Genomic DNA, 115,343 nt, shown 5'->3' on the forward strand with positions numbered 1-115,343 from the left:
GGCAGACAACCATTGTCAATGCTTCGCTCTGGGTCGGATTCACTTTACCCGGCATGATCGAGCTGCCTGGTTCATTTGCCGGAATGATCAGTTCTCCGATGCCGCAGCGCGGTCCACTGGCAAGCCAGCGTACATCATTAGCGATTTTCATCAGGTCTGCAGCAAGAGCTTTTAAAGCGCCATGTACATAAACCAATTCATCATGGCTCGTTAACGCATGAAATTTATTGGAAGCGGATGTGAACTCTTTGCCAGTCAGCTTACTGATCTCCTCAGCTGCAATCTCGCCAAATTTGGGATGAGCATTGATTCCCGTACCTACGGCTGTTCCTCCGATTGCCAGCTCCTTCAAGGATTCGGAGCTATGTTTGATCATGAATTCCGTTTTTTCCAGCATCCGGTGCCAACCGCTGACTTCCTGTCCAAGAGTTAATGGAGTCGCATCCTGAAGATGGGTTCGGCCAATTTTGATAATTTCAGCGAATGCCTCACTTTTCTGACGAAAGGTTTCTTTTAACAGCGCAATGGCTGGCAATACCTGCTCTTCAATGGCGATTAAACCAGCAATATGCATCGCTGTTGGAAATGTGTCGTTAGAGCTTTGCGACTTATTCACATCGTCATTAGGATGAATTTTCAGCTCACTGCCCTGTGCTTTGAGAATTTGATTACCACGGTTGGCAATCACCTCGTTGACGTTCATGTTGGATTGGGTACCGCTCCCTGTCTGCCACACTACAAGTGGGAAATGATCATCAAGCTCTCCTCTAATAATTTCATCGGCAGCAGCGATAATTGCAGCTGCTTTCAGGCTATCCAGCTTGCCCAGCTTCAGGTTAGCCGCAGCCGCGCTTTTCTTGAGAATAGCAAAAGCCTGAATGATAGCTTGCGGCATTTTTTCTGTGCCAATATCAAAATTTTCAAAGCTTCGCTGCGTTTGTGCAGCCCAAAGCTGATGTGCAGGAACCTTGATTTCACCTATTGTATCCTTTTCAATTCTGTATTCCACAATTAAATCCTCCTCTGACATCTCGATTTAAACGGATTGCATCCATTTTAAATGATAACGATTATCAATGTCAAACATAGGGGTGCGATAACCCCTATGGAACGTCACACGCACGCTCTATTGTTCGACGTATGCATTACCACCTCTAGCATTACCCAATGTCTGAGTGATTACAAACTGGCTCTACGTCTTGTCATGAACAACAAAAGGAAGGAAATCAGAATGATCGAGATTGTCCAGGCCCAGGCCATTGTTGTTTTGCCTGAATCTACCGCCACATAGATCGCTGTAGGTATCGTCTGTGTAACACCTGGAATATTGCCGGCTATCATTAAGGTCGCGCCAAATTCGCCAAGACCACGGGCAAAGCCCAAAATATAAGCCGTTATGAGCGAACGTGCTGCCAAAGGCAAAGTAATGAAGCGAAAAACCTGCCATGCATTCGCCCCATCAGAACGCCCAGCCTCTTCCACACTGCTGTCGACTGAGTCAAAGCCAACCTTCATCGTCTGGTAAATCAGCGGAAAGGCTACCACTATGGAAGCAATAACAGCAGCCCACCAGGAGAAAATAACAGGTGCATGAAACAGCCACTCGATGAAGCGGCCAACGATACTTTTTCTGCCAAGCATGACTAGAAGTAAAAAGCCGATTACCGTAGGAGGCAGTACCAAGGGCAGCATAAACAGTGTTTCAAGCAGCAGCTTGCCCTTGAACGATTTGCGTGACATCCACCATGCAGCTGCGACTCCCAATAAGGCAGCAAAGATACTGGAGAGAAGTGCAACTTGAAGAGACAAACGGATTGGAGGCCAAAGCTCACCCCAATGAAGTTCAGCTGTCATTTATTTAGGAACCGTAAAACCGAATTTAACGAACACATCAAGCGCTTCTTTGGACTGCAAATAATTGTAAAAGTCTTCGGCTTCCTTGCTATGCTTGGTCGATTTCACAATACCGATAGGATACTCAACAGCTTGATAGCTCTTCGGATCGACGGCAAAGGCAACCTTTACTTTAGATGAGGTCAAAGCATCTGTTTTATAAACAAAACCCGCTTCTGCATTACCTGTCTCGATATACTGCAGCACTTGTCTGACGTCTTTCCCTTGAACCAGTCTCGGCTGTAGACTATCCCACTGCTTGCTGTAGGTTAAAGCTTCCTTGGCGTAGCTGCCAGCCGGAACACTTTCGGGTATGCCGATTGCAACATGGAGCACTTCCGGCTTCGATAGGTCCGCTTCACTGCCAATCGATACCTTGCCATCTGAAGGGACAACAACGACCAATTCATTGGTCAGCAAGTTTTTCTGCTTGCCTGCATCAATCAGCTGCTTATCAACAAGCGTCTTCATATTCTTCGTAGCCGCGGATAAAAATAAATCGGCTGGAGCTCCCTGCTCGATTTGCTGCTGCAGCGCTCCCGATGCACCAAAATTAAAGTTAAGCTTTGTACTTTTTACTTTGGCCTGATAGGCTGTCTGAATTTCTTTCAGTGCATCCGTCAAGCTTGCAGCCGCTGAAATTGTCAGCTCCACCGCTTCTGCAGGCGCTTGAGCTGGACTTGCACTTTGCTGCTGCTTTGAACCAGCTCCGGCTTCAGCCATTGGCTCCGTCTTGGTCCCACAGCCGGCAATCAGTAAAGTCATCGCAATAATAGGTACCCATAATTGATTTCTTACAGCTTTTTTCCTCATCATCGAACCTCCATATATTATAATTAGATATAATTAGTTATATTTGATTATAGTTGATTACTCAGAAATTTTTCAAGCTATGACTGAACATGATTTAAAACTGAAACTAATCTAGATGTGATACAATTAATAATTGAAATGAATCTTTCCAAATCAAGCACGTGGAGGTCTACATGTCCAACGATTCCTCGTATACAACCGAAGATATATCCAGGCTTTTAAAAATATCCAAGCTCACCGTCTACGATCTAATTAAAAAAGGCGAGCTTCCCTCCTATCGGGTTGGCAAACAAATGCGCGTAGACGCGGCAGATCTTGAAGCCTACAAGCAGAGATCCAAAACGATGCAGGCGACACTCCACCCCCAATCTGCAGAAACTCCGCCCTCACAGTATCCAGCCCTGCAACCAGAGAAGCTGGACAACTCTGAGCATACAGCAGTGCTTCATTCACCATCTGCTCATTTTAATTCATCGCCTACCCATTTTCCGAACTTAAACGGAACTCGTCCTCTCGTGATTACAGGCCAAGATATGAGTCTTGATCTATTAGCCAAGCATATGGAACGAAGCATTCAAGGCATTCGACCTTTGCGGGCATTTGTTGGCAGCATGGACAGTTTAATATCGATGTACAAGGGTGAATCCGATATTGTGAGCACTCATTTGCTCGATGGGGATACAGGAGCATATAATTTGCCATATATTCGTACGCTGCTTGTCGGCTCTTCCTATGTAGTAGTTAACCTGGTTTCACGTCAAGCCGGTTTGTACGTACAGCGCGGCAACCCATTAAAGCTCAGCCATTGGAGCGATTTAAGCAGACCCGGTCTTCGGCTTGTGAATCGTGAAAAGGGTTCTGGTGCCAGGGTGCTGCTCGATGAGCAGCTGCGGTTGCAGCATATAGCGTCTAGCCAAATAAACGGATACGATCAGGAGGAAACGAGCCACCTCGCAGTAGCCGGAAAAGTAGCAGCAGGAGGGGCCGATGTTGGAGTTGGTATTGAGAAGGCAGCCTTAATGGTCGGTAATCTCGAATTTATTCCGTTAATTCAGGAGCGATATGATCTGGTTATGCTAAAAAAACCGGAAAATAAGATTTGGCTGGAACACGTTCTTAAGCTATTGCAAACGGAAGCCTTTCACAATGATCTTCGTTCCATTCATGGATATGATCTATCCTTAACAGGGCAGGTTCTGTACGAAACCTAAAAATTCTGCAATCCCCAGGTGCTGCAATTGAATAAGTCCTGCTTGACTGCTCACTTGATTTCAATCGACAATCTTCTCTATTAAATGTATACTTATGGAATCATAACAATCGGTGGTGACGATTATTTTATATGCTTTTTCCTTTCTAATTTCATTTGTCATTGTGCTGCTGCTCATTCCCCCTTTTGGGAAATTGGCGTTTCGATTGGATTTTGTGGACAAGCCCCGTCAGGACGTAGAACGTAAAATTCACCGAGAGCCTATCCCGCTTACGGCAAGCTATGTGATCTTTATTGGTTTTTTTATTACTTATCTTCTGGTTACCCGAGATTTCAGTCTACAAACTGGCGCTATTTTTGCAGGCGGGGTTTTATTATTGGTGATAGGTACGATGGATGATTGGTACAAAACCAAGGGCAAAGACTTTCCTGCTTTACCGAAGCTCATTGTTCAAGTATCAGCCGCCATTCTGGTTTATGCTTCAGGAATCACCTTCGATGGCTTTTATAACCCGTTTTCAGGTGAATATGTAGTGCTTCCGGTACTGCTGCAATTTATATTAACGATCTTATGGATCTTCGGTGTCACGACAGTCATTAATTTCTCGGACGGCATGGATGGACTTGCTGGCGGACTCTCTGCCATATCGGCTATTACCCTGTTTATCGTAGCCTTAGCAAAAGGTCAATCCAACTCCGCCATTATGGCCATTATTTTGGTCGGTGTGACCATCGCTTACTTGCGATATAACAAGCCACCCGCCAAAATCTTCATGGGTGATGCCGGAGCAACCTTTCTCGGATTTATACTGGCGGTTATAGCTTTGGATGGCGCCTTTAAGCAAGCCACTGTACTATCGCTTTTTATCCCGATTCTCGCTCTCGGTGTTCCGATCTTCGATAACATCTTTGTCGTCGTCAAGCGGTTTTTGCAAGGAAAATCCATTTATCAAGCAGATGCAAGCCAAGCGCATTATCGTCTGCTGCGTGCGGGTCTCAACCATAAGCAGGTCGTATTATTCCTCTGTTTGATCAGTACTTGTCTGTGTTTATCTTCCATTATTTTATTACTCGTACAAATATAAAAAAGACTGCTGGGTTGTTCAACTGAACTGCGCCCCTTTAAGTAGACAGGTTTACAAAATAAACCACTCTACTTAAAGGGGAGCATATCAAACATGAACCCAGCAGTCTTTTATTTATGAAATCAACTCCATGTAATCCACTACAGAACTAACTTGTGAATCAAGCCAATGCTCTCATAAATTGTACATATTGCGGGAATGACTCCTCCGCGTTCTGGATCTCCGGGTGCCACTTTTTCTCCCATTCAAATGTAAAGTAGCCGTCATACCCGTTCTCTTGTAACAGCTTGATCGTATCTACTAATGGTATATCGCCTTCCCCGGTTAAACAATATTGAAATTGACCGTCAGTATGTGGCAACAGCTTTGAATCCTTCACATGGGTGTATTCCACCCAAGGACTTAGTGATTGCCATGTATCCGTCGGCTGCTCACCCAGCGTCCGGACTGGATGATGCAGATCCCATAGTACAGCAATCGCTTCTGTATCTACCTGCTCCATAACCGCTTGGACATCAGCACTTGCGGTCCAGTCATCGTGGGTTTCCAGCAGCAGCTTCACACCATGCGCCTTCGCCAACGCACCCAGCTCTTGAAAATGCTGTACCATGGTATGGACAGCCTCTGCACGATCCGTGTCACCTATAGCCCCACCGAATACACGAATATAACGGGTGTTAAATATGGAGCAGAGCTTGACGTATTCTTTGATTTCCTCTACATTCTTCTCGAAATTCTCCTTGGAGAACACATGTACCGAGCTGGAAAAGCACGATACCTGAAGTCCAGCAGCTTTAATTTGATCTCGGGTCTGGAGTACATCAACAGAGAAAGCCGGAAGCTTGTAGATGTTCATTTCCCCGGAAACTCCACGAAAATCTATCGCATCAAAACCATATTCAACAGCTCTATCGATAATTAAATCCAGCTCCCATTCGGGACATCCTAATGTAGTAAAAGATAATTTCATTATATCCTCGCTCCCCTGATTAGAATTCTAGTCCCAATCATCATCAATGTTATGGTTAGTTATTGTGCAGTCATTCGCAAGAAGCGTTCTTCGTTCACTTCTCTTAAGCATGGTTGCCCTGACGTGAATCTGACCAAGTCCTCCACTACCATCGCAGCCAGCTGCGACTTCCAATAGCCGGAAAAGGCGCCAATGTGCGGTAAGCACAACACATTGGACAGCTTCAGCAGAGTATAGTCTGCCTGAACAGGCTCACTATGGTACACATCCAATGCGGCAGATATGCGCCCGGATGTAAGCTGCTCCAGCAAAGCCGTCTCATCAATCAAAGGACCTCGTGCCGTGTTGATTAACAAAGCACCGTCGGCAAGCAGCTTTAATTGCTCTTTACCTATCATCCCTCTTGTAGACGTCGTCAATGTATCATGAAGGGACACGATACGGCTGTTCCTTAACACATCCTCCAGACTGCAGAGAGTAACACCGAGCGCCTGCGCTTCCTCCACTGAGCAATAAGGTGAATACAATAGCACTCGCGTGTTAAAGGCATGAAGGATACGGATAACCTCTCTGGAAATTTCACCAAGACCAATGATCCCAACTGTCTGGCCGGATAGTCCCATAACCGTATTGCCGCTGCCGCTGTCTCCCCACAGTCCGTTTTTCAATCGATCACGGTAATTCGAAATTTCCCATGAGCCGCTCATCATAAGCGTTACAGCCAGTTCAGCCGTGGATCTGGCAAGCGCCGTATTCGCATTGACCACTTTTATAGGTGTTTGGAAAATCGCCGGATCGACATAGGGTGTTAACGTTCCAGCTGCATGACCGACAAAGCTTAGGTGCTTCGCTTGGGCCAACACTTCGGCGGTTAACTTTGGCGAACCCCAGGATGTCAGACAAGCATCATATTGATGGATGTCCTGTTCAAATTGATCCACTCGATACGGTATCCCTTCTGTCACCCAGTCAACTTCGGCTACCGACTCTAATTGCCTGATCACCTCTTCGGTAAATATCAGCTGCTTTAGTTCCTTTTTCCATACCGTTACTAATGTTCGCATCACTAATCTCCAATCAGGCAGCTCATCCCATTTTGCAAATCTGCAATTCTGTGAATGATAGCTTAGTAGGTTCGAGGCCTTCATCATGTTCCTAAACTCATTATAGCTGAAGCCTCGTGAAGGGGGACCTCACAATCTTCTTACAAAACTACACTATTTACCGATATTTATATGATTTCGTTTGTAAGCATAAGGCGTGACTCCATACTTGATTTTAAACGTTTTAAAAAAATGCCCGGTGTGCAAGTAACCTACTGCTTCCATCACCTCTCCCACCGACAAATCCGATTGAAGCAGCAGCTCACCAGCTTTACGTAAACGCAGCTCCGACAGAAAACCGCTGAAAGTGACTCCGGTGACCATTTTGAACAGCGAACTGAAATAATTAGGCGAAACAGATACTCGCGAGGCTGCCTCTTTTAAAGTCAGCGGTTTATCGAGGTGCTGCTCCATATGATGAATGACCTCACGTATAGACTGTTCATAACCGGACCCTGCCTGCTGAGCCCAGCCTCTGACCTCGCGGGTGATCATGACGAGAATCTTCAGCAAATCAGCGCGGACCGCATATTGATGATAGGCATCCTTAATATCCAGCTCGCTTTTGATCTCCTCTACCAGACGCTCGATGACGATCTGTGAACGAGGGGACAAATTGATCAGCAATGGACAGGTTAATGAAATTTTCGATAGTTCCTTAATGTTTTCCTCGAGAAGTGAAGGCATAAAATCCAGCTGTACCAGTTCAAAGGCTTGTTTATCAATCGGCATAAAACAGTGCATCGTAGAGGTAGGAATGGAGAATAAATCTCCGCGCTGCAAATCCATCTGCTGACCTTCAACCACATGCCGGCACACGCCGGTCAGAACATAACAAATTTGCAAAAACTCATGGCCATGAGAGAACGGATTGTAGTTGGTTTCCGTCCTGATTTCAAATTTGATCGGAAAGTCCTCCTGCATAAAGTCCTTATACTGGAACACCGGTGCATTCATAAGGGCAATCACCTCTCGGAAATCTTTCTTGTGCAACATTCATCCTGTTTGATGCAGACTACTATCATTTCTCAGTCTGTAACTGCTCATAAAGCTCAATCGGTTTCGTTAATCGTGGAAAACCTGAGATTTTACTGCTGATGAAGTCGGGGACGTACCAGGCCGCCTGATACGCATCCATACCAGCATTGCGAGCTCCTGCCAATTCGTTAGAGCCACCATCTCCAACAAACATGCAATGCTTTGGGTTGACCCCCAAACGCGAACAGGCTAGCTCATATATAGCAGCATCCGGCTTTGCACACCCAACTTGATAAGAAAAAATCACCTCATCAAAATAATCCGCTAACGGACATTCTGCCCATCCCTGAACTTCTTCCTCCGTGCAGTTACTAATTAGGCCCAGCTTGACAGGCTCTCTCTTCAATTGCTTCAACAAGTCGATAACATCCGTGTTTATATCTATAAAAGGCACTCTTTTTTCATGAATACGCTCTTGGTAAAGGGCTTCGATAACTTGCTCTACATAGGGCACATCGTTCTTTTCAAGAATATCCATCATGACTGCGTGGTAGGTTGGAAATCCTCCATTCATTCTCATCTCTTGCCGTTTGTTCCACTGCTGCTGGAACTCGCTGTTAGAAAGACCTATTAAATTGCCGTAATCTCTGGATGCTCTACTCACTTTGCGACTACCATTGACGAATTCAGTGATCAAGGTTTCAAAAAGATCAAATATAATAGCTTCCGTTTGTGCCATGCTCAGCTCTCCCTGGTTTAGGTTTGCATGCGTGCAGGTTGTTGATATTCCTTAATAATGTATCAGCTAATACAGCCTTTTCTCATAGCTTTCCTGCAGTCCCTTATTTATGATGTCGACGGTGTATTCAGCAGAATTCACATGAGACGATAAAATAGTGGGAACCGACGGCAGCTCCTCCTGATCTACCCACGTATGGGAATCCCATAGTCCCGATCGTTTAAAAGCCTTGGCACAATGAATAAAACATTCCTCTACCTCAATACCGATTCCCAAGCTTGGCTGTTTGTCCCTGACTTTCATTTGCTGCAAAATTTCATCATCCTTGATCACATAGGCTTTACCGTTAACCCTTAGGGTTTCTTCAAGACCAGGAATGAGAAAGATAAGTCCAATAGCAGGATTGAGTATAATATTTCTTAGTGAGTCGATTCTGCGATTGCCCGGTCTTTCCGGTATGACTATGTACTGTTCATCCAGAACCAGTACAGACCCTGGTGCATCCCCGCGGGGAGAAACATCACAGCATCCTCGATCATCCGAGGTTGCGACAAACAGTAAAGGGGATAGGGCAATAAAATCCCGACAATGCTGATCCAATCGATTAATCCCCTTCTTCATAACCAGCTCACTCGGATAGCCTACAATTTCCCGAATCTCTTCTTCCGAGCTCAATATTTCTTTAAAAGGACAATCCATACTAAGTCCTCCATCCATGATTGTAAGTAATTGTCATTATCTTTTTTTCACATTTATTATAATCGAGGGCATTTACAAACCATCTGCAGGCAGTCCTAGAATCTCACAATACCAATCACTTGGCGTTATGTATGCTGCTGACCAAAATGAATACGGTACCAATCTCGTTTTTTAAAAAAATGGTCTATTTGACCCTAATCATATATTTCTTTCACAAGTAATGCGTCACTTGAATAGGGTGGGCTTATAGGCATTTATAACAAACAGGAGGTTCACATGACCCATTATCCGATGTATCCGTATTACAGCAAGGAAGACAAGTGTTATGAGCAGCCCATCTCCTTTCCACCACAGCATCAGGATCGGCAGCCAGGCCTTGAATACTTAATGGACCCTCCCCCTATATACGAAAACCCTGCCTATCGGGGTAGCGGCAAGCTTGCAGGGAAGGTTGCCATTGTTACGGGTGGGGACAGCGGCATCGGCCGCGCCGTAGCTATTGCATTTGCCAAGGAAGGTGCAGATGTAGTCATCGCTTACCTCTATGAGCAGCCTGACGCGGATGTAACAGCCGCACGCATACGCCAGCTTGGACAGCGCTGTCTCCCCATTCGTATCGATGTACGTTCCAAAAGCAATTGTCAATCCATTGTTGATGCAGCAGTCGGAACTTTCGGCAAGCTGAATATACTTGTAAACAACGTAGGCGTTCAGTACCCGCAGCAAAAACTGACCGATATCAGTGAAGAACAGCTGCTGCAAACCTACCAGACGAATATCTTCTCGTATTTCTTTATGGCACAGGCAGCTCTTCCCCATTTAACCCGTGGAGATAGTATCATCAACACCGCCTCCATTACCGCTTACCGAGGCAGCAAAAATCTGATTGATTATTCCTCTACCAAAGGAGCCATCGTCTCTTTCACCCGTTCATTTGCGTTAAATGTAGTAGAAGAGGGCATTCGTGTCAATGCTGTAGCTCCAGGTCCGATATGGACACCGCTTATTGTATCCAGCTATAACGCACAGGAGGTTTCCGTCTTTGGTTTGGACACCCCGATGAAACGCGCGGGACAGCCGTTTGAGCTGGCGCCAGCTTACGTTTATTTAGCGAGTGATGACTCCCGTTTTGTAACCGGGGAAACGATGCATATTAATGGCGGTGATTTTATCACCTCTTAAAAGTAATCATAGCCCGTCATCGAGCATATTGTGTCTTAATCTGCTTCTGCCGGGCTCTTTTTCATGTCATAACCATCATACTTCATCGTCAGCTCATCTACCTGAAATCGCGTCTTCTTGTACAATAGCACGGATATAAGTATTCATATAGCCTATATCGGCATTTCTGATCCTTTTTAACTGTCATAAAACAGCTTTTTCATATAAATTTGCAGCCCAGCCCTTACCCTCCGTACGTCCTCGAAATTCAAATCCGGCGGTTACATAATATTCGTTTAATTTCACATTACTCGGTACGCAATCCAGCCTGAGCAGCTTTTTACCATTCATTTTCATATATGTCTCACACCAACGAAGCACTGTATTCCCAATACCTAAGCCGTTATATTCTCTCTTCACGACTAGTTTATGTAAGTAACCGGCTTCATTATCGCCATCCAGCTCTTTCCAGATGATAGCATCGTTCCACTGGATCGATAAGCCTCCAATAATCGCACCGTTCCAGTTCACCTGGTACAGCTCCGTCTGCCGGATCAGATTGTGCATATGCTCGGTTGTAAAATCACTTGTTCTCCATTGATCAATACCCTTTGCTTCCATCCAGGCAGCCGCTTCTATGTACAAAGACTGCAGTTTAGCCAGATCCAGCTCATCTACTCTTTGAATATCTACCCGATTGATCTTATCTTTCATCGCTTCACCTCTTTTATTACGTCCATCTCATTGATCTATTTGTTCATTATGTCTTTAAATAACTGCTCTTGTTCTTCATACCGACCTTCATAAATGTTCAAATAATCGAACACCTCAAATGAAAAATCAACAAATGCGCGGCCTTTGGCTGTAATGATATTTCCGTCCCTCACAACCCTCTCATCCCTATAGTTCACTCTGGGGAAAGGGTCCTCGACACCGAGCTTATGGATCGCTTCTACCGAGCATGAGGTGGTGAAGGCATGACTGTGCAGCACTCCTGCTCTCCCCAGATATTGAGGCCCATTACATATCGCTGCGAGCAGCAACTTGCCGCTATTCAGCTTAACTATCAGGTCAGTAAGCTCCGGTCGTTGATCTTGGATTGGCCCTCCGGGAATAATAAGTGCTTCAATATCATCAAGCTGCAACGCTTCCGATACTGTCAAATTGGGCTTATAATACAGTCCGGACTCACTCATGACAGCTTCATAGGTGTAACCGGCTGAAAGCACATCCCTCTGGCCTATGTTCTTTATTTTATGAAATGCCAACGTAATCTCAAAATCCGCAAAATCCTCAGTGACCAGACATATTATTTTTCCCATGGCAAACACCTCTCTTTCAGTTCATTCAAGTCAGTTCCAGACCTTCTTCTTGATAATGGGATATATCCGCGTGTAAAATAATTTCCGGTACACCGTTTAAAAGCTCGACTTTGCACAAGCAGGCTGGATGGATATAGGGAAGATTCCAAATGTTGTTCATCGGACGATTTTCAAACAAGGCCATTAACAATTTCACAACAACACTGTGAGTTACAATAAGGATGGATTTACCTTGATGTTCATATAGAATACGATTTAATTCATTCACGGACCTTTCGGATACAGCACGGAAGGTTTCGCCGCCCATTATCTGAAATTTCTCTGGATCATTCCAAAAATAATCCCATGCTTCCGGATCGCTATCCTGAACCTCTTCCTGTGTTCTCCCCTCCCAGACACCCATATTTATTTCCTTGAAAGCATCGCTCTCCTTAATTTCGATATTTCGGGTATGTCTTATTAATTCAGCTGTTCGTACCGCTCTATGGCTTGAGCTTGAGTAGATGATATCGATCTTCGTGTCTTCCAAAGCTTCACTCAGCCACTGCGCCTGTTGAATCCCTTTTTCTGTCAAAGGTGAATCCTGATGACCTTGTATTTTATGCTGAATATTCCACTCCGTTTGTCCATGCCTCACTATGTATAATGTGGTTTTATCCTCTGTATATTCTTTTAGATTAATCAATCGATTCACCAGTCCTTTATGCATACAGAGGTTCGATCCCCCTTTTTAATTAAACCAAAAAATATCATAATCTACAATCAAATAAGAACGACTCAGCCTGCAAATTGGATAGCAAAAAATCCACACCGGTTTCGGTATGGATTTAGATTTTTAAATCTGGTATGGACTAAGCGCGGGAAATGTATTTACCTTCACGGGAGTCGATCAACAGCACATCACCTTCATTAATGAACATAGGCACTTGTACAGTCAATCCCGTTTCCAGCGTTGCACTTTTGGTTGCACCAGTAGCAGTGTTGCCTTTAATACCCGGCTCTGTTTCAACAACTTTAAGCTCAATGCTGTTCGGCAGGTTAATTCCAAGAATTTCGCCTTGGTAGCTCATGATATGAATCATCATGTTTTCTTTAAGGAATTTAAGCTCCCATTCCAATTGCTTGGCATCCAGACTGAACTGGTCGTAAGTTTCGGTATCCATGAACGTATACTCGGTACCACTGGCATACAGATATTGCATCTCACGGTTCTCGATGTGAGCACGGCCTACGTTTTCACCGGCACGAAAAGTACGCTCAACGGTATTGCCATTACGCAGGTTTTTAAGCTTGGAGCGTACGAATGCTGCACCCTTACCCGGTTTTACGTGTTGAAAATCAATTACGGTAAATAGGTCATGCTCCACTTCAATGGTAAGGCCTGTCTTAAAATCGTTTACTGAAATCACGGAAAAATACCTCCCTAAAAATGTGAGCAGCCAGCCTGGTGCTAATCAGCTAACCCAAGCAGCTGCCAAAGATTTAATCTCAAGCCAACACAATCAAGTCTTTGCTTGAATGCGTTAATATGTGAATACCGGTCTCTGTGATGACAATATCGTCCTCGATGCGAACCCCGCCAAAGCCTGGCAAATAAATGCCCGGTTCGACCGTCACAGTCATACCTGGTGTTAAAACCGTATCTCCCTGTACCGACAAGCGCGGCGCTTCATGAATTTCCATTCCTAATCCATGACCCGTTCCATGTCCAAAATAGTCCCCGTAGCCATGCCGCTTGATCACATTTCTCGCAATTGCATCTGCTTCCTTACCCGTCATACCCGGTCTGATCTTGTCCAGAGCTTCCAGCTGAGCCTCAAGTACGATATGGTAAATTTCCTTGTGCTTATCTGTAGGCTGGCCAACTACTACCGTGCGTGTAATGTCCGAGCAATAGCTTTTGTAATACGCGCCGTAATCCAGCTTGACGAACTCGTTCGTTTGGATCACTCGTTCACTTGCTTTGCCATGCGGCAGAGCTGAACGCTCACCTGAAGCGACAATCGTCTCGAATGAGGTAGACGTTGCGCCATTTTTGCGCATGAATATTTCGATTTCGAGTGCAATATCAATCTCTTTGGCGCCAGTCTGAATGAACGATAAAATATGATCAAAAGTACGGTCAGCCAAATCAGCAGCTTCCTGCATGACAGCCAGCTCCGACGCATCCTTGATCATCCGCAGCTTTTCTACCAATCCACTGGTTGCCTGAAGCTGAACCCCGTTTAATGCATCAGACGTGCTTAGGAAGGTTCCATAGGTCATATCATCCTGCTCAAAGCCTACCTTCGTAATACCCAACTTCAACAGCAGGTCCTTGACGGTAGCCATTGCCTTTGGTGCATGCTCCACCACTTCATAACCGATAGCCTGTTTAGGGGCTTGTGTCATATATCGAAAATCCGTCAGCAGATACGCCTTCGACTCCGAAATCAGCACATAACCTGAGGAACCGGTGAACCCTGTCATATATTGACGATTAGTCGCATTCGTAATCAGAATGGCCTGCAGCCCTTGCTCCTGAAGCGCGTAACGCAATTTATCCAAACGTCCTTGCATGTGGTTTCCCTCCTAAAAGTTTTCCTTCGGAAAACTGACTTCGTAAGCATCACTTCGTAAGATTTGCCTCATCCAGGTGTTTGACTAAAGCACGAAGACCCAGCTCATAGCCATCGGCTCCAAGACCAGCAATTTGACCAAGCGCAACGGGAGCTATAACCGAAACATGGCGGAACGGCTCTCTTTTATGGATATTGGAAATATGTACTTCAATCAATGGCAGCTGAACTGCGCTTATCGCGTCACGAATGGCATAGCTATAATGGGTAAACGCTCCGGGATTCATAAGGATACCCTGCTGCTTGCCGAAAGCCTCATGAATTTTATCAATCAGCGCGCCTTCATGATTGGATTGAAAGCATTCCAGCTCCACATCCAGCTCTACAGCGAGCTTTCGAAGATTATCTTCTATGGCTTGCAGCGACAATGAACCGTATATGCCTGGCTCTCGAACACCCAGCATATTCAAATTAGGGCCATTTAATACCAAAATTTGTTTCAAAGCAGACCCTCCATAACCAACAAAAGTTGACTAAAATTCGCGTACCTCTTATTTTACCATAAGTTTCTTCGATTTGAGAACTGTTTTTTCGATAGGTTCATGTTTACAGCGAATAAGCTCATTCTGCCTGCGGGTTGGACCCGCCGTTTTTGAATGGCTCACGTTCGCGTTCATCGTTAAACTCAAAGGCAATACTGTAGCCGATAAACAGGCCCCAAAGTATGAATAAACACAACTCGGTCAGTATCGTTTTTAAATCAAGATAAGCAATCCAATTCATCATTCCTGTAATGGGACCGATCAATAAAAAAATCAAGCCCCACCATATCGCCCCGTAGCCAAGTCCTGCCCAAGGTCCAGCCGATTTGGCAAAAATCAAAGCGTACAACATTGAAGCTGCTATAGAAAACACGATAAATACGCACCAACCGAGCAAGTAACCTTGCCACGTCACCAAAAAGCTGCTTTTAAAAAACGGCTCAACCATAAATCCTGGCGACAGGTTACTGAAGTGAAACAGGCTTTCCGCCATCTTGACTGCTCCCCAAATCAATCCAGCATAAAAGCCGATATACAATGAAAAAAACCATTTATTAGAACTACGAGCGGCTGCTTGTTCTTTCTCCATCGTGATCCTCCATTCCGTGCAAAGGTTAGACTGTCCATTCGGGCTGGTAAAGTTAGTATACGCATTTTTCTGTTAACTAAACGATAGTAGCTTTCTCTCTTTGAATCCGATACAATAATGAAGAAACCTCACTCATCATTTACAAAAGAAGGTGCAGATCGTGTCGCAAAAAGAGCAGCCAAGTGGAATTTACGGAGGTCAGGCCGTAATCGAAGGAGTTATGTTTGCAGGTCGAACTGTACACGTTACGGCGGTACGCCGAAAAGATAATTCCATTCAATATTTAGAAGTTCCAAAGAAAGAGATCGGGTGGGTTCAAGTCTTAAAAAAGATCCCTTTTATCCGTGGTATTGTAGGTATTGTAGAAGCAAGTGCCAAAGGCGCACAGCATTTGAATTTTTCAGCAGAATCATTTGCCGAAGGTGAACAGGACCCTCAGGAAGTGAAGAAAGAACAGAAGGAATCCATGGCTGGACGGGTGTCCATGATTCTCGGAGTTGCCGTTGTCGGCGTGCTGTCCTTTGTATTTGGTAAGTTCGTCTTCACCCTCGTTCCTCCTATTATTGAGCAGCTGCTGTTTGCTAACGTATTCCACAACCAGATTGGACATAATTTAATTGAAGGCCTGATCAAAATCATTTTACTGGTAGCCTACATTTATTTTATTTCCTTAACACCGATGATCAAGCGTCTGTTTCAATACCATGGGGCCGAGCACAAAGTAATCAGTGCTTATGAAGCTGGCATGGATCTAACCGTCGCCAATGTTCAAAAGTTCAGTACGCTGCATTATCGCTGCGGCAGCAGCTTTATCGTGTTCACTGTGCTCGTGGGTGTCATCATTTATTCATTTTTCACTTACGATTCGTTTATTGAGCGCATCGTGCAGCGGATTGTGCTACTTCCTGTAGTCATTGGTGTTTCTTACGAGGTCCTTCGATTCACCAACAGCTTGCGTGAAGTGCCTGTCCTGCGTTATCTGGGTTATCCAGGATTGTGGCTGCAAATGCTCACAACCAAGCAGCCTGATAATTCCCAGGTAGAAGTTTCCATTGCATCCTTTAACCGGATGAGAGAAATCGATCAGGAAGCTCAAGCTCTAACTGTAAAGTAACTAAGTTTTCTACGAAAACTCTTAAGGAGGAAACGTAATGAAATCTGGCCGTTATTCTGTCGCAACTTACATTATTCTGGGATTAGCTTTGATAGGTGTTGCCTCAATGGCTTACCAGCTGATCATCCCGATTGTCGTGTTCGGCGTCATTTTCCTGTTACTGAAGTACCCACCCAACAAATGGGGCAAAAGTAAGACGACCTCACCGCGTTTTGGCAAAGGAAAAGAAAGACGTACCCGGGATGCCACCTTTCGTGTCATCAACGGAAATAAGGGAAACTCGGATGAGCCTCCCAAATATCATTAAACGGCGAGCTTCTCGCCGTTTTTTATTTTGCCATCTAATCATGCCCAGCTTTCGTGCGCTCCTTATATGCAGCTTTCTCCGTTCTTTAAATGATTATCGCTTTATTATTGCGAAGTACATGCTGTACATAATCCTGCTTATAATCGTTCAACCTCCATTTGTCGAAAAATCGTTCCCCTGCCTGCCTGCCAGAGTCATACAACAGCCTGCTTGTTTCCAGAGCAATATCAAATTGTGTAATACTTACCCCAAGCGTCGGGATTTTAATCGTCCGAAATCGATTGACCTCCTCAATATAACGCTCGTCATGAGCATCCATCATCGTTGAAAAAAGTGCCTTGAACATCGTTAAAGGACCATAGATCGTATTAGGCTTGCTTGAGCCTCTGCCTACAAGCTGGAAGCCCACAGTCGGAATCATAGAATCAAGTGCTGGGACATCATCATGATCGAAGATCCATAGTGGAAAATTACTTAACAGTCCCCCATCCACAACATAAACAAATTGCTCAGCAAAGGTCTCGTTGGGCAATCGTTTATCTGGCGTTTTGCGTATAATCACAGGATCAAAAAAATAAGGAATACTAGTGCTCATTCTAACAGCCTTGGAGATGGCCAGATGCTGTGGATCAATCCCATATTGTGCAATATCATCGGGGAGCACCAGCAGCTTGCGCTGCGAAATATCTGATGCAATAATTCTTAGCTGGTTCTTCTTCAAATCGCCAAAATTACGAATCCCTTTTGCCAGTAACAGCTTATGCATCCAATTTTCCAAAGCTTCTCCCGAATATAACCCCTTTTTTAACAAGAGACGAACAGCCGGCCCGACTACCTTCGCGTCAAATAGCTTGGAACGCTGCAGGAAGGCTCTAAATGGGGTCGCTTCAATAATGGCTTTCATTTCCTCAGCCTGGTAACCAGATGCCACCAGAGCGGCTATGATAGCCCCTGATGATGTTCCCGCTACCTGGTGAAACTCGATCCCCCTGCTTTCTGCTGCTGAAACGGCCCCAGCCAATGCTATACCCTTGACTCCACCACCTTCAAATACTGCATTGATTTTCATGAGATTCCCCCCTCCCAAACCCTCCCTAAGGGAGGGCCCCAAAGGGCTTTGCCCTCTGGACTCCCTTGGATCGTAAGCCTGCTTTCGTGTTCTCGGGGCGCTTCCGTCCCTCTGGGACACGCTTGACTGCTGCTTTTCTGGGTACCGGCTGGACCGTGCTTTCGTGTTCTCGGGGCGCTTTCGTCCCTACGGGACACGCTTGACTGTTGCTTTTCTGGGTGCCGGCTGGACCGTGCTTTCGTGTTCTCGGGGCGCAGCCTTTGCTGTCCCTGCGGGATTCGCGTGGCTGCTGATTTTCTAGTGATAGCTGGATAGACTGCTTTGTATCGTCCTCCTTTTTTATTCGTTGGTACCCGTTTGGTAAAGCAAACTTAGTAATAAAAAGTAAGTATATGCGGTGTGGTGTGGTTTCTTGCGCTATTCTTGTGCAAGCATGCAAAAAAAGCATCCGAAATTACCGGATGCTTTTTTGCATGTTTCTTCTTTTTACCAAGAAGAAGTTCAGTGAGTAAGAAGCGGAGTGATCGTGGTGTTCTGTAGAAGCGGAGCGTTCGCCTTTGTTCATGAAATTCTACCTATAGATGTTCATACAATCAGGAATTCCATAAACAACAGCGATCGGAAGAACACTTCGGTCGCGCAGCGGAGCATACTCACTGACCTTCTTCACCTTAGGTCTCGTCCATTTCTTTTTTAAGCTTCATCAAGTCTTCGCCGCGCTTGGGGTCGCGATTAAAATACTCGATTAAAGTTTCAATGCAGGTAATCGAATCCCAGCTAAGATGATGCTCAATACCTTCAACATCTTTATAGATCGTATCCTCGGATACGCCAATTAGCGTTAAGAATTGCTCCAACAGATCGTGTCGGGCAACTAATCGTTTACCCATTTTATGCCCTTTGGGTGTTAAAATCAGTCCACGGTATTTCTCATATACCAAATAATTGTCTTTATCCAGCTTTTGTATCATCTTGGTGACGGATGAAGGATGGACCTCTAGTCCCTCAGCAATATCAGATACGCGAGCGTAACCTTTTTCATCAATAAGTTTATAAATACGCTCCAAATAATCTTCCATACTCGGTGTAGCCATTTATGTTCCTCCCGTACATCATCAATGACCCTGCTTGATTTCAAGAAGTAAATCCACTTTTGTAGAATGAACTCCAGCTATAAGAAGCACACTAAGGTCATCATAAGCGCTTTTTACTATAACATAGCCGCATTACCGAAGCAAGTTGAGTCATCTATCAATCTCTATATCTTATGCAAAATTCCGTAATTGTGTTGACCATCCGATCCTTGACTCATGTTTCAGTATAAGCACTGGCCGTCTTGTTCCTTGCAAAATTTCAGGAGGTGTACCATGTCTACCGAACTGTTAACACCTGGCCCACGGCAAACTAAAGTATTTGTTCCTGAACTCGTATATTTCGAACCAGACGCTCTTAATTACCCCAAAGGGCAAAGAATTCTGGAATGGGCCAAACAGCAAGGTCTGCCCATACACATGACAACCTCCCACAATCGGATCACGAACCTGCCGGGAGATAGCGAGCTGGAGAAATACAAAATCGCCAAAAGAACACTTGTTGTAGGGATACGGAAAACGTTAAAATTTGAACAATCCAAACCATCCGCTGAATACGCAATTCCGATTGCGACAGGCTGCATGGCCCACTGTCATTATTGTTATCTTCAAACAACGCTTGGTGCCAAACCTTATATTCGGATTTATGTAAATACCGACGATATTTTGAAGGCAGCCAAAGCATATATCGAAGAAAGAGCACCGGAAATTACCCGATTTGAGGCAGCCTGTACTTCCGATCCTGTCGGACTTGAGCATATTGGCGGCTCTTTGAAGGAATTGATTGAATTTATGGCTAACGAGCCGCTGGGCAGACTACGTTTTGTAACCAAGTTTCACCATGTAGAGCCGCTGCTTGATGCGAATCATAATAAACATACCCGGTTCCGATTTAGCGTCAATGCGAGCTATGTAATCAAAAATTTTGAGCCTGGAACATCCAGCTTCGCAGAGCGCATCACTGCGGCAGGCAAGGTCGCCAAAGCCGGCTATCCGCTTGGTTTTATTATAGCACCAATTATTTGGCATGAAGGCTGGGAAACTGGATATCAGGAGCTGCTGGAGAAATTAAAAGAGGCGCTTCCCGAAGAAGCAACCTCTGATTTGACCTTTGAGCTGATCCAGCACCGCTTTACGAAAACCGCCAAAAGAGTAATCGAACAGCGGTATCCCAAAACCAAGCTGGAGCTTGATGAGACCAAACGCAAATACAAATGGGGTCGTTACGGTCAAGGAAAATATGTGTACCCTGATGAACAAGCCAATGCTTTGCGCGAGTTTATTACTGATCAGATATTCGATAAGTTCCCGAATGCCAATATTGATTATTTTACTTAAAATTTAAGCCAGTCGGGGGTAATTTGATTGAGCCAGATGGTGATTCGCGTCATTTGATCCGTGTACAGCAGGATCGCCATAACAACCATCAGCCCCCCGCCTATTTTCATAATTAACGAAGAATAGCGCAATATCCATTTGGTCGTTCCAATAAAAAATGAAAGCACAAGAAATGGAATGGCAAATCCGAGCGAATACGCGGTAATCAGCGGCAGCCAGGAGTCGGGATTGGTTGCAGCCAGCGCAAGAATCGCAGACAAAATTGGCCCGATACAAGGTGACCATCCGGCAGCAAAGCCGATACCGATCAACACAGAACCCAAGTAACCGGCAGGCTTCAGCTTCCACTGCAGCTTACGTTCCTTCATTAGCCATTGCGGTTGAAAAATCCCCAACAGGAATAATCCCATCAGTAAAATCATCAATGCTGCAATTTGACGCAATAAGCCTTTGTAATCAGCAAAGAAATTGGAGACGAGCCCAGCTCCCCAGCCCAAGCTATAGAAAATAATCGAAAATCCGAGAATAAAGCATAACGTATGTAGCACCGTTTGTTTACGTACACCGGCAGAGGAATTCGCGTTTTTGAGTTCACTGACCGATATGCCCGTAATATACGACAAATAAGACGGATACAGCGGCAAGCAGCAAGGTGATATAAATGATGCGAACCCAGCCCATAAGGCTATCCATAAATTAACTTCCAACACTTAACCTCCTAAGAGCGAACCGTTCATTTTCACAAATCCTATAAACGCAAACCCCTTTTAATAAACAAAATAATAATGAGCAGTGCAATGAGGAACAATACGATTGTAGCGCCTGGTGCCAGATCCCACAATCCCGCAGACAGCAAACCTCCGATTACAGCCAATTCCGAGAAGAGTATGGCCCAAAATAAGGAATGACGAAAGCTTTTGGCAACAAGCAAAGAACAGGCTACAGGTATGGTCAGCAAGGAGGATACGAGCAGCGCACCTACTATTTTGATGGAGACACTAATCACCAGTGCTGTCATCATCGTAATCATAATATTGTAAAACCGCAGCGGCAATCCACTGACTCCAGCAGCATCCTCATCAAAGAACATCAGAAACAGTTCTTTATAGTTAAACGCAATCACGCCCACCACAAGAACCGTTACCCCGAACACCACCCACAAATCAGTCGCATCCAACGTGTAAATACTGCCAAAAAAATAACTCATGACGTTCATATTAAAGCCTTTGCCCAATGTAAACAGCAGCGTCGCTACAGCCACCCCACCCGACATAATAATGGCAATGGACAGCTCCGCATACGTCTTGTAGGCTTTACGAAGACGCTCTATTGCGAAGGAAGCCAATAAAGCAAACACAAGCCCGACTCCGATCGGATACACGTTAATCAGAAAGCCCAGAGCCACCCCTGCAATCGATACATGAGCAAGTGTATCTCCAATCATGGACAACCGCCGCAGCACGAGAAATATGCCCATTAGCGGCGCAGTCAGTCCGATCAATAAGCCGCCTATAAGAGCACGTTGAAAAAAATATTCCGAAAATATATCCACCCAAATTCCTCTCCCAGCTTGGCGACGATCTGTTAACTTGGAACTTCTATCTGCTCACGCAGCTTATGAATCGAATGTGTCAAATTTGTTTCCAGGCAATTTTCCGGCTCATGCGTATGCTTCACATAAAAAGATAAAGAGCCGCATTTATCTACGGGCTCCGCACCCAGATAGGATTGTATCATATCCATATCATGAGATACCATTAAAAAAGTAATATGATGGTGCTGGTGCATATGCCTAATCATTTGAAAAAAGTCTGCCTGTGTCTGGGCATCAATCCCTACCGTAGGCTCGTCCAGTATAAGCAGCTCAGGGTTATTGATCAGTGCCCTGGCAAGAAATGCCCGCTGCTGCTGCCCTCCTGAGAGCTGACCGATACGGCGATCAGCTAAATCCTCAATCCGCATGGCATACAGTGCATCCGAGCACTTTTGCTGCTCGGCTTTACTAATCCGTTTGAACATATTCTTTTTGCCATATAAACCGGACTGTACAACCTCGCGCACGGTAGCAGGAAACAGCGGATTAAAGGAGTTTTTCTGCGGTACATAACCGATTCGGTGCCAATCGCTAAAAGAAGATACCGGCTCGCCAAACAGACGGATCTCACCTTGCGTCGGCTTCAGGAGACCGACAATCATCTTGAGCAGCGTTGTTTTCCCTGCACCATTAGAACCGATAAGTCCGACAAAATCACGCTCCAATACCGAGAAGCTCAGATGCTCGATCACCTTTTTTTGTTCATAGAAAAAAACGACATCATCGATCTCAATGATACTACGATGACACCGGGGGTCAGCAGCCATAGAAGTCATAAGTGCAAGCTCCTTTATCACAGGTTTTCCTTGTCTCTTTCTTCTATTGTAATGCTTTTATTAAATTTTTCAAATTAACTTCCATCAATGAGATGTAATCGGCCCCTGCTTTCGTCTGCTCATCCGTTAATCCCTCAATTGGATTCAACACCATCGTCTCTACCTTGGCATCCTTGGCAAGCGTTTTGGCCAAACGATCCGATACGAGCTCTTCAAAGAAAATGTACTTAACGTTGTTCGTCCGGATAAATTCATTAATATCCTGAAGTCCCTTGGAGGTCGGCTCTGCATCTGGAGAGAGGCCCATAATCGGCTTTTGTGTTAAACCGTACTCCTTCGTTAAATAAGCGAACGATTGATGAGTTACGACGATTTGCTTTTTCGTTAGTGGGGTTAATGCCTGCTTATACTGATTATGCAATTGATCCAGCTGTGCAGCATATTTAGTATAATTCGCTTCATAATCCGCCTTGTGAACAGCATCGAGTTTCACCAATTGATCTTTGATCGTAAGCGCCATTTGCTTGGCATTAAGAGGGCTCAACCAAACGTGCGGGTCGACATGACCGTGTTCAGTGGTGGTGTGATTGTGGCTGTCTGCTTTTCCGTTAGCCTCTTGAACCTCTTCTTCGGCCGCCTCGATCAATGATAGACCTTTACTGGCTTCGACCACTGTGACTTTGGAGTCCTTCTGCAAGCTGCTTAAGGTATCATCGACCCAGCCTTCAAAGCCAGCGCCCAAATAAAGAAACATTTGCGCTCTGGATATATTTTGCATATCGCGTCCCTTGGGGGACCAATCGTGCGGCTCAACCCCTGTCGGAACCAAATTGATCACATTCACATGATCGCCACCGATTTTTTTCGTGAAGTCGTAGAGCGGATAGAAGCTGGCTACGACATTTATTTTATCTGGAGAAAGCGCAGCTTTGGAGTCTCCGCATCCGGCCATAACTATCGATAATCCAGCAATAATCAGCATTGAAAACAACCATTTTTTTCTAAAAATCATTCCATAATCCCCTTTATGTAAATCGTAATAATTTTCATTAGCAGTTTAGATTATACGTTCCACTTCCTCGGCTTGTCAACTGTTAATAATTATTACGATTAAACAGCAAAAAGCACCCCTCCGGGACTTGTCCACAGAAGGATGCTTTGAATTTAGGTTCATATTCTATTTCTTAAGCAGTTTCAATGCGCTCCGCTTGCAGCTGTGCTTTGATACAAAGCTCTGCTGCCTTGAAAGCATGCTCTTGTGTCATCGCATTTTCGGTACGGTTGATGCAATCCAGAATCAGCTGTCCGAAGAAAGGATAACCTACTTCGCCAGTCAGAGCAAAATGCTTTTCGCCCTCTTGATTAACCAGATATAGATGGTTGCCGCTTGGATCACGGGCAATGTCAATATATTTACGAATTTCGATATATCCCTCAGTACCAAGAATGGTCATACGTCCATCTCCCCAAGTACCCAGTCCGTCCGGTGTCAACCAGTCAACACGGAAATAGTTGGTTGCTCCATTATCAGCCACAAGGGTAGCATCGCCAAAATCCTCAAGCTCCGGATAATCCTTGTTCTTGTAATTAGCTACCTTACTGCTAACTACTCTGGCATCCTTCGCTCCAGTGAAGAACAGGAACTGCTCGATTTGATGGCTGCCGATATCGCACAGGATACCACCATAGTTATCAAATTTGAAAAACCAATCCGGTCTCGATGGTGCATTCAGACGGTGAGGTCCAAAGCCGATAACCTGAACAACACGTCCAATCGCACCTTGCTCAACCAATTGCCCTGCAAATACTGCACTCTCTACATGAAGACGCTCGCTGTAATACACCATATATTTACGGCCGGTTTCTTTAACCTTTGCGCGAGCTTGCTCCAGCTGCTCCAAAGTAGTCAATGGCGCTTTATCTGTAAAATAATCTTTGCCTGAGTCCAACACGCGAAGTCCCAATGCGCAGCGATCCGATGGAATAGCTGCACTTGCAACTAATTGGATCGAAGCATCATTCAAGATTTCCGCTTCGGAAGCGGCTGCTCTGGCTTGCGGGTACTTACTGATAAAAGCAGCTACCTTGGCTGGGTCTGGATCATATACAGCAACCAGCTCTGCACCTGCTTCGATCAATCCATTAGTCATTCCATAAATATGACCATGATCCAAAGCAACAGCAGCAAAAAGAAATTCTCCCTTACCTACAACCGGATTCGGTTTGCCCTGAGGGGCGTAATTCATTCCATCTTTGTTTTGCATCGTATTGAATGCCTCCTGATATTGGGATTCCTTTGGATAATGTTAACGTGAACATTCCTCATTTTACCACAGATCCGTTAGGAAGTGCATCAGAAATTGTAGCAAGTGTTAATTGGTCTCCGTGAGAAGCAGCCAAAATCATTCCTTGAGATAATTCGCCGCGCAGCTTGACCGGCTTCAGGTTTGTGACACAAATAACCTTGCGTCCAACCATTTGCTCTGGCGTATAAAATTTGGCAATTCCCGATACGACCTGACGCTGTTCGGTTCCCAGATCCAGTTGAAGCTTCAGCAGCTTATCTGCCCCTTTGACCGGTTCAGCAGCCAAAACTTCTGCAACACGCAGCTCAACCTTGAAAAAATCATCGATGGAGATTTCAGCAGCCGCTTCATCTGTATTTGCAGTTGGGGTCGCTGTGGCTGATCCTTTAACGGCAAAGGTTTGATTGCCGGCGTTTTGCTTGGAAGCTTGCTCCTTCGTTCCCACCGCCACTTGTTCTGCTCCAGTTGCTTCAGTACTGGCTGCTGAGCCTCCACCCATAGCCTCTGCAATGTAAGCTACTTCCTTCTCCACTTCAAGTCGAGGGAATAGCGCTGCTCCTTTAGCTACACGAATACCGGCAGGCAATAGTCCAAACGTATGGATCGTATCCCAGGCAGGCTGAGCTTCTTCGCTGACCCCAAGCTGCTGCCAAATACCTAGTGGAGTCTGGGTCAAGAAAGGCTGCAGCATTACGGATGAAATTCTTAGAGATTCTGCCAGTACGTACAGGACGGATCCCAGAGCGTCACGTTTACTCTCATCCTTGGCTAAAGTCCAAGGTTGGGTTTCATCGATATATTTATTGGTGCGGCTGATCATTTTCCATATTTCACTCAACGCTACGGAGAACTCCATCTTCTCCATTGCTTCTTCTACTTTAATCGCTGCCTGGCTTATCGTGTCCAGCAGAACCGAGTCAAACTCGGTAGCTCCAGCTACATATGCAGGCAGAATACCGTCAAAATATTTCTCGATCATCGCCACGGTACGACTTAACAAATTACCCAGATCATTCGCCAAATCAAAATTTATCCGTTCTATAAAGCTTTCCGGTGTGAACGTGCCGTCTGAGCCAAATGGAACCTCGCGCAGCAGGTAATAACGAAGGGCATCCAACCCATAACGATCAATCAGCGTAACCGGATCTACAACATTGCCCTTGGATTTGGACATTTTGCCATCCTTCATAAGCAGCCAGCCATGTCCGAACACCTTTTTGGGTAACGGAATGTCAAGCGCCATCAACATAATGGGCCAGTAAATCGTATGAAAGCGAATAATCTCTTTGCCGACGAGATGTACATCTGCTGGCCAGTAGTTTTTAAATTTGGTATCGTCCTCAGCCCCGTAACCAAGTGCTGTTATATAATTCGATAAGGCATCGATCCATACATAGATGACATGCTTCGGGTCACCGGGCACCTTGACACCCCAATCAAAGGTCGTACGAGAAACCGCCAGATCCTCCAGACCTGGTTTGATAAAGTTATTAATCATCTCATTTTTACGTGATTCGGGTTGAATAAAATCCGGGTTCTGCTCATAGTACTCAAGCAGCCGATCCGCATATTTACTCATCCGGAAAAAATAGCTGTCTTCCTTAATCAGCTCTACAGGGCGGCCGCAGTCTGGACATTTACCGTCAACGAGCTTGTTTTCCAAAAAGAACGATTCACAGGGCGTACAATACCAGCCTTCATAGGTACTTAAATAAATATCGCCTTGCTCCATCAATTGAGCAAAAATCTTCTCCACCGACAGCTTGTGACGCGGCTCAGTTGTACGAATAAAATCATCGTAGGATATATCCAGCTTTCCCCACAGCTCCTGAATGCCACCAACAATTTCATCTACAAACTGTTGAGGAGTGACACCCTTTTCCTGCGCTTTACGCTCAATTTTTTGCCCATGCTCGTCCGTACCTGTCAAATACATGACATCGTAACCGCGCAGTCTTTTATAACGGGCCATCGCATCCCCCGCGACAGTGGTGTAGGCATGACCGATATGCAGCTTATCACTTGGGTAGTAGATCGGGGTGGTTAAGTAAAACGTTTTTTGTTTATCCGACATTTGGTTTGTCCTCCTAAAAGTTTTCGTAGAAAACTTACTTCGTAAGCGTCTACTCGTTTGTGAAACAAACTTACTTCGTAAAAAAACAGAAAAAGCCCTGTCCAGCTTGGGACGAGAGCTTGTGCTCACGCGGTACCACCCAACTTCCCCCGCAATCCGATACATCCGGATCATCAAGGCTCAGTAGTCATGTTGCGACTTTCCGTTAACGCCGGAACTACGATGACAGCTTACATACAGAGCCCGCCTAATTACAAGCTTCTGCTGCTCACCCTCATATCCTCCTGGGCCATCTTCCCTTACTTCGGTCAACCGGTTTTCAGCTGCCCCGGCTCTCTGTATGACACTCTGCAAAGTACTTTTCCATTCATCGGATAGACAAATATAGATTAAGCCAAATATAACTAACAATACATCGACTGTCAAGCCCGTAAGTCCATGACTCACAAAGCTGCGGCATTCCCCTATAATATTTTTTGATCGGTGCGCACTTTTCTTTCTAATATTGGGTAATACTTAAGTAATAAGCTGATAAGCAGAGGTGATTATAAGATGATGGATTTCGTATATATGATTTTGTCGATGATGGTCGTAGGTTGTGTCTCGCTATTGACACTTGGCCTGTTAGGAGTCTTCAAGAAAGAGAAGGGCCGGTAAACATCAGTCAAATGAATCAACTACAATTTGGGCGGAACATGATCAATGCCACCTGGATGAAAAGGATGGCATTTACATACTCTTTTAACCGCCAGCCAGGAACCTTGAGCAGGTCCATGCAGTTCAAGGGCATCCAAGGCATATTGGGAGCAGGTCGGGTAAAAACGACATGTTGGCGGTTTAAGTGGAGAAATAAATTTACGATAAAACAGAACCATTCCCCTGAGCAAGCTCTTCATAATACACCTCCGAATCTTGCACCTGATGAATGACTTGGAATAACGAAGGGTAAGCAGAAAGAAAAAGAAACTGTATGGGAGCTACTGCCCTCAACAGTCCTTAACAATCGCTAATTGCGGGTTATTTCTTCGTTGTCTTACCTGTTTCAGACACCGTTTCACTGTTCCTTGCTTTAATGGCTGCTTTGAGTTCAGCTGCTTTTTTACCGTTGGGATCAATTTTTAACTTGGCTGCCTCATTCTGAAGTTTTTTTAGTTCAAGCTTGGCCGCTTCCGCCTTTTTCTTCGCTTGAATAGCTGTTGTCAGCTGCTTGGCCGTTTTATCTTTGGGATCAATACCAAGCTTGACGGCTTGAGCCTGCAGCTTTTTGAGCACTTCGCCTTTCTTGGCCTTGGCAGTTGCATGGTTCTGGGCCGATCCCGTCGAAGCCCCTGTACTTCCCTGAGTGGCTGAAGCATTTGCCGCGCCAGCTATACCTCCGCTTAGCAATAAAGCTCCCGCAATACTCATCGTCATTATTTTTTTCAATAACATCCTCACACCCCCTAAGCAAGAGTATACAGTCCATCATTGACCATTTGCAGCAAAGCATCCTTGCGGCTAGCATGGCATGCAACCAGATAAGGCTCGGGATTCATTCCCTTAAAAGGATTCCCTTTGAAATCCATAATCAAGCCCCCCGCTTCCTGCACAAGCAGCAGACCGGAGTATAGATCATCGCCTTCCGAATTGTACAAAATGATCCCGTCAATGTGCCCTCTTGCAAGCATACTCCACTGCAAGGTAGGCGCCCACAGCCGCAGCATCCGTTTGGAACTGCTTTCCAGATGCCTGCGTAAACGAATAGCTTCTGCATGGTTCTGCACCGCATGTCCTTGAATCCAGCCAATCGTGAGTCTTTTGGATAGAGGACGTACCTGCAGCTCCAGTGCTGCACCATTACAAGTTGCACCCTGATCCTGCTTGGCCACATACATCTTGTCCTGCATCGTATCGTAAATAACACCAAGAACTGGCTGTTGTCGATATATTAAGGTCACAGAGACACCAAACAAAGGCATCCCGATAGCAAAATTATTCGTTCCATCCAGCGGATCGACCAGCCATAGCCAGTCGCTGTCCACACCAGACCACCCATTCTCTTCACTATGTATCCGATGATCAGGAAACGCCTGATGAAGACGCTCCAGAATCGCTTTCTCAGCCTTCAGGTCGGCTTCAGTCAGCACATCACTGAACTCGCCCTTCTCTTCGATACTACAACCTTCGGCAAAAAAATGGCGTGCAATATTCCCAGCTTCCCGTGCAGCAGCTACAGCAACCTCTTCCGCCTTCAATAACGTATGTTCCAGCATCATTTCATCATCCCCTGCGCATTTCATCCGTTACGATTAAAAACTTCATATATTACAATAGATATAGTCAACGGTAACAGCCGAGTTGCTTATCCTATGTATGGAGCCTGTACCTCGTGCTGGCCTGTTCCTTCATCGGTTTGCTCCAATGAGATTTTGGCTCCCAGCGAGCGAAACAACTCAATCGCATTTTCATTGCCACGCTGAATATGCTCGATGCCGGTGATCCGGGTTGTCCCTTCAGCGGCCAATCCAGCTAACAGCAAACATGTACCCGCTCTTACATCCGTTGCGTGAACCCAATTCCCTTGAAGAGGCAAGCCGCCTCTGATAAATGCACTTTCCTTACGCACCTCAATTTGCGCTCCCAGTCTTTTCAACTGCTGTACATGGCTGAACCGCTTCGGATATACACGTTCAGTCACAATACTTTTGCCAAGTGATTGAAGCAGTAATGCCGTAAAAGGCTGCTGCAAATCCGTTGCAAACCCCGGATACATTCCCGTTCGGATCCGTGTCGCACGCAGCTTGCCCGTCGAATGCGCCGTAATATTCTGATCATCGATGACAATCTCGATCCCGATTTCGCGAAGCTTGGCCGTGCACGAACCCAAATGCTCTGGAATTACGTTTCTTACTGTGATACTGCCTCCGTTCATACCTGCAGCCATGAGAAAAGAACCCGCAATTAAACGATCGGGTATGACCTGATAGACGCCACCGCCCAGATAAGGAACGCCCTCGATACGGATTTGATCTGTACCGGCACCAACAATCTTGGCCCCCAGCATGTTCAAGAAATTGGCCGTATCCACAACTTCAGGATCTGTAGCTGCGTTCATCAGACGCGTCTTGCCTTTTGCTCTGACAGCTGCCAGCATCGTATTAATCGTGGCTCCAGATGTAATCATATCAAAATAAATGTCGGCTCCGCGCAGTTCCTTCGCTTCAACAACATAGTGGTCTTGATGAAAAGTAACCTCAGCTCCCAGCAATCGGAACGCTTTGATATGCTGGTCAATCGGACGCGAAACAAAATCATCGCCACCCGGAAAACCAACAGTAACCTTGCCGAATTTAGCCAGCAAGGCACCTACAAAATAATATGAAGCCCGGTATGCCGAAGCCTTGCCCGGATCGATAACAGCACTGTGCAGCTGTCTCGGGTCCATGTGCAGTTCGCCGGAAGGTAGTCGTTCAATGTATAGTCCAATGTCCTGACCGATTTGACGAATCACGCGCAAATCCTCGATATTCGGAATGCCGTCCAATGTGACTACTGAATCTGCCAGGCAGGAGGCGGCTAACAGAGCCAAAGAGCTGTTTTTAGAGCCTTGTATGGATACGGCACCTTTTAGCGCACCGGATTTTTGCACTTGAATAAATTTCACTTCATTTCCTACTTTCCACATGGAGTTTAGAACTTAGCTAACATGACGGTGAAGCGAATCTTCACCTGAATTCCATTGTCTTAGTGACTACCGTCATTTTACACTATATCCATGACAAAATACAATTTTATACGTAAAAAAAAAGGATCGGGAATTGGGTTCCCCGTCCTTCTATAATCAAGGCATTTAATGAGCCTTCAACCTATCGAGGTCGGTGCACCGAAAGGCGAGTGATAATCGCTAATGGCACTTAAAATCCGAGCTGCCTGTTCATCGTTCATCGAACCAAACCGTTCTGCTGCATCGACGATTTTCGGAAATAGATGTACATCGCCAGCCGTCGCAAATCCTGATATAGCTGGAAAAGAGAGCACAAAATGAACACACGCATCAATGATCTCTTGGTTGTCAAACGGTTCATACCAGGTAGCATAGCCACGCTGCTGATGCTCCGCCCAGGGTCCCTTGGCGATCGCTTTGATGACACGTAGTGCCGTATTTTGTTTAGTCGCTTCCTCCATCAGTCGATCAAAGCCCTCACGATATTCTGGAAGCGAATACAGAACATAGTTTAAAGGAAGCAGCACGGTTTCAAACGGAAATCTCCGCAGCGCCTCCAGATGGGTAGCAGGTGCCTGATGTCCATGGCCTGTAATCCCAATCGCTCCAATAATCCCTTCATCCTTGGCTTCCAGCAGCGCCTCAAGTGCGCCACCTTGTGCCGTACACTTGTCCAGCTCTTCAAGCGTCCCCACAGCATGAAGCTGCAGCAAATCAACCCGATCCACCTGCAGCCGTTCCAATGACCGGTAGATTTGCTCCTTGGCTTTCGCCTTGGTGCGCTCACCCGTTTTTGTGGCGAGGAATATATCCTTGCTGATCTTGGGCATCCAGGGACCCATCCGCTGCTCAGCTTCCCCATAGCTTGCAGCTGTGTCAAAATGATTGACATGATGCTCAAGCGCATAAGCAATGGACGCGTCCGCTTCTTCCTGTGTGACAGCACCCAGGCTGGCTGCTCCGAACATAACTACAGAGCTGTCGTAGCCTAATCTTCCTAATTTCCGCTGCTGCATATCATCGTTCCTCCTTAGAGATTAATTAAGCTCTCAGCTGCGCTGAACCCGGTACAAGCTGCATGAATTCAATACGGTTGCCATCCGGGTCCTTGGCCCAGCATTGGTAATTGGTATCTTTCCCTTGTTTGGGCTCGACATCCAGAGTAATTCCTTGCGATTTCAAATGATTGGCGATTTCGTGGATATCATCAACTTCCAGACAAAGGTGGTTAAATCCGATTGGCTTCTCGACTCGCTCCGGTTTATTCAGCCCTCCATAAAAAAGCTCAATGAATTGTCCGCCGCACACTTTAATGTATACAATCCACGGCAAATCATCATTATCATGAATTTCAAAGGCTTTCTTAAAACCAAGCACCTCACAGTAAAAATGAAGCGATTTCTCCATATCCTGTACGGTCAACGCCAAATGCCCAATTCCTTTAATCATTGTCAACACCTCCTACTCTATCATAACGAAAACGCAACCAAAATATAAGGCGTGTCGCTCATCCCACTAACTTACCTTGAGGTAAGTTATCGAGCTCAAAACGAAAAAAAGGGCGCTGCTCGCACCCTTTTTTGCTCACTTTTTATGGATGTTGTGAAGGTTTAATCATTTTTTGACAGACAGTCTTTTGCGGGAATTGATTCTGCGACGTCCCAGATAAATATGACTTCTCGATTTAGCCAATCCTGCCGTCAAAGCTTTCGCTCCACCCAGCGAGTTCAACATTTTAAACATCGGAGTCATCTGTTGAAATAATTTGAACATCTGTTGTGCTTTTCCCATCATTGCAATCATACTATCTATGCCGCCAAAGGCACTCGCCAAGGAAAACCCCTGAGAAGCCGCTGCGGCTGCTGGCGCTTCTGCCGCTATTTCCGCTTCATCGGCAGGTCGGTATAAACCTTTGACTTCCATGGTTTTCAAATAGGGCTTCATCGGTTGTGAAGTTTTTCTTTTCGTTCTACGTCTTGGTATGGCAGACTTCATACAGATCCCTGTCCTTCCTGCAGGATATGTGTCCTTTTAGGATACTGTATGCGGATTAAGATTACTTCGGAACATCAATCCAGCCCAAATAAATCGAGTAATAGAATAAGAAGGTTGTCGCTAAAGCCAGCAGAAATAATAATATACCGAGCTTCACTTTACGTTGGAAAAAGAAAACAAGTGCAAGACTAAAAAAAGAACCCATCCCCAGCAAAAACAACATAAAAAATAACATCAATCCAACGTCTCCTTTATATCCATCCTGATCACCAATCGCATGTGATCGTTATCAGATACACTTTATCATTTCTTGGCACATAAATCGAATAACACAAAAAGCCGACCCCTGATAAATCAGGCGTCAGCGTATGATTAATTATAAATTAAATTTTAGGATTATGAGCTTCTGAGCAGAGCTACTTACCTTTGTGATACTTAGGCAATCTAATCTCAGTACTTTCCATGGGTGACTTTTTTACTTATACTAGATAAGCAAGATCGCTTTCTATGGAAATATGCGAACTTTCAAGGAGGATAACAATGCCTTACCAAGCGAACGAAGAACGTTACGGAACTATGAAGTATAACAGAACCGGCAAATCCGGACTGCTGCTGCCAGCGATCTCATTGGGGTTGTGGCACAATTTTGGCGGTGTGGATACGTATGAAAATGGCAGAGCCATGCTGAGAACAGCATTCGATTTAGGAATTAACCATTTTGACCTGGCTAACAACTATGGCCCGCCTCCAGGTTCGGCTGAAGCAATGTTTGGGCAAATGATGAAAACCGATTTGGCACCTTACCGCGATGAATTGATAATTTCCTCCAAAGCGGGTTACCGGATGTGGCCGGGTCCTTATGGCGAATGGGGAAGTAAAAAATATTTAATTTCCAGTCTTGATCAAAGCTTGAAGCGGATGGGCTTGGATTATGTCGATATTTTCTACTCCCACCGTTTTGATCCCAATACCCCGTTAGAAGAAACCATGGGTGCATTGGATCAGATCGTCAGACAAGGAAAAGCATTGTATGTCGGAATTTCAAGCTATACGGCTGAACAATCCTCTGATGCGATTGCTATTCTGAATCGGTTGGGCACACCGCTGCTTATTCATCAGCCGAGCTACTCTATGTTTAACCGTTGGGTTGAAGACGGCCTGCAGGATGTGCTCGCCCAAAATGGTACAGGCAGTATTGCATTCTGCCCACTGGCTCAAGGCTTGTTGACAAGTAAATATTTGAAGGGCATCCCTGCTGAATCCAGAGCAGCCAAGGAAACCGGCGCGCTTAATGAGAATGCAGTCACAGAGGAAAAGGTAGCCAAGATTCGCCTGCTGCATAAGATCGCCGAGGAGCGCGGCCAAAGCCTTGCTCAGATGTCTCTTGCCTGGGTACTGCGCGAGGGTCGAGTGACCTCTGCACTCATTGGTGCAAGCCGTCCAGGTCAAATTGTCGAAAATGTTGCAGCCTTGTCCAATCTTGATTTTAGCAAGGAAGAGCTTGCACAGATCGATGATATTTTGAAGTAGCGGATTTCGAAATTGAATGCAACTCCTGCTCTACGCAGATTTTAAACAAACAACCGCCTGTAAACGCACAGGCGGTTGTTTGTTTATTGTCGTTATTAGGCTATCAAGTTGCTATTCAAACAATCGGCAGCCTACCGGAAAATTGCGATAGCTCCGCTCATTCACATCTCCTTCAATCCCCAGATTCACACCGTTTTGCTGCAGCTCAGCCTGCAGCCTGGATACATCAATCGAGCGCAGTCCGGTTTTTTCTTTTACCGCTATTCCTGCCGCCGTACCCGCCGCCTGCCCCAATGCCATAACAACGCCTTTTACGCGATATGAGGCATGCGCTTCATAGCTGCCCGATATATTTCTGCCCGAGAGCAGCAGATTATCGCATTTTAGCGGCAGCAGGCAACGGTAGGGAATTCCATAGGGCACCTTGATCCGAATATTCGTTTGCGTGCCGTTCTGCTCATGGATGTCGATCGGGAATTTGGACAAGGCGATACAATCCGCAAATTGCACGTTGGCTTCAATATCATCGCGATTGATGATGTATTCTCCGGTAAATCTTCTCGTTTCACGGATGCCGATATGAGGCGCTGTCATTACCAGATTTGAATTTTCGAAGCCCTTCACATGCTTTTTCAAAAACTGCCAGGCCTCGAACGCCTGCTTTCTGCCTTCAATCTCCGCCTTCGTCAAATCCCAAGGATTCGTTCCATCTACACCGAAAATATGGCTGAGCATCAGTGCGACATGCCCTTCCTGGGGAAGCCCGATTACCCATGGGCGGTTATAGGGAAGCGTGTAAGAATCATCCGTATGCCGCTTTGCCTCCATGACATCTTCATACAGCTGGGTTTCATTGAACTGCTCATAGGTAACCTGATCGAGGCGGAACATCATCGTCATCGGCTGCATTTTGCCGTTTTCCGGATTCCCCTTTTCATGAGGCACCCCAGCCATATAAGCAACATCGCCATCACCGGTGCTATCAATTACGAATTTGCAGCTTACTGAAATCGGACCCGCTTTGGAATGAAAAATCACCTTTTCTATTTCTGTTTCATTCATTTCAATATTCAACAGGCTGCAATGATACAAAATATGGGCTCCCGCTTCAATAACCAGCTGCTCGGATGCGATTTTCCACAGCTCGGGATCATAGGATATTTCCCAATTCTTGGAACCCCATCCTCCAAGCAGCATTAATCTATCTACGATATCCAATGAAATGCCGCAGCGCTCCGCTTCAAAATGCGGCACTACCATACCGGCCGAGGCCATACCGCCCAAAAATCCAAGCTGCTCGACCACCAGTGTTTTGGCTCCCGAGCGTGCAGCAGCAATAGCCGCGGCCGTCCCGGTAGGTCCTCCTCCGACAACCACTACATCATAAACCAACTCGTTACTCATTTTGCTTCCACTCCTCTATTATGTCTGTTCATTTCCTTAGTACAAGTCGGGAATTTGTCCGGCGACCTGAATTTGACGAATTCTTGTTCAAGGAATCCTAACCTTTAACCGCACCCTCGGTCAGACCGCTGATGAAGTACTTTTGCAAATAAACGAACATGATGATAATCGGCACCACGGCAATAACCGATCCGGTGATGACCATATCCCAGGCCATTGTGCCGCCGGAATTTTGAAACGAAGCGATGCCGACGGGCAGCGTTCGCAGCTTTTCGTTCTGGATAATAAGCGAGGGCCACATATAATCGCCCCAGATCCACATAAATTTGATCACGACGAGCGTACCCAGGGCCGGAAGGCTGTTCGGCAAAATAATACGATAGAGCACACCGAGCCTGCTCGTTCCGTCTATAAGGGCCGCCTCATCAAGCTCCTTCGGGATTTGCACAAAGCTTTGGCGCAGTAAAAAGATGCCGAATGGACTTATCATCACAGGAACGATCAGGCCCCAATACGTGTTCAGCCAACCCATATTGACGATCAGCATATAAAGCGGGACGATAATGACATGAATCGGAATAATCAGCGTGCTCAATATAAGTAGAAACATCACGCTCCTGCCCTTGAACTGCAATCGGCTTAACGCAAAGGCGGCTGCGGTATCGAATACAAGGTTCGCCGCGATGGCCGTCCCGGATACGAGCAGGCTGTTGCCCAGCCATCGAATGACCGGATAGTGGCTGAAGATGTGCAAATAATTTTCAAAATAAAAGCCGCTGCCGGGCAGAAAATGAAAATCGAGCGATACAATTTTGGCATAGGGCTCCAATGAATTTTTGAGCATCATATAAAACGGAAAGAAGGCAAAGATGATAAACAGGAGGACAAGAGCAATCTGCATCATTTTCAACGCATGTCTGTGCATTACTGCTCCCTCCCCATCACACGGTATTGCACCAGCGTAATCAGCAGCACCAGGGCGAACAGCACCACGGAAGCGGCTGAAGCGAGCCCGATCGAATTGAATATTTTCACGTAAATGTAAGTGACCAGCACCGATGTGGAATTGCCCGGTCCACCCTCGGTCATCACCCAAATATGATCAAAAATTTTGAAGGAGCTGATCAGCAGCATCGTGATCACAAAAAAGAATATCGGCCGCAGCACCGGCAGGGTGATCGAAAAAAACGATTTGATTTTGCCCGCTCCATCGATAAAAGCCGCCTCATACAGCTCCTTGGATATGTTTTGCAGACCTCCGAATAAAATGATCGCGTACAGGCCGAATTCCTTCCAGACGCTGACCAGCATGACCGCGGGCATCGAGAGATCAGGATTGTACAGAAACGGCTGCGGCTGAAAACCCAGCAGCTTGATGATCGAATTGATCGCCCCGAACTGCGGCTCATAAAGCATTTTCCAGATAAGCCCCATAACGGCCATAGGTACAACAACCGGGGTAAAGATTAGGCTGCGGAACCATTTGATTCCCGGCAGGTCCGCCTTCATAAGCAGTGCTGCGGCCATCGCAAGCACGCCTGTGGCGAGCACATTAAAAAAAGTATAAACAATTGTATTCCAGATGACTGTTTTAAAAACAAGGTCCTGTGTAAACAAAAAATCATAATTTCGAATACCGACAAACTGTTTGCTCCCCAATAAATCCCACTTATAAAAGCTGTAATATACGGCTTGAGCCATCGGTCCGTAAATAAACAGGATCACAAACAGCAGCGTCGGAAACAGCAACAAGTAACCCAGCAGCAGCTGCCGCCTCGTGTCTGATAGCACCTTCCCACTTCCTTTTCATATGGCCTGCACGCCGACTCGGTGGAAAGAACCCGCGCACAGACTGACTTAAAGTAGCCGCTTATCATTGCAGCGCCTGATTAACCTCGGCATCCAGTCCCTTTAATACCTCATCCACCGGCTTAAAACCTCCCAATGCCGCAATCAGCAGTTTTTTCTGGGCATCCCAGCGGGCCGTATAGGCCATTCTCTGCTCGACCATTAAATCCGGCCGATTGCGTTTAACCTGCTCCAGAATCGCCTCCCAGTTCTCCTTGTCCTTGTCTATGACTTCCTGAACCTTGGCTTTGACATCGGCATCGACCTTATCCAGATCATAGGCCGGAATCCCGTGGCCGTTATTCATCCATATCGGCATGTGGGCGGGCTGCACCAGCCATTTTAAAGCTTTGCCGGCCGCTTCCTTATGGGCGGTTTTGGCATTGATCGCTATCCCTTGACCGCCTGCGTAGGAGGCGCCGGATTTGGGGCCCTTTGGCACGGGAGCTATCGCCCACTTGCCTTTCATATTCTCGTCGGTGATGTATTTATCAAAATCAATCACGTTTTGCGCGAACTCGAACATCGCGACCTTGCCTTCCCGGAATCCATTGACGGCGCTTGGCCCGGTCTTGGAAATACCTTCGTCGTAAAAGCTTTTGATATATTCCAAAGCCTGCTTGCCTTCGGGGCTGGACAATGTCGACTTGCGGGTTTTCACATCCATGTAGTGACCGTCCGCCTGATCGAGAAAGGTTTGCCACGTTAAATTGATCGCATTCAAATGATCGTCTCCACCCTTGTGCTGATAGCCCATAACAGCACCGCCGGACTTCGTTGTAATCGCTTTCGCAACGCTTTTAAGTTCTTCCCAAGTTTTAGGCGGAGCCTCAAATCCATACTGCTTCAACACATCCTTGCGGTAATAAAGCATGTAGGCATCGTAATATACCGGCGCTGCAAGAATTTTGCCCTGATCGGCATTCATTCCGATGAGCGGGTTAAACCTGCCGAGCTCCTCCTTCGTAAAGCCGGCATCCTCCAGCGGCAGCAGAACCTTGGCGTCAATATACGCCTGGTCCAGTCCGTTGCCTATATAAAACAGGTCAGGACCGGCGCCACCGGATATGGCTACTTTGATTTTCTCGCGTCCCGCGGCAAAATCGAGAACCGTCAGGTCGACCTGTACCTCAGTCTGCGAAGCATTGTAAGCGGCAATCCGTTCCTTGAGCGTTTCCTCCGGCACGATCGGTGTCAACCACATCGTTACCTTGACCGGCCCTTTGGAAGCAGCTGCGTCCTTGGACCCGTCAGGAGACGGTCCCGCAGCGCCAGGACCCGAGCATGCACTGGCCAGCAGCATCGTACCTGCCAGCATGAACAGCAAACGGTTTTTCTTTGTAATCATTTGTCTTTTAAACCTCCCTGTTTGTTCTGATGAAGCTATGATCATTAAGCAGCTGGCAAGCCGCCTATTGTCACCGTCAATTAGGATTGCGGAAGCAATAAAGCCGAACGCCGTTCCTTGACCTGCACGCCCACCAGAATTTGCTCCGGCTGCGTTAATCCATTCAGCATTTTCGTAATTTTCTCGACGATCTTCAGTCCCATATCCTTAAAATCAATTTGTATCGTTGTCAGTGGCGGGTCCAACAGATGCAGGTTCGGTATACCGTCAAAGCCCGTCAATGAAAGATCCTCTGGAATACGCAGCCCAAGCTCGCGGGCCGCTTCGATAACACCAAGCGCCGTGGAATCATTACCTGCCACGACAGCACTCGGACATTTCCCTTCCGCCAGACAACGCTTCCAAAGCTGCAGGAATCCGTCATATCCTGATTTTTGATCATAGCTTGAGGCCATAATCCACTCTTCACGAACCGTCAGCCCACTTTCCTTCATCGCATAGCAGTAACCCTGCTCACGAAGCTCGGGCGCATTGACTTTGTTCATTTTTCCTATGAAAGCAATGTCCTTATGACCAAGATCAATCAAATGCCTGGTGATCAGATAGCTCCCCTTGAAGTTATCCGGGCTTACCGAGGACAGGGGCTCCGGGACCAGCTGCCGATTAATGATGAGCAGGGGCAGCTCCTGCTCGCGCATATATGGAACAAAGAAATCGCTTTCCAGGCGGGACCCGCAAATCAGGTATCCATCCGCTGACGGCTGCTCCAGCTCAGAACGGTAATAAGCCTCCTCGTCCTTTTGTCTGATCACATTTAGCAGCAATTTATAGGGTGTTGCCTGCAGATGAAAGGAAACCTGATTAATAATCTCGATAAAAAAGGGATTAATAAGATCGTTATATTCGTTGGCAGCGATGACCACATTGATCATATTGGTTTTGTTGGTTATTAATCCTTGAGCAAACCGATTGGGCGTATAATTTAAATCCTCGATCGCTTTAAGTACCCGTTGACGGGTCTCTTCACCGATTCCTTTCTTTTGATTGATGACCATGGATACCGCCGAGATCGAAACCCCGGCTCGTATGGAAACTTCCTTAATTGTAATTTTCGCCAGCTCTTCCACCGCCTTTCACTGTAACGTTTTAGTAATAATCTATTTTTATCATAGGAAATATCTATAATCAAGTCTAAAATTATTTACTAAAAATTTTAATAAACTAAATTGATGCGTATTAATGGCAATTATCTATTTATTTGTGATCAATAGTTACTAAATCGTTATAGTATTTAATCGCGAAATACACAAAAACCCGTGGATCCCTCCACGGGTTTGCTCTGAAATCGATTCAACGATTCAACCAAAAAACGTTTGAATTAATAAATAAGCGTTCAACACGACGATAACTGCAGCAACGAACCAGGCCAATATTTTTAACCACAGCGGGTTTGCAAATTCCCCCATCTTCAGCTTATCACTTGTAAACATAACCAAAGGGATTACCGCAAAGGAAAGCTGCAGCGACAAGATCACCTGACTTAGAATCAATAAATCAGTTGCCCCTTTATCACCATACAAAGCTATAACCACAACCGCCGGAATAATGGCAATTAAGCGAGTAATCAGGCGGCGGAGCCAGGCAGGCAATCGAATGTTCAAAAAGCCTTCCATCACAATCTGCCCAGCCAATGTTCCTGTCAAAGTTGCATTTTGACCTGATGCGAGCAAAGCGACTCCGAACAAAATACTGCCCAAAGCCGTACCCAATAGAGGTGTAAGCATGTAATAAGCATCCTGAATTTCAGCGATGTCAAACAGTCCTGCCTTATGGAATGTCGCCGCGGAGACGATTAATATAGCCGCATTAATGAACAATGCAAAAAATAAGGCGATCGATGAATCCCAGGTAGCATATTTGATCGCTTGACGCTTGCCAAGAGCTGTCTGCTCAAAATCTCTTGTCTGTACAATAGCCGAATGCAAATACAAGTTGTGCGGCATCACTGTAGCGCCGAGTATACCAATCGCAATATAAAGCATAGCCGGATTTGTAATAATTTCTGAGCTTGGGACGAATCCTCTCATAATACCGCCAAAATCCGGTTTGGATAAGAAGATTTCAGCTACAAAACATCCGCCAACGGTTACTATAAGGACAATGACGAGGATTTCAATGTAACGGAATCCTTTATTTTGCAGCAGAAGAACTAACAGCACATCAAGTGCAGTAATGATAACTCCGTACAATAAGGGAATCCCAAATAGTAAATACAATGCAATCGCGGACCCGATAACTTCAGCCAAATCACAGGCGGCTATCGCAAGCTCACACAAAATCCAGAGCATTATCGCTACGGGCTTACTGTAGTGGTCTTTACAGGCCTGAGCCAAATCTCTTCCAGTTACGATCCCCAGCTTGCCAGCCAATGCCTGCAATAGAATCGCCATCATATTCGAGATGAGAACTACCGAGAGCAGTGTGTAGCCGAACAACGAACCGCCTGCGATATCTGTCGCCCAGTTGCCAGGATCCATATAACCAACAGCTACCAAATAACCAGGGCCTACAAAGGCCAGAAACTTGCGAAACCAGGTGCCTTTGGTAGGAACCTTCATCGAACGAAATACTTCCGGCAATGTGGCTTGTTTACGAGGAAGCCGCCAGCCAGCTTCTACTTCAGGTATGCTTTCTAATTTGTTTTTCAATCCACTCACCGCCTTCTCTATATCCACCCTTCATATATTTAACCACAAATCAATCCTATAAACAGAAAAAGATGTGCGCAGCTAATTCTTTTGTCCATGTGCAACTTTTAAGCCAAAAAAAATAACTGACTTTCATTTCTCTATTTATGATATATGTCTTTGTCGTTAAATTGTTGCCTATAAAAAAGCTCCTATATTTGAATTGTACTCGCGAAACTCTTTTTGTCAATGGAAACATTCATAGGCATGTTCAAAAAAGGCAGATTTCAGCAGTGAGTCGTAAAAGTATTAATACTTTCGGAACACAACAACTGCATTATGACCACCAAATCCGAATCCGTTAGAAAGTACCGTATGTAGATCCGTTGTTCTCGCTACATTCGGCACATAATCCAAATCACATTCAGGATCAGGCGTATCATAATTAATTGTAGGCGGTACAACACCTTCAACTATTGATTTCACGGCAATCACAGCTTCAAGCCCGCCCGCCGCTCCGAATAAATGCCCTGTAGCCGATTTGGTTGCACTTACTTTAAGCTTGTCTGCATGCGCGCCAAAAACTTGCCTGATCGCCTGCGTCTCGGACCGATCACCCAATGGTGTGCCTGTCGCATGTGCATTAATGTAATCAATTTCTTCAGGCGCAATCCGCGCATCTGCCAGTGCTTCCTTCATCGCTCGTACTGCTCCCATCCCACTTGGATCCGGTGCGGTGATATGATAAGCATCTGCAGATTGACCATAACCGATGATTTCTGCCCAAATCCGCGCTCCTCTTGCTATGGCATGTTCCAGCTCCTCCAACACCAATACACCTGCACCTTCACTCATCACGAATCCATCACGATTGGCATCAAACGGACGGCTCGCTTTGCGGGGCTCATCATTGTTTGTGGACATGGCTTTCATATTGCAAAAACCACCAAACGAAAGCTCATTAAGCGGCGACTCCGCTCCCCCTGCAAGCATCATATCTGCCAAACCGTTCTGGATCATATGAAAGGAATCCCCGATTGCATTGTTACCGGAAGCACATGCGTTAACAGGTGTCGTATTGGGACCTTTGGCACCCAATTGGATCGATAGCTGGGCCGAACCCATATTGGCAATCATCATCGGAATCAAAAAAGGACTGATCCGTCGCGGGCTTCTCTCCAGCATCGTCTTGTGATTGTCGAGCAAGGTTTGTATGCCGCCAATACCTGTTCCAATACTAACACCAACCCGATGTGCATTGGACTCGGTAATCGTGAATTGGGCATCATCCAACGCCATCTTGCCTGCCGCTGTTGCAAATTGAACAAAGCGGTCCATATGACGAAGCTCTTTGCTGTCAAAAAAAGTCTCGGGCAAGAAATCTGACACAACTCCAGCTATCTGAGTTGGGAAAATGGCAGGGTCAAAGCTCTCTAATCGCGAGATTCCGGACTCGCCGGCCACAAGTCGTTTCCAGAACGGATCTACCTGGGAGCCAAGTGGTGAAATCACACTTAATCCTGTAACTACTACTCGTCTTTTCATAACATATTCTCCTCTATTGGTTATTATGGGATTCCCCATCTCAATCCTTCTTATTCGTTGCTGCTGCATGCATGCTGTCAATCCAGCTTCCAATGAAGCAGCAGCCCAGCCTGTACGAGGCCGGCACCAAATCCATAGATGAGAATGCGGTCACCATCAGTCAGCTTACCCTCACGAATACCAAGGTCAAGCGCGAGAGGTATCGACGCGGCTGATGTGTTGCCGTAATTTACAAGGCTGTATAAGGTCTGATCGAGTGAAATCCCGATACGTTCGCTAAGCGGCTCAATCAATCTCAGATTAGCACTGTGAGGCACGAACCAATCTATATCGGCAGTAGCATGACCACTTTTATTTAGCAGCTCCAGTATGCCTTCAGAGACACTTCTGACAGCCCAGCGAAACACCTCTCTGCCATTCTGGACAAGCTTCCCACTGTCATTTAGCTGTGTGCCGAATATTTGGTCAGCCAAGCCGACTCGGTAAACGTGGCCGCCCCCTTTCCCCTCAGTAGCTTGATGATACGCTACAAAGCTGGAAAGCTCAGCATCCGCTTCTACCAGCACCGCACCTGCACCATCACCAAACAATACACAAGTCGTCCGGTCTGTGTAATCGGTAATTTTCGAGAGCGTATCCGCTCCAAAAACTAGAATCTTACGATGCAGGCCTGAGGCAATCATACCCTCCGCCAGATGAAGTCCATAAGCAAATCCTGCACATGCCGCACTCAAATCTATAGCTCCGGTTGAACTGGATATGCCAAGCTTTTCTTGAAGGATCGCTGCCGTACTGGGAAAAGGAAAATCCGGTGTACTTGTTGCCACAATAATCAAATCAACATCAGCCAGAGACTTGTTATATCTGCTTATTAAATTATTAGCTGCTTCTGTACATAAATCACTGGTATATTGATCAGGCCTGCTGATCCGGCGTTCCCGAATACCTGTACGTTGTATAATCCATTCGTCGTTAGTATCCACTAGTTTTTCCAAATCGAAATTGGTCAATCTTTGAGTTGGAACATAGGTGCCAATAGCCGTAATACGCGCCTTTATAAGCTGCATCATTTTAGCTCCTTTTTTGATACTTAGTATTAGTACTTGGTACTAAGTTTAGTATAGCATATCGCCTTACTTTTGGAAATAAGCAAAACAGCCTGACCGCCAGGATGCTGGTGTTCAGGCTGTTGTGTACGATGTGAATTTTAAGAAAGCGGCGCTTTCGTTACCAGGTCCCACTCATGGATCTCATAGCCGCGTGCATTTCCTGCGACATAAGGATCCTGCTTCACTCTGTCCAGAACCTCATCAATCGAATCAGCTTCATAAATAACCAACCCTCCGGATCCGTCAACAAAACGTCCATTGGCAAATACCCAGCCTTCATTTCTTCCCTTTTCTAGAAATTCCAAATGTGCCGGACGAAATTCCTTGCTTCTTTCCACACTAATTAAAGGTAAAAATACAGCAAAATAGCTCATTCTACATTCCTCCTGTTGAATCATTGAATAAGCTGAGATAAGATCCATAACCCGCTTGCTCCAGCTCTGCTTTGGGAATAAAGCGTAATGCTGCGGAGTTGATGCAATAGCGTAAACCTGTCGGCTGTGGACCATCGTTAAAAACATGTCCCAAATGGGAGTCGGCCTCGCGGCTGCGCACCTCAGTGCGGACCATAAAATGCTTGTAATCCGGTTTATCCTTTACGTTGGCAGGTATGAGCGGCTTCGTAAAGCTCGGCCATCCGCAGCCGGAGTCAAACTTGTCCAGAGAGCTGAACAAAGGCTCGCCCGAAACAATATCTACATAAATCCCTTCACGATGATCATCCCAAAATTCATTTTGAAACGGAGGTTCCGTTCCACTGTTTTGAGTAACTTCGTATTGAATAGGTGTAAGAATTTGTTTCAGCTTCTGCTTATCTGCTTCTGTATTCCAGTGATTCTGAATAAAAGCTTCCCGACCCGAGCCTTTTCTGTAGCTTTTATAGCGCAGCGGATTTTTATGATGATAGCCCTGATGATATTCTTCTGCCTCATAGAATTCAGTTGCCGGGACAATTGGCGTTACAACCGGACGGTCGAAGCGTCCACTTTGCTCCAGAGCTTGCTTGGATGCCTCTGCCTGTACTCTTTGCTCTTCGTTATGATAAAAGATGGACGTTCGATATGAACCGCCTCTATCATGGAATTGCCCACCGGCATCAGTCGGATCAATCTGCTGCCAGAACGTATCCAACAGCTTTGTATAAGGAAAAACAGCAGGATCAAAGGTGATTTGTACAGCTTCCGCATGTCCGGTTGTTTCCGAGCAAACCTGCTCGTAGGTCGGATTTACCGTGTGACCACCCGTATAACCGGACACCACTTTGATAATTCCCGGAAGCTCCTCGAAGGGTGATACCATGCACCAGAAGCAGCCACCTGCAAATGTTGCCAGCTCCTGAGTAGCTGTTTGTTCAATATTGTCGCTCATTATCGTTACCTCCTTATCTGTATTGGAAAAAAAGCTGTGTTCTCCCTACTATCATAACAAGAAATAGCAGACTCTCCAAATTGTATGGAACCAGCTCCGTTTATCCGACCTTCCGGGTAAGCTTGCCAAACGTAATACCCTTGAATTGTTCCTTCCACGAAGTGATACCAGGCAAGGATTCGAACAGATGGTTCACTTGATCCATGTGTAAAGACTGTATAATTCTGCAGTACTCAATACATCCTGAATCCTCAATATATTGGATGCACTCTCGTTTACGGATCACAAATTGATCATAGGTAAGCTGACCCTTATAATACTGCTGTATATAGGGGAAGTTGTCATCCTTTTCCATGAGTAAAAACAAAATTGGCAAAGTACGTTTCTTTTGCAGCAAATCGTTTTTCACATCAAACCGGAGCACGTCCCGAATGTCATTGTCGAGCTGTGAAATCATCCCGATATAATTGGCAAGCTGATCCATCGTGTCCATCGTTCGTTGATCCAGATCCGGAATCAGCAAATATCCCATCGAGCATGCAAAGCGCAGCAGCGAACCCGATTTTTTCTCAATCATGGTCAAGTAATCACGTTCGGATGAAATGCTGTCATTCAAATCAATTTGCTGCCCATTAATAGACTGCGACAATATAACTCCCAGCTTCGCCATCAAGGATGAACCTGCTTGTCCATGGCTCTCTTGTAAGGTGCTTATCTCGGTCATAAAAGCAAACAGGAATGCCAAAATTCCATTCAACGTATAAGCGGTGGAGCATACGATCCAGGGCTTGCCCTTGTTGTCACCATCCTGTAAATCATCAATGATATCGAAGGATAGCAGGATGATTTCCGTCATGGCTGCAGCAAGATCAATATGAGATGAATCTCCACCCAGCATATAATGTGTATATCGCGTAATATTAGACCATTGAGCGTTTTCAGCCGCTTTATCCTGAATAAAAGCTTTCATTAACTCATTTAAATCGGGCTCCGTAACGTACTTGTCCACAATCCGCTGCATCTCTTCAACAATTCGTGGCTCTATCATAAATCATCTCTCCCGTCCTTGTAATATTTACTTCGGATGAATGCTTCAATGGCCTCAACCCTCGTCTTCACCCCCAGTTTCCCGTAAATTTTTCTTTGATAATTATCCACCGATCGTTTGCTGATATGAATTTGCGCTGCTATCTGTTCAAGAGTAGTCCCCTTAATAATTAACATCATGATGAGTACTTCTTCATCGGTCAGCTCTGCAGTGGACGGTACTGTGCTGCCCTTAAACGTTTGTAAAACCGAACGCGGCATCACGATATAATCATCCAAAATACATCCAATTATGTGCTGTATCGTTGCATGCCGAGTGCCTTTGGAAATCACTCCGCTTACTTGAAGCTCCAGAAAAACGTCGGTCAAAGCTGACACATCCACACCGGTAAAAAAGACGATATGCGTCTTTGGGTAGGAGGCTTTGATTTGTGCTGCAATGTCCGTTCCCATGTGATCCGGAAGCTGGTAATCCAGAAAAACCAAATCAGGACGGTATTTCTCCACAAGCTCCAGACATGACTGCCCATTGCTGGCTATACCTACGACCTCTACCCCTTCAATCTGTTCCAGAAGTTCTTTGGTAGCTTGAGCCATTAAAGGATGATCGTCTGTGACAATTGCTTTTTTTATCTGCATCATGCCGATAAGCCTTCTTTCATTGGAATGGAAACAAACAATCGCATACCTTTGCCTCTACTCGATTCAAGCTCATACTCTCCATTTAAGGATAAGATCCGACTTTTGATTTGCTCAATACCTGTCCCGGAAGATCCGATTTCTCTCACCAAAGCCAGACTTGACTCAAATCCCACTCCGTCATCCACATAAGTCAGTTGTAGCAGGCTCTTGTGATCGACAAGATCAATCAGAACCTGATCAGCTTGTGAATGCTTCTTGGCATTGTTAATCAATTCCTGCACCATCCGGAAAATGTGACGCTTCGTCTCCAAATCTCTCATTTCGATAACATTGGCCAGACCTGCGTTAAACTTTAACTCAAAAGGAGCGATCGCCGCTTCCATCTCTATCAATTGCTCTATGGTCCGGACAAGTCCGATTTCTTTAATCAAATAAGGATGCAGTTCAAAGCAGCTTTGACGCAGATTGCTGTTAATCACATCAATGTAATCGATGATACTGATCATTTGGGTTTTATCCTGTTTTGTTAAAGCATACTTCTCAAGCAGCAGATGCAGTCGTTCTTTCAGAAAAAATAAATCCTGCATCGTTGTATCATGAAGATCGGTTGCAATGCGAACACGTTCCTTTTCCTGCAGCTCGAACATCAATTTACGAAACCATATAAAGTCATTGCCAGCCTGTTCATTAGGAATTTGCGATGCCAGCTCCTCCACCTTCCCCGTGAGCTTGCGTATTAAGTGTACATTTTCCAGACTGACAGCGAGATAAGTGATGATTAACTGCAGCCATTGCTTTTCCTCTACGCCGAGAAAAGCTGTTGTCCGCTTCTCTGTCAGAACAAAGTAGCTGGTATATTCTTCCTGATGGTTGATCTTATAAATAGTTAAAGAAGGAGGCAACGCCTTCTCTCCATTCAAGTAGCTCTCAATTTCCGAGACATTAATACTTCCTTCTTTAATGATTTCCAAGGAATCCTTATATTGAAAAACAATCGCACCCCCAAATACCTGCAAAGTATTGACGATATCCACCAGAATAATATCTTTAAATTCCCGAAAGCTCGTGATGGAGCCGAGATTTTTGGCAATTTTTTTCAGAGCGGATTGCAAATAATATTTGCGCGGAAATAGAATCGGCTCGAGTTTGGCAAACATATTTTCCAGCGAATACAACACAAAAGTAAGGATGGCAACGAACAGAACAAACATCAGCAGCAGTCTTATAAAGGCAGCCTCGGCAGGGAAGAGCACCTTGATCATGACGACAAAGATACCGCTTGGAACCGTCGCAATCAGGGCCGTAAGGAGTACGCGCCGCAGCACAACGTCAATATCGTACAGCTTGGTCGTTACGACCAAATAAGCTAGCGTAATCGGGAAAAAGAAAACGAAAATGCCTGCATAAAGTGAGTTCATCCAACCGTAACCATACAAATAATTAGGAATAAAGGAAAAACAGACGATCGGCGTGAAGGAAACGAATATCGATGCCCATACCGTTTTGATCATGGTTGATATGTAGCTTTGCTCTTTACGATACTTGAGATACAGTTTGAATAAAATAGAAAGGGCTAATACAAAACCAAACAAAAAGTACAAAACGCAAAAAATCGAGTTAAAGCGGTAGATGTCATAGGTTAAAGGTGATGGCCAAAAATAAGTGATTTGTGAAATCAAGGCAATTCCTGCTGTAACGACTGTATACATTTTTTTCAGCAATTTAATCGATAATTGATAATCCTGCTTTTCCTTCAAAAAGACTACAAAAAAATGAAGAAACAGGATAGGTACCAGCATAATGAACAGGAACATCATGATCTTGCCCATTCCGTCCCCCCTGATCGAAGCACCAAGCGCCATGAATGCCCCGCTCATATCAAGCAATACCAGCGTTAAATACCGGGCAGAAGGTGAATTTCGCTTTTTTTTCAGCAGCAGCAGCGAGCCGAGTAAGCTGAGGGCAGCCAATGTTACCGCCAGCGCATCATAATCGGTAAAATTACGCTCTCCTCTGAACGAAACCTCGAACTCCCTTCCGTTCCGTGTTGCAAGAACATGATCAGCCTGATCCAGTGAGTGCCACTTGATCACAGAAGGAAATTCTAACGGATCTCGGCCATTAACCTGTACAATAACATCGCCGATCTGCAGCCCTGCTTTCATAGCAATATTTCTCTCATTGATCGTACTTACGTACCAGGACCCTTCTTGATTCAATTTCACTCCAGCTCCAACGACTGGGTACTGTGTACTAACATATAAGAACCAAATTTGGGTCGAAACCAGCAAAATTAGAACAAATTTGAAAAGCAATCGTTCTTTCATCCTAAAACCTCTTTCTTTTTCGATAATTTGTGATATAAAGGATATATAGGTTTATTTGGAAGGTGAGGTGATAATATGCAAAATAAAACTATTTCCGCTGAACTGTATGCAGCCGCCAAAAGTCTTAAGCAATTGGATACCGAAACGCTTCAAGCTCGTCTGAATGACCGCAGCTACCTGGACTCCCTTGGTTTGTCTGACGAAGAAGAAAAAGCTCTGATAAACGTATTTTTAAACAATAATAACACAGACAATGTCGCAGATTGGGAGTAATACTCACAAATACAATATTTTACCAACAATTAGAGAGAATGTATATAAGAAACAGTTGTTTCTTAATATATATTCTCTCTTTTTTTGTCGAAGACTGCAACAGGTTGCAACTAAAGTCTGCCTTCCATCGCACTACAAATGTGCTGATGTTAATGAGATTTCATTATATGATAGATATATGATGAAAGTACATATATTGGAAATATAGGAAAGAGGGCATAATGATGAGAACGTTAAGTGATATTGTGTTAATTGAGTGTTATCTGGATTCATTGGAACTGGATCTCGATAATGATTTTATTGAGCTTCTAATGACTGAAATGAAAGATCGAAATATAGAGATTCCTTCCTTACAATCGGAATTTTGTATATTCAATATATCTGGCAATTACCTTCAATCCGTATGAAGTTGCTCCGTATGGGTCACTAATAGAGCTTGAGGCGGAAAGCATCTCAGTAAATGAAGCATGACTCCATCCGTACGTTCACAGCGTAGTTCTTCAAGTCCTGCAGGTAAGAAAATTTGATCACCTTGTTTAACCTGTATTCGACCGTATTTCCAAACCAGATTGCCTGCACCTGCAGCGACGACAAGTATGGAGAAGCTGCCCTGCTGCCCCAATACACAAGAAGTTGGGATTTCCACAGAGCTCAGCGCAAAATAACGGGTATCCTCATAACTAATCAACGAGCTCTCTGTGAATCCCTTTGATTCATGAACAAGCTTTGGCTGTAAGCGAAAAGCAGCGGCAACCTCTTCCTCTGTATATACATCATAATGAAAACAATCGAACATCCGATCAAAACCGATGCCTTGATGACACATAAACTCAGCAATTTCTCTACCGCTTGGTGTCATACGTTCTACACGAATCGTATAGTCTGTTGGTTCCTGAATTTCAAGCAAGAAACAACCTGAACCGATTGCATGAGGCATTCCGCCTTCCACTATAAAAACCTGTCCCGGTTCCACTTTTATTTTATTCAGTGATTGCAGCATGCCTTCAATATCCTGATCCCAAAATAGCTGCTCCCACTTTTCACGAGTCATTCCCGGCTTAAAGCCGTAAAGTATATAAGGATCTTCTCCATTGATAACTCTTCCACCCAGGATATACCATGCCTCTGTCTTGCCAAAAGCGGATTGAAAGAGCTTCTGCGCAGCTCGACGGTCAGGATGCACCTGAATGGTCAAACGTTCAGATGAATCCAGAGCTTTGACAAGTACACCCAATTGGCCGCCGTACACTTGGGCATGACGTTCTCCTAAAAATAATACAGGCTGCGCCTCTACAAGTTCCTTCAAAGATATAGGGGCCTCACCGTCAACCTCAACCCAGCTTAAACCTTCCACTTTATCTTCTCGTCCCGCATTACGTGCCTGAACGACTGACGCTATCCATTCTTCAGGAAAAGAGTTATCCTGTGGCGATTCGATACCCTGCCAAGCCTCGATCAGCTTACCTCCGTAATAGGTTCTCCACACACGATTAGACAACAGCTTCAACGGTTTTTGGCTTAAAGCAGATGATTGCGGCATATCGATTCCAGCCTCATTTCTGTTATTTGTATCCTACAAGTATAGCACAACCAAAATCACTAGATATGTGGTCTCACCCATGTTTCTTTCGCTTACTGTAAATTATACCTTTTTTGGACGATTATAGGTAAGTTTATTTGTCGAATTCTGCTTTTTTAATATCTTATATTTTTATGATAAACATAGTAATATTAAAGATGTAATTTAAACTGTTAAATTCATAGATTAGGGTGATCATATGATTGTTAACGATTTGGAATTTCACAATGTCGCCGAGCTGGAGCAAGCTCATGGAGTCTCTGGAATTCTTTTACAGCGCTTTCCACAAAAGGTCAGATACGCGCTGGGAACGGAAGCCCGCCCCAACGGTCGTTATGTAGCGGAGCAGTCGACAGGCTGCGAAATACGATTTGTGACGGAAGCCCGTATACTGAGAGTGGTGTTGACCGCAACGCTGGGTGAAGGGGATATCGTCATCTACAACGGGGATTATGTCCATTCCGTACACAGATTGGTGCCGGGACGTGTACATACGCTGCAGCTCGAAAAGCATGCCCGATTTGGGGAGGTTCACAAGCAGGCATTGGAGACGGGACGCTTCTCCTCGGATGTATGGAGGATCGGAATCAGTCGCAATTATGAAGCGGGAATTGGATTTCAAGTGGCATTTCATCATTTGGAAACGTTCGGGCACGCTTATCGGCCTCCGCATGCACATGAGCTTCCAAGTCAAACCATGTTAGCTTACGGTTCTTCCATTACGCATGGCTCTGGTGCAACCGTGCATCACAATGCTTACATTCAGCAGACCGCCCGACGACTCGGCTATGATCTATTGAACAAAGGCTTGGGCGGCTCCTGCCTGTGCGAAGCAGAGATCGCTGATTTTCTGGCTGAGCAACCAGCATGGGATATCGCTGTATTGGAGCTTGGCGTCAACATGAGAGAACTCTTCACAACAGAGGAATTCACTTCCCGTGCGCGGTATCTAATCAATCAAATAGTGACCAAAAACATCGGAAAACCGGTGTTCCTGATCACCTTATTTCCTAACTCATCGGATCATCTGGTCAGTGAGAATAACCCTTTAACGAATGCCAATAAACAATTCTCTCAGGCTATACGCGATCTTCACCGTGAATTTGCTCTGCCCCATCTACATTTGATTGAAGGCCATGAGGTTCTGAATGATTTTAGCGCTCTTGCTGCTGACCTGATTCATCCCTCTGATTTCGGTCATATCATCATGGGTGAACGACTGGCACAACGCATCTCCGAGAAACTGTAGTTGTATGTATGTTCACTTTAGCTATTAACTTTCTCCTGTACGCGGATCTGGATTGGGATTGCGGCGAAAGCGGCGGAATCCCCACTTTAACAAATAAGGCACAACGAATAAAATAAATAATATGCGAAACATTTGATAGGCTACCACCAAAGACACGTTAGCTCCTACAAGTGTTGCGGTAACACCCATCTCCGTCATTCCGCCTGGGGACGTACCCAAAAAGGCAGTCATGACGGAAATGGGCAGCAATGAACTAAACACAACGGACAGCCCCAAGGAAAATGCCACGATGGCAACACTCCCCATAATCGAATAAGGAAGTAGTTTACGCCAATTCCCCAGACTGCTGAGCTTAATCCCCAGTCCCAAATAAATACCGAGACTCCATTGAGCCAAAATGATAAGTAACGAAGGTAAATGCGGTGGTTCATACCCGGCAATCGTGAACAATGAGGCAGCCAGGATAGGACCCAGAAAATAAGGCGTCGGAAATCTCAACCTCACGGCAATCCAGACGGAAGCCATGACGCATAGCAATAAGATAACACTGAATAGCGGTCTTGTTGTAATAGCCTGCGCGGCTGCCAGGATGGAACTAATAATCGTATCTGCAGATCCATTCACTTGTCCAGCAGGTCCACCTTGAACAGCTTCGTTCGCCAAGCCATGCACTGCCAAAAAAGGCACGGTAAAAATAACAGTCAGCAGCCGAATCGTTTGCATAAATGCCACAACAGCTAAATCTGCTCCTTCAATTTCTTCACTTAATACGACCATCTGCGACAGACCGCCAGGGATGCTGCCAATCGCACTGCTTTCGAAACTAACATTCGTTTGCCGGGCTGTCCGTGCGGCAACGATCAGACTGAATACAATTGTTGTAATTGTTGCAACCAGCATTGACGGCAGCTGAGTCGATATTTGCAGGGCACTTTCTATCGTAAATGAAAGTCCCATACTATAACCAAGTAAAGCCAAACCCATATTTCGAAGTTTTCCAGGCCAAGCCAGACTGCGGCGCGCTAGTGCTGTCCAAAGCAGAACAGCCGTCAATGGTCCCAGCATCCAGCTGAGCGGTACATGCAACCAGGTGAACAACAGGCCGCCTGCAAAGGTGACCATTATCGTTTCTGCGATTTGTTTCATAGCGACTCCTCTTTTCTTGTTGCCGTGTTAAAGCCGTGCTTTCCATTATAACAAATGAGTGAGGACTAGACTTTAATTTTACGAATATTTCTCAATTACTCATAAGGATGTACCTATGTATAAAACTAAAAACCAAGCTTTCAGGCAGATGCCTGTCCACTTGGTCTTTTATGGAATATATTAAAACTGTACCAGCTCGGAAACCTTAACCGGCAATCCCGTCTTGATCGAGCGATTACCCGCGATTCCAGTCAGGATGGACATTGCACCGTCTACGTGCGAAGCCGCGCGGTTGAAGCGGTCATGATCCGGTTTACCGAACAGATCGTTCAGCAGCACAGGATCACCGCCACCATGTCCACCTTTGCTTTCTGCTACATGAACTTCGTAAGGAGCGTCAAACATTGGGTAAACGGTAATTTTCTTACCTTTTACTGCGCCTTCCAAAGCCTGATCGCCGCCTGAATTTACATAAGAGGCTTCAACAACCTCCATTTCGATCCGGCCCTTCGTACCATTAAAGTTAACACGGAAGCCTTCCCAAGGGGAGTAGGCAAACAGATTATAGGTAAGAATCGCATTGCTGCGGTATTTCACCATAACACCCATCGTGTCTTCTATATTGATGCCATCACCGAATACGCTCTGGTCACGGAAATATCCATCTTCTTTTTCCGCATCGAGGTACATGGCCTTCAGCTGCTCATTCTCTTCCAAATGAAGAGCAAATGGATCGTTCTTGGCATTGGCACTGCCGTGTGCACGGGAATAGAACTCGGTAACTCCACGCTTCTCGGCATTTTCGCGACCATAGAACATCAGATCTCCCAGTGCATATACCGTTGCAGGCTGCGTACCCAGCCAGAAGTTAACCAGATCAAAATGGTGTGTCGACTTGTGAACGAGCAAACCACCACTATTACGTTTGTCACGGTGCCAACGACGGAAATAATCCGCGCCATGCTTCGTGTTCAGCATCCATTCAAAATGCACACTCGTTACGTCGCCGATAGCTCCATCCATTATCAACTCACGGATTTTCGTGTTGTGCGGTGAGTACCGGTAGTTAAAGGTTACACGAAGGTTTTGCCCCGTTCTCTTGATCGCATCCAAAATCTCCTGACATTTCACTTCGTCGACCGTCATCGGTTTTTCGGAAATGACGTCACAGCCAAGCTCCATAGCGCGGATAATATAAGTATGGTGAGTTCGGTCAACCGTTGTTACGATAACAATATCCGGTTTCACCTCTTCAATCATACGATCAAAATCCTCTGATTTGTATGTTGGCAGCGGACCTACGCCAAAGGGTGCAATTTTGGCATTGGCATAATCCATCCGGGTTTGATTCACATCGCAAAAAGCGACGAGATCGGAAGTTTCTTTAAAATTCTCAACAATAGCTGTGTAGAAAAAAGCGGCGCGCCCACCTGTACCCACAAGCGCATATCTTTTACGTGCTGACATCTGTATTTCCTCCCTTGTCTGTGCTATTGTGAGTATAGCGCAATAAATACATGAAAACAGCACGAAAATTGCTTACATTTCATTTTTTCAACTTATATTGTTATTACTTTAGTTAAGAAAGTGGGTGGCCTTCATCATGACGGTTCCTAACAATCAAAAACCTTTCATTCATACAGAAAAGGATCTTTTTTATCTGGATCATAATATACGAATCGGCCCTTACACAATGGCCCAAAATCATGCCCATAATTCTTACGAGATTTACTATCTGCGCTCAGGGGAACGGTATTATTTTATTAAAGACCGTTCTTACCACGTCCGCAAGGGAGATATCGTACTCATCCAGCCCAATGTGCTGCATAAAACGATGCAGGCTGAATTTCCCAACCATGAGCGGTTTTTGATCAATTTTCGCGAGGACTTTATCCATGGCATTCACCAGCAAATTGTACCTGATTTGCTCCGTATCTTTGATGAGCAGCCTGTGATTCATCCGAATCCAAGGGAACTGGCCATGATGGAGTCCATTATTGAAAAAATGATGCGAGAACAAAAGCTTGCAGAACCCGGAGCTGCGGGTTATAACAAGCTGCTGCTAAGCGAGCTGCTGCTCCTGTTGTATCGTCATGCCGAGCAAACCGGCAGTACCAGCCAACCGGCCGAGCATCCGACCACACTTCACCGTAAAGTATCCGATATTGTCAAATATATTAACGAGCATTTTCGCGAGCCATTAAGTCTGAAGGCACTTGCCGAGCATTTTCATATTTCCTCTTATTACCTGTGCCGCATTTATAAAGAAGTGACAGGCTTCACTGTTATTGAGTATGTGAATCAGCTGCGGGTACAGGAAGCACAAAAGCTGCTGAAAACGACTCGGTATTCGGTCACAGGTATTACTGAAAAGGTCGGCTTCGAGAGCAGTACGCATTTTGGACGCATATTCAAATCGTTGTGTGGACTATCACCGCTTCAGTACCGGAAATGGAATGGATAAGCGCTACTCAGTTGGTCATGCAGGTAGGCTTTCTCCCTTCTTATTCATCCTGATTTGTGGTAAAATAACACTGATATAGTCACATGTAACTAATTAACTTCTATTGTTGAATGAATGAATGAACTCAAAGAGGTGTCTTGCGAATGGACGAGCGTGAATTGCTTGTTCTGGGATTGTTAATGACCCAGAGCCAGCATGGTTATAAAATCAATGAATTTATCGAGAACAATCTGGGTCGCGTATCCGACATGAAAAAAGCAACAGCTTATTCCATACTGAAACGGCTAAATCAGAAGGGATATGTCGATGTTACCATAGAGCAAGAGGGCAATCGTCCTCCGCGGCAAATCTATACCATTACATCAAGCGGTGAGGAACAATTCAAGCTGCTGCTGAGGGCAACCTTGTCCGGCTTGGATAATGTGACTCCTTCCGGTGATATCGGCCTTATGTTCATTGATCATCTGAGTACTCAGGAGGCTATTGAGCTCATGGAGCTTAAATTGCAAAAGGTTGAGCAATTAATTACGAGCTTATCTGCTGTGCCTCGGCATGGACAACGTACGGGAATCGATTTATCGATCAAACATCGAATCACCTTACTTGAATCAGAAAAATCATGGTTATCCAATCTTATCATTGAAATGAACAAGTAAAGAAACCCCTCCTTCGTAAATATAATTTACACAAAGGAGAGGTTTTTTTGAATTATATCAGATTTTCCGGATTCAGCTGTTCCAGCTCGGGAATCACAAACCGGCCATCCTTACGGATCAGCACATCGTCAAAATAAATTTCGCCGCCTCCAAACTCGGGACGCTGAATCAATACCATATCCCAATGTACCGAGGAACGGTTCGTATTGTCTGCATCCTCATAAGCATTGCCCGGTGTAAAGTGGATGCTGCCATCGATCTTCTCATCGAACAAAATATCCTTCATCGGCTGCTTGATGTACGGATTAACCCCAATTGCAAACTCTCCAATATAGCGCGCACCCTCATCTGTATCCAGAATCTCATTGAGCCGTTTGGTGTTGTTGCTGGATGCTTCAACAATCTTGCCGTTTTCAAAACGCAGCTGTACATTCTCGAATGAAGTACCCGTGTAAATCGTCGGTGTGTTATAAGTAATGACCCCATTAACCGAATTTTTAACTGGAGCGGTGAATACCTCTCCATCAGGGATATTGTGTGTGCCAGCACATGGAATTGCCGGAATATCTTTAATGGAAAAGCTCAAATCGGTTCCTTGTGCAACCAGGCGGACCTTATCCGTGCGGTTCATCAGCGCAACGAGCGACTCCATAGCCAGTGCCATTTTGCTATAATCGAGATTGCACACCTGGAAGTAAAAGTCCTCAAAGGCTTCGGTGCTCGTATTGGACAGCTGGGCCATCGAAGCGTTAGGGTAGCGCATCACGCACCATTTGGTATGATTGACACGCTGCTCGACGACCGGACGCTGATATTCCTGAACGTACAGCTTCATTTTATCTTCGGGCACGTCAGAAGTTTCTGTGATATTGTCACCGCTGCGTATCGCAAGATAAGCCTGCATCCGTTTCATCCTGGCAAGCTCCAGATCACGAAGTGTATGGTACTGCTCTTTCGTGCCCCCCAGCATTAAGCTTCGGGTCACAGCAGGGTCGCGAAGCTCGATAAAAGGATGCCCGCCCGCCGCGTATACTTCCTCAATCAGACACTTGGTTAGCTCCTGATCGTTCACTCCGATCATTTCGATCAGTATATGTTCACCCGGCTGCAAGCTCACGGAATAACGAATTAAATTGTTCGCAAATATTTTCAGTCGTGGATCTCTCATTCCAGCCTCACTCCTTGTTATGTACTTACTTCTAATCTAATGTAACCAATTTCCGGCCAAACATCAACCTTCCCATATGCATATCAAGGATGCCTGCTGCAAAACAGCAAAGCATCCTTGAATACATCCGAATCGATATCAGCAAGCCGTTTAATTTCAGACCGTACTTTTCTTTTTGATTTCCGTGCGAATCATTTGCAGGGCTACAACCAATAAGATGAACAATTGAGTCAATGTGGTTTCCCAGGTCGGGTACAGCCCCAGCCAGGTCCAGGTTGGAAGAACGGGTGATGAGTGTGCCGACAGCTGCCCTGCTACCTGAAGGGAATGGATGCTTTGACCGAGAAATTTAAATACCAGGTAATAAATAAGCAGCGTAGCAGCCAGGAAGAAAGGACGAATCGGCAGCTTTACGCTTCCTTTTATCATGATAAATCCGAGTACGATCAGCACAACCAATGCGCCACCAATCCCTGTGATCAGCTGTAAAGGTTCAATAGAAGGCGCAATTCCGATATAAAAGATCGTCGTTTCTGCACCTTCCCTTAATATAGCCAGCCCCGCTACCAGAAACAGCGACCACAGGCTGCCACTGGCAAGCGCCAAGCCCATCTTTTGATGTATATATTGATTCCAGGCCTGCACCTTTGATTTGCCGTGAAGCCAGGCTCCAACGGTCAACATCATGAGGACGGACAATAACCCTGTGTAGCCTTCTATCATTTCACGAGTCGTACCCGCTGATACACTAGCCAGAGCATAGGTAAGAACTACTGCCAAAATCCCGCTCAAAATAAGACCTGTGGCGGCTCCTCCCCATACCCATTTGGTTTTGTCAGGATTGCCTGAACGGTTCAAGAAGGCAACCAAGGCAGCCAGTACCAATAGAGCCTCCACACCTTCCCGCAACAAGATCAATGCTGCATCCCAAGCCGTGTATGCCGATGCAACCAGGTAAGGCTCCAGCTCTTTCACCATGGAAACAATAACGGATGCAGCCTGATCGGCTTTGGGCGGTACCGATAACAAATAGCCCGAAGCCTCGGTCATTTGATTTTCGATTCGGGTATACGTTTCAGGAGAACGCGTCAGCACTGCTCCTTCCACAGAAGGCCATAATCGAATGAACGCCTGCATGTTCTCACCAGCTGCAGCATATTGCGCTTCATGTATCGCCTCCTGGGCTTGATTAAGAAGCCGCTGAGCGTCTGCAACCGATCGTGATCCGGTATCAACACGAGTTGGCGTCACTTTCCCGTTCGAATAGTCTTCTATCGTCTTGGCTAGTTCAGTGATGCTTGCAACCGCAGCTTCCATCCGAGGCGGCTCCGCCTGGAGCGATATTCGGGTCATACTGGATTGGGTTTCAATGTCACTGTAGACGGCTGCATTATCAGAACGAATAAGATTCTCTGCCTTTAACCATTGGCTGTTAAATCGCTTATAGTCACTTTGGGCCTTTTGCAGCTGATTGTGCTGAAGTGCATCCAGGCTTTGCTGGAGGATGGGCAGCAACGATTTGGCAGCTGATTTGCCATCGCCTTTACTGACATTCTTTTCCTGCGAAGCCACATAGGCTTCAGTAGCTTTAGTTAGCTTGGAAAAAGCCTGATAAACAAGCTCCGGCTTGCCATCTGCCTCACCTATTGCCTGCTTGACAACCGCCAAGGCGTCGGTTACATTGCGAACAAGCTCGGAATCAGGCAGGTTCAACGCCTTCCACTTCGTCTCGAACTCGCCCAGCTCTCCAGCAGCCTGCTTCCAATCCTTTTGACCGGCGTGGACTAAAGCTCCTCCTGTTAAGGGAAGTAAATCTTTAATTGCAGACTCTTCTGCTGCTGCAGCCAAGCTGCGCCCTCCTACCGAAAGCAGCAATAAGAGCGAAACCGCCACGAACAGTACAACAACCTTCCTAGATACAAACTCTTGAACCTTACTCATAACTGCCCCCTCTACGAATTTATCCTTCGAACAGCGCTTGACCTAAATACCCGCTTTCCTGAACTCCGGTAAAGCAAGCAAAAACAGCACTGCCGACGTGTGTGATATATTCGTTCAATTTATCCTGCATAGCCAGCCGCTGCTGAATGGGAATAAATTGTTTGGAAAGGTCGCGTTGGTAACTAATAAAAAAAAGCCCAGCATCCAATTGACCTGTTTGATGGTCAATACCACTGGAGTAGGAATAAGAGCGACGCAAAATTTTTTCTTTCCCATCGAAGTTCGCCAGCCTGACATGTGAGGTCATCGGAATTTGCGGCTGTCCATCGGCTCCCTTGGCATCTAATTGCAGAGGATCAAATTCATGCTTGCCTCCGAGCGGAGCTCCGGAATCCCGGTAGCGGCCAAATGTCGCCTCCTGATCACCAAGCGTAGAACGGTCCCATACCTCGATGCGCATACGGATGCGTCTCACAGCCATATAGCTGCCGCCTGCCATCCAGCTGGGCCCATCTGAAGACTGCGTCCAGATGAGCTCGTTCATTAATTGTTTATTATTCACATCCGGATTGCCAGTCCCATCTTTGAAGCCAAGCAAATTTCTCGGGGTATCGTTCGGGTTACCGGCTGCTCCAGTCCTTTGAAATCCCTCTTGCGTCCAGCGCAATACAGCTTTACCTCTGGCGATACGAGTAAGATTACGAATAGCATGAAAAGCGACCTGAAGATCGTCGGAACAGACCTGCACGCCAATGTCTCCCCCACACCATTCCTTGCGAAGATTATCCCCTTTGAACCGCGGCAAATCTGCAAGTCCGTCCGGTTTTTTGGAGGATAATCCAAAACGGGAATCAAAAAAAGAAGGGCTCACCCCAAAAGTAATCGTCGTTTTTGAAGCACTTAAGCCTACAGCCTCCCCTGTGTCCGCAGGAGGATGCTTGGGATTCGTGTTCTCTGTTCCGACCGGCTCTCCCGAACACATCAGCGCAGAGGCAGACGTCCAGGCCTTGAACAGCTCAACTACCTCAGCTAACTGGGTAGTGCTTAAATCAAATGAAGCAAAACATAGAAAGTTTTGCGAAGCGGTAAGTATGCCCGCTTGATTCGTACCATAAAAAGGGATACGATCACTAGCCTCGTTAGTCGTCCCAACTCGTGAACTGAATCCCTTTTGCGTTCCGGCTAATACGCCTCCGATACCGACCGATCCGATCAGGAGGCCCATTCCCCCTACGCCAGCCATCTTCAGCATGTCCCGCCGGGAAATCGGCGTTCCCTTCTTTCCCCGGTCCACGCTGCCTTCTGAATCCCCTTGCTTTTTATTGCTATCGTCCATACCTGTTAAGCCCCCAGCTTTTTACCCATATTGGATAAAGGTTCAGCTAAAGAATCCACGGCCTGACTGAGTTTTTTCGTTTGCTCCGGCTTCAGCTCATCATACAGCATATATCCATTGCCCTTCTTATATGCAGCAAGCTCAGTGGTCAGTGCGGTAAAACGGCTCTCAATCGTTTGGACCAGGGTGGCATCCTTCTTTGTAAGCTCCGGCTTCAACAGCTCGAATATTTTGGCAGCACCTTCTACATTAGCAGCAAAATCATACAAATCCGTGCGGGAGTATCGTTCTTCCTCACCAGTTACTTTGGTCGATGATACCTCATTTAGCAGCTCTACAGCTCCGGTCAATAAAATGTTCGGGTCAATCTCTACAGTCTCTACTTTGGCACGAAGCAGCTTGCTGTCACTTAAGAGAGTATCGGCAAAGGATTCCATTCCCTTGGTCGTCTTGTCTACCCACAAGCTCTTCTCGATGCGGTGATAGCCCTTCCAGTCCTTGTCATCAACATCACCTTCACGTGCATCAATATTCGGGTCCAAATCGCCAAAGGATTCGGCTATAGGCTCAATCCGCTCGTAAAACATACGCGCTGGCGCATACAGCTCCTGACTTTTCTTCATATCCCCAGCTTTCACTGCGGTTACAAATTCTGTAGTTGCTTTGACGAAGGCATCCGATTGCTCAATAACATATTTGCGGTATTGCTCCACTTCTTTTTTCAATTCTACACTCTCACCAGACTTACCCGTTTCTGTGTTGGAGACAGGTTGAACACTAGTGGTATTGGCGCTGCATCCTGAAAATAATAGTGATGAGCAAAGAACGGCTGCTGTAATGACATTACGAGTCTGCATGAGAAAGGACACTCCCTATAATTTATAATAAAAACTAGTTCCGTTGATAATTGATCTCAATAGAAAATAACATAGATGAGAATAATTATCAATACACCTTTTTGGCAATGTGTGACTTAAAATTGACAATCTCTGGAACTCTTTTGAAAATTGATTATTGAGGTTGCTCATTTTGGGGTAATGCTATCATAGAGGTCGCATCACTTGCATGCATAACATGAATACATATAAAAGGAGGCTTTCATGATGAATAGCAGCGATACCGCACAATTGCAAAAAATTCGCAAGGAAGAAAAGGAATACCATGAACAGTATTTCGAGGATCATAAGCTGTATGAGGAAGGAACCTGGCTTGATGAACCCGTCGCCATCATATTGGATCTAGCCGATCAGGTCAATGTCGGGCAGCCTATGAGTATATTGGATTTGGGGTGTGGTGTTGGAAGGAACAGCATACCGTTGGCGCAAAAGGTCAAGCCCGGTGACGGTCGTGTTGTATGTGTTGATCTGCTGGAAAAAGCGCTTCATAAGCTCATCCATTATAGTGAGCAATATCAAGTACGAGATGTTATTTACACTGAACAGGCAGACATTAGTACTTACCAAATAGCCGTTGGCAAATTTGACTACATCGTCGCTGCCTCCAGCCTCGAGCATTGCAAATCCGCTAATGCACTAAAAAAAGTTATCCAATCGATGGTTCAAGGCACTAAAGGCGGGGGAATCAACTGCATCATCATGAACACCAATATCGAAGAGCTTGATGCCAAAACCCATAAGCCGCGGGAAGCTTTATTTGAGGTAAATCTCGATAAGGAAAAAGCGTTGAAGCTACTACGAAAGCTTTACGAGGGTTGGGAGGAGCTTCATGTCTCCGACGAGCCCTTGGAATTGGACATTGATCGCGATGATCAACCTGTTCTGTTGAAGGCAGACAGCCTCACCTTTGCGGTACGCAAGCCATAATACTGGTCAACACATCATGCCCCGGTGCTTGCAAGTGTAGATGCAAGCGAACCGAGGCATTGTTGATTGTTTTCATTTAGAGAAGAATGTAAGTGTTTAAAGAAGGTTATACCCACGTTCACCAAAAGGCTGCAGCTTTTCGATCCATTTCGCAAGCATTGTCTCCAGCTCTTGATCAATATCCTGATAACCCTCCATCCGTTCCTCCAACAGCTCCAATGTCTCAAATGCGAACTGTTTATCTCCAAGCTCCTTCCATTCACTCTCGAATGCTTTATTACGCTCCATACCCATACCCAATTCAAACTGATGACGATTCCATCGACCATCCAGATTGCGACTGCTGCCAATAAATATTTTACCATTCACCGTATTGCGTATTTGATAAATGCCCATCGGGCGTTTCGTCTCTTTGTAGGCTAGCAATAATTCTTTTCTTTTTTCCTTAGACATAGGTGTTACCTCCTCTTTAATCCAATAAGCGCTGCCATCAGGCTCTCGGTCCATTAACTCATATTCAATCATATAACGACGCAGGGTGACATAATCGGCATACACCTGCTCCAGCTGCGCATTCACTTCTTTTTCTGTGTAACGCCTGCCCGCCTTAAATCTTGAAACGATATGCTGCAATACGATAAACTTTTTCTTTTCTTTACCAGGAAAACTGATTATGGGTCCATCAGGACCTTCTATAAAATATTTAAGAATGGTATCCTGATATTCTTTATCTGTTATTGAAAAGTTATTGTCGCGTACTGCAACTGTACGATGAACGGCGCCAGCATGCTGTCTGGAGGTGCGTTCGCTTTTCTTCGAACCGGAGCTGTTCTTTTTCTCCAGTAAATCCATAATAGCGACGAACAACCGAGCCTGCTTTTCCTTCTCGCGCAGAGCAAATCGATGATTACGAATGGTTGAGGCGCTGCCTCCATCCAGCTTACTGACGATCTCATTATCGCTATGTCCGTCGTAAAACAGCTGAAGCAGGTTTTTTTGCAAATCGCTTAACCCGGTTAGCTTCTTGTTTAACCCGATCAAATAATGGAACATCGAGCCATGCTCGTTAGCTATGTGCAGGGTTGTGAATTTTTCCGCTTCATAATATAAGTCATCAGCTCTATATATCATTCCTTTTTGGAACAGGTCACCGCAAATTAGACAAATAAATGTATCTGTACTTTCATCCCATGTATACCCACGCTTGAGTTCCTCCAAAGGAACCCTCCACAGTAAATCTGATTCATACATAAATAGACTTCCTTTCAATATATCGATTAATATATAGATATATTATTATATTGTTTGGTTAATGTCAAACTATCATCCATAAAAATAAGCCGTTACCTCGCTCATCCTCTCCTGGTATTGGAGACAACGACAACGGGTAACGACTACGTCGGCACATCAATAAAGCCCTATCAGGATGTATACCAGGCTGGAATCACCTTATCGAACCCCGAATGATCCTCCATCACGATACGATTACGCTCCTGCATCGATTCCAGTTGGTCCGGCACGACTTCCAGTGTCCAGGTAATATTAGGAAATAGCGTCAGAGCCGTATATAAAGCATAAAGCTTCCAAAAGCGCTCCGGAATTTCTTCATTAAAATATCCATCGATCTGTCCTATCGAGAACGGTACACTCACCTGACGACTGAAATAGGCAATTTTCATAAAATCATGGTAAGGATCTCCCCAGTCATAGCGGTTAAAATCGATCACACCAGAGTATCCCCTATTATCGACAAGCAGATTGCTTGGGTGAAAATCATCATGCTGAAATTTGCTAGGGCGGTCTGTCATCTGCTTGAGATTCGCCTCAACAAACTGGATGACTCTCTCCTCCCGCTCGATCTTGACTCCACATTCCTTATAAGCAGCCAGCTGTCTGTAATGCTTGGCAGACCGTCTTTTATCCCATGCTTCCAGATCTCCTGGTGGATCTAATCGGTGCATGAGCAGCAGTTGGCGCCCCGCCTCAACACCAATCTGATATTGTTCATCTGACGTTAATGCTGGCAGCAGCTCGGCGGCGTCCTCGCCATTCACATATCCAAGCACCATATAGCACAGATCGAGCTCTTCAATTATGCCGAATTCTATAGGCGCTGAGGTTGTAACTCCTTGATCAAACACACTGCGAACAATCTCAAATTCACGCTGCTTCTTCCCGCTTTGTGTGATCGAAGCCGTCCGCAGTACATACACGGGTACAATTCCATCGGTATAGAGAAAGTATTTGCCGTCAAAGGAAAATCCCTTATTGATCGTTTGCAGCTTTTTGATATGACGAAGGGAAGCTATATGTCGGTGAACAGCAGCCAAATCCATTTCATCACTCCTTAAATGCTAGCTTTCTTGCTCCACTTCTTGTTCCGTCTCGTTAAGCTGCCATAAGTGCCGCAGCTCGTCGCTCGTTTGCAGCAGCTGTTCAAGCGTACCTTCAGCTTCAATCTGTCCATCCTTCATTACGATAATATGATCGGCATGGGTAAGAGCAGTTTTGCGATGGGAGATGACCAGGCATGTCGCCTGTCGCTGCCCATAAATCCGTTCCCACAGCTTACGCTCGGTCTCAACATCCAGCGCACTCGACAAATCGTCAAATACGAGCAGTTCCGCATTGCGAACGAACATCCGGGCCGCCGCTGTACGCTGGACTTGACCTCCTGAGAGCTTTACGCCGCGCGGACCAATGATCGTATCCATGCCATGCTGTAAATGCTCAACATCTTGCTCCATCACTGCAGCATGCACAGCCGATTTAAGAAGAACGTCTTCTTCTTCCTGACCTAACAAAATATTTTTTTTCAAGGTGTCACTGTACAATCTTGGTACTTGAGGCGTATAGGCGCTGTGCGGCGGGATAAAGAAATCGCCTGGATGCTCTACCCTTTCTCCGTTCCAGCGAATATCGCCTGCATCCATCGGAAGCAGGCCAAGCAGCGTACGCACAAGCGTTGTTTTGCCCGAGCCAATTCGTCCTGTAATTACCGTAAAGGAACCTTTGGGCAGCTTTAGCTGAATATTGCTGATTCCGCGGCCTGTCTCGGGATAATGGTAGGTAAGGCCTTTCACCTCAAGCAATTCCAAGCTTCCGCTGCCGACAGAATCAGTCTGCGTCTGCTGATTATTCAGATCGGACTCACTGATTGATGTACGCAGGTACAGCGGATGATGCTCGGTTAGCGTGGTCTCATCAGCACCCTGAATCAAACTGACCAGTCGCTCCTTGGCGACGGTGCTTTGCTTGAAATAGGTCAGGAATTTCCCGAAGTTTTGAATAAATTGCGTAACAAAGGTCAAATAGTAAACGAATAAGGCAAAATCCCCTACAGTAAAGCTGCCATCTCGCATCGCCCCTGCAGCCAGTAGCAAAATAAATCCGGTTCCGATATTAACGGTATTGGAAAAAATCGAATCCAGCGTCTGCGTCAGCAAATGATCTTTCACCATCGCATGGCGCCTGTTGTCGTTCAGCTTACGGAATCGGTTAATTACCCGTTCTTCCGCTCCAGCCACCTGAATCGACTGCACGCTGCTGAACATTTCACTGATCGCACCAGTCACCTGACTCGTAGCTTCACGACTTGCCGCACGATACTTTTGAAGCATCGTTGTTGCAGCTTGGGCAATGGTCACAACGACGACCAGCGGCAGAAACACCCACATGGTCATGGTCGCATTAATCCCGTACAAAATGGAAAAGGATACAGCAGCAAAGCAGGTCATTGCGAATGCATCAACAGACCAGCTCACCGTTTCCTCAACCTGCTCCACATCATCGCGAAAGTTACTGATTGCCTCTCCCGGCGAGCAGGGAATGGCTTTGGCTCCCGGCTCCTTCAAAATACGTGTAAGCATATTTCTACGAAGCAGGGCTCCGATACGGAAACGGAACTGCACATCAGTAATAAAACCAAAAACAATAATGATGGCACGTCCCAAAGCCGAAGCAATCAGCAGGGCGATCAAGGTCCACACATTAAAACCGTATAAGGATGAGCCGGACAAGGTATCGAAAAATTGCTTGGTTACCCAGCCGGGTACAATCGGAGCCAAATAAATGAGCGTCCATGCAAGTGCATTCACGAGGTAAAGCCAAATTCGGTACCGTGTTAGTTTAAACAAGAAGGCGAATGTACTCATGCCAGCATCTCCTCCATTCCGACCACCAGCATCTGGCTATAGCGGGAGCTGCTATCCGCAGCCAAAGCGCTTCTCTCACCAAATTCAACAATCCGTCCCTGATCAAGTACAAGAATATAGTCCGCGCGGCTGATCGTTGCCAGCCGATGGGCAATCACAACACAGGTACGATTCTCCAGCAATCGATTGATGGCCTTCTCGATATGCTGCTCTGTAGCAGGATCTAATCTTGAAGAAGCTTCGTCAAGGATGATGAGTCCTGGATCCGACAAAAAGACGCGGGCAAATGAAAGCAGCTGCGCTTCACCTGCGGACAAGCCGCCTCCGCCCGACTCCAGCAAGCTGTCCAAACCTGAAGGCAGCGAATGAAACCAATCCTGCAGGCCAAGCTCCTCCAAGACATGAATGATCGTCTGATCCGGTATCTCCTCATCAAAGAAAGTCAGGTTGTCTCGGACCGTGCCTTGAAAGATTTCAATATTTTGCGTAACCAATCCTACTCTCCCACGAAGCTCCTGAAGTGTCGCATCACGCAGATCGACACCCTCCAAGCGAATGCTCCCTGAACGGGGATCATAGAAACGCAGGAGCAAGCGGGCAAGCGTCGTTTTACCGCTTCCTGTTCGTCCCAGTACCCCGAGCACCTTACCGCGCTCCAGATGAAGATTCAGATTATGCAGTGTCGTGATATCCTCCTCATAGCCAAATTCCACATTATTGAACGTTACCGACAAAGCACCCTTTGGCAGCGGCAGACCGATTCCATCCTGTATCGCAGACTCGGTTTCCAGCAGCTCCCGAACCCGAATGATGCTGGCATCGGCTTTTTGCAAATCTTCCATTTGAGTTCGAATCTTCTCGATCGGCTTGGCCATGAGCTCTGTATAATAGAAGATCATATACACAGTTCCTATCGTAATAGAGCCTTGTTTAAAGAGAATCGCACTTAAACCAAAAGCGACAGCATTACCAATCGTGAAAATAATCAGGGTTGTGATCCACATGGAAGCCCAGCCAAGAAACGCCTTCACGCGCAGCGGCAGCCACTCCTTCAGCATTACATAGAAGCGATGCATCACATAATTCGAAGCTCCGTTGGCTCTGGTATCCTCTGTGCCCTCCAGATGCTCCCCAAGAAATCCATAAAACCTGGAGCTCATCTGACGCATATTACCCCAGTGTGGAACTGCAAACTTGCGTATGTACTGAATGATATAGATCGCAAATATAACGAATACCGTCATACTCAAGCCGATCACCCAGCCCTCGCGAAACAGCAGGATGAGCATACCTATGACCAGCAGCAAATTACTTAATAACGATACGACAAAATTGGAGAAAAAGTTGGCCAAGTTGTTAATATCTCCGTCAACCCGTTCAATAATAGCACCGGAAGTATGAGCTTTGTGAAACGACATATCCAGCTTCATACAATGTGCAGCAACATCGCCGCGCAGCTTGTTGGTTGCAATCCAGCCTACGGTCTCGCCAATATAGGTAGCCGCTACAGTTAATCCTTGATGAAGCAAAGAAACACCAATAAATAAGAGTGCCGCGTAAATAAGTGGTCTGGAGCTTTCCTGGGTTTGGGCTGTATCAATAAAATAACGGATGATTTGCGGATTAATCAGCTGCATGACAATGCCGCCGATGAGCAGAATCCCCAGCACGGCCATATTTTTGCGCTGTGGTCTTAAATAGCTGTTCAACAGCCCCGTATATTCACTTACCGGTATTTTCCGGCTCATTGCTTCCTCTCCTGTCATAGAAATGTAATAAACAGTATGATGTCAACATTAGAGGAAGCGGCTTGGGACGTCAATGGATTTTTTGGCTACAAGTATTTGATGCGGAGATTTTAAGTAAAGAAAAGACAGATCGAAGTCATGCTTCGTCTGTCCTTGTACAGCTTTATATAAGTCCATGCTGTAAGCCTCGCGAGCTGAGCTGGAGCATCTTAAAGAGCAGCTGACGATTGAAGCTTGGTATGTACCGAGTCTTGATGACCAAACAACAGCTGTGCCTGAGCGGCAGCGATTCTTGCTAACGGTACCCTGAACGGAGAGCAGCTGACATAATTCAAACCGGTTTGGTGACAAAAGAATATCGATTCCTTGTCACCTCCGTGCTCACCGCAAATGCCAGTTTTCAATTCAGGCTTGGTTGCACGTCCTTTGTCTACAGCCCAGCCGATCAGCTGCCCGACCCCATCCGTATCCAATACCTGAAAAGGGTTGTGAGGTAAAATATCGTGATGGATGTAATGGGTAAGGAACTTCCCTTCCGCATCGTCACGGCTGTAGCCAAACGTCATTTGTGTTAAATCGTTGGTACCGAATGAAAAGAAATCTGCATATTGAGCAATTTGACCCGCAGTGAGCGCCGCCCTCGGCACTTCTATCATCGTGCCAATCTTATAGGGAACTTGCTGCATTTCTGGCCCCAGTACCTCTTCAGCTACCCGTTCGACCAGCATTCTCATCGATTTGAGTTCATTGACATGGCCTACGAGAGGAATCATAATTTCCGGAAGCACCGTGATCCCCTGTGCTTTACACGCAAGTACGGCTTGAAAAATAGCAATCGTCTGCATCTCATAAATTTCCGGAAACACAATACCTAAGCGGCAGCCTCGCTGACCGAGCATCGGATTCATCTCCTGCAAATTCCTCACCTTGCGAATTAATGAGTGCAGGTCAGGGCTGCCTTCGGCTTGATCCAATTCGGACAAAGCCCATTTTTTACGTTCCTGTTCAATCAGCAGCTCATCCAGCTTCGGCAGAAATTCGTGCAGCGGCGGGTCCAGAAGACGAATCGTGACAGGGAACCCGTCCATAGCGCTAAATATGCCTTTAAAATCACTTTGCTGCATAGGAAGCAGCTGCTCAAGTGCAATTCGACGGTCTTCCAGACGATCGGCAAGAATCATCGCCTGCACAACCGGCAGTCGCTCGGCAGACATAAACATATGCTCTGTTCGACAGAGCCCTATTCCCTCTGCACCAAACTGCCGCGCTTTCACTGCATCTTCCGGTGTATCGGCATTGGTACGCACCTTTAAGGACCGTACCTCATCCGCCCAGCTCAGCAGCTCATCAAGTTCAACACTCATCTGCGGTTCCTTAAGCGTAACAACGCCACAAATGACACGCCCTGTTGATCCATCCAGCGTAATCCAATCCCCTTCACGGATGATCATTTCGCCTGCGATAAATTCACGTGTATCCGGATTGATCCGAACTTCTTCACAACCACATACACAAGGCTTGCCCATTCCGCGTGCCACTACCGCAGCATGGCTCGTCATCCCCCCGCGGCTCGTAAGCACACCTTCGGCTGCAATGACACCGTGAATATCTTCCGGACTTGTCTCTGAGCTGACCAATACAACACGCTTGCCAGCTGCAACCCATTCTTCAGCCGTATCGGCGTCGAAAACAGCTTGACCCGTTGCTGCTCCTGGTGAAGCAGGTAAGCCAACCGCCAGTACGTCCAGCTTCGCACTCTCGTCGATTGCGCGGTGAAGCAGTTGATTGAGATGATCCACTTCAATCCGCTCCAAAGCCTGCTTGTGATCAAGAATGCCATCTTTAACGAATTGCACAGCCAATTTGACAGCTGCCTGTGCCGTTCTTTTTCCGGTACGAGTCTGGAGAATGAACAGTTCTCCCTTTTCCACGGTAAACTCGATATCCTGTAAGTCCTTATAATGCATTTCAAGTCGATTGGCGATTTCTACCAGCCTCGTATATACTTCAGGCATTTCCTGCTCCAGCTGTGCAATAGGCAGCGGTGTTCTTACACCCGCCACTACATCCTCACCCTGGGCATTCGTGAGGTATTCACCATATAAGTGATTGTCGCCTGTGGATGGATTTCGAGTAAACAACACACCAGTACCGCAATCCTCACCCCTGTTTCCGAAAACCATCGACTGAATATTAACGGCTGTTCCCAACGTATCAGGAATCCCATACACTTTACGGTACACCACAGCCCGCTGATTGTTCCAGGAACGGAACACAGCTTCGATGGACAGCTCCAGCTGTTTGTACACATCCTGAGGGAACGTGGTTCTTGCTTTATGTTCAATTAAATCCTTGTACTGCGCAATCAGTTCCATCCAAGCATCTGCAGGAATATCCTCGTCTTCGTTATAGGCATGTAATTGCTTAAAATGATGCAGCTGTTTTTCAAAGTGGTAACCATCGATATCCAAAACAACATTCCCGAACATCTGAATCAGTCTCCGATAGCAATCATAGGCAAATCGGGGATTCCCGGTATTTCTCGCAAGAGCATCCACTGTCACATCATTAAGTCCCAGATTCAAGATCGTATCCATCATGCCAGGCATGGAGTTGACCGAGCCTGAGCGAACAGAGACAAGAAGCGGATTGTCCCTGCCACCGAATAACTGATCTTTTTTCAGCTCAATCTGCTTCAGTCCTTGACATATTTCTGTCCATAATCCTTCCGGTAAAACTCCGCCGCCCGCATAATATTGTCTGCAGGCTTCTGTTGTAATGGTATAACCGGGAGGTACGGGCAAGCCAGCATTGGTCATCTCTGCAAGATTGGCCCCTTTGCCACCCAAGAGCATTTTCATACCAGCATTCCCTTCATGAAAATGCAGGACACGTTTAGCATTCAACATGGGTCGCTTTCTCCTTTTGAATCTGATTGGAGATACAGTTCGAATCCTCACAAACACCGTAAATAACAGTCACTTTTTCCGTATCCAAAGTACCAATGATGCTGTCGCAGTGTTTACAAATAATAGTGCCAAGCTCGATACCGCTGTTACTCGATTCCATATCCCATCACTCCTCGATTGGTTTATAACACATAACCGCTAAATCATTCTGACGCTTCCAATAAAACGTGCCTGTCAAATATCTCTAAAACAGAATGTATACCATAAATAATATATACCATATATAATATTATGACGCAATATATAATTTAAATCATTATTTATGAGTTATTTATTAGATTTTATCCGAAAATACAACATTATTACACTCTTTATAAGCTATAATCATTCTTTTATGACACAATGTTTAAACGCATTCCATTATGTAGTGTCCTGCCAAAGTTAATCGCATGTTCAAGCTTTCAACTTAAGAATGGAAGCGCTTATATTTTTTTTCAAAAAACCACTTCATACCAGCAGCTTCATGCTATAATGGCTTTAAATTTGTTGACTAGGAGCGTTACCATGGTGAAAAAGCGATTCATTTTTTTACGTACAGCAGCTTTTGTCCTGGTTGCCTCTCTTTGTGCTGTTCTCAGCACCTCCTCGTCGGACTCGGAGCGTACACATCCACTGCAGCTTGTCGATAAGACTACGGACTGGACTACTGAGGAATTACAGCAAAACCCCAATATCGTCATCGTATTAAGTGAAGCATTCTGGGACCCTACACAAATTCCAGGACTTAAATTCAGCAGGGACCCGATCCCTACCTTTCATGCCCTTCAGGAAAAATATACGCACGGTACGATGCTTTCACCGCAATACGGCGGGGGTACTGCCAATGTAGAGCTGGAGGTATTATCAGGCAATTCAATGCGTTTTCTGCCTCCTGATGAAATTGCCTATGAAAAGGTTATCGATCATCCGGTCGATTCCATTGCCAGTATTTTGGGTAGACAGGGCTATAAATCTACGGTTATTAGTCCGTTTTATAATTGGTATGTGAACAGCGTGAATGTATACAAGCGGTTCGGATTCTCACATTTTATTCCATTGGAATTTTTTGATCCGGATGAATATGTTGGTCCCTACATCGGTGACCACGCCGTTGCTAAGCGAATTATCGAAGAAAGCAAACGCAGCAGCGGTCCAGACCTTATTTTTGCAAATACGATGGAGAATCATTATCACTACTGGGCTAATAAGTTTAAGCGCAACAGCATTAATATTCGAGGCAATATGTCAGATGATGCGATATCGATTCTTGAGACGTATGCCCAAGGAGCCAGTGGAGCAGACTCGATGCTGAAGGAGCTCGTCACGTACTTCGGCCAGTTAAAGGAGCCTACCATACTCGTCTTTTTTGGTGATCATCTCCCTCATTTGGAAACGGACTATTATGTGTATCAGAAAAGCGGCTATATCGAAGGGCCCGATGATCCGAATTTCCTGGAAAAGATGCACATGGTCCCTCTTTTGGTCTGGAACAATTATTTGCCTGAGGGTCAAGAAATTCTTCGAATGAGCCCATCCTTCCTGAGTCCTTATATCCTGAAGCTCGCGAAGCTGCAGGGCAGTAATTATACTGATTTTCTGTACAATTTATCAAAAAGGATTCCTATTATTCCGCCTAAAAATTATTATGAAGCGATGAAGATCGATGAGCATGATTTGGTGGAATATCAAGAGCGGCAGCAAGCCATTCTAACGAAAACCGAGGACGCAGAGGATGTTTCACAGCCGTATATGATTGGCTATGGCGATCCTGTTATCGAGTCTGTATCACCCGAAAGCATTAACGTTGGTGAAGGCCTCGTAGCGGACTGGATCAAGTCCATGACGCTTTTGGTCAAAGGGGGGCGGTTCGGACAAGGCAGTGTCCTGTTTGCGGATGGAGTCCCGCTCCCAACGGTGTGGCAGACAGAGAATAGCTTAAGTGCGTCCCTTCCCAGGGAAATGCTGACAACCCCGGGAGCCTTGCAGCTGCAGGTCCGTGTGATGGACAGCCAAGAGCATGTACTTGTCCAATCTCCGTATTATACGCTGCCGATTACGCCAAAAAAGCCATAAGCCGGATTGAGCAACAAATCGTGCTCCCACCAGTAAATGACTTCATTTGCATGCAGGGTACGTGCATATGTGTCCAGGCTGCAGCTACCGTTGATCGGTAAGCTTCAGCTTATTTTGCTTGCGAAATATGGCCGGGGTCATCCCCTTGCTTTCCTTAAAAATGCGGGTAAACGTATTATAAGAGCCATAACCGGTCTCTAAAGCAATATCCAATACCGTCATTTCTGTTGCGATTAACAGCCCGCAGGCCTGTCGAATTCTCACCTCATGAACGAATGAAACAAAGTTCTGGCCAATCGTTTTTTTGAACAGCTCACTCAAATAAGGGACACTGAAGCCAAAACGTTGAGCCAGACCAGTTAATGTCAGATCCTCGCGGTAATGCTCGTGAACGAACTGAATCGCCTTCCAAATATCACCATTGGATCTTCCACGCTCTCTTCCCTCTGTTTTCAATACCTCGCTCACAGAATCAATTAGCTGCGCACTTCTTCTCAGACGGTCAAACCTAACCAGAATTTCAGTCAGCTTGACCTTAATCAGCGCATGCCTCCATATTTGCTCACCATGATATTCTGCATACAGCTCCTTCAGGATCTCCTGAAACTTCTCCTGTTCCCCTGGAGGGACCTGTACGTAAGGCAGCAATTCACGTTCACCTAATGTTTCAACAGATCCCGGCAGCTGTTCGGAGGAGTTATACAAATGTATGCCAAAATTGCAGTTATACAATCGCAGCGGGTGCTCCGGCTCCGAGTGGATCGAATGAAATTGGTAGGGCATGACAAGTGTAAACGTCCCGGGCTCCATCGGGTGCTGGACTCCATTAATAATCTCGAAGCCGCGGCCTTCAATGACATAGGAGAACTCCATAAAATCGTGACGATGTGAGCCAAAATCCCGTTTCAGATGGTTAATCTTGATATGAAAAGGAAGCTCGGTATCCATATTCGGATAATGGGTTAAATAAACCGGTACAACGGACATACGACTGTTCACTCCTGCTGAACATCTATAATATTCTTCCTTAAATGCGTTCCTAGTTTTATACGTCTACATCTTACTATATAATGAAATGGTATCACAACTTAATTCAATCGGAGGTTTCTTACACATGAATACAAATGACAAAATCCGCCTCGGCATTATAGGGGCGGGCAATATCGCTAACGTTCATATTACTATGTTCAAGCAGCTGCCTGCTGAAGTGGATATTGTTGCCGTAACCGATTCCTATAATCCACTAGCACAAATGCGTGCTGCCGAGTACGGTATACCCAAATGTTATATGACCTCTGAAGAACTGATTCAGGATCCCGATATTGATGCTGTCGTGATTTGCGTTCCGAATCAATGGCATGCCCCGCTGGCTGTACAAGCCTTAAGAGCCGGCAAGCATGTATTGTTGGAAAAGCCGATGGCTATTGATGTTCCTTCTGCCCGCGAGATCGTCAAAGCTCAACGCGAAACAGGCAAAGTCTTGATGATCCCTCACCAAATGCGTTGGGAATGGCTTCCTCTACAGGTGAAGGAGCAAGTAGACAAAGGTGCGCTTGGTCAAATTTATAATGCCAAGGTCGGCTGGTTCCGCCGCAAAGGTATTCCCGGCTGGGGCACTTGGTTTACGAAACAGGAGGAATCCGGGGGCGGTCCGCTCATTGATATTGGTGTGCATATGCTCGATTTGGCTTTCTTTTTCATGGGAGATGTCAAGCCTGTGTCCGTCTATGGTGCAACCTATGCCGAGTTTGGACCGAAGAGACGCGGAATTGGTACATGGGGAACCCCCAACTGGAACGGATCTTTTAATGTCGAGGATCTGGCTACCGCTATGATCAAAATGGACAACGGAAGCACTTTGACCATCGAAGTCAGCTGGGCCGTACATATGGATACAGACAGCAAGCAGTTCGTCCATTTGATGGGTTCGGACGGTGGCGCTTCGATTCGCGGCACCCAAGGCAAGCTGCTCACCGAGACGTTCGAGCGCGCAACCGAAGTAGAGCTTGTAACACCGGCGAACGACGAAGGCGGACGAATCCGGCTTAGTCGTCATTTTCTCGAATGTATCCGTGAGGGCAAGGAGCCGACAACCCCGGCTATGAGTGGCTTTACGAATAATCTGATTCTGGATGCGATCTATAGATCCTCACAGACAGGCCATGAGGTCATTCTCGACTGGTCACTTTAAGCTATAAAAATGAAGCCTGCTGAAAAAATGGGATAACCTCCGTAAAAAATGAAATGTTTTTTACACGCTTACATTTTATGATAAATGAAGCAAGTGAAACTCTATTTCATAGTTAAGCGGAGGCTATTACCATGACCATTAATAACAAAATAAGACTTGGCATTATCGGATCAGGCAATATTGGCAACGTCCACATGAATATTTTCGGTCAATTGAAAGATGATGTTGAAATCGTCGCTTTAACCGATCTGAATTACCCTTTAGCGCAGCAGTGCGCTGCCAAGCATGGCATCCCAACTGTCTATAAAACTAATGACGAACTCATTCAGGACCCTAACATTGATGCGATTGTTATCGGCGTTCCTAACCAATGGCATGCACCTCTGGCCGTACAGGCTCTGCATGCAGGCAAGCATGTGTTATTGGAAAAACCGATGGCTATCAATGCCCAAGCGGCACGCGAAATCGTCAAAGCACAGCGTGAAACCGGCAAAGTGCTGATGATTCCACATCAAATGCGCTGGGATTGGCTGCCTCTTCAAGTGAAGCAGCAGATTGATAACGGGTCCATCGGCAGTATCTACAATGCCAAGGTAGGTTGGTTCCGACGTAAAGGGATTCCGGGCTGGGGCACTTGGTTTACCGATCATCAACAATCCGGCGGCGGTCCTTTGATCGACATCGGTGTGCATATGCTCGATTTGGCCTTCTTCTTCCTCGGGGATGCCAAGCCTGTATCCGTATTCGGTTCAACCTATGCTGAATTTGGTCCAAAAAAACGCGGAATCGGCACTTGGGGAACTCCGGATTGGAGCGGAAGCTACAACGTTGAGGATTTGGCAACCGCAATGATTAAATTGGATAATGGCAGTACCTTGACACTGGAAGTCAGCTGGGCGGTACATATGGATACAGACAGCAACCACTTCATACATTTGATGGGCTCCGAAGGTGGCGCTTCCATCGTTGGCAATAAAGGCAAGCTGCTCACTGAAACCTTTGAAAGGGCTGCAGAAGTGGAATTGATTACTCCTGAGAAGGATGAAGGCGGACGTATTCGCTTAAGTCGCCATTTTGTAGAGTGTATTCGTGAAGGCAAGCAGCCGGACACCTCGGTCATGACCGGATTTACAAACAACTTGATTCTGGATGCCATCTATGAGTCTTCGCGTACAGGTCACGAGGTTATCTTGGATTGGAACTTATAGATCGTACAAGGAGGAGACCCCCATGTTAAAAGCACTTACACGAGCTGGCATTGGCGCTGTAGGCAGCATTCAGGATTTTGTGCGCGCCGCGGCAGAGCATGAATTCGAAGCCATCACAGCCGGAGGCACTGAACTGGAGGAATGGATAGCTCAGGATGGCGCTGAGTCAGTGAACAGCTTTCTTCGTGAGCAGGGCATTCAGATTGGCAGCATTGGGTTGTCTGTGCAATGGCGCAATAGTGAAGAGGAATTCCGCAGCGGACTTGCTCGTCTGGCCAAGGATGCTGAAGCGGCAGCAGCGGTAGGCTGCACGACCTGCACGACCTATGTGTTGCCGTCCACAGATCACAATGCAGCTCATTTTATGGCAATCGCAACCCGTCGTTTACGCACCTGCGCACAAATCCTGGCGCCTTACGGCATAAGCTTTGGACTCGAATTCGTAGGTCCACACCATTTGCGGACTCGCTGGGCCAATCCTTTTATCTGGGGCTTGCAGGAAACCCTCGATTGGATCGATGCCATCGGTGAACGTAATGTAGGTCTGTTGTTTGACAGCTACCACTGGTATACAAATGGATTAGGTGTTGACGATATTCTGCGTTTGGATGCAAGTCAGATCGTATTGGCACATATCAACGATGCACCTGATGTTCCTTTGGCTGAAGCATTGGATAATGAACGTGTCTATCCAGGTGAAGGCGTCATCGATTTGACTGGCTTCTTACGCGGACTCCATCAAATCGGATACACCGGATTGGTGGCACAAGAAATATTGACGCCACAGCCTTCTACAGAACCAAGCTCAGTACTGCTTAAGCGCTCGCAAGAAGCTTTCCGCAAAGTATATACAGAGGCCGGCTTACAATAGTCTGGAATATTCGGATATTTAATAGAATAGATTCAAATCAGAAGAGGCTCTGATGAGTCTCTTCTTTTTTTCTTCATTATCCCCCTTGTTTCCCCTTATTCAAACTCATTTCACCATCATCCCCATCTACTATTTACAATTTTCCACTTGTTTAATAACGATTCTTGTAATATTATCTAACATATAAAGTATTATCTACGTAAGGTTATATCAGAGAAGCCATAGCTGAGGAGTTGAAGCCCATGTATGATTTGAAAATTTTGTTATGTGACGATTCTATGCTGATTCGCAAAAAGCTAAAGGGAGCCTTGGCCGAACTCGGGTTCACCAATCTGTTTGAAGCCATCGACGGCGAAGAAGCTGTCACGTTCTGCCGAACGGAGCAGCCAGACCTCGTCCTCATGGATATCGTGATGCCGAAGAAAGATGGCATAGAAGCGCTGCAGGAAATCAAAATCATCAACCCAGCCATTCATATTGTTATGGCCTCCTCCGTAGGCACACAAAGCAATTTAATTAAAGCGCTCAAGCTGGGAGCTGACAACTTTTTGCAGAAGCCTATCCAAGTTGAAATCATTGTCGATATTGCCAAAAAAATCGTTGAGGATCGGGGTGTTCAGTAATGTTCGCACAATACTTCGGACAGTTTCTATTAAACCGTTCCATCGTAACCGCATCCGAGCTGGATCAGGCCTTGTCGGCACAAGCCGAAACGAGAGTCAAGCTGGGCGTACTTGCTATTAACAAAGGCTACATGACCCCCGAGCAGGTAGAACAAGTACACCAGACCCAAACAAGAATAGATAAAAGATTCGGCGAAATCGCCGTCGATATGGGCCACTTGACTGAGGAGATCGTTACCGAACTATTGTCCTCACAGCAAAGCGCACATTTGACTCTGGGACAAGCATTGATTGACCAAGGCACAATGAATTACGAAACCTTCAGTACAGCCTTGAACTTATATAAAAAGGATTATAGTCTGACCGATGATCAATTCGAATCCATTGTAAACGGCAGCATCGAAGTACTTGTGGAATCCATTTTATTGAAACAGAACATGATCTTGGGGCAAGCCTTAACCGATTATATCAGCTTGTTTGCCAAAAATATGATACGTTTCATAGATAGCCATATTCGCATTGAGATCATCCCTACAGATTCAGCGTCAGCATATGAATGGACAGCTTATCAGTCTTTAGTCAGCAGTGATCGATCGTGTTCCAGAATTACAGCGATCAGCGCTGCAGAAGCCTCCTTTCTGCAGCTGGCTTCTATCTACGCACAAGAATCCATTGAAGAACCTGGAGAAATGATGGAAGCCTCGGTGGGCGAATTACTCAATTTGCATAACGGCATTTATTTGGTGAATCTGTCGAACCGGAGCATCGAGCTTGATCTGGAGCCCCAAACCGTCGTACGGAATACAGCCTTCAGCCCAGACTCCCCTATAAAAGCTGTCCTGCGCGTGTTCGGCCCACTCGTTCAGTTCGACTTAATCCTGACGGATTTAAGCGAGCTTACCGAGTCGGCTTGAATCGTCTTGCTTGTTTAATATGTGCCATCTGCATAAAAAACCTCGAACCGCTTTGATTGACAAGCTGATTCGAGGTTTTATGCTGAATGATAGCCAAAGCTGCTACAAGCACCCATGTTTTCGCATAGTTAAACTCCCATGGCTTTGCATTTACTAAGCAAATCCAGCTTGAGAGCCCGCTTCTCGTGTCCATCCAAAAATGCTGAATCCACGCCATTCATTACCAATGCAGACAGCTCAGACAGTGTAAAACCAAACCGTTCGTTCAGAACCCGATATTCCTTCGTGATATTCGTACCGGAGACAATCGGATTATCCGTATTGACGGTTATTTTAATCCCGCGATCAAAATAATCACGAATCGGATATGCTTCCCAGCTTGGGACAGCTTTCGTTTGAATATTACTGACCGGGCACATTTCCAGCGGGATTTGTTGTTGAACGATCATCTCCAGAATCGAGGTGTTCTCTCTCAGCCTCACTCCATGCCCGATCCGGCAAGCCCCCAGATTCGTGACAGCCTCTTTAATATTATCAGCCCCTGCCGCTTCTCCAGCATGAATCGTGACAGGAATCCCAAGCTTGTGAGACAACGCGAACACCTCCCTGAATAACTCAGGACCATAGGAGGCTTCATCTCCGGCCAGATCAACAGCTCCAAGACCTTTTCCTATAAATGCCGCCGCAGCTTCGATCACTTCCAGGTTATCTTTAATTGAATGATTTCTCATACAAATCGCAATAACTCTCGCTTTAACATGAAACTTCTGCTCAGCGCGCTTTAATCCTTCTATAACATAATGAATCGCCGCTTCCGCAGACAATCCGTTGTGCCGATGAAGCTGCGGGGCAAATCGCACCTCGATATAAGCACAATTATGAAACGCCGCTTGCTCAACAATTTCATAAGCAACACGCTCCAACGCCGCTCCCGTTTGCAGAAAACGGGTTGTAAAATCAAATTTACTCAAATACTCGGCAAGACTGCTGCAGTTCTCATCGACCTGCATATAAGGAAGCAATCCCTGCCTGTCGGATGCAGGCAAAACAATCCCTTGCTCCTCAGCTAGTTCCAGAATAGTTGAAGGATTCACGCACCCATCCAGATGCAAATGAAGATCAACCTTGGGCAATTGAAGCACTGCATCGTCAAATCTATCCTTTTCCAAGTTGATCACTCCTTGTTCACGAAAATAAATAATTTAACTTACTGTAAACCAATGTTACTTATATGTCAATATATTTAACATTTTATTCAAAAGATACGTTTTGATGCAAAGTTAATCCTTCTAACTCCAAAAAAGATCAGTCTGGGCTTGTTCCTTGTTTAGCCCTCTCTGCATTGTGCGCTGGCGAGAACATCGGCATGGGGTTTCAGTCGTTGTTGAAGTCGTGTTTTATGGATGAGACACCCATGTTCTCTTTCATTACTTTCGGATTTGCCTTCTACTCCTTACATTGCTTATATGAAAAAAGACCCCTTGCGGGGTCTCCGAAACACTTGCATTTCTCCTTACAGCATCTTATAAATGTTCGCACTTCTAGGTACGGCATCGCTGTTGTTCCATTCCAAATCACTTATTTCAGACCAGGCTCAAGATGGCTCTGTAACAATCTGCCAAAACACACCGTAAGGGTCTTGAAGACGACCGAACATCGATCCCCAGAACATTTTCTGAAATGGCATAATCACACTGCCACCTTGCGATAAGCTTTCAAACACTTGGCGGGCTTCCTGCTCTATTTTGTATTCCAATCCGAGATCAAGTCCACCACCGCGCTGGACGGGTTCAGAAACCGAATCTGCCATAAATAGCACAAGGTCTGAAGTTTGCATCACCAAATGCATGACTTTATCTTTCATTTCATCGCTGACATTAGGGATTTCCGCAAAAGTCTGGATACCTACGATTCTTCCGCCCAATGCCTGGGCATAGAACGCTGCTTGCTCTCTTGCATTTTCACAGTAAATATACGGATACAGCTTGGCCATTCACGAACCACTCCTCATAGATTTTCAATAAATATAAATATCACTTCTTCGTCAACAAATACAGAAAATAAGGCGCACCAACTGCAGCGGTAACAATCCCAACAGGAATATCAACCGGCTGGGCAATTATACGCCCAATCGTATCCGAAATCAGGACAAGAATAGAGCCAATAATCGCCGCTGAGGGCAGCAGCACTTTGTAGTTTCTGCCAATCGTTAATTTGGCCAAATGGGGTGCGATCAATCCCACAAAACCAATACTACCGGCAACAGCTACACAAGAACCCGCCAAGCCTACTGCGATCGCCATCAGGATGGCTCTCTCCTTTTGAACCGACAGTCCCACTCCTGCCGCTATTTCCTCGCCCATATACAGCAGGTTAATCCGATGAGCCTTGTAGATTGCATAGGGAAGCAGGACGATCATCCAGAGCAATACCGCAACCACATAACTCCAATTCGTACCCCAGATGCTGCCGGACAACCATATTTTCACAAAATCATAATTGTAGGCATTCATCCGATACGTCAGAAATAGCATAGCAGCACTAATTCCCGCCCCCGTAGCAATGCCAACAAGCAGCAGACGCATCGGAATAATCTTACCATCCTTATAAGCCAAAGTAAAAACGAATAATGCCGCCGCCGCTGCACCAATAAAAGCCATCAACGGAAGCATATAGATCGGTGCCAATTGGATTTTACCATAAAAATACGCGATGTACAGCACTACACCCAAGCCAGCTCCAGCGTTAATCCCAAGGATCCCTGGATCTGCCAAGCCATTCTGCGAAATGCCCTGCATGATCGCGCCGGATACAGCAAAGCCGGCACCTACCAGCATCGCTATCACAATTCGAGGCAGCCGAATATCAAACATGACTATAGAGGATTCCCCTGATCCATAACCCGCTAATGTACGCATAACTTCCATCGGTGCGACCCGAATTAAGCCGGAGTTCAAGCTGATCAGAAGAGCAGCAAACAGCAGCAGGAACAACAGTATAAACTTGCCAATCAGCTTGGGTTGACGCATGCGATTCCCTACAATTGGTTTCATCATAAGCCGCCTCTGCCTCCCCTTCTTGCCAAATACAGAAAGAAAGGAACCCCTAGCAAAGCCGTCAAAATGCCGACCGGCGTTTCCAAAGGTGGATTAACCCAACGTGAAACCGTATCTGCCATCAATAAAAACCAGCCTCCAAACATCCCCGAGCATGGGATCACCCAACGATAATCGACACCGATGAGAAAACGGGTTACATGCGGAATAATCAATCCGATAAATCCAATCGGTCCCGCTATAGCTACCGCTGCACCTGTAAGCGCAAACACCGTAAGTGCGCCCAGGAACTTGACCCACTTCACTCTCTGACCGAGACCCGTTGCCACTTCTTCACCCAGGCTCAGCATCGTAATATTTCTTGAAATCATGACAGATATAACCAGACCTACAACGGCCCAGGGCAAAATCGTCCATACATGCAGCCACTTCACACCCGCTATACCAGCGGCGTACCAATACATGACCTCTTGCGCAATACCAAAGTAAATCTGGATGCCCTCCGACAAAGCAGCCAGCAGCGCACTTACCGCTGCCCCGGCCAGCGCAAGCTTCACATGCGAGGCTTGCTCCGAGCCCTTAAATGAGGCCAGCATTCCAACACCATACACCGTCATAGCTCCAAAAGCTGCTCCGAGCATCGATATCACAATCATCAATTGATACGACAAATGTGGCAGGAAGGCAAAACCAAGCACCAGGCCAAAACGTGCCCCTGCGGATACCCCTAATAAGCTCGGACTGGCGAGTGGGTTGCGTGTCATTCCCTGCATAATCGCTCCGGATATAGCAAAACAACCGCCAACAATAATCGCTGTAACGGCTCTTGGCAATCGAACGGAAAGCACGGTATAGTGCTGAACCTGATTCTCATCATAATGCAGTATGGCCTCCCATACGGTAGACAATTGGATATTCGCTGCCCCCGTGGTTATGAACAGAAGCACGCCAATGATCATTCCGACACTTAACAGCAAAATAAGAAAAGAAGGGCTGAGCCTTCTTTTCTTAGCTTGATTCAATGAAGCCGATTGATCGGAATAAGTACGGGATTCACTGATTGGAGTGTCACGACTCATCCGCCCAATAGCTCCTTATTAATTTCATCCACAAATATGTTATACATAATCAATCCGAAGCCTGTCTTGGTACCACGAATCGGCTTCATGTACATATGCTTGTTTTGCACAGCCTTGAGGTTCTTCCACAACGGGGTTGCAATCGCCTCATTCATTTTAGCCACATAATCCGGTACATTCGTATCTAACAAGAAAATATGGTCAGGGTTGATTTCCGGCAGCTTTTCAAGAGCTATTTTAATTTCGCCATCTTCCTCAGGCAGCCCGGCAGGGTATTTCAGACCCAGCTGTTCATAAGCAATTTTGCCCAATGGACTCTTGCTGCCCATTACGCGTGTATCTTTATCTGTAACCTTAACGAACAGAACCGTTTCATTTCCCAATTTCGGTACCAATTTCTCTTTTAAAGCTTTTGTTTTTGTGTTAAATTCCTGCAGCTTGGTTTTGGCTAGCGCCCCCTTGCCGACAGCCTCTCCTACACTCAAAAAGACTTTATTCCAGTCTTCCTCCATATCCTTGGTTGCATATACGAGCGTTGGCGCGATTTTGGCTAACGCCGGATACGACTTGGAATGATTTTTTTCTTCTCCGAAGATCAGATCAGGCTTGAGCTGCAGCACCTTTTCCAGATTGGGTGCAGATGATTGACCTACCGATTCTGTTCCCTTCAATAAAGGTATGCTGTAAGGCTCAAAATCGCCAGCTTCTCTCACTACAGATCCAACCGGCGTAATTCCCAATGCTAGTAAATGATCAGCAAAATGCGGAGTTAACGCCACAACGCGTTCAACACGCTCAGGCACCTCAGTTTGACCCATAACATGCGTAATTGTCGTTTTCTTCTTTTCAGCTGGTGCGGCTGCAGGTGCTGGAGCCGGTGCAGTGGGAGCGGTAGTTTCAGCAGTCTTGGCTGCTGGTTTGGCAGCTTCCTTCATGGTGTTGTCCGATCCGCAAGCGCTTAATAAAATCGATAATAAAAATGTAAGAACGATAGCAAAGGAAATTCTTGTTTTCATCTTGTTCACTAGACCCCTTATTTATGTATTGATAATGATTATCATTAGCATCAGTATAGTTTACAAAATCTTTACATGTCAATAGCTAATTTTCGCTTCAATTGATGATTGATTGTATATTGCTGCGGATACACCCCATACCAATCAAGCTATGTACAAGGACTTCATATTTAATGACTGCTCAAGCACCAGCTTAAATAAGCGATAGCGTTGCAACTTAGCATTAAGGCACTGAATAGTAGTGGTTTTTTTATGTTCCGGACCAACTGGCACGAAGTCAGTTGGTCCCTCTGCATACCGGAAAGGAAGCTCATGGACTGAGCTTATATCCTTCAAGTCTTTTCACAGCTGAATCCGGCTCAATTAAAGTCCCGGCCCCCTTTCACATTGTTACCTCGCGTACATAACGATAAGACGGTGATGCTGCACACGATGCATGGATATAGCTCGAGTGCCCCTTATGCGATTTGTAGGATAGTAAGGTGTGCTGAAACCGACCTTGTTCCTCCAGCAACAGGAGTGATGGTTAGCGCCTCAGCATTGCCAGCAGGGTTTCGTACAGTGAGTATTGAATTGATGACAGTCGTTTCGACAAGAGCAATTCCTACTATTTGAGAAGTACCGGTTGCTCGGCCGACTACCGTATAAGCTAGATCATCATCATTAAGGGTTAAAATTAGTTGGCCCGCTTCGTCCACACTCACCTGAAACAAGACCTGATAAGTGCCAATGACAGACAAGTTAAATGTACTTAAACTAGAACGGAAGATGGAGGTCCCACTAGTAGGTCCATTTTGAGGAAAACTTACGTCTGTCCCCGGAGCAACTGTTGCGTCGTTATCAGGAGGCATCAACGCAAAAAAATCCGCAAAGCCTAATGTTCCTCCTGCCGGTCCTTGTGCTCCTGTTAGTCCTTGCGTTCCTTGTGCTCCCGCTGGGCCTTGTGTTCCCTGCGCTCCCACTGGGCCTTGCGTTCCTTGTGCTCCAGTCGGGCCTTGTGTTCCCTGTGCTCCTGCTGGGCCTTGTGTTCCCTGCGCTCCTGCTGGGCCTTGTGTTCCCTGCGTTCCTGCTGGGCCTTGTGTTCCTTGTGCTCCCGTCGGGCCTTGTGTTCCCTGTGCTCCTGTTGGTCCTTGCGTTCCGGGTGCTCCCACCGGGCCTTGCGTTCCCTGCGCTCCTGTTAGTCCTTGTGTTCCTTGTGCTCCTGCCGGACCTTGTGTTCCCTGTGCTCCTGTTGGTCCTTGCGTTCCGGGTGCTCCCGCTGGGCCTTGTGTTCCTTGTGCTCCTGCCGGACCTTGTGTTCCTTGTGCTCCTGCTGGACCTTGCGTTCCCTGCGCTCCTGTTAGTCCTTGTGTTCCTTGTGCTCCTGCCGGACCTTGTGTTCCTTGTGCTCCCGTCGGGCCCTGTGTTCCCTGCGCTCCTGCCGGGCCTTGTGTTCCTTGTGCTCCCTGCGCTCCCGTCGGGCCTTGTGTTCCCTGTGCTCCTGTTGGTCCTTGCGTTCCGGGTGCTCCCGCTGGGCCTTGTGTTCCCTGCGCTCCCACTGGGCCTTGTGTTCCCTGTTCTCCCGCCGGTCCGGTCGCTCCTGTTGCTCCGACTGCTCCTTCGAGCCCTCGCGGGCCTGTTTCTCCTGTCGGTCCTACTGGTCCCTGCCGCCCTCGCGACCCTTCCGGCCCCACGGGTCCCTGGAGTCCTCTTGGTCCCTCCGGCCCTTCGGGTCCCGGAGGGCCAGGAGGGCCGTTAAATTTACCCATAGTCTCATCTCCCTATTATTAGATGTACTGCATCATATTTAAAAGATTAATAAGATAAGCACAGTAAATGCCTATCTATCTTAAAAATAGGTGATTGCAGCCGTACATTCGCTGATTTTCTATACAACTATGCGATTGTCCTATGCACAGATGTCTATGCTAGCATTAACTAATAAAAGAGATTGAAGCTAAGGAGTGATGAGATGGAGAAGCGCCCATTAATAGGTATTCTGGTAACTAAAAGGAATAGCAGAAAAAGAATTTTGGAGCTTTATCATCGTTATCACAATCTAAATCTGAAGCTTATCGCCTTTACACCAGCAGATATTATTTGGAAGGAACAACGTATTATTGGACTTGGCCTGAAAAAGGGTAGATGGACACAAAGCTCGTTTTCCTTTCCTTATGTCGTCTACAACCAGAGCTTCAACAAACAAACTGAAACTGTTCAACGCCTGGAGCGGGTATTAGGCAGAAACAAATGCTTCAACAATATCAATTTTTTCAATAAATGGGATCTCTATAACGTGTTAAAACAGTCAAAGCTTAAATCCTGTGTCCCCGACACATTTTTATATAATGAAGTGAAGGTATCAGAGCTATTAAAGAAGTTTAAACTGCTCTATATTAAACCTTACTACGGATGTAAGGGAAAGTCCGTATATCGGGTTGAGTTAACTGATCATGGAGATATTCATATCTCTCTACACAGCCTTGCTCCAAGAATCATTTGCAGAAAATACGAAAACCTTCAGGAAAAATTGGATAAACTTCTTGGGCAAAAGAAGAAATACATCGTTCAGCAAGGCATTCGGATGAGTCCGCTTGATCAACAATATTTTGATATTCGGGTCCTTGTCCAAAAAAATATTGTTGGAGAATGGACGGTTTCCAGCCTCGCCTGTAGAGTAGCCTATAAACATTACTTCAACACAAGCATATGTGAAGCCATGTATGATGCTGCAGAATTTCTTCCGCGTTTTTTCGCGCCGATAGAAATGAATGAAATCCTTCAAACTTTGCAAGAGCTAAGTATAAAAGCCGCTTATGAAGCAGAAACACATATGGGTTCATTGGGAGAATTGAGCGTGGATTTTGTATTAGACGAACATAGTAAGCTACGGATCATGGAGTTGAATGGTAAACCTCAGAAAAATATATATAAAGACCTTAAATCAAACAAACACACCAAACTAATTTATAGCAGACCCATGGAATATGCTTATTATCTCTCGCAAAATTGAAGAAGAACAAGTGATTAATGGCTTCATGCCAAAAAAGCTGCAAATTCGATGATCCGCAGCTTTTCAGCTTTCCCACTATACAACTTTCGCACCTCTGTGTCATGCTTTACAAACCGCTTTATTTTGCGTAATCTAATTCAAGACCAACTTATAGAATAAAGGAGCCGCTCAGCATGACAAAGGATCAAATCAAGGCAAGAATTGCCGAATTAAAATACGATTACATTCGTATTCAAGAGGATATTGAAAAAATGGAGTCCACAGGTGGCAGTATAACCAACGCTGAACGTCAGCTTCAGGCTATTGAGGATGAATTAAAGCTGCTTCATCAGCAGCAGTGATCCATCCTCAAACTTTTATCCCCCTGCCTTAATCCATAGCACCCTCCAAATTTTTGAACTGATTGTTAAACATTCGATTATAGGCGCCCTGCTCGTTGATCAAACGGTCATGGCTGCCTTGCTCCACAATCTCACCGTGATCGATAACTGTGATCGTATCCGCATCGCGAATGGTGTTCAAACGGTGGGCAATGATAAAGCTCGTGCGCCCCTGCATGATACTTAACAAAGCATCCTGGATGTGAAGCTCGGTTCGAGTGTCAATGCTGCTCGTAGCTTCATCAAGAATTAAGATGGATGGCTTCGCTAATATTACCCGGGCAATAGCCAGAAGCTGCCGCTGTCCCTGGCTTAAATTACCGCCATTCTCCGAAAGCAGCGATTCGTACTGATTGGGCAGACGTTTAATAAAAGCATCTGCATTGGCCATTACTGCCGCAGCTTCGATTTCCTCATCCGTCGCATCGGATTTGCCATATTTGATGTTTTCCTTGATTGTACCTGAGAATAAGTACGTATCCTGCAGCACGATCCCAAAGGCTTTTCTCAAGCTGTCCCTCGTATACTCCTTGATATCTCTGCCATCAATCAGGATTCTTCCGCCTGTTACATCATAAAACCTCGTTACCAGATTGACGATTGTCGTTTTTCCAGCTCCTGTTGGTCCTACAAATGCGGTGCTGCTGCCTTCCTGCGATTCAAAGCTGATATTTTTCAGGATGGGCACATCAGGACGATAACCAAAGCTGACATTTTCAAATACGACATGACCTTTAGCGTTTTCCAAAGGGATCGCGTTCGGTGCATCGGCCGTTTCCTCAAGCTCGTCAAGCACCTCAAATACACGCTCCGCTCCGGCAACACCAGATTGCAGCACGTTAAATATGTTGGCGATCTCATTAAGCGGTCTGACAAACTGCCGCGAGTAGCTCAGAAAGCTGGCAATAATACCGACAGTGATCAAACCTTTGACAGCAAGCACGCCACCTACTACAGCGACCGCAGCAAAACCAATATTGTTAATCACGGCGAGCAGCGGCATCAAAAAACCTGACCATATTTGCGCCTTCAAGCCCACCTCGCACAGCTTGGCATTTACGGCATCAAATTCTTCTATCGCTTTGTTTTCACGATTGAAAGCTTTGACCACCTCAATACCGGATATCGTCTCCTCGACATGACCGTTCAGCTTGCCGAGCTGAACCTGCTGATCCTTGAACAGCACACTCGTTCTTTTGGTAATCGTACGGGCCAGTAAATAGACGAGTGGCACTGTAATCATACTGGCCAAGGTTAGTAATGGACTTAAGATCAGCATCATCACCAAGGAACCGATAATCGCGATCGAACCGCCCATCAGCTGTGTGATCGATTGTGATAAGCTGTTGCTCACATTTTCAATATCGTTGGACAAGCGGCTCATGATTTCACCGTGCCTGCGGGAATCGAAGTAGGCGAGCGGCAGCTTTTGCAGCTTTTCAAATAAGGCAGTTCGCAGCTTCATCACGATACGTTGGGAAATACCCGCCATCAACCAGCCCTGCAAAAAGGTAAGCAGTGCATCAGCCACATAAGCAGCTATTAATGCTATTATGACCAGTTCCAGCAGCTTGAAATTGACGGCTCCGGCGCTGCCGCCGGTCATCGTGTCTACAGAGACACCAATAAGATAAGGTGCGGATAATGTAAGCGCTGAATCAATAACTACAAACATAAACACAACCATCAGCAGCTTTCTTTCACTGCCTACATAATGCCACAGCCGCCGCATGGTAGCTTTAAAGTTTTTGGGTTTGACTACAGCTCTCCCGCGGTTCATCATTCCCGGTCTTCCCGCACCTGCCATCATGGGAATATCCGGCTGCACGGACGTCGGCTTCTGTTCATTTTTCTCCGGCATTTTTGAGTGTCTCCTTTCCCATCTGGGATTGGAATATTTCCCGATAAACCTCGCAGCTTTTCATCAGCTCATCATGCTTGCCTGTACCGACAATCTGACCTTGATCAAGCACAACAATCGTGTCAGCATCCATGACAGAGGTAATCCGCTGCGCAATAATGAGACAGGTGAGATCTTTGGCATACATTTTCAAAGCATGCTTGATGTTGGCCTCAGTCGTGACGTCGACCGCGCTGGTGCAGTCATCCAGAATCAAAATTTCCGGCTGCCTCACCAGGGCACGTGCTATGGAGACACGCTGCTTTTGCCCACCGGAAAAGTTAACGCCATGCTGTCCCAGCACGGTCTCATAGCCCTCGGCAAAAGAACTGACAAAATCATGGGCATCAGCCATTCGCGCCGCTCTCTCAACCTCTTCCATCGTGGCATCTTCTTTGCCAAATCGAATATTTTCGAGTACAGTGCCTGTAAACAGCATCGTTTTTTGCGGAACAATGGCAATCTTTTCACGAAGCTGCTTGGGATCCATGTCCCTGACATCCTGCCCATTGACCCGAATCACACCTGCGCTTACATCGTAAAAACGCGGAATGAGCGACACCAGGCTGCTTTTCCCAGAGCCCGTAGACCCGATAATACCTACGGTTTCACCAGGCAAACAGGTCATTGTCAAATTTTTGATCACAGGGGGCCCAGACGTTTCCGCGTAAGAGAAGCTTACGTTCTCAAAATCGACTCTTCCCTTTATAGCTGTCGCGTTCATAGCTCCGTAATTTCCTGCCATCCCATTCTCCTGTATAAACACTTCATTAATACGCCCAGCCGAAGCCTTGGCCCTCACAAACATATTAAATACCATCGTGATCGTCATCAACGCGAACAATATCTGCGTCATATAGTTGACAAAAGCAATGATATGCCCGACCTGCATACTGCCAGAGCTGACTCGTATTCCTCCAAGCCAGATCACGGTTACGATCCCGAGATTCACCGTCAAGGTTATTGCGGGACTGAACACAGCCATAGCCCTCATCGCTATCGTGGAACGAGACTGATATTCCTGATTGGCTTGATCGAATTTATTAACCTCATAATCAAAACGGTTGAACGCTCTGACCACTCTGACGCCGGACAAATATTCTCTCATCACACTGTTAACACGATCCAGCGCCTTTTGCACCTTGATAAAAAAAGGAAAGCCTATCTTCATATTGATAAAGATTAATATCCCGACAATCGGAACTACGACAACAAGCACCAACGAGAGATGGGGATTCAGACGGACAGCCATAATCAGTGCACCGATACAGAGCAATGGCGCCTTGGCAAAAATCCGCATAAGTCCGTTCGCAAAGTTTTGTACCTGAGTGACGTCACTGGTCAGTCGGGTGATCAACGCAGCCCGATCAAATTTGTCGATATTTTCAAATGAAAGCGATTGAATTTTACGAAATAAATCGGAACGCAGCTCGGCAGCAAACCTTTGGGATACATGGGTTGCCAGAATGTTCCGCATGGAAGCAGATACCGCACCAACTGCCGTAATCAGCAGCATAAGACCGCCCATACGCAAGACAAAATCCAGCTGCTGTTTGGCTACGCCTACATCGATAATTTCAGCCATAACGCTCGGCAGCAGTAAATCGCATATGGCTTCTAAAGTCAGAAATGCAAAGGCAACACTGAAAAGCTTCCAGTACTTACCTGCATAGCTATGTAAAAATTGCATGGAGCCATTCTCCTCCAATCGCCACAGTCTGAAGCTTGTCTTTTCATGCTAGCTGTTCAGAGCTCCTACCGTCTGCAGCCAGGCTTTAGCAATCAGTGCGTGACCTCCAGGAGATGGATGCACACCGTCCGGTGCCCAGAAAGCAGCCGCCGCACGTGTAGAAGCCTGCGCAAATAAACCGTCCAAACAAACCAGTCTGGCTCCGAAGTCTACAGCCAATTCACGAACAACTGTAATTTTCGGATCCAAATCTTCTCTCCAGCGCTTACGATCCTCCGGTACCGGCAGCAGGAACGGTTCGATCAGAACAAGTCTGGCTCCTGTCGCAGCTACCGTTTCCGTCAGCAGCTTACGATAACCTTCAGCGAATTGCTCTGTGGAGGTAGGATCATTGCGGTCATATCGACGCCAGGTATCGTTAATTCCAATATAAATCGATACCACATTAGGCTTCAAATCGATACAATCCTGCTGCCAGCGCTGCTGCAAATCGACAACGCGGTTGCCACTGATCCCTCGGTTTATAAATGTCGCTTGCTTTTCTGGGTATAGGGTCGAAAATTGCGCAGCTGCCATTAACGCATAACCTTTACCGAGATCATCCGATTTGTCGCGGTTCCGACCTGCATCGGTAATACTATCTCCTTGAAATAACACTACATCGCCCTGCTGAATCCATGCTTCCATCGGCTACTTCCTCCTAAGGTTCAATACGAATAGGTATAAAAAAAGCTTTGATTATTATACCATATTTTTGAAAAGCAACAGCTACTAAATATGACTTCGATGTCGTTGTTACAAATTAAAGTTTGTCCTCTTGATTGTCGTCCGTTAGTGAATCCGTTTCTGTTGGCTGAACAGCTTTGTCATCCATACTGGGATTCGGGACAGAAACCAGCAATTGTTTCAAATTGTTTTGAAAATTGGTCATTATTTCTTGAAATTGAGCTGCATGCTTGGAGGCGGGGTTTTCCTGCACGGCTTCTGCTGCTCTCGCCATTAAATAAATAGCTTCAGACCATTCCTTCATAAAACCTCGCAAATCACGCTTTCTATGGCCACCACCGGCATGCCTATGTCGTCCAGGACGTTCCCAGTGATCCTCTGGCAGTTTGTTCTCTTCACCTTCTCTTTCACGAAGAGCTGCCAGTCCCTCATCCGTTATTCGGTAAAGCTTCTTACCATCAGCTTCATCAATGAAGCCTAAAATAAGCTTCATGTCTTCCAGCAGCTGTAAATTAGGGTAGATAGAACCTGCACTTGGGGTGTACAAGCCACCTGTCTTCTCTTCCATAGCCTTGATCAGCTGATAACCGTGCATCGGCTCCAAGGCCAACAACTCCAGTAAAGCGAATTTGAACTCCCCGCGCTCAAAGAAACGACGTTTGCCTTCCCCCCGTCCTCCAAAACCTCCCTGCGAACCGCCATGACGGTACCTCAAAAACTTCTCTTCATGAGCAACACCTTTTCGTCCATAATGACGTCCATGGTTAAATCTCATATTATGTTCACTCCTCAATACGATATATCGTAATAATATAACGATATATCGTATTCGTCAACAACCTTTTGTATTCTATTTTCTTTAATACCGATATGAGCACAAAAAAGGAGATCCAGGATCTCCTTTTTTGTGTAATTCCGATGAACAAGTCAAGCTCTGCAGGCGGGATTCACAATTAGCTTCTTAAGCCATATTCTCCCACATGGCCTGAGTCACTTCCATGCTTGTTTTTTCCTGCTTAAGACCTTTCAGTATATCCTCGACAACACCCTCCATCAGCGCCAAGTGGCCTTGAACCGTAGCACCGGCGACATGAGAAGAAAGCAGCACATTATCCAGCTTCGTGAGAGGACTATCCGCAGGCAGCGGCTCCTTGGTAAACACATCAAGCGCAGCGAAAAACCGGCCCTTTTGCAGCTCTTCTATAAGCGCTTCCTCATCAAGCACATCGGCTCGGGAAGAATTGATCAGAATGGCGCCATCCGGAATCGAAGCGATCATCTCTTTCGTCACCATTTTATAAGTTGCCGGAAGCTTTGGCGCATGAATCGATATGATCGAGCAGCGCATGACCTCCTCCAGACTGGCTTTGGTAACCTGCAGCTGAGCTGCCGCTTCATCCTTTAAATACGGATCATACACAAGCACGTTGACATGAAAGGGGGCCAGCAGCTTAAGAAATGCCCTTGCCGTCGAGCTGGCGGACACGATTCCAATCGTCTGTCCCGCTAATTCTCTGCCCTTTAAAGAACTGACACGCCATTGCCCTGCTTTCACCTGCTTATCAAAGGTTGGCATATAACGAAGTGAGGACATCAACACAGTTAAACAATACTCGCCTACACTATGAGCAATTCTTGGTGCTGCCGAGAAGACGCGTACCTGCTTGGAAAAAGCCGTTGGCGGGATTCTTCCTTTAACGGTACCTGCAGCGTGTCCGATCACCCGCAGCTTTGGCGCCTGCTCCAGCATCGCCTCAGTAATTGCTGGAGAACCCCAGCTGGTGAGAATGATCTCAGCCGATTCGATTAAAGCAGCGAGCTCTTCTTCGGTGTAATCAACACCCGTTTCATTCCATACCGGATCAAAATGCTCGTTGATCAAGCTTCTGCAAGTATCTGAGCAGACCTCATCTAATCTGGACTTCGGTGGTAGTACAAGTGCCTTCGGTTTCTCCATTCTCCTGTTCCTTCTTTCTATAAGTTTAAGTCATAATGGCTAGCTGCGACTCCTTCACTTCAAAGCGCAGCGGTCCGTTGCTGTAAAATTGCTGCAGTTCCTGTACCATCAACGTGCCTATTCGCAAGCGTGAATCCGGATTGACTCCAGCCAAATGCGGTCTTACGATAACGTTGTCCATGTGGCGAAGCTCGCTGTCAGCAGACAGCGGCTCCACAATAAATACATCCAGTCCGGCATAAAACCGCTTCTTCCTCAGCTCCTCAATTAATGCAGCCTCATCAATCAAATCCCCTCGTGCTGTATTAATGAGCAGAGCACCATCTCGGAGCAGCGACAATTCCTTGTGCCCGATCATCTGATACGTTTCCGGTACCTTAGGGGCATGCAGCGACACAATATGGGATTCTGCTATCACCTCATGCAAAGATTTTAGCTCGACATTCCATTCCTGAGCCTGTTCTGCCGACACAAAGGGATCGCAGCCAAGCAGCTTGACGCCGAACGGTTGAAGCAGCTTAATCACCTCGCGTGCAACCATGCCCAAGCCAATCAAACCGACGGTTCTTCCTCTTAATTCATACGTTTCATATATCGCGCTTTTGGCATTTCTGCCTGTTCCCATCTCCTTGTTCACGGGAATGATCTTATGTCCCAATGCCAAAATTAATGCCAGCACCGATTCACTGACCGAAACTCCGATCGCGTAGTTGCTGTTCAGCACCCGAATTCCACGACGATAAACGTCAAGGGTAGGCAGAATCGGCTTCACGGAGCCAGCCATGTGAGCGATCAGCTTGAGCTGATCGGCATGCTTTAGCACCTCTTCACTAATAGGAGCGCTTCTCCAGGTTGTGATGACGGTATCCACTCCCTGAATGTGCTCGCATAGCTCCTGCTCGGTAAATGGACGATGATGCGGGTTCCATATGATATTGCCGAGCTGATGGATACCTTCAAGGCTCTCATCGGTGAAAAAGAGTTCGATCTGATCGTGTGGAATTTGCACCAAAATGGTACGCATCGAAGCCATGCCCCCTTCCAGTCACTTATTTCTTGACGTTTTTCCCGTCGAGAGCTTTTTGGTAAATGTCCAAATATTTTTTAAGATTCATTTTATCCAGTGTGGCTACATAGTTGGTCCATTCTTTCTCAATGTCCAAATCTCCTGTAACAAAACGCGCAATGCTCGTTTTTACATAGTCATTGATCGTTTTGTCCAACTCAGCGAGCTGTTGAGAATCGGCAGGAGAGAAAAATAACGGCGGAATGATCTCATCGATTTTCGGCTTATAAGGATCGTAATTTTTCTTCGTAATGTCGTAATACATTTTTTCTTTGTCTGGAAGCTTCAGCACCGCTTGACCTGCATAGTAGTCTTTATCGGTCCGGTAGTTCAGACCGTATTGTGCCCAGTTCTCATTTTGTACACGCCCGTAAGGGATTAATAGTCTGTAGCTTGCCGGGTTGCCGTCTCGACCCAAATCACCTGGTTTTGCTTTTTCCCATGCAGAGCCTTCCACACCGAAGTTCGAATACAAGGAGGCTTCAAACGTATACATCGCGTCCGCCCACCGCATCGTCGCTTCCGGATTTTTATTGGCGTTCGTCATAATAAATTGGCCTTTACCGTTAGCAATTTTGTCGTAGGCCAGCCACGTCGCTTTTTGTACGCCATTGGGTCCTTTGAGTGGTGCAATCGGTTGATACTCCAGCCATCTTCCGCTTTTGCCTTCAACAATTGTAATATCCGAAGGAGAGTGGGCAGGAATAGCTCCGCCGATCGCAATATCCGGATTTTCGGCAATCTTTTTCAAGCCTTCCTTATCGATCGTGAATGATTGGCGGTCAAGCAAGCCGTCTTTATACAGCTTATTGAGGTACTTGAGCCCTTCCTTCCATTCAGGCTTATTGTAGGCCACGTCCACTTTACCATTATTAACGAGCATCCGTTTGTTGCCATCATCATAAATAAAGGAATTCATCAAAAATACGTCAATGTCCGATTTGGAAACACCTTTGGCTGTGCCGCCGATCAGGGCAATTTCATCTGCCTTGCCATTACCGTTCGGGTCTTTTTCTTTAAAAGCCTTCAGCATGTTATAAAATTCATCAAGGGTAGTCGGCTCCTTCAAGCCCAGCTTATCCAGCCACGGTTTGTATACGTACATTTTGTAATCCAAGGAACAATGGAAGCAATCATTAATGTAAGGCAGTGTGTAAATTTTATTGCCAGGTGCGGTTACCGCACTCTTGGCTTCAGGCATTTCCGCAAAAATTTTCTTCGTGTTATCCCCATATTTTTCGATCAAATCGGTAAAGGAAACGAAGGTACCCTGCTCTCCATAAATCATCTGCTGTTCGGGAGAAACATCGAGATTCATCAGGACATCCGGTAAATCACCTCCGGCCAGCAATAAATTCAGCTGCTCCTGATAGCTTTTTTCATCCAAAATCGTCCAATCGACATGGACATTGGTTTTATTTTCAAGCCATTTGGTATATCCATTTGTTTTCATGTCTTCAACCAGACTGCTGCCTCTAATCGCGACCTTCAGCGTAATTTTGTCTTTTACAACAGGGAATTGCCCCACTGGCGTTACATTAGAAGCGGTCGCGCTCTCTTTGGGCGCAGTCGTAGTGCCTGCTGCCGGGGCAGCCTGGTCTTTCGTGCATGCAGATAAAATCAATGAGGCGCACATTGGGACCGCCAGCATCATGTTCAGCTTTTTTCTCATACAGTCAACCTCCCTTTTCTTATCAATCATCATTGTACGTCAAGCATCATTACGACTTAGCCCTTAATGGAGCCTATCATCACCCCTTTGACAAAATGCCTTTGCACAAAAGGATAAACAATCAGCATAGGAGCGGTGGCGACGACAATCAAGGAATATTTCAGCAAATCGGCAAGCCCCTGCCGGGCAATTAAATCCTCTTCGCTCGTGACCATACTGGGATCAATCTGATTCTGAATCAGGATCGTACGCAGCACGATCTGTATCGGGTATAGGCTGCGTTCCTTCAAATACAGTAAAGCGCTGAAGTACGTATTCCAATGACTGACTGCATAAAAAAGTGCAAGAACAGCAATAATCGGTCCCGATAAAGGGATTACGATCTTCCACAAAAACTTCCAATCCGTGCAGCCGTCTACCTGCGCCGCCTCAAGCATTTCACTTGGCAGCGTCGTTTGAAAATACGTTCTGGCGATAATCACATTGAACACGCTCAGTGCCGCCGGCAGCAGCATCGCCCAACGCGTATCGAGTATGCCTAAATCCTTGACCAGCAAATAATTCGGGATAATCCCTCCCGAGAACATAATCGTAAACACAAATATAAACATAATGGCATTACGCCCGATAAAGTCTTTGCGCGATAAAGGATAGGCTGCCGCAATAGTTAGAGCAACGTTGATTATCGTGCCAATTACTGTATAAAACAGCGAGTTACCAAACCCCGTCCAGATTGCTTTATATTCAAATACGGCCTTATAGCCTTTGATACCAGGTTCAACCGGCCACAGCCAGACCCTTCCCGAAATCACTGCATCCGTCGAGCTGAAAGAAGCGCTTACAATATAGACGAGCGGGTACAGCACAGCCAGAAAAAATAGGCTTAGTATGGTGTAATTGACAACATTAAACAACCTGTCAACGCCGGCTTCTTTCACTGTCGCATTCATTTTGTCGCCATCCTCCTTTCTACCACAGGCTGCTTTGACCCATTTTTTTGGCAAGGCGGTTCACGGTAAGCAGTAAAATCAGATTGATCACGTTTTTAAATAAACCGATTGCTGAAGAATAAGAGAAGTTCACGACTGTGGAGGCAAGCCCAACTTTGTATACGTAGGTGTCAATAATCTCAGAGGCTTGAAGATTTAGTGGATTTTGCATTAAAAACGCTTTTTCAAAACCGATTTCCAGCATGCGTCCGACTTCCAGGATTAGCAAAATCATCGCTATCGGTACAATTCCCGGCAAATCAATATGCCATACTCTTCGTAATTTGGTCGCACCGTCAACAACGGCTGCCTCATGCAGTGCAGGATCGATTCCCGCCAGGGCGGCCAAATAAATGATGCAGCTGAAGCCGACATTTTGCCAGACGCCTGACCATACATAAATACTTTTGAAGTATTCAGCCTGACCCAGCAAGTTAACAGAGCCAAAGCCCAAAGCTTTAAGCAGCTCGCTCACAAGCCCAATACGAGGGTCCAGCACCTGAAAAATAATACCAACCATAACAACCACTGAAATAAAATGCGGCGCATAGGTGACCATTTGGACCATTTTTTTGAATTTATCGTGCATCACATAGTTCAAACTTAAAGCCAGTATGATTGGAAAAGGAAAACCGGCAGCAAGCTGATAGAAGCTTAAACCGATTGTATTCCCCATAATAGTCCAAAACTCATAGGATTCAAAAAAGCGAACAAAATTATCCAAACCAATCCAGGGGCTTCCCCAGATTCCTTTCGTTGCTACGAAATTTTTAAAAGCAATTTGAGCCCCATACATCGGGACATATTTAAATATGACAATGTAGGCAAAAGGCAGTGCCATTAATACATATAGCTGCCATACCTTGGCCATATCCCTGATTACACTGCGACTTTTTCTTGTGTGCTTCACTGAAGACACCTCTTCAACACTTACCGATTCCACGGCCATTAGCTCACCTCCCCCAATTCACTGCCTGCTGCCTGAAGCCGAGGTGAAACCGAAACTATACAGTCCCACCCAGCCTTCCTCTTATAATCATTTACCGTTAAGCAGTGCTTGAGCAAGGATAACTTCGGCGATCTCCATCGTTTTCAACGCATCCTTGAAATTCGATGAGGGCTGTGTCCCTGCTTTCAAACAGTCAATAAATTCACGATGTTTGGCCTGAAACCCGCCATATTGAAACAGCTCCGTACCGCCGGCTTCTTCACGGGCATCGTATTCAATACCTGTAGTATCCCCGTCTGCATATAAGTACCCTTTGGTTTCATGCTCAGCCTCAACGCAAATATTAGGGGCATGCATTTCAACCGAAAATATTCTACGGCCGCTCGACCAGCTATTAATCAAATATCCGGTTGCACCCGTATCAAATTCAATGGTAGCTGAAATAAAGTTAATATCAGGAACACCTATACGTTTGGTGGTGCTCTCAATCTTGACCGCTTCGCCTCCACACATCCAGCGGATCGTATCGATTGAATGAACCGTATCATCCATCATTCGATCACGAGCCCCAAGAAACGGTTCGATCTCCGATTTATAAAATTTGCATACCGCATGGGTGATGGGGCCGCGCTTGAGACACTCCTCACGCAGCTTCATGACCATTGGAGAACTGCGTCTTTGAAAGCTTACTTGCGTAATGCAGTTATGCTGCTCTGCCGTATACACCAAAGCTCTAGCCTGATGGATTGTAATGCCGAGCGGCTTTTCTATATACAAATTCAAGCCCTGCCTCAAGCACCACATCCATACATCGTACATGATGTGCGGCTGCCCGATCGCATACACCGCATCCGGCTTAGTCTCTTCAATCATTACTTTGTAATCGGTATAACGATTCTCTATTCCGTACATATCGGCAGTTTTCTTGAGTGATTCCGGATATACATCACAAATCCCGACAATATCGACTTCTTCACGGAAAGAAGAGAGTGAAGGATAATGTACACTGTTAGCCATTCTCCCCGCTCCAATAAACACTACTTTTAGCTTGTCATTCATCTGTGCTTCCTCCCCTCAGGCAAATAATGACTTCGCATAGGCGATATCCTCTTTGATTAAACGATCTACATCGGCTTCATTCGTATATTCGGCACTTAAGCAGATCACTCCGCTGTAATTGCGTTTTTGAAGATAGGCTGCTGCACGAGGCCAGGAAGCGAGTCCTTGACGAGCCGAGGTAAAATATCTTTTCCATTCTGCCGATTCGGCTTCTGGTCCGCTCAACAGCTTATAATAAGCATTTTTAAAATTGACCATGCACAGATGCGACCATACGATATCGAGTCCAAATTCCGGCTGCTGTCCAGCTAGCGCATCATGCGCTGTATCCCAGATCGCCCCAACATGATCAGCGTTATAAGCTTCCAGCAAGTGAAGCAGACCCATGGAATCGATAACATTATTTCCGTAATGCTGCTGGCAGCCTATCTTCACCCCATACTTTTCACAAAGCGGCAGCAGCTTATCGATTTGCTCGCGCGCCAACTGCTCCGAAGCCAGATAACCTAGCTCATGCTTGATGACAGGCATCGTACGAATCATCGGTATACCAGCCTCTGCACACCCGGCAAACACACTTTCAGTCGGTTCACTCGCAATACTGAATATTTTCAAGCCATGATCAGCGAATTGTTTGACCAATTGAGGCAATTGATCCGCGTTAGCAGGTTCTAGCTGGTAGCCGTCACGCAGAGGAAATTCAATACCGTCAAAACCCAAATCACTTACAAATTTCCCAAGCTCCCAAACCGTTGCATCCTTCCAAGGCTTCGTAAATACAGAAAATGAGATCGAATCGATTGTCATATATGGCACTCCCTTTTCTTAGTAAGTTATTTTTATGAATAGCAGAACTTAAATTGATAACGCTTTCATTAGGTATATAACCATTTTATATTAAACTTCTCAATTACGTCAATAATTAAATTATGTTTAGATCAATCTGATATTAAGATGTAAATATTTGTTATATTGCAGTCAAATAAGCACATTATACTCTATATTTATTGCTTCTTTAGAAATTTTATAGAGTTCCCCATTTCATTATGTCTATTTTTAAACTTTAATAAATCCTGCTATTTAGACGGCTCTCGTAGTAATCCGGATTGTTGCCCAGCCTTTGCAGAACAGGCTCCGTGATTTCATTGAGACGCTGAATAGTTGCCTGCGACAGCTCATAGGACGCACCCTGAATATTCAATTCCAGCTGTTTGACATTACGCGAGCCTACTATTGTCGTACTGATTGCTTCGTTGGAAATGGCCCAGGCTAATGCAAGTGTGATGATAGGTGTGCCAAGCGAATGGGCCAGCAGACGAATTTCCTGAAGTGCCTGCTTGATCTCTGCTTCCGCCCCCGCCTCACCATGCCTTGTCCCTTCCCCTCTGCTATGGTGGAAATGGCGGGACCTGGCTTGCAGCGGTCTAAGCTCGTCCAGACTTGTGACTTTATCCGTCAGCAAGCCCTGCAGCAGCGGCATATAACCGATAACGCCAATCTCGTTCTGGATGCAATAGGGCAGTACGCTCTCCTCAATAGCTCGCGATAGCAGATTGTAGGCCATTTCATTAGCTACAACCTTAACACCTGCGTCCTGAACCTCCTTCATCTGCTTCACACCATGATTGCTGATGCCGATATGACGAATTTTCCCTTCCTTCTGCAAAGATTGAAGTGTTTCAAAAACTTCCTCAAGCTGCGGCGGATTCGCGATCAGAGCTGCATCCTGAGTGAAATGCTTAACGGATAGCGGACTAATCGGCCAATGAAGCATATACAGATCGATATAATCGGTTTGCAGCCGCTTCAAGCTTGCCTCACAATGAGCTCTCAGCACCGACGGCTGCGTATTCGAGGTACTGATTTTACTGCCGATAATCGCCTGAGACCGCCTGCCTTTGAGAGAAATCCCGAGTGCCAGCTCGCTTGCTCCATCGTTGTAAACCTCAGCCGTGTCAAAGTAGTTCACGCCCAGATCCAGCGCCTTGTGTACGACCTCGTCGACATCCTTCTGGCTTTGCTCCCCCCAATAGCTGCCGCCGCCATACTGCCAGCAGCCCATACCGAGCACACTAACTTCGATTCCCGAGGTACCTAAAACCCGTTTTTTCATGATTCCCCCTCCTTCATTATCGTACAGGCATGCATCCTCAATCTCTCACAACACCCTTTTTCAAAATCAGATTGCCTTTAAAAGACTTGTCACCTGTTGCGACAATAGCAAAAGCCTTAAGTGCCCGCTCATAAAAGGAGAAACGTTCCACATAACCAAAATCCGTGAATCGACTCTCATGAGGACGGATCAGACCGCGATACATTTCCCATACCTCAGGTGTCGGGTCGGCCGGCAGCAGGGACATCACAACCGCCGGATGCTCTGTCGCATGATCCAACGGGAACAAAGGAATGATCGCTTGAAGCAAATCCGGAATCGAATGCCCGTCACTGCGTATCAAACGCTTCGCGTGGGAGGCAGCAGGAAAATTTCCATCCGCCAAAATAATTTCGTCGCCGTGCCCCATTTCCATCAAGGTCTTCAAAAGCTCAGGTGATAGTATGGATGGGATCCCTCTTAGCATCTTGTAACCCCCAATTGCCATGACTTGTTTAACTTTCTGGAAGCGATTTCTAGATTATTCTAACATCGCGATTAACTTATGTAAAGATTTAAATTATCTTATTCTTTTTCGTTGAGATTATAGTCTTTTATGCTATAATTAGAACCAATGCTTCCCGTTTTTGAAATTTTACCGACAGAATATAAGATAGGGTGCTGTTATGAGCAACAATGAAATCAGAGATCAAAAGGGCAGTAAACTAACTATTCTACAAACACTGCGCATACAAGGCAGCATGTCGAGAATTGAACTTACCCGAATTACCGGATTGAGCCGGGCTACCATTTCCATTTCCATAGCCGAATTAATTGAAAACGATCTTGTGTGCGAAACCGACAATCGTTTATCCACCAAAGGCAGACCTGCTACAGCTTTGGAGCTGGTTCCGAATTCCAGAGTTATTATCGGGGCCGATCTCGATAACAAGACCTGGACGCTTGGCGCCTTCGATCTGCTTGGCAATGTGATCAAATCAATGAAAATTCCTCTGTATACTTTCGAGCCAGAAGAGACCTTCAAAGCCTTGGCCATAGAAATCTCAACCTTCGTCAAAAGTCTGGACAAGAGTCCTATTCCTTTGCTCGGCTTGGGGGTTCCCGGCCTGGTTGATGCCAACCACCGCATGATCCGCAGTGCCGCTGATCTGGAATGGAATCAAGTTGATGTGGCTGGCATTATGGAAAAAGAAATTGGTTGGCCGACGGTCGTCGTGAACCGTCACCGGGCAAGGGGATTAACGGAATGCCGCTACGGTGCAGGGCTTTCCTACAACAATATGATTTATATCGGGGTTGGCATGGGCATCGCAGCTGGATTATATATTAATCGTCAGCTGCTATCAGGCTCACTTGGCGGCGCCGGCGAAATCGGTCATACCACCATAGAGCCATCAGGTCCACTCTGTCCCTGCGGCAATCACGGCTGTCTTCAGGTACTCGCTGCTGGCCCTGCCATTGAACAGGAATTTCGCAAGCTGGTCCGTTCTTCCGAGCAGGAGCTTGTGTATCCTTATCAAAATATGGACCTTCAATTTCTGAAAATGCATGATGTATGCGCGGCTGCTGAGGATGATGACAAGCTGGCTGTTCAGGTTATTAGCAATGCCGCTTCATACCTGGGAATTGCCATGGCCAACCTGCTGAATACGTTTAATCCCGAGGCTATCATTCTGGGCGGCACGATACCGAACGCCAGTACGCTGTTTGTAGAAACAGCCACCAGAGTCATGCGCCAACGGGCTATGCGTCCGCTATCTGCTGACACCATAGTCAAAACCTCCGTGTTCAAGGATATCGGTGGCGCATTGGGTGCAGCTAATTTCGCTTTTGACAAAAATATTTCCATTTCAATTTTTAATTAAGCACAAATAAACCAGCAAGCCATGGGCAGCTTTTGGGCCTGCACACTGGCTTGCTGGTTTAAATCATCCTTTTAAAGCCCCGACCATAACACCTTTCACAAAATACTTCTGAAGGAAAGGATACAGCGCAAGAATAGGGATCGTCGACACCATGATGGTAGCATATTTGATGGTTTCTGCCACATTCTGGGCTTCATTGATTGCGACATTATTACCCATCATCATTTCCATATTATTGTCAATCAGAATGTTTCTTAACACCAATTGCAACGGAAACAATTCTTTGTTACGCAAAAATATATTCGCCTGAAACCAGCTGTTCCAATGCTGAACCCCATAAAAAAGAATCATAACGGCTACTACAGGTATCGCGAGCGGCAAATAGACTCTGAACAAAATAGTGATATGGCCCGCACCGTCCATAACAGCCGATTCTTCCATATCACGGGGGATACTCATAAAGTACGTTCTCATTAATATGAGATTAAAGGTGTTGATCGCACTAGGTAAAATTAATGCCCATAACGTATCGTGCAGCTCCAAACTGCGAACCGTCAAGTAGAACGGGATAAGCCCTCCATTAAAAAACATCGTGAAAACGATAAAAAACATGATCCCATTCTTCCACATGATATTTTCTCTGGATAGGAAATAAGCGCCGAGCGAGGTCAGTATCAAATTGATGGTCACACCTACAACAACAATAAACAGTGTATTTCTATAGCCCATTATAATATTCGGGTTTCTGAAAACAGCATCATAAGCGGAGAAAGTAAAGCCTTCTGGCCAGAATAACAGGCCGTCATGGGCAATAAACTGGTTTCCGTTGCTGAAAGAGGCCGCGACAATATATATAAAAGGGTATAGCGTTACCATGATCAATAGCAGCATGATGACGACATTGAGGATGTCAAATATTTTCTCTCCCAACGATGTCTTATTCATGAATAATCCCCTTCCCTACCATAGGCTGTTACCGCTCGTTTTTTTGCTAAGATAATTCGCTAGAATCAACAAAATGAAATTAATTACCGAATTAAACAAGCCAACCGCCGTACTGAGACTGTAGTTGAACTCTATAATCCCCTTGCGATACACGTAGGAAGAAATCACATCTGCGGTTTCGAACGTTGCAGGGTTATACAATAAAATGATTTTTTCAAATCCGACGTCCATCATATGCCCCAATTTCAGAATAAGCAATATAAGAATGACGGGTCGAATACCCGGTAAGGTGATATGCCAAATTTGCCTCCATTTGTTGGCTCCATCGATTTTGGCAGCTTCATATTGCTGCTGATCAATACCGGTGATAGCTGCAAGATAGATGATTGTACCCCAACCTACACTTTGCCAGATCTCACTCGTTATATAGATCGTCCGGAAATAACTGGCTTTCTGCAAAAAGGCGGTTCGGTCTCCTCCAAATGCTGCGATGACATCGTTAATTAACCCGTCGGAAAGAGTAAAGTCGCGAATAATACCCGCAACCACAACCATAGTAATAAAATGTGGCATGTAGGTGATCGATTGCGTAATTCTTTTAAACACCTGACTTTTCAACTCATTAAATAAAAGGGCCAATATGATCGGAGCAGGAAAACCGATAATCAAGCTGTAGAAACTGATCATGATCGTGTTTTTTACGACTCTCGTGAAATAGATACTATTAAAAAACTCTCTGAACTTGGCGAAACCAACCCACGGGCTGTCGAAAATGCCCTTGGCCGGAACATATTCCTTAAAAGCAATAATCGCACCGTACATAGGCACATAAGAAAACACAATGTAAAAGATAACCACAGGAAGCACCAAAAAGTATACCGCTTTATTACGGATAAAGTCTTTGCGTGCTCTGGCTAAGAATGCTGTTTTCTTGTTGATAGCACTCGTTGCCGCCTGAATGGAAGATGAATTCATAGAGTAATCTCCTTGTATCCGTTTTTTAAGCTAATTAATACCGCGCAAAGCGTCCAAGGACAGGGAGATTTAAGGTCAAATCTCCCCTTGGCAGCTTATCTCTTTTTGTAGCGGTCATACGCAGCTTGCTTCAGTTTAATGGCTTTTTCAATTCCCATTTTCTTTAATGTGTTCACATTATCATCAAAGGTATCGATCGATATCGTACCGAGAATATATTTGATTTCCGTTTCCAATACGTAAGCGTTGATATCAGCCATAATTTGCGCGATTTCATTTGACTCCTCTGTGGTATGAGTGATTGGTGGAATAGCATATTTTTCAGCGTCTGTATCTCTCCATTTGGCAATGGCTGCAATCCACTTTTCCCCCCTTGACGATTCGGTATCTCTTTGAATTTGCGGGAAATTTGTATTTTTACCGTACACTTGCCTTGCCTGATCCACAGTCAATTTATCCGGATTCTTTAAGATTAGATCCGTATATTTCACTTTTCCATTTTCCATCGTATAACTGACACCCTCAGTACCGTAGGTTACGAGTGTTGATCCTTCTTTGGAATAGAAATAATCCAGCCATTTGGCAGCAGCCTCCACATTCTTGCTCTTGGCCGAAATCGCACCGGAATTACCACCCGGATAGGCATTCTCAAGATGGCCGAACTTAGATTTCACTCCTTTTTGAAGAGACGGGTACGTAATGCCCATGTAATTGGCTTGGGGTAGACTTTCCCGAGTTGCGTTATGGTACTGGTCGGTACGGCTTCCTAATTGAATAGTAACTCCGCTTCCCCCTGTCATCATCTTCCGATCCACGGTATTCGAGTCTATAGAAGCAAAATCCTTATCAAGCAAGCCCTCCACGTACCATTTGCGAAGTAATATCATAAAATCCTTGTACTTAGGCTGCATGTTTCCGAACACAATTTTTTCATTCTCCAGATAAAAGCCGTTCATAACCCCATAAGCACCAGAAAATGCTCCTGTTGAGAAAAAGCGGGATGCCAAAAAGGTTAGCGGTGCCGCTGCGTTCTTCTTTTCCTTGAATGCCTTCAGAACGGTATACCATTCATCAATCGTCTCTGGTACAGGCAATCCCAATTCATCCAGCCAGTCTTTACGGATAATCGGACCTACATAGGTTTTATCAAATTCGGATCGAATAAAAGGAAATGCATAATAGTCCCCTTCGTCCGTCCTTATATCCTTAGCAATTTGCGGATTTTCCTGCAATACCTTCTTAAAGTTAGGCGCATACTTGTCGATAACATCATTCAGTCTTAATATGTACCCTTGATCGATTGCCCTCTTGGGCCCACCCGGAAAATTAAGCCAATTGTTCATCCAAACGTCCGGCAAGTCATTCGATGCCAGAACAAGATTAAACTCCTGGGTATTCATACCGGCCCCACCTAAAAATTTGGTCTTGATTCCTGTCCTTTTCTCCAACTCTTCAAAAAAATGATTGGGGGGCGTTAATTCAACAGCTGCCTTGTCCTCTCCCATTCTTGTTAGGGTTACGTCTACCGGCTTTGTAGTTGTAGGCTTAGCAGGAGCAGCGTCGGGTGCTTTAACAGCTGTACACCCTGCAGTAAGAAGAAGAGCAGCCATAATGGCAAGAAATTGTTTGTTATTTTTCATGTGACCTCCTTGATTATTGTTGAGTTTGGGATCCCAATTACAATATAGTAAGCGCATTCAATTATATCAATCAGCATTAAAAAAGGAGTTGTCAAAAACCAAAAAAAGGTAATCGACGATTTGAAATTAATTGTTCAATTGTTAAAAAACCCCATGGTTTACCATGAGGCACATGAAATAAATATACGGACAGACCTTATTGCCCATTAAATTGATACTTTCCTGGTGTGATGCCCTCGTATTTTTTAAACACCTTGATAAAGGTACTGCTGCTCGTGAAACCTGTACTTCGTGCAGTGTCTTCAATGCTCTCACCCTTAAGGAGCAGCTGCTTGGCATGTTCAATCCTCGTTTGACAAATAAATTCATGTAATCCCTGGCCCCTCTGCTCCTTGAAGAGCCTCGACAAGTATTGTGGGGTCATCGAAAAGTGCTCGCCGAGCAAAGACACACTCAGATTCGGGTCATGATAATTCTCTTGAACAAATTCAGTCACATGCTCATTCTTTACAAGGTTCGAAATACTTTTGTTTTTACTTTCTATGTGTTGACAAACATAATTAAATATTTCAAGCATCTGATACTCAATCTCAAATTTCGTATTGCATTTAAGCAGTCGGCGGAATGGTCGCAATTCTTCCCAAACCGAACCATGATGCTGATCCTGGATCAGCTTCATCATCGTGCTCACCAAATCGATCATAATGCATTTTAGCATTTCGATTGAAGTATTTCCTTGGTTGAAGCTGCTCTGGATCACCCCCGTTACCAGCTCACGTGCCTGGATAAATTCACAGCTTTTGAGCAGATTGATCAGTATGAGCTCTTGGTTGACTGTGTAATAATAATCCTTGTTGGTGTGTTTCAAATCACCATACCAGACAACCTTTTCATCACCAAGCAGCATTAAATATTCGAGCGCCTCCAAGGCTTGCATAAAGGCCTGATGTATGCCTCCCATTCCTCTTTGCAATCCACTTATCGTTGTCGCAAATTGAAAATTGTACCTTTTCTCTATAAATTCTCTGGCCTCTTTCAATTCCGCCTCTAAGTCATCCTTCCAATCATCGAAGCCCGCTGGTTGTATATTCAATACAGCTGCAAGCGTTCCGTCCATATCTGTGAAATGGAGAGTATGCTTAGCTCCAATCAGCTCGGTAACCACATTGGAAATGATAAACTGCAGCAATTGAAACTCGTTGGAAACCCCCTTGTCACTTTCAAGATGAAAGAGCATAACAAGAAAATAATCGGAAGACCACAATATATGATAGGCTTTGGAAGCCTCCTCCAGAGATTGTTCCTTTTCAATATGGCCTTTCATCAATCGGTGTAAAAAGTAATTCCGCAGCAGCTTAATATGCTGAACCTGTTTGTGATTGCTATCATCTCTTTCCTGAATGGTTTTAATAAAATGCTGACGGATCAATTCAAATTCGTCTTGCTCTTTCTCTACAGGGGCAAAAGCTTTCCCTGTTACAAATCTGACAAGCTCCTGAATCGGATTATAGTTCTTTCTGGCAAATACCAGGATCATCACGCCGCCAATGATAAAACATATGAACAAACCAAGCAGATTCAAATTTCGTATATGCTCTGCTCTTTCCCAAAACACCTCCGCAGGAATCATACTCACATATTTCCAATCCACCACACTCGACGAAGCGTGGGAAATCATTACCTTGTGTCCCTGAACGTTCTCGAAAAAGGGCTCGTCCTTCTTCAGTTCCATTTCGCTGTAATGTATAGATAAAGGAAGCCCGGCATCCTTGGTATGAAAAACGATCTGATCATTTTTATCGAGAATTAGCACTTGACCATATTGAATCCAATCCATATTTTTTAGAATTTTTTCTATTTTGTTGTTGTTCAAAGTGATGACAAGTGTACCTAACGGCTGGTTGCTGTTATCAATCGGTAGTGACTGCACAAGCGCGGCGGTTTCGTTCAAAAGACCGTTGTCACGCGTAGGAAGGACCCGGTATTCTTTAATATAAGTACTTCTAGCGAATTTCTGCCAATCCTTAAAGGTAAAGATAGCGCTTTCATAATACATTTGATAAAAATGACTTTCTTCCACGAAGGTATCCGGTGTCAGCACCATATTCATACTTTTCGAGTATACAAAAATATCTTTAATAAAATCATTGTATAGCAAGTATTTATGGATTTCTTGTTTGGTTTTATAAATTTGAAAGGGATCCTTTTGTTGATCTACGTCCAGGTATTTTCTGATATCCGTATTAATGGACATTTGATTGCCAAGCTGTTCTGTCTGCAGCAGCCCGCTATCCACGATAAATTTAACCTGATTAAGCAAAGCCTTATTAGCCCGTTTAATCTCATACTCCACAATGCTCCCTGTTTGTACATATATAAGAGCGCTGATCAGTATCGGAATGAATAAAATCACACCATACGAGATTTTCCATTTGAACGCGACACTATTTTTGAAATGCATGCGCAGCATGACCGGGTCCCCCCACCGCCTAAATTGAATTCATTTTCCCATCAAACGCAAGCTGACTGCGTAAACGTATAATGGCCTAGTGGATTCTGTTGGATTTATTATAGAGGAAGGAGCTATGAAATGCACACAATATAATCATAAGTAATCACTCTGTTCCCTTGCAATCATCTTGCCACATAAAAAAACACAGAGAGACGAACATTCGCGTATCTCCGTGTTTTTGCACAATCTGATTCATTTCGTCTTATTCACAAGGGTATCAAAATGGAGTTTAGCGGTTATCCAGCAATAAGCTTAATACCAGCCAATATAATCCCGATCAAAAATCCACAAATGGCTCCATTAACTCGAATCCATTGCAAATCGCCGCCAATTTTATCCTCCATCAGCGTAATCAGCGTCTTATCGTCAAAACGATCAATGTTTTCACGAATCAGCGTACCGATTTTATGGTGATTCGCCTCGATCCAACGGGCAATCTGCTCACGCAAGCCGCTTTCGAGCCGATCCAGCAGCTCCTCGTTGTCACAAACTTGATTAACCAGCTTGTTCACCACCGGTATCACATAGGCTTCTACATAATCCTCACGGTTCACAAATTCCAATGCTTGAGCCTGCAAACGCTGCAGCATCTCCAGCAGCTTCTCCTCAAGCTTCCATTCATCCAGCAGCTGTGTCTTCCAGTGATCCATTTCGATCGCCAGCTTATACTGGTTGCCCGGATTATCCAGCCAGCTGTGTATGGCACGCATGACCGCTTTACGGTTAGGATTATTAACGGATCGCAATCCATCCAGCCCATTCAGCATGAACTGCTGGATCAAACCGCCGAGCTTCTCATCATTGAAAAATCCGGCAAAAGCGTTAAGCGCAAACTGCATCATCCCGCCCGCATTCAGATTTTGCAGCGCCTGAGAAGCCATTGCACCCATTCGATCGCGTATTTCCGGTTTCATAATTAACTGTTCAGCCGTATTCAGCGCAAAATCGAATACCTTCTCATCGTAGCCCCTGGTGTAAACCTGTTGAAGTCCTTGTTTGAGCAGATCCTGCAAATCCAGTGCATCAATCATATGCCTGACTTCTCGTTCGCCTAATGCGGCAAGCTTTTCAAGTGGCAGCTGACGAATGGCATATTCACTTAGCGTGACCACACCAGTCTTAGCCGAATTTGTACTGAGCTGCCCTGCTGCGCCCTGCAAAATTTTGGATACCAACGGGATTTGAGCCAGCTTGTCCGTAATGCTTTGCTTGCTTAGTAAATCCTCCTGAATGGTGTTGACCAACGCTCTGGACACCTTTTCCCGATTTTTGGGCAGTAAGGCCGTATGTGGAATCGGTATGCCGAGCGGATGCCTGAACAGCGCTGTCACTGCAAACCAGTCTGCCAGTCCCCCTACAAGCCCCGCTTCAAATCCGCTTTGTAAAAACCGAACCCATATCGGACCTTCGACAAATAAGGTTCCAATAAATCCTGCCGCCATAACAACAAGCGACACCGTTGCTGTATATCTCGAATTGCTTCCCATCCTTATTGTCACCTTCCTTCATGTCAGCACCTGTCTATTTAAGCAACATTATACCATTCTCCTGTTCCCGGTGAAAATCGCCACTCTTATTGGCTATTTGGCTGTACTGGAAATGGAGGATGTCATGCCATATTTTTTACCCAATTGCTGTCCAAACAAAGCAGCGAGGATTTGCTGAAACAGCATACCGGCGATAACCGGCAGGGCGACAGGAGGTGGGAAGAAGCTGATCGCAAGCACCGCGCCTGCACTTAAATTGCGCATCCCTGAATTTATCGTAAGCGCTATGGTCACTTCACGGTCCCATTTCATCCAATGAGACACCAGCCAGCCCGCGATATAACCAAAAGCCGCAAGCACAAAGGCTACGATGATGATTTCCAGCAGCTTCATATTAAACTGCTTCAAATAGGGAGCTACCACCGAGCTATTGATCGAAACGACAATAAACAGCCCGATTTTGGAAAAAGGAGCAAGCTTTGGACCGAGCATCGGTTTGATTTTGCCCTTCGTTAATTGATTGAGCAGCATTCCGATAATAGAAGGGACAACAACCATCCAGAGCAGCCCGCCCATAATATCCAGCGGCTCCATATGAACCTTGGCTCCTACAATCCAGGAAAGACTCAGCGGAACGATAATTGGAGACAGCAGCGTATCCAACAGGATGAGTGCAAGCGTAAGCGCGATATTTCCTCCATAAATTGTGACCCAGACGAGACTCACGACTCCGGTTGGAATGACGAATAACAGCACAAATCCCGTCTGTGTCAAATCATCACCCGGAAAAAAGTAGGCCCCGGCGGCCCAGCCTAATATAGGCATGACCAAATGCAATATAAGTAGATTAGCCACAATCGGCAGTGGAAGCATCATTACCCGGCCCAAATCCTTGAAATTGGAGCCAATGCTGCCAGCAAACGTCATTGCGGCAAAAATCCACGGCACCAAAAAACTGAACGAGTGCAGCCATGCGGCACCCAAGAGACCCACGAGCACACCTGTTGGTGTAAGAAACGGCATACATTTTTCTAATATTTTGTTTAGTCGGTTTAGCATACTCCAGCCCTCTTCTGCTTTTAAATGAACAACATTTAATGAATTATCGTTACATTGTAGCATAATCACGCGAACTGCAAACGATCTTTTTTGCTATTCATCCAAAAAGAAAACGCAAAAAAAGAGCAGTTTACAGCTGCCCTGTTAGATGATCTCTCTCGTTAATCCTTCTCCAGCGTACGATAGCAGCGGCGAAATCTCGACAGGCCCCTGAACCTCATCAAGCGAAACACCCGCTTTCAGCAGCCAGCTCCGATGCAGCTCGTAAATAAGCTTTCTGGCTGTTTGTGGGCTGTCCTCACCTTCCTTGTTTTTTACAGGTGCAAAATCATGTTCACGCTTTCCTTTAAGAACCGTGATCCCCGCAGCCGATGGAAAAAAATCAAAAATAAACCGTTCGAATTTGTACCCATTCGGCTGTGAAGCTTCAATGATCTGACCATTCACATCTACATGCCTGATTTTCTTGTGAGCGATATGGTAGGGAATGCTGTTGTTCACCTGCTGCTCGATCCAGTCACGGCGAAATAAATGAATTGAGATGTTGCCAAGCCCATACGTCAGCTTCCCTTCACTATTGCATTCAAACATCAAATGCTGTGGCAGATCGGAATATTCCACGACCATAGGCCGATTGTTTTTCATACATATAATACCGACCTTCTCCTCGGGATACGCCTTATCTATCACTTTGGTCGCAATTGGGTTGTTATAATGAGCAGCAACACCAACAAACCCAGGGTCCGCCACCTTAATAAGTGCATTATCCACATTATAATAAAATAACCAATCGACACCGCGGCGCTTCATGTCGACTAACGCTCCAGACTTGTTCAAAGCGGCGAAGCACTCTCCATTTCCGCTTGGAGCCAGACCGATCTCATCCTTCTCCGATAAAAATATACGGCCCTCCTCATCTACAGCAGGCATGACCCCTTGATCAAAAAAAACACAATCGTCAGCACTATAACCAAAATAACCAGCTCCCGCCATATAATCGACCGTTTGCTGATGATTATCCGGGCTTGTCATGATATACCAAGGGATTCGGCTTCCTGCTCGCTGAGACAGATTGAGCAAGCGCTCCGCTTGAAGCTGAAACAACGACTTATGGGAAGGCAGACCAATATCGTAGGTCCCCTTCGGTCCTTCATGCCCCAACCGGCTTCCCTGGCCTCCGGCTACAACAATCGCTCCCACCCTTCCTTGACGAAGCAGCTCCCAACCCTTATCTGTAAAATACTGCTGCTGCTCCTCACTGAACAGCTCCCAATCAAGCGCTCCGATCGGCGACAGGTCTTCATAGATTGCAGGTGTCTGTGCTGCACGCACTTCTTCTAATGCTGCCCACTGGTCCCAATTGATACTCAGAATCTGATTCAGCAGCTTCAGCTGCGATGCCTCGGACAGTTCATCATAGAATTGAAGCAGATGTGCCTGATTGTGCTGGATAAGCAGCTCCAGCACCCGGTTATATAGCTCTTCCATTGCCCGCGCCTCCTAAACTTAATTTCTTACGGCTGCTAGGTAGCTTCAATTATTATTGCAGCCAACCATTTTTCTCGGCAATACTGATCGCATCAATACGGTTTTTGGCCTCAAGCTTCTGCAAAATTTCCGATACATAATTCCGTACCGTGCCTCCCGTTAGGAACAGCTTTCTGGCTATTTCGTTTACCGATAAACCCGCAGCTACCAGCTTCAGCACCTCCTGCTCCCGTTCCGTCAGCGGATTTTCCGCTTCCCATAACGAAATAGAAAGTGCAGGACTGATCGCTCTTCCGCCCTTGTATATGCTCCGCAGCGCGGCTGCAAGCTCGTGTACGGGCGAATCCTTTAACAAATAACCCTGAACTCCATATTTGATCGCCCGTTGAAAATACCCCACGCGAGCGAAAGTTGTCAGGATCACCACACGGCAAGAATGACCCTGTTCCTTTAGACGCTCAGCTACATCCAGTCCGGTC

At 45.8% G+C, this 115,343-nt stretch carries 107 protein-coding genes (2 of these 107 running past the window's edge); 22 read left to right on the forward strand and 85 right to left on the reverse strand.

The features are described from left to right. From fumC to modA, 3 genes are all read right to left on the reverse strand, one after another. Positions 1-1,009, reverse strand: partial view of a class II fumarate hydratase gene (gene fumC / locus NST47_RS24950; protein ID WP_341157541.1) — the 5' portion only. Its footprint begins 383 nt before the window's first position; the window shows 1,009 of its 1,392 coding nt (coding positions 1-1,009); it begins with the start codon at positions 1,007-1,009; the stop codon falls past the left edge of the window. A gap of 170 nt (positions 1,010-1,179) precedes the next feature. Then, entirely contained in the window at positions 1,180-1,854 is a 675-nt protein-coding gene (modB, locus tag NST47_RS24955) for a molybdate ABC transporter permease subunit (protein WP_341157542.1), read from the reverse strand. Next, a complete protein-coding gene (modA, locus tag NST47_RS24960; protein WP_445667397.1) occupies positions 1,855-2,706 on the reverse strand; it encodes a molybdate ABC transporter substrate-binding protein in 852 nt (283 codons plus the stop codon). Between the two features lie 173 nt (positions 2,707-2,879). Here modA and NST47_RS24965 point away from each other — a divergent pair, with 173 nt between their 5' ends. Both NST47_RS24965 and NST47_RS24970 read left to right on the forward strand, forming a co-directional pair. Beyond that, a complete protein-coding gene (locus NST47_RS24965; RefSeq protein WP_341157543.1) occupies positions 2,880-3,917 on the forward strand; it encodes a helix-turn-helix transcriptional regulator in 1,038 nt (345 codons plus the stop codon). 115 nt (positions 3,918-4,032) lie between these two features. Next, positions 4,033-5,001: an MraY family glycosyltransferase gene (locus NST47_RS24970; RefSeq protein ID WP_341159750.1), complete on the forward strand. Its 969-nt coding sequence runs from the start codon at positions 4,033-4,035 to the stop codon at positions 4,999-5,001. Positions 5,002-5,161: 160 nt separating this feature from the next. Here NST47_RS24970 and NST47_RS24975 read toward each other — a convergent pair whose 3' ends face one another. The 5 genes from NST47_RS24975 to NST47_RS24995 all read right to left on the reverse strand — a co-directional run bounded on the left by NST47_RS24975 (position 5,162) and on the right by NST47_RS24995 (position 9,490). After that, positions 5,162-5,971 (reverse strand): sugar phosphate isomerase/epimerase family protein, encoded by an 810-nt coding sequence (locus tag NST47_RS24975; protein ID WP_341157544.1) that lies wholly within the window; start codon positions 5,969-5,971, stop codon positions 5,162-5,164. A 59-nt stretch (positions 5,972-6,030) separates the two neighbouring features. Beyond that, complete coding sequence (locus NST47_RS24980; protein WP_341157545.1) at positions 6,031-7,035, reverse strand: hydroxyacid dehydrogenase; 1,005 nt, start codon at positions 7,033-7,035, stop codon at positions 6,031-6,033. Between the two features lie 153 nt (positions 7,036-7,188). Then, entirely contained in the window at positions 7,189-8,031 is an 843-nt protein-coding gene (locus tag NST47_RS24985) for an AraC family transcriptional regulator (protein WP_341157546.1), read from the reverse strand. Positions 8,032-8,095: 64 nt separating this feature from the next. Beyond that, on the reverse strand, positions 8,096-8,791 hold the full coding sequence (locus NST47_RS24990) for an HAD family hydrolase (RefSeq protein WP_341157547.1): 696 nt from the start codon (positions 8,789-8,791) through the stop codon (positions 8,096-8,098). Positions 8,792-8,857: 66 nt separating this feature from the next. Further along, positions 8,858-9,490: a pyridoxamine 5'-phosphate oxidase family protein gene (locus NST47_RS24995; protein WP_341157548.1), complete on the reverse strand. Its 633-nt coding sequence runs from the start codon at positions 9,488-9,490 to the stop codon at positions 8,858-8,860. 276 nt (positions 9,491-9,766) lie between these two features. Here NST47_RS24995 and NST47_RS25000 point away from each other — a divergent pair, with 276 nt between their 5' ends. Then, a complete protein-coding gene (locus NST47_RS25000; RefSeq protein WP_341157549.1) occupies positions 9,767-10,672 on the forward strand; it encodes an SDR family oxidoreductase in 906 nt (301 codons plus the stop codon). A gap of 183 nt (positions 10,673-10,855) precedes the next feature. Here the strand turns inward: NST47_RS25000 and NST47_RS25005 are convergent, their stop codons facing one another. The 7 genes from NST47_RS25005 to NST47_RS25035 form a co-directional block, all read right to left on the reverse strand. After that, positions 10,856-11,365, reverse strand: a complete 510-nt coding sequence (locus NST47_RS25005; RefSeq protein WP_341157550.1) for a GNAT family N-acetyltransferase — start codon at positions 11,363-11,365, stop codon at positions 10,856-10,858. 35 nt (positions 11,366-11,400) lie between these two features. After that, entirely contained in the window at positions 11,401-11,973 is a 573-nt protein-coding gene (locus NST47_RS25010) for a DJ-1/PfpI family protein (protein WP_341157551.1), read from the reverse strand. 25 nt (positions 11,974-11,998) lie between these two features. Next, positions 11,999-12,682, reverse strand: coding sequence for a histidine phosphatase family protein (locus tag NST47_RS25015; protein ID WP_341157552.1), 684 nt, complete (start codon positions 12,680-12,682; stop codon positions 11,999-12,001). Positions 12,683-12,824: 142 nt separating this feature from the next. Beyond that, complete coding sequence (gene efp / locus NST47_RS25020; protein WP_076230020.1) at positions 12,825-13,382, reverse strand: elongation factor P; 558 nt, start codon at positions 13,380-13,382, stop codon at positions 12,825-12,827. 79 nt (positions 13,383-13,461) lie between these two features. Next, positions 13,462-14,532, reverse strand: a complete 1,071-nt coding sequence (locus NST47_RS25025) for a M24 family metallopeptidase (RefSeq protein ID WP_341157553.1) — start codon at positions 14,530-14,532, stop codon at positions 13,462-13,464. A 49-nt stretch (positions 14,533-14,581) separates the two neighbouring features. Next, positions 14,582-15,034: a type II 3-dehydroquinate dehydratase gene (aroQ, locus tag NST47_RS25030; protein ID WP_076230018.1), complete on the reverse strand. Its 453-nt coding sequence runs from the start codon at positions 15,032-15,034 to the stop codon at positions 14,582-14,584. Positions 15,035-15,152: 118 nt separating this feature from the next. Then, positions 15,153-15,662, reverse strand: coding sequence for a YqhR family membrane protein (locus NST47_RS25035; protein ID WP_341157554.1), 510 nt, complete (start codon positions 15,660-15,662; stop codon positions 15,153-15,155). A 160-nt stretch (positions 15,663-15,822) separates the two neighbouring features. On the opposite strand from NST47_RS25035, the gene NST47_RS25040 reads away from it, so the two are divergent. Continuing rightward, on the forward strand, positions 15,823-16,776 hold the full coding sequence (locus NST47_RS25040) for a DUF1385 domain-containing protein (RefSeq protein ID WP_341157555.1): 954 nt from the start codon (positions 15,823-15,825) through the stop codon (positions 16,774-16,776). A gap of 37 nt (positions 16,777-16,813) precedes the next feature. Further along, positions 16,814-17,083 (forward strand): hypothetical protein, encoded by a 270-nt coding sequence (locus NST47_RS25045; protein WP_341157556.1) that lies wholly within the window; start codon positions 16,814-16,816, stop codon positions 17,081-17,083. Positions 17,084-17,168: 85 nt separating this feature from the next. On the opposite strand, the gene NST47_RS25050 is transcribed toward NST47_RS25045, so the two are convergent. Together NST47_RS25050 and mntR are read right to left on the reverse strand one after the other, a co-directional pair. Then, entirely contained in the window at positions 17,169-18,152 is a 984-nt protein-coding gene (locus NST47_RS25050; protein WP_341157557.1) for a patatin-like phospholipase family protein, read from the reverse strand. A gap of 671 nt (positions 18,153-18,823) precedes the next feature. Continuing rightward, a complete protein-coding gene (gene mntR, locus NST47_RS25055; RefSeq protein ID WP_076230012.1) occupies positions 18,824-19,246 on the reverse strand; it encodes a transcriptional regulator MntR in 423 nt (140 codons plus the stop codon). 273 nt (positions 19,247-19,519) lie between these two features. On the opposite strand from mntR, the gene splB reads away from it, so the two are divergent. Next, positions 19,520-20,581: a spore photoproduct lyase gene (splB, locus tag NST47_RS25060; RefSeq protein ID WP_341157558.1), complete on the forward strand. Its 1,062-nt coding sequence runs from the start codon at positions 19,520-19,522 to the stop codon at positions 20,579-20,581. Here splB and NST47_RS25065 read toward each other — a convergent pair. The 14 genes from NST47_RS25065 to NST47_RS25130 all read right to left on the reverse strand — a co-directional run bounded on the left by NST47_RS25065 (position 20,578) and on the right by NST47_RS25130 (position 33,264). Next, positions 20,578-21,291: a cytochrome c biogenesis CcdA family protein gene (locus tag NST47_RS25065; protein WP_341157559.1), complete on the reverse strand. Its 714-nt coding sequence runs from the start codon at positions 21,289-21,291 to the stop codon at positions 20,578-20,580. The genes splB and NST47_RS25065 overlap by 4 nt on opposite strands. Before the next feature lie 38 nt (positions 21,292-21,329). Continuing rightward, the gene (locus NST47_RS25070) at positions 21,330-22,133 is read right to left on the reverse strand and encodes a metal ABC transporter permease (protein ID WP_076230009.1); all 804 of its coding nucleotides are present in this window, start codon (positions 22,131-22,133) and stop codon (positions 21,330-21,332) included. 32 nt (positions 22,134-22,165) lie between these two features. Next, positions 22,166-22,951 (reverse strand): metal ABC transporter ATP-binding protein, encoded by a 786-nt coding sequence (locus tag NST47_RS25075; RefSeq protein WP_445667398.1) that lies wholly within the window; start codon positions 22,949-22,951, stop codon positions 22,166-22,168. 43 nt (positions 22,952-22,994) lie between these two features. Continuing rightward, on the reverse strand, positions 22,995-23,963 hold the full coding sequence (locus NST47_RS25080; protein ID WP_341157560.1) for a metal ABC transporter substrate-binding protein: 969 nt from the start codon (positions 23,961-23,963) through the stop codon (positions 22,995-22,997). Positions 23,964-24,135: 172 nt separating this feature from the next. Further along, a complete protein-coding gene (locus tag NST47_RS25085) occupies positions 24,136-25,215 on the reverse strand; it encodes a Gfo/Idh/MocA family protein (protein WP_341157561.1) in 1,080 nt (359 codons plus the stop codon). Between the two features lie 58 nt (positions 25,216-25,273). Further along, positions 25,274-27,331, reverse strand: a complete 2,058-nt coding sequence (gene metG, locus NST47_RS25090; RefSeq protein WP_445667399.1) for a methionine--tRNA ligase — start codon at positions 27,329-27,331, stop codon at positions 25,274-25,276. Positions 27,332-28,008: 677 nt separating this feature from the next. Then, positions 28,009-28,227 (reverse strand): membrane protein insertion efficiency factor YidD, encoded by a 219-nt coding sequence (gene yidD / locus NST47_RS25095; protein ID WP_341157563.1) that lies wholly within the window; start codon positions 28,225-28,227, stop codon positions 28,009-28,011. Positions 28,228-28,348: 121 nt separating this feature from the next. Next, positions 28,349-28,762: a hypothetical protein gene (locus NST47_RS25100; protein ID WP_341157564.1), complete on the reverse strand. Its 414-nt coding sequence runs from the start codon at positions 28,760-28,762 to the stop codon at positions 28,349-28,351. Between the two features lie 11 nt (positions 28,763-28,773). Beyond that, positions 28,774-29,586 (reverse strand): inositol monophosphatase family protein, encoded by an 813-nt coding sequence (locus NST47_RS25105; RefSeq protein ID WP_341157565.1) that lies wholly within the window; start codon positions 29,584-29,586, stop codon positions 28,774-28,776. Between the two features lie 86 nt (positions 29,587-29,672). Then, positions 29,673-30,995 carry a UDP-N-acetylglucosamine 1-carboxyvinyltransferase gene (gene murA / locus NST47_RS25110; protein WP_341157566.1) on the reverse strand — a complete coding sequence of 441 codons (1,323 nt, stop codon included), beginning with the start codon at positions 30,993-30,995 and terminating at the stop codon, positions 29,673-29,675. Positions 30,996-31,171: 176 nt separating this feature from the next. Next, entirely contained in the window at positions 31,172-32,050 is an 879-nt protein-coding gene (locus NST47_RS25115) for an aldo/keto reductase (protein WP_341157567.1), read from the reverse strand. Positions 32,051-32,075: 25 nt separating this feature from the next. Then, a complete protein-coding gene (locus NST47_RS25120) occupies positions 32,076-32,483 on the reverse strand; it encodes a VOC family protein (RefSeq protein WP_341157568.1) in 408 nt (135 codons plus the stop codon). A 165-nt stretch (positions 32,484-32,648) separates the two neighbouring features. Further along, complete coding sequence (locus tag NST47_RS25125; RefSeq protein WP_341157569.1) at positions 32,649-32,957, reverse strand: hypothetical protein; 309 nt, start codon at positions 32,955-32,957, stop codon at positions 32,649-32,651. A 133-nt stretch (positions 32,958-33,090) separates the two neighbouring features. Beyond that, positions 33,091-33,264 (reverse strand): hypothetical protein, encoded by a 174-nt coding sequence (locus NST47_RS25130; RefSeq protein WP_179097439.1) that lies wholly within the window; start codon positions 33,262-33,264, stop codon positions 33,091-33,093. 305 nt (positions 33,265-33,569) lie between these two features. Between NST47_RS25130 and mgrA the strand changes: the two genes are divergently transcribed. Beyond that, positions 33,570-34,559, forward strand: a complete 990-nt coding sequence (mgrA, locus tag NST47_RS25135; protein ID WP_341157570.1) for an L-glyceraldehyde 3-phosphate reductase — start codon at positions 33,570-33,572, stop codon at positions 34,557-34,559. A 111-nt stretch (positions 34,560-34,670) separates the two neighbouring features. On the opposite strand, the gene NST47_RS25140 is transcribed toward mgrA, so the two are convergent. The 13 genes from NST47_RS25140 to NST47_RS25200 form a co-directional block, all read right to left on the reverse strand. Further along, entirely contained in the window at positions 34,671-35,963 is a 1,293-nt protein-coding gene (locus tag NST47_RS25140; protein WP_341157571.1) for an FAD-dependent oxidoreductase, read from the reverse strand. A gap of 97 nt (positions 35,964-36,060) precedes the next feature. Next, positions 36,061-36,888 carry a carbohydrate ABC transporter permease gene (locus NST47_RS25145; RefSeq protein ID WP_341157572.1) on the reverse strand — a complete coding sequence of 276 codons (828 nt, stop codon included), beginning with the start codon at positions 36,886-36,888 and terminating at the stop codon, positions 36,061-36,063. Beyond that, positions 36,888-37,754, reverse strand: coding sequence for a carbohydrate ABC transporter permease (locus NST47_RS25150; RefSeq protein ID WP_341157573.1), 867 nt, complete (start codon positions 37,752-37,754; stop codon positions 36,888-36,890). The genes NST47_RS25145 and NST47_RS25150 overlap by 1 nt, the downstream gene beginning before the upstream one ends. Positions 37,755-37,836: 82 nt before the next feature. After that, positions 37,837-39,159 (reverse strand): ABC transporter substrate-binding protein, encoded by a 1,323-nt coding sequence (locus tag NST47_RS25155; RefSeq protein WP_341157574.1) that lies wholly within the window; start codon positions 39,157-39,159, stop codon positions 37,837-37,839. 80 nt (positions 39,160-39,239) lie between these two features. Beyond that, positions 39,240-40,286 carry a LacI family DNA-binding transcriptional regulator gene (locus NST47_RS25160; protein WP_341157575.1) on the reverse strand — a complete coding sequence of 349 codons (1,047 nt, stop codon included), beginning with the start codon at positions 40,284-40,286 and terminating at the stop codon, positions 39,240-39,242. A gap of 231 nt (positions 40,287-40,517) precedes the next feature. Next, positions 40,518-41,867 carry an Nramp family divalent metal transporter gene (locus tag NST47_RS25165; RefSeq protein ID WP_341157576.1) on the reverse strand — a complete coding sequence of 450 codons (1,350 nt, stop codon included), beginning with the start codon at positions 41,865-41,867 and terminating at the stop codon, positions 40,518-40,520. A gap of 288 nt (positions 41,868-42,155) precedes the next feature. Next, positions 42,156-43,391: a beta-ketoacyl-ACP synthase II gene (gene fabF, locus NST47_RS25170; protein WP_341157577.1), complete on the reverse strand. Its 1,236-nt coding sequence runs from the start codon at positions 43,389-43,391 to the stop codon at positions 42,156-42,158. A 77-nt stretch (positions 43,392-43,468) separates the two neighbouring features. Continuing rightward, positions 43,469-44,458, reverse strand: coding sequence for a ketoacyl-ACP synthase III (locus NST47_RS25175; RefSeq protein ID WP_341157578.1), 990 nt, complete (start codon positions 44,456-44,458; stop codon positions 43,469-43,471). 140 nt (positions 44,459-44,598) lie between these two features. Then, the gene (locus tag NST47_RS25180; RefSeq protein ID WP_341157579.1) at positions 44,599-44,874 is read right to left on the reverse strand and encodes a YciI family protein; all 276 of its coding nucleotides are present in this window, start codon (positions 44,872-44,874) and stop codon (positions 44,599-44,601) included. A 1-nt stretch (position 44,875) separates the two neighbouring features. After that, positions 44,876-45,868 carry a peptide-methionine (S)-S-oxide reductase MsrA gene (gene msrA / locus NST47_RS25185; protein WP_341157580.1) on the reverse strand — a complete coding sequence of 331 codons (993 nt, stop codon included), beginning with the start codon at positions 45,866-45,868 and terminating at the stop codon, positions 44,876-44,878. Between the two features lie 100 nt (positions 45,869-45,968). Beyond that, positions 45,969-46,916 (reverse strand): polyprenyl synthetase family protein, encoded by a 948-nt coding sequence (locus NST47_RS25190; RefSeq protein ID WP_341157581.1) that lies wholly within the window; start codon positions 46,914-46,916, stop codon positions 45,969-45,971. Further along, positions 46,913-47,557 (reverse strand): response regulator transcription factor, encoded by a 645-nt coding sequence (locus NST47_RS25195; RefSeq protein ID WP_341157582.1) that lies wholly within the window; start codon positions 47,555-47,557, stop codon positions 46,913-46,915. The genes NST47_RS25190 and NST47_RS25195 overlap by 4 nt, the downstream gene beginning before the upstream one ends. After that, the gene (locus NST47_RS25200; RefSeq protein ID WP_341157583.1) at positions 47,554-49,884 is read right to left on the reverse strand and encodes an ATP-binding protein; all 2,331 of its coding nucleotides are present in this window, start codon (positions 49,882-49,884) and stop codon (positions 47,554-47,556) included. The genes NST47_RS25195 and NST47_RS25200 overlap by 4 nt, the downstream gene beginning before the upstream one ends. 75 nt (positions 49,885-49,959) lie before the next feature. On the opposite strand from NST47_RS25200, the gene NST47_RS25205 reads away from it, so the two are divergent. After that, a complete protein-coding gene (locus NST47_RS25205) occupies positions 49,960-50,157 on the forward strand; it encodes a hypothetical protein (RefSeq protein ID WP_341157584.1) in 198 nt (65 codons plus the stop codon). 224 nt (positions 50,158-50,381) lie between these two features. Continuing rightward, complete coding sequence (locus NST47_RS25210; protein WP_341157585.1) at positions 50,382-50,564, forward strand: sporulation histidine kinase inhibitor Sda; 183 nt, start codon at positions 50,382-50,384, stop codon at positions 50,562-50,564. Here the strand turns inward: NST47_RS25210 and NST47_RS25215 are convergent. Then, a complete protein-coding gene (locus NST47_RS25215; protein ID WP_341157586.1) occupies positions 50,552-51,697 on the reverse strand; it encodes a type I phosphomannose isomerase catalytic subunit in 1,146 nt (381 codons plus the stop codon). The genes NST47_RS25210 and NST47_RS25215 overlap by 13 nt on opposite strands. Positions 51,698-51,935: 238 nt before the next feature. Here NST47_RS25215 and NST47_RS25220 point away from each other — a divergent pair, with 238 nt between their 5' ends. Then, the gene (locus NST47_RS25220; protein ID WP_341157587.1) at positions 51,936-52,985 is read left to right on the forward strand and encodes an SGNH/GDSL hydrolase family protein; all 1,050 of its coding nucleotides are present in this window, start codon (positions 51,936-51,938) and stop codon (positions 52,983-52,985) included. 24 nt (positions 52,986-53,009) lie between these two features. Here the strand turns inward: NST47_RS25220 and NST47_RS25225 are convergent, their stop codons facing one another. Together NST47_RS25225 and NST47_RS25230 are read right to left on the reverse strand one after the other, a co-directional pair. Next, entirely contained in the window at positions 53,010-54,131 is a 1,122-nt protein-coding gene (locus tag NST47_RS25225; protein WP_341157588.1) for an AbrB family transcriptional regulator, read from the reverse strand. 180 nt (positions 54,132-54,311) lie between these two features. After that, the gene (locus NST47_RS25230; RefSeq protein ID WP_240416845.1) at positions 54,312-55,598 is read right to left on the reverse strand and encodes a Gfo/Idh/MocA family oxidoreductase; all 1,287 of its coding nucleotides are present in this window, start codon (positions 55,596-55,598) and stop codon (positions 54,312-54,314) included. A gap of 136 nt (positions 55,599-55,734) precedes the next feature. Between NST47_RS25230 and NST47_RS25235 the strand changes: the two genes are divergently transcribed. Both NST47_RS25235 and NST47_RS25240 read left to right on the forward strand, forming a co-directional pair. Further along, the gene (locus NST47_RS25235; RefSeq protein ID WP_341157589.1) at positions 55,735-56,595 is read left to right on the forward strand and encodes an AraC family transcriptional regulator; all 861 of its coding nucleotides are present in this window, start codon (positions 55,735-55,737) and stop codon (positions 56,593-56,595) included. A gap of 143 nt (positions 56,596-56,738) precedes the next feature. Next, positions 56,739-57,251, forward strand: a complete 513-nt coding sequence (locus NST47_RS25240; protein ID WP_341157590.1) for a PadR family transcriptional regulator — start codon at positions 56,739-56,741, stop codon at positions 57,249-57,251. 52 nt (positions 57,252-57,303) lie between these two features. Here NST47_RS25240 and NST47_RS25245 read toward each other — a convergent pair whose 3' ends face one another. From NST47_RS25245 to efeO, 4 genes are all read right to left on the reverse strand, one after another. Next, the gene (locus NST47_RS25245; protein ID WP_240416842.1) at positions 57,304-58,419 is read right to left on the reverse strand and encodes an aminopeptidase; all 1,116 of its coding nucleotides are present in this window, start codon (positions 58,417-58,419) and stop codon (positions 57,304-57,306) included. A 156-nt stretch (positions 58,420-58,575) separates the two neighbouring features. After that, a complete protein-coding gene (locus NST47_RS25250) occupies positions 58,576-60,360 on the reverse strand; it encodes an FTR1 family iron permease (protein WP_341157591.1) in 1,785 nt (594 codons plus the stop codon). Between the two features lie 19 nt (positions 60,361-60,379). Continuing rightward, positions 60,380-61,696, reverse strand: a complete 1,317-nt coding sequence (gene efeB / locus NST47_RS25255) for an iron uptake transporter deferrochelatase/peroxidase subunit (protein ID WP_341157592.1) — start codon at positions 61,694-61,696, stop codon at positions 60,380-60,382. Between the two features lie 5 nt (positions 61,697-61,701). Next, complete coding sequence (gene efeO / locus NST47_RS25260; protein ID WP_341157593.1) at positions 61,702-62,553, reverse strand: iron uptake system protein EfeO; 852 nt, start codon at positions 62,551-62,553, stop codon at positions 61,702-61,704. A gap of 246 nt (positions 62,554-62,799) precedes the next feature. On the opposite strand from efeO, the gene NST47_RS25265 reads away from it, so the two are divergent. Beyond that, on the forward strand, positions 62,800-63,519 hold the full coding sequence (locus NST47_RS25265) for a class I SAM-dependent methyltransferase (RefSeq protein ID WP_341157594.1): 720 nt from the start codon (positions 62,800-62,802) through the stop codon (positions 63,517-63,519). A 96-nt stretch (positions 63,520-63,615) separates the two neighbouring features. Here NST47_RS25265 and NST47_RS25270 read toward each other — a convergent pair whose 3' ends face one another. The 6 genes from NST47_RS25270 to NST47_RS25295 form a co-directional block, all read right to left on the reverse strand. Next, positions 63,616-64,737, reverse strand: a complete 1,122-nt coding sequence (locus tag NST47_RS25270; RefSeq protein WP_341157595.1) for a DUF2087 domain-containing protein — start codon at positions 64,735-64,737, stop codon at positions 63,616-63,618. Between the two features lie 203 nt (positions 64,738-64,940). Continuing rightward, complete coding sequence (locus tag NST47_RS25275) at positions 64,941-65,855, reverse strand: aminoglycoside phosphotransferase family protein (protein ID WP_341157596.1); 915 nt, start codon at positions 65,853-65,855, stop codon at positions 64,941-64,943. 18 nt (positions 65,856-65,873) lie between these two features. Next, positions 65,874-67,673 carry an ABC transporter ATP-binding protein gene (locus tag NST47_RS25280; RefSeq protein ID WP_341157597.1) on the reverse strand — a complete coding sequence of 600 codons (1,800 nt, stop codon included), beginning with the start codon at positions 67,671-67,673 and terminating at the stop codon, positions 65,874-65,876. Further along, positions 67,670-69,421 (reverse strand): ABC transporter ATP-binding protein, encoded by a 1,752-nt coding sequence (locus tag NST47_RS25285; protein WP_341157598.1) that lies wholly within the window; start codon positions 69,419-69,421, stop codon positions 67,670-67,672. The genes NST47_RS25280 and NST47_RS25285 overlap by 4 nt, the downstream gene beginning before the upstream one ends. Before the next feature lie 209 nt (positions 69,422-69,630). Beyond that, a complete protein-coding gene (gene ppdK / locus NST47_RS25290) occupies positions 69,631-72,330 on the reverse strand; it encodes a pyruvate, phosphate dikinase (protein ID WP_341157599.1) in 2,700 nt (899 codons plus the stop codon). Next, complete coding sequence (locus NST47_RS25295) at positions 72,317-72,490, reverse strand: GapA-binding peptide SR1P (RefSeq protein WP_341157600.1); 174 nt, start codon at positions 72,488-72,490, stop codon at positions 72,317-72,319. The genes ppdK and NST47_RS25295 overlap by 14 nt, the downstream gene beginning before the upstream one ends. Positions 72,491-72,894: 404 nt before the next feature. Here NST47_RS25295 and NST47_RS25300 point away from each other — a divergent pair, with 404 nt between their 5' ends. Further along, positions 72,895-74,442 (forward strand): LTA synthase family protein, encoded by a 1,548-nt coding sequence (locus NST47_RS25300; protein WP_341157601.1) that lies wholly within the window; start codon positions 72,895-72,897, stop codon positions 74,440-74,442. Between the two features lie 84 nt (positions 74,443-74,526). Here the strand turns inward: NST47_RS25300 and NST47_RS25305 are convergent, their stop codons facing one another. After that, positions 74,527-75,429, reverse strand: a complete 903-nt coding sequence (locus NST47_RS25305) for a helix-turn-helix domain-containing protein (RefSeq protein ID WP_341157602.1) — start codon at positions 75,427-75,429, stop codon at positions 74,527-74,529. Between the two features lie 127 nt (positions 75,430-75,556). Between NST47_RS25305 and NST47_RS25310 the strand changes: the two genes are divergently transcribed. The 5 genes from NST47_RS25310 to NST47_RS25330 all read left to right on the forward strand — a co-directional run bounded on the left by NST47_RS25310 (position 75,557) and on the right by NST47_RS25330 (position 80,249). Next, the gene (locus NST47_RS25310) at positions 75,557-76,633 is read left to right on the forward strand and encodes a Gfo/Idh/MocA family protein (RefSeq protein WP_341157603.1); all 1,077 of its coding nucleotides are present in this window, start codon (positions 75,557-75,559) and stop codon (positions 76,631-76,633) included. Positions 76,634-76,764: 131 nt separating this feature from the next. Further along, the gene (locus NST47_RS25315) at positions 76,765-77,841 is read left to right on the forward strand and encodes a Gfo/Idh/MocA family protein (RefSeq protein WP_341157604.1); all 1,077 of its coding nucleotides are present in this window, start codon (positions 76,765-76,767) and stop codon (positions 77,839-77,841) included. A gap of 22 nt (positions 77,842-77,863) precedes the next feature. Further along, positions 77,864-78,712 (forward strand): sugar phosphate isomerase/epimerase family protein, encoded by an 849-nt coding sequence (locus tag NST47_RS25320; RefSeq protein ID WP_341157605.1) that lies wholly within the window; start codon positions 77,864-77,866, stop codon positions 78,710-78,712. Positions 78,713-78,954: 242 nt separating this feature from the next. Further along, positions 78,955-79,335, forward strand: coding sequence for a response regulator (locus NST47_RS25325; protein ID WP_341157606.1), 381 nt, complete (start codon positions 78,955-78,957; stop codon positions 79,333-79,335). Continuing rightward, on the forward strand, positions 79,335-80,249 hold the full coding sequence (locus NST47_RS25330) for a hypothetical protein (RefSeq protein ID WP_341157607.1): 915 nt from the start codon (positions 79,335-79,337) through the stop codon (positions 80,247-80,249). Before NST47_RS25325 ends, NST47_RS25330 begins: the two co-directional genes overlap by 1 nt. Before the next feature lie 128 nt (positions 80,250-80,377). Here NST47_RS25330 and add read toward each other — a convergent pair whose 3' ends face one another. The 6 genes from add to NST47_RS25360 all read right to left on the reverse strand — a co-directional run bounded on the left by add (position 80,378) and on the right by NST47_RS25360 (position 87,148). Beyond that, positions 80,378-81,427, reverse strand: a complete 1,050-nt coding sequence (add, locus tag NST47_RS25335) for an adenosine deaminase (protein WP_341157608.1) — start codon at positions 81,425-81,427, stop codon at positions 80,378-80,380. Positions 81,428-81,843: 416 nt separating this feature from the next. Continuing rightward, positions 81,844-82,242, reverse strand: coding sequence for a VOC family protein (locus tag NST47_RS25340; RefSeq protein ID WP_341157609.1), 399 nt, complete (start codon positions 82,240-82,242; stop codon positions 81,844-81,846). Between the two features lie 40 nt (positions 82,243-82,282). Further along, complete coding sequence (locus NST47_RS25345) at positions 82,283-83,302, reverse strand: FecCD family ABC transporter permease (RefSeq protein ID WP_445667481.1); 1,020 nt, start codon at positions 83,300-83,302, stop codon at positions 82,283-82,285. Next, a complete protein-coding gene (locus NST47_RS25350) occupies positions 83,302-84,384 on the reverse strand; it encodes a FecCD family ABC transporter permease (RefSeq protein ID WP_341157611.1) in 1,083 nt (360 codons plus the stop codon). Before NST47_RS25350 ends, NST47_RS25345 begins: the two co-directional genes overlap by 1 nt. Next, positions 84,381-85,400, reverse strand: a complete 1,020-nt coding sequence (locus NST47_RS25355; RefSeq protein ID WP_341157612.1) for an ABC transporter substrate-binding protein — start codon at positions 85,398-85,400, stop codon at positions 84,381-84,383. Before NST47_RS25355 ends, NST47_RS25350 begins: the two co-directional genes overlap by 4 nt. Before the next feature lie 458 nt (positions 85,401-85,858). Further along, positions 85,859-87,148 (reverse strand): collagen-like protein, encoded by a 1,290-nt coding sequence (locus tag NST47_RS25360; protein ID WP_341157613.1) that lies wholly within the window; start codon positions 87,146-87,148, stop codon positions 85,859-85,861. 203 nt (positions 87,149-87,351) lie between these two features. Between NST47_RS25360 and NST47_RS25365 the strand changes: the two genes are divergently transcribed. Both NST47_RS25365 and NST47_RS25370 read left to right on the forward strand, forming a co-directional pair. After that, entirely contained in the window at positions 87,352-88,392 is a 1,041-nt protein-coding gene (locus NST47_RS25365) for a YheC/YheD family endospore coat-associated protein (RefSeq protein ID WP_341157614.1), read from the forward strand. A 173-nt stretch (positions 88,393-88,565) separates the two neighbouring features. Then, positions 88,566-88,733 carry an SE1832 family protein gene (locus NST47_RS25370; protein ID WP_341157615.1) on the forward strand — a complete coding sequence of 56 codons (168 nt, stop codon included), beginning with the start codon at positions 88,566-88,568 and terminating at the stop codon, positions 88,731-88,733. A 28-nt stretch (positions 88,734-88,761) separates the two neighbouring features. On the opposite strand, the gene NST47_RS25375 is transcribed toward NST47_RS25370, so the two are convergent. The 13 genes from NST47_RS25375 to NST47_RS25435 all read right to left on the reverse strand — a co-directional run bounded on the left by NST47_RS25375 (position 88,762) and on the right by NST47_RS25435 (position 103,359). Then, on the reverse strand, positions 88,762-90,582 hold the full coding sequence (locus tag NST47_RS25375) for an ABC transporter ATP-binding protein (RefSeq protein WP_341159752.1): 1,821 nt from the start codon (positions 90,580-90,582) through the stop codon (positions 88,762-88,764). 34 nt (positions 90,583-90,616) lie between these two features. Next, complete coding sequence (locus NST47_RS25380) at positions 90,617-92,362, reverse strand: ABC transporter ATP-binding protein (protein ID WP_341157616.1); 1,746 nt, start codon at positions 92,360-92,362, stop codon at positions 90,617-90,619. Between the two features lie 48 nt (positions 92,363-92,410). Then, the gene (locus tag NST47_RS25385; RefSeq protein WP_341157617.1) at positions 92,411-93,049 is read right to left on the reverse strand and encodes an SGNH/GDSL hydrolase family protein; all 639 of its coding nucleotides are present in this window, start codon (positions 93,047-93,049) and stop codon (positions 92,411-92,413) included. A gap of 115 nt (positions 93,050-93,164) precedes the next feature. Continuing rightward, positions 93,165-93,863: a PadR family transcriptional regulator gene (locus NST47_RS25390; protein WP_341157618.1), complete on the reverse strand. Its 699-nt coding sequence runs from the start codon at positions 93,861-93,863 to the stop codon at positions 93,165-93,167. Positions 93,864-94,049: 186 nt separating this feature from the next. Beyond that, positions 94,050-95,045 carry a hydroxyacid dehydrogenase gene (locus NST47_RS25395; RefSeq protein ID WP_341157619.1) on the reverse strand — a complete coding sequence of 332 codons (996 nt, stop codon included), beginning with the start codon at positions 95,043-95,045 and terminating at the stop codon, positions 94,050-94,052. A gap of 25 nt (positions 95,046-95,070) precedes the next feature. Continuing rightward, positions 95,071-96,069: a hydroxyacid dehydrogenase gene (locus NST47_RS25400; protein WP_341157620.1), complete on the reverse strand. Its 999-nt coding sequence runs from the start codon at positions 96,067-96,069 to the stop codon at positions 95,071-95,073. Positions 96,070-96,094: 25 nt separating this feature from the next. Then, the gene (locus NST47_RS25405) at positions 96,095-97,783 is read right to left on the reverse strand and encodes an ABC transporter substrate-binding protein (protein ID WP_341157621.1); all 1,689 of its coding nucleotides are present in this window, start codon (positions 97,781-97,783) and stop codon (positions 96,095-96,097) included. A 56-nt stretch (positions 97,784-97,839) separates the two neighbouring features. Further along, the gene (locus tag NST47_RS25410; protein ID WP_341157622.1) at positions 97,840-98,733 is read right to left on the reverse strand and encodes a carbohydrate ABC transporter permease; all 894 of its coding nucleotides are present in this window, start codon (positions 98,731-98,733) and stop codon (positions 97,840-97,842) included. A gap of 19 nt (positions 98,734-98,752) precedes the next feature. Continuing rightward, on the reverse strand, positions 98,753-99,721 hold the full coding sequence (locus NST47_RS25415; protein ID WP_341157623.1) for an ABC transporter permease: 969 nt from the start codon (positions 99,719-99,721) through the stop codon (positions 98,753-98,755). Between the two features lie 87 nt (positions 99,722-99,808). Next, positions 99,809-100,780 (reverse strand): Gfo/Idh/MocA family protein, encoded by a 972-nt coding sequence (locus NST47_RS25420; protein WP_341157624.1) that lies wholly within the window; start codon positions 100,778-100,780, stop codon positions 99,809-99,811. Between the two features lie 15 nt (positions 100,781-100,795). Next, complete coding sequence (locus tag NST47_RS25425) at positions 100,796-101,587, reverse strand: sugar phosphate isomerase/epimerase family protein (protein WP_341157625.1); 792 nt, start codon at positions 101,585-101,587, stop codon at positions 100,796-100,798. Between the two features lie 256 nt (positions 101,588-101,843). Further along, positions 101,844-102,893, reverse strand: coding sequence for an aldo/keto reductase (locus tag NST47_RS25430; protein ID WP_341157626.1), 1,050 nt, complete (start codon positions 102,891-102,893; stop codon positions 101,844-101,846). Between the two features lie 37 nt (positions 102,894-102,930). Next, positions 102,931-103,359: an RbsD/FucU family protein gene (locus tag NST47_RS25435; protein ID WP_341157627.1), complete on the reverse strand. Its 429-nt coding sequence runs from the start codon at positions 103,357-103,359 to the stop codon at positions 102,931-102,933. Positions 103,360-103,558: 199 nt separating this feature from the next. Between NST47_RS25435 and NST47_RS25440 the strand changes: the two genes are divergently transcribed. Then, complete coding sequence (locus tag NST47_RS25440) at positions 103,559-104,758, forward strand: ROK family protein (protein ID WP_341157628.1); 1,200 nt, start codon at positions 103,559-103,561, stop codon at positions 104,756-104,758. A 63-nt stretch (positions 104,759-104,821) separates the two neighbouring features. Here NST47_RS25440 and NST47_RS25445 read toward each other — a convergent pair whose 3' ends face one another. The 8 genes from NST47_RS25445 to NST47_RS25480 form a co-directional block, all read right to left on the reverse strand. Continuing rightward, positions 104,822-105,703, reverse strand: coding sequence for a carbohydrate ABC transporter permease (locus NST47_RS25445; RefSeq protein WP_341157629.1), 882 nt, complete (start codon positions 105,701-105,703; stop codon positions 104,822-104,824). A 15-nt stretch (positions 105,704-105,718) separates the two neighbouring features. Continuing rightward, the gene (locus NST47_RS25450) at positions 105,719-106,678 is read right to left on the reverse strand and encodes an ABC transporter permease (protein ID WP_341157630.1); all 960 of its coding nucleotides are present in this window, start codon (positions 106,676-106,678) and stop codon (positions 105,719-105,721) included. A gap of 95 nt (positions 106,679-106,773) precedes the next feature. Beyond that, positions 106,774-108,318 (reverse strand): extracellular solute-binding protein, encoded by a 1,545-nt coding sequence (locus NST47_RS25455; protein WP_341157631.1) that lies wholly within the window; start codon positions 108,316-108,318, stop codon positions 106,774-106,776. Positions 108,319-108,514: 196 nt separating this feature from the next. Beyond that, positions 108,515-110,788: an AraC family transcriptional regulator gene (locus NST47_RS25460; protein WP_341157632.1), complete on the reverse strand. Its 2,274-nt coding sequence runs from the start codon at positions 110,786-110,788 to the stop codon at positions 108,515-108,517. Positions 110,789-111,066: 278 nt separating this feature from the next. Next, complete coding sequence (locus NST47_RS25465; protein ID WP_341157633.1) at positions 111,067-112,317, reverse strand: DUF445 domain-containing protein; 1,251 nt, start codon at positions 112,315-112,317, stop codon at positions 111,067-111,069. Between the two features lie 93 nt (positions 112,318-112,410). After that, on the reverse strand, positions 112,411-113,376 hold the full coding sequence (locus tag NST47_RS25470; protein WP_076236962.1) for a bile acid:sodium symporter family protein: 966 nt from the start codon (positions 113,374-113,376) through the stop codon (positions 112,411-112,413). A gap of 144 nt (positions 113,377-113,520) precedes the next feature. Then, entirely contained in the window at positions 113,521-114,864 is a 1,344-nt protein-coding gene (locus tag NST47_RS25475) for a UDPGP type 1 family protein (protein WP_341157634.1), read from the reverse strand. 52 nt (positions 114,865-114,916) lie between these two features. Beyond that, a protein-coding gene (locus tag NST47_RS25480) for a response regulator transcription factor (RefSeq protein ID WP_341157635.1) crosses the window boundary here: on the reverse strand, positions 114,917-115,343 show its 3' portion. It continues 176 nt past the right edge of the window; only the last 427 of its 603 coding nucleotides appear in the window; the start codon falls outside the window, past its right edge; it ends in the stop codon at positions 114,917-114,919.

Origin of the sequence: Paenibacillus sp. FSL H8-0034 (genome assembly GCF_038000305.1) — a bacterium.
Taxonomy (GTDB): Bacteria; Bacillota; Bacilli; order Paenibacillales; family NBRC-103111; genus Paenibacillus_S.

Coding starts and splice junctions, on each gene's coding strand:
- NST47_RS25205 (WP_341157584.1), top strand. CDS start 49,960: ATGCAAAATAAAACTATTTCCGCTGAACTGTATGCAGCCGCCAAAAGT.
- NST47_RS25155 (WP_341157574.1), bottom strand. CDS start 39,159: ATGATTACAAAGAAAAACCGTTTGCTGTTCATGCTGGCAGGTACGATG.
- NST47_RS25475 (WP_341157634.1), bottom strand. CDS start 114,864: ATGGAAGAGCTATATAACCGGGTGCTGGAGCTGCTTATCCAGCACAAT.
- NST47_RS25190 (WP_341157581.1), bottom strand. CDS start 46,916: ATGATAGAGCCACGAATTGTTGAAGAGATGCAGCGGATTGTGGACAAG.
- NST47_RS25385 (WP_341157617.1), bottom strand. CDS start 93,049: ATGGAAGCATGGATTCAGCAGGGCGATGTAGTGTTATTTCAAGGAGAT.
- ppdK (WP_341157599.1), bottom strand. CDS start 72,330: ATGTTGAATGCTAAACGTGTCCTGCATTTTCATGAAGGGAATGCTGGT.
- NST47_RS25245 (WP_240416842.1), bottom strand. CDS start 58,419: ATGAGAGATCCACGACTGAAAATATTTGCGAACAATTTAATTCGTTAT.
- NST47_RS25235 (WP_341157589.1), top strand. CDS start 55,735: ATGACGGTTCCTAACAATCAAAAACCTTTCATTCATACAGAAAAGGAT.
- NST47_RS25460 (WP_341157632.1), bottom strand. CDS start 110,788: ATGCTGCGCATGCATTTCAAAAATAGTGTCGCGTTCAAATGGAAAATC.
- murA (WP_341157566.1), bottom strand. CDS start 30,995: ATGTGGAAAGTAGGAAATGAAGTGAAATTTATTCAAGTGCAAAAATCC.
- NST47_RS25050 (WP_341157557.1), bottom strand. CDS start 18,152: ATGAAAATCAATGCAGTATTTGAAGGTGGTGGAGTCAAGGGTATAGCA.
- NST47_RS25345 (WP_445667481.1), bottom strand. CDS start 83,302: ATGAAACCAATTGTAGGGAATCGCATGCGTCAACCCAAGCTGATTGGC.
- NST47_RS25400 (WP_341157620.1), bottom strand. CDS start 96,069: ATGCGTACCATTTTGGTGCAAATTCCACACGATCAGATCGAACTCTTT.
- NST47_RS25240 (WP_341157590.1), top strand. CDS start 56,739: ATGGACGAGCGTGAATTGCTTGTTCTGGGATTGTTAATGACCCAGAGC.
- NST47_RS25455 (WP_341157631.1), bottom strand. CDS start 108,318: ATGAAAAATAACAAACAATTTCTTGCCATTATGGCTGCTCTTCTTCTT.
- NST47_RS25300 (WP_341157601.1), top strand. CDS start 72,895: ATGGTGAAAAAGCGATTCATTTTTTTACGTACAGCAGCTTTTGTCCTG.
- NST47_RS25330 (WP_341157607.1), top strand. CDS start 79,335: ATGTTCGCACAATACTTCGGACAGTTTCTATTAAACCGTTCCATCGTA.
- NST47_RS25390 (WP_341157618.1), bottom strand. CDS start 93,863: ATGAGATTTAACCATGGACGTCATTATGGACGAAAAGGTGTTGCTCAT.
- NST47_RS25375 (WP_341159752.1), bottom strand. CDS start 90,582: ATGATGGCAGGTGCGGGAAGACCGGGAATGATGAACCGCGGGAGAGCT.
- NST47_RS25450 (WP_341157630.1), bottom strand. CDS start 106,678: ATGAATTCATCTTCCATTCAGGCGGCAACGAGTGCTATCAACAAGAAA.
- NST47_RS25350 (WP_341157611.1), bottom strand. CDS start 84,384: ATGAGTCGTGACACTCCAATCAGTGAATCCCGTACTTATTCCGATCAA.
- NST47_RS25445 (WP_341157629.1), bottom strand. CDS start 105,703: ATGAATAAGACATCGTTGGGAGAGAAAATATTTGACATCCTCAATGTC.
- NST47_RS25310 (WP_341157603.1), top strand. CDS start 75,557: ATGAATACAAATGACAAAATCCGCCTCGGCATTATAGGGGCGGGCAAT.
- NST47_RS25340 (WP_341157609.1), bottom strand. CDS start 82,242: ATGGCCAAGCTGTATCCGTATATTTACTGTGAAAATGCAAGAGAGCAA.
- NST47_RS25355 (WP_341157612.1), bottom strand. CDS start 85,400: ATGAAAACAAGAATTTCCTTTGCTATCGTTCTTACATTTTTATTATCG.
- NST47_RS25130 (WP_179097439.1), bottom strand. CDS start 33,264: ATGTTATTTTTTATGTTGTTTTTGCTGGGGATGGGTTCTTTTTTTAGT.
- NST47_RS24990 (WP_341157547.1), bottom strand. CDS start 8,791: ATGGCACAAACGGAAGCTATTATATTTGATCTTTTTGAAACCTTGATC.
- NST47_RS25035 (WP_341157554.1), bottom strand. CDS start 15,662: ATGGAGAAAGAACAAGCAGCCGCTCGTAGTTCTAATAAATGGTTTTTT.
- NST47_RS25380 (WP_341157616.1), bottom strand. CDS start 92,362: ATGCAATTTTTACATAGCTATGCAGGTAAGTACTGGAAGCTTTTCAGT.
- NST47_RS25315 (WP_341157604.1), top strand. CDS start 76,765: ATGACCATTAATAACAAAATAAGACTTGGCATTATCGGATCAGGCAAT.
- NST47_RS25125 (WP_341157569.1), bottom strand. CDS start 32,957: ATGGAAGTCAAAGGTTTATACCGACCTGCCGATGAAGCGGAAATAGCG.
- NST47_RS25220 (WP_341157587.1), top strand. CDS start 51,936: ATGATTGTTAACGATTTGGAATTTCACAATGTCGCCGAGCTGGAGCAA.
- NST47_RS25430 (WP_341157626.1), bottom strand. CDS start 102,893: ATGAAAAAACGGGTTTTAGGTACCTCGGGAATCGAAGTTAGTGTGCTC.
- NST47_RS25175 (WP_341157578.1), bottom strand. CDS start 44,458: ATGCAGCTTATAAAGGCGCGTATTACGGCTATTGGCACCTATGTTCCA.
- NST47_RS25200 (WP_341157583.1), bottom strand. CDS start 49,884: ATGAAAGAACGATTGCTTTTCAAATTTGTTCTAATTTTGCTGGTTTCG.
- NST47_RS25280 (WP_341157597.1), bottom strand. CDS start 67,673: ATGAGTACATTCGCCTTCTTGTTTAAACTAACACGGTACCGAATTTGG.
- NST47_RS25360 (WP_341157613.1), bottom strand. CDS start 87,148: ATGGGTAAATTTAACGGCCCTCCTGGCCCTCCGGGACCCGAAGGGCCG.
- yidD (WP_341157563.1), bottom strand. CDS start 28,227: ATGAAGAGCTTGCTCAGGGGAATGGTTCTGTTTTATCGTAAATTTATT.
- NST47_RS25405 (WP_341157621.1), bottom strand. CDS start 97,783: ATGAGAAAAAAGCTGAACATGATGCTGGCGGTCCCAATGTGCGCCTCA.
- NST47_RS25365 (WP_341157614.1), top strand. CDS start 87,352: ATGGAGAAGCGCCCATTAATAGGTATTCTGGTAACTAAAAGGAATAGC.
- NST47_RS25010 (WP_341157551.1), bottom strand. CDS start 11,973: ATGGGAAAAATAATATGTCTGGTCACTGAGGATTTTGCGGATTTTGAG.
- NST47_RS25115 (WP_341157567.1), bottom strand. CDS start 32,050: ATGCAGCAGCGGAAATTAGGAAGATTAGGCTACGACAGCTCTGTAGTT.
- NST47_RS25470 (WP_076236962.1), bottom strand. CDS start 113,376: ATGCTAAACCGACTAAACAAAATATTAGAAAAATGTATGCCGTTTCTT.
- NST47_RS25225 (WP_341157588.1), bottom strand. CDS start 54,131: ATGAAACAAATCGCAGAAACGATAATGGTCACCTTTGCAGGCGGCCTG.
- NST47_RS25325 (WP_341157606.1), top strand. CDS start 78,955: ATGTATGATTTGAAAATTTTGTTATGTGACGATTCTATGCTGATTCGC.
- efeB (WP_341157592.1), bottom strand. CDS start 61,696: ATGGACGATAGCAATAAAAAGCAAGGGGATTCAGAAGGCAGCGTGGAC.
- NST47_RS25105 (WP_341157565.1), bottom strand. CDS start 29,586: ATGATGCTGGAACATACGTTATTGAAGGCGGAAGAGGTTGCTGTAGCT.
- NST47_RS25415 (WP_341157623.1), bottom strand. CDS start 99,721: ATGGCCGTGGAATCGGTAAGTGTTGAAGAGGTGTCTTCAGTGAAGCAC.
- NST47_RS25230 (WP_240416845.1), bottom strand. CDS start 55,598: ATGTCAGCACGTAAAAGATATGCGCTTGTGGGTACAGGTGGGCGCGCC.
- NST47_RS24995 (WP_341157548.1), bottom strand. CDS start 9,490: ATGGATTGTCCTTTTAAAGAAATATTGAGCTCGGAAGAAGAGATTCGG.
- modA (WP_445667397.1), bottom strand. CDS start 2,706: ATGAGGAAAAAAGCTGTAAGAAATCAATTATGGGTACCTATTATTGCG.
- NST47_RS25420 (WP_341157624.1), bottom strand. CDS start 100,780: ATGAATGACAAGCTAAAAGTAGTGTTTATTGGAGCGGGGAGAATGGCT.
- msrA (WP_341157580.1), bottom strand. CDS start 45,868: ATGAGCGACAATATTGAACAAACAGCTACTCAGGAGCTGGCAACATTT.
- NST47_RS25085 (WP_341157561.1), bottom strand. CDS start 25,215: ATGCAAAACAAAGATGGAATGAATTACGCCCCTCAGGGCAAACCGAAT.
- NST47_RS25465 (WP_341157633.1), bottom strand. CDS start 112,317: ATGGGAAGCAATTCGAGATATACAGCAACGGTGTCGCTTGTTGTTATG.
- NST47_RS24965 (WP_341157543.1), top strand. CDS start 2,880: ATGTCCAACGATTCCTCGTATACAACCGAAGATATATCCAGGCTTTTA.
- NST47_RS24975 (WP_341157544.1), bottom strand. CDS start 5,971: ATGAAATTATCTTTTACTACATTAGGATGTCCCGAATGGGAGCTGGAT.
- NST47_RS25295 (WP_341157600.1), bottom strand. CDS start 72,490: ATGGAATCGAGTAACAGCGGTATCGAGCTTGGCACTATTATTTGTAAA.
- NST47_RS25425 (WP_341157625.1), bottom strand. CDS start 101,587: ATGACAATCGATTCGATCTCATTTTCTGTATTTACGAAGCCTTGGAAG.
- NST47_RS25195 (WP_341157582.1), bottom strand. CDS start 47,557: ATGATGCAGATAAAAAAAGCAATTGTCACAGACGATCATCCTTTAATG.
- NST47_RS25435 (WP_341157627.1), bottom strand. CDS start 103,359: ATGCTAAGAGGGATCCCATCCATACTATCACCTGAGCTTTTGAAGACC.
- splB (WP_341157558.1), top strand. CDS start 19,520: ATGTCTACCGAACTGTTAACACCTGGCCCACGGCAAACTAAAGTATTT.
- NST47_RS25075 (WP_445667398.1), bottom strand. CDS start 22,951: ATGACTTCTATGGCTGCTGACCCCCGGTGTCATCGTAGTATCATTGAG.
- mgrA (WP_341157570.1), top strand. CDS start 33,570: ATGCCTTACCAAGCGAACGAAGAACGTTACGGAACTATGAAGTATAAC.
- NST47_RS25120 (WP_341157568.1), bottom strand. CDS start 32,483: ATGATTAAAGGAATTGGGCATTTGGCGTTGACCGTACAGGATATGGAG.
- NST47_RS24980 (WP_341157545.1), bottom strand. CDS start 7,035: ATGCGAACATTAGTAACGGTATGGAAAAAGGAACTAAAGCAGCTGATA.
- NST47_RS25265 (WP_341157594.1), top strand. CDS start 62,800: ATGAATAGCAGCGATACCGCACAATTGCAAAAAATTCGCAAGGAAGAA.
- NST47_RS25015 (WP_341157552.1), bottom strand. CDS start 12,682: ATGCATAAAGGACTGGTGAATCGATTGATTAATCTAAAAGAATATACA.
- NST47_RS25305 (WP_341157602.1), bottom strand. CDS start 75,429: ATGTCCGTTGTACCGGTTTATTTAACCCATTATCCGAATATGGATACC.
- NST47_RS25395 (WP_341157619.1), bottom strand. CDS start 95,045: ATGGAGAAACCGAAGGCACTTGTACTACCACCGAAGTCCAGATTAGAT.
- NST47_RS25410 (WP_341157622.1), bottom strand. CDS start 98,733: ATGAATGCGACAGTGAAAGAAGCCGGCGTTGACAGGTTGTTTAATGTT.
- efeO (WP_341157593.1), bottom strand. CDS start 62,553: ATGCAGACTCGTAATGTCATTACAGCAGCCGTTCTTTGCTCATCACTA.
- NST47_RS25250 (WP_341157591.1), bottom strand. CDS start 60,360: ATGAGTAAGGTTCAAGAGTTTGTATCTAGGAAGGTTGTTGTACTGTTC.
- NST47_RS25440 (WP_341157628.1), top strand. CDS start 103,559: ATGAGCAACAATGAAATCAGAGATCAAAAGGGCAGTAAACTAACTATT.
- NST47_RS25000 (WP_341157549.1), top strand. CDS start 9,767: ATGACCCATTATCCGATGTATCCGTATTACAGCAAGGAAGACAAGTGT.
- NST47_RS25045 (WP_341157556.1), top strand. CDS start 16,814: ATGAAATCTGGCCGTTATTCTGTCGCAACTTACATTATTCTGGGATTA.
- NST47_RS25145 (WP_341157572.1), bottom strand. CDS start 36,888: ATGCACAGACATGCGTTGAAAATGATGCAGATTGCTCTTGTCCTCCTG.
- NST47_RS25100 (WP_341157564.1), bottom strand. CDS start 28,762: ATGTTATTGAAAAAAATAATGACGATGAGTATTGCGGGAGCTTTATTG.
- NST47_RS25215 (WP_341157586.1), bottom strand. CDS start 51,697: ATGCCGCAATCATCTGCTTTAAGCCAAAAACCGTTGAAGCTGTTGTCT.
- NST47_RS25320 (WP_341157605.1), top strand. CDS start 77,864: ATGTTAAAAGCACTTACACGAGCTGGCATTGGCGCTGTAGGCAGCATT.
- NST47_RS25370 (WP_341157615.1), top strand. CDS start 88,566: ATGACAAAGGATCAAATCAAGGCAAGAATTGCCGAATTAAAATACGAT.
- fabF (WP_341157577.1), bottom strand. CDS start 43,391: ATGAAAAGACGAGTAGTAGTTACAGGATTAAGTGTGATTTCACCACTT.
- modB (WP_341157542.1), bottom strand. CDS start 1,854: ATGACAGCTGAACTTCATTGGGGTGAGCTTTGGCCTCCAATCCGTTTG.
- metG (WP_445667399.1), bottom strand. CDS start 27,331: ATGTCGGATAAACAAAAAACGTTTTACTTAACCACCCCGATCTACTAC.
- NST47_RS24985 (WP_341157546.1), bottom strand. CDS start 8,031: ATGAATGCACCGGTGTTCCAGTATAAGGACTTTATGCAGGAGGACTTT.
- NST47_RS25080 (WP_341157560.1), bottom strand. CDS start 23,963: ATGATTTTTAGAAAAAAATGGTTGTTTTCAATGCTGATTATTGCTGGA.
- NST47_RS25005 (WP_341157550.1), bottom strand. CDS start 11,365: ATGAAAGATAAGATCAATCGGGTAGATATTCAAAGAGTAGATGAGCTG.
- mntR (WP_076230012.1), bottom strand. CDS start 19,246: ATGGCTACACCGAGTATGGAAGATTATTTGGAGCGTATTTATAAACTT.
- NST47_RS25285 (WP_341157598.1), bottom strand. CDS start 69,421: ATGAGCCGGAAAATACCGGTAAGTGAATATACGGGGCTGTTGAACAGC.
- NST47_RS25210 (WP_341157585.1), top strand. CDS start 50,382: ATGAGAACGTTAAGTGATATTGTGTTAATTGAGTGTTATCTGGATTCA.
- NST47_RS25025 (WP_341157553.1), bottom strand. CDS start 14,532: ATGCAAGGACGTTTGGATAAATTGCGTTACGCGCTTCAGGAGCAAGGG.
- NST47_RS25140 (WP_341157571.1), bottom strand. CDS start 35,963: ATGAGTAACGAGTTGGTTTATGATGTAGTGGTTGTCGGAGGAGGACCT.
- NST47_RS25180 (WP_341157579.1), bottom strand. CDS start 44,874: ATGAGCTATTTTGCTGTATTTTTACCTTTAATTAGTGTGGAAAGAAGC.
- NST47_RS25275 (WP_341157596.1), bottom strand. CDS start 65,855: ATGGATTTGGCTGCTGTTCACCGACATATAGCTTCCCTTCGTCATATC.